The following is a 113749-nucleotide window of genomic DNA, read 5'->3' as shown; positions in this document are numbered from 1 at the left end:
AGTTGTCGTTCTCAAGGTATTCGGTGATGCGCACGCGCGCCTGACCTTCGACCAGCACTTTGACCGTGCCGTCGGGCAGTTTCAGCAGCTGCAGCACATTGGCCAGCACACCGGCTTTGAAGATCCCGTCGGTGCTGGGATCATCCTCGCCCGGGTCGATCTGGCTGGATAAGAGAATCTGTTTGTCATCCGCCATCACCTCTTCGAGTGCGCGGACAGACTTTTCGCGCCCCACGAAAAGCGGCACGATCATGTGGGGAAATACCACGATATCGCGCAACGGCAAGACGGGATAGGACGCGTTGAGGGGTTCTAACATGCTCAATTCCTTATGATAGCAAGACGTCTGCGGTCCCGTTCGCGGCAACCTTTGGCGTCTCCTGTAGTTGACCCGATATGTAGGTGAGGCCTGATTGTTTCAATCCCCAAAGTTTTGAGGTTGCCCATATCATTGCGCCAAGGGCCAAGAGACGCAAGCGCCGCTTTGTCACAGATCGGCTTAAATGTGAGGCGATTTGAAGATGGTCTAAGCCTTCCGCGCGTAAGGCAGGCGGCTGAATGGGCCCCACCGCCTGATCGGCCCTCAGACGGAAAGAATGTTCACCAAAGAGAGGGCTGACCGCCCGCAAGCAGGCTCAGAGCGGGTCAATATCGCCTTGGGCCCGTGTGGCGTGAAAATCCTTCTGCCATGCTTCAAAGGTGCCTGCGGCAATGGCTGTGCGCATCTGGGACATGATCTGTTGGTAATAATGCAGGTTGTGCCAGGTCAGCAGCATGGAGGCGATGATCTCATCACTGCGGAAGACGTGGTGCAGATAGGCGCGTGAATAGCTGCGGCAGGCCGGACAGGTGCAGGTTTCATCCAGCGGGCGTGGATCATCCTTGTGGCGGGCGTTTTTGATGTTGAGCACACCCAGCCGGGTAAAGATCTGCCCCGTGCGCCCGGAGCGGGACGGCAGCACGCAGTCCATCATATCGATGCCGCGCGCCACTGCGCCCACGATGTCATCAGGTTTGCCCACGCCCATCAGGTAGCGCGGCTTGTCTTGCGGCAGTTGATCGGGCGCATAATCGAGGCAGCCGAACATCGCCTCTTGCCCCTCGCCCACGGCCAGGCCGCCCACGGCGTAGCCGTCAAAGCCAATCTCGCGCAGGGCCTCGGCGCTCTCGCCCCGAAAATCTTCCTCAAGCCCGCCTTGCTGAATACCAAAGAGCGCGTGACCGGGCCGGTCGCCAAAAGCGTCCTTGGAGCGTTTGGCCCACCGCATCGACAAGCGCATGCTCTCAGCGATGCGGGCGCGGTCGGCGGGCAAGGCGGGGCATTCGTCAAAGCACATCACGATGTCTGAGCCCAAGAGCCGTTGGATCTCCATTGAGCGTTCGGGGGTGATTTCGTGCTTTGAGCCGTCGATATGGCTTTTGAAGGTCACGCCTTTTTCGGTCAGTTTGCGCAGCGAAGACAGGCTCATCACCTGAAACCCGCCAGAGTCGGTCAGGATCGGACCGGACCAATTCATGAACTTATGCAGCCCCCCCAGCGCATCGATCCGCTCTGCCGTTGGGCGCAGCATCAGATGGTATGTGTTGCCCAAAAGGATATCGGCCCCAGTGGCGGCCACGCTTTCGGGCAGCATCGCCTTGACGGTGGCGGCAGTGCCCACGGGCATGAAGGCAGGCGTGCGGATGTCGCCACGGGTGGTTTTGATCACCCCTGCGCGCGCTTTTCCGTCTTGGGCCTGTTTTTCAAAGGTAATCTGGGCCATGCCGCCGTCCTTTCACTGGGTGATGCAGGGCCTACTGCAGGCGGAGAAAACTTGCAATCACAGGGCTGTGACCCCACATTTAGCGTAAATTAAGTGATCAAGGGACAGCCATTGTGGATTTTGAGACATTGATACTTTCCATCCTGGAAAACAACCTGGCCTGGCTGTTGCTGGCGGCACTGGTCGTTGTACTGATTTTGCAGTCGGTCAAGATTGTGCCGCAGTCCGAACAGCACGTGGTAGAGCGGTTTGGGCGGCTGCGGTCGGTTCTGGGGCCTGGCATCAACATGATTGTGCCCTTCATTGACCGGGTGGCGCATAAGATCTCCATTCTGGAGCGGCAGTTGCCCACGGCCAGTCAGGACGCGATCACCCGCGACAACGTCTTGGTGCAGGTCGACACATCCGTGTTCTACCGCATCACGGAGCCCGAAAAGACCGTCTACCGCATCCGCGACGTGGATTCAGCCATCGCCACCACTGTGGCCGGCATTGTGCGCGCCGAGATTGGTAAGATGGATCTGGATGAGGTGCAGGCCAACCGGTCGCAGTTGATCACCACCATTAAGTCCAGCGTTGAAGACGCCGTGGACAACTGGGGGATTGAGGTCACACGGGCTGAGCTGTTGGACGTCAATCTGGATACCGCGACACGGGCCGCGATGATGCAGCAGCTTAACGCCGAACGCGCTCGGCGCGCGCAGGTGACAGAGGCCGAAGGCTCCAAACGGGCGGTGGAGCTGGCCGCGGACGCGGAGCTTTACGCCTCTGAGCAAACCGCCAAGGCGCGGCGCATTCTGGCTGAGGCCGAAGCCTATGCCACGCAGGTGGTGGCCCAGGCAATCAATGAAAACGGGCTTGAGGCCGCGCAGTACCAGATTGCGCTCAAGCAGGTAGAGGCCGTCAGCACCATGGGCAGCGGCGAAGGCAATCAGACCGTTGTGGTCCCCGCAGAGGCGCTGACCGCTTTCACCGATGCCTTTAAGCTTTTGAAAGGACGTGGGTAATGCAGGATCTTTTGACCCTTTGGTGGATTTGGATTTGCATCGCTTTGGGCGTGGGCATTCTGGAATTGCTGGCGCCTGGGTTCATCTTTTTGGGCTTTGCGCTGGGGGCTGTTGCGATGGCCGCTATCGTGGCCACCGTAAGCTTGGGCAACATCCCAGCCATTTTGGCGATTTACGCGGTGTTGTCCTTGATCGGATGGATCGCGCTCAAGGCGGTTTTCCGCAAGCAATCCAGCGGCGCGCGGGTGGTCACCGAAGACATTAACGAAGGCTAGAATAAGGGCCAGCCACCGCCCTGCCCCCGCCGATTGGTTGCGATCCTGAGGTCAGACTGCTACCCCCGAAGGCTTTAACAGATCGGGGGTGCGGCATGGATAATCTGTCATTTGGCTGGGAAGAATGGGTGGCGCTGCCCGATCTGGGGCTGCCTGCGATCAAGGCCAAGGTGGATACCGGCGCGCGCACCTCAGCGCTGCATGCCCATGACATTGAAACCTTTGGCTCTGCCAAAAACCCCAAGGTGCGGTTCAACGTGCATCCCATTCCGGGGCGCGAAGACATCGCCATCACCTGCTCTGCCACCTTGATTGACCGGCGCGAGGTGACGTCATCGAACGGCGAGGCCGAACAGCGCTATGTGATTGAAAGCACGCTGGATGTCGGCGGGCAAAGCTGGCCGATTGAAATCACGCTGACCAACCGTGCGGGCATGACCAGCCGGATGCTGTTGGGGCGGCAGGCCTTGGGCGATCACATCACCATCACCGCGACAGAGCGGCGATTGCAGCCTGATTTAAGCTATGACGTCTATCACGACGCGCGGGTGCGCCGGGTGGCCCCCAAACGCGCCCTGCGCCTTGCGGTGCTCAGCCGTGAGGACAATTACTCCACCCGCCGCCTGGTTGAGGTGGGCGAAGAGCGTGGCCATACGGTTGAGGTGATCGACACCACCCGTTGTTACATGGCGATCAACGCAATGGCCCCCGAAGTGCATTACGATGGCAAACGACTGCCGCGCTATGATGCGGTCATCCCACGTATCGGGGCTTCCATCACGCCCTACGGCACGGCGGTGATCCGGCAGTTTGAGACGATCGGCACCTATTGTGTGAACGGCAGCGCTGGCATCACCGCGAGCCGCGACAAGCTGCATGCGCATCAGGTGCTGGCCTCTAAACGCATCGGGATGCCCACGACCGCCTTTGCTGCATCACCTAAGGATACGTCGAACCTGATGGGGTTGGTGGGCACGGCGCCAGTGATTGTGAAACTGTTGGAAAGCACACAAGGCAAGGGTGTGGTGCTGGCGGAGACAAAGAAGGCCGCTGAATCGGTGATTGATGCCTTTCGGGGCCTCAAAGCGAACTTTCTGGTACAGGACTTTGTCAAAGAAGCCGCAGGTGAGGACATTCGCTGCCTTGTGATCGCGGGCAAAGTGGTGGCGGCCATGAAACGCACCGGGGCCGATGGCGATTTCCGTTCGAACCTGCACCGAGGTGGCTCAGCCAAGGTGGTGCGCATCTCTAAAGAGGAGCGCGAAACAGCTGTGCGCGCAGCGCGTGCCTTTGGGCTGGGAAAGGCCGGGGTCGATCTTTTGCGGTCTGAGGCGGGGCCAAAGGTGTTGGAGGTCAATTCCTCCCCCGGTTTTGAAGGCATTGAAAAGGCCACCGGCAAAGACATCGTGGGCAAGCTTTATGATGAGATCGAAGCACGGGTGAAGCCCCAGCCGGTGCGCCGCCGCAAACGCTAGGCCGCGCGAGCGTTACCGGCTGCTTCGGGTCTGCGCGCCTGCCTTGAGGCCGTGCATGAACGCCTCCATCAGCGCGGGGGCTTGGGTGTCCTGCGCCTTGGGGGCCGATGGGCCGGAGTTCGGCGCCTCGTGGCGCATGCGCGAAAGGCCGATGATGCACAGACCGACGCCTAAATAGGCGCAGCCGATGATCGTGGCCGCCTGCAACGGCGACAAGAGGGCGCTAAGCCCGATCCAGGCGGCGGCGGTTAAAAAACCGCCCCCGATCAGGCAGAGGAGCGTGCCCGCCGAGACCAAAGCGGTCCGGCGCACACCCTGCTCAACACGTTCAGTAATCGACATGATCAGGCTTTCCGTCCCCCGATCAGGCCCACCAGAAAACCGGCACCCGCGGCAACAGCCAGCGATGCGCCAGGGTGATCTGCGATAAAGGTCTTTGCCTCCCTTTGCGCCTTGCCAGCGGTCTGCGACAGACGTTCAGCAGTCTGGGCGGCGCGGTCTTGTGCGGCATCGGCCTTGGTTTCGGCCTGACGGGTCGTTTGCTGCGCCTTGTCCTCAACCAGCTGCGACAGGGTCTCTGTCAGCGCGCCAATGTCATCGCGCAGGATGTCCATCTGCTCGGACAGATCATCAACGGTTGGCTCTGTGGTGCGTGTCTTTTTCGATTTGGTCGCCATGGTGGTCTCCTTTTCGATTTGGGCCAAGGTTTTGGCCGGCGTTCCCTAAAGAAACGCAGCAGGCGGACGAGAGTTCCAAAAAGTTCCAGATCACTGCCGCCCCTAGACGCCCCCGACTGGGAACCCTATATAAAGCGTCGGATAAACGGAGAGGCTCCAATGACCGACCAGACCCCGCCGATGGAAGGCACACCACTGATTGCGCCCTCCAGCACGGACCATCCGCTTTATGAGCAGATCGTGGAAGCCTGCCGCACGGTGTATGATCCTGAAATTCCAGTGAATATTTATGAACTGGGGCTGATCTATACAATCGACATTTCAGACGACAACGCGGTTGCCATAAAGATGTCGCTGACCGCGCCAGGCTGCCCTGTGGCCGGTGAGATGCCGGGCTGGGTGGCAGATGCGGTGGAACCGCTGCCCGGCGTAAAACAGGTGGACGTCGAACTGGTGTGGGAGCCGCCCTGGGGCATGGACATGATGTCTGATGAAGCGCGGCTGGAGCTGGGTTTTCTCTGACCGGGCCACGTCGGAGCAAGCCGCACCGCAGATCCGTAAGACACGCACGGCAGCAAATCTGGGGCCTCAGGCTTGAGATTGCGACCGCCCCCCATTACCTTTTGATCAAAGGAGACGTCCATGTTCGGCATTCCAGGCAAGCAGGCGGTCACCATGACCCCCAAGGCGACAGCGCAGATCAGCAAGCTGATGGCCTCCGCAGGGCACGCGGGCTTGCGCATCGGCGTCAAGAAAGGCGGCTGTGCGGGCATGGAATACACCATGGAATACGTCGACGCCGCTGATCCCAACGATGAGGTTGTGGAACAGGATGGCGCGCGTGTGCTGATTGCGCCGATGGCGCAGATGTTCCTGTTCGGGACTGAGATTGATTACGAAACCACGCTTTTGGAATCTGGTTTCAAGTTCAACAATCCCAACGTGTCAGAGGCCTGCGGCTGCGGTGAATCGATCAAATTCGATGACGCGCTATTCGCTAAGTGAGCCTGGGCGCGTCCGATATCGCGCGCGTACATGAGCTTTTTTCTCAGATCGACATGCTTTCAACCCGCAAGATGTTTGGCGGGCTTGGCATCTATGCGGACGGTGTGATTTTCGCGCTGATGCGCTCAGATGGCGCGCTGCTGCTCAAGGCCCCTGCGGGCCCGTTTGCCGATGCGCTGGCCCGTCAGGGGTGCATGCAATGGACCTATGAACGCAAAAACGGTGCCCACTCCAGCATGCCATACTGGAGCCTGCCAGACAGTGCTTTGGATGATCCTGAGGAGGCCAACGCACTGGCCCAAGAAGCCTTGGCGCACCTACGCTAGGGCGGAGAGCCTGCCTGTGTCACGCCCCCTAGCCGTGCGGCCGCTCACCAACAGCCCCCGCTGCCCGCACAGCATCACTCAGCCCCGGCAGGTTTCTTTTGCAGATGGACATAAGTTTCCTCAAACCGTGCTGAGAGGTGATCACCCGCCTGAAGGGGTGCGGCCCCCTCAGGTGCCACATTCGTTTCATAGGCGGGGTTAAAGAACAACGGGACTGAGATCCGCTCATGGGCGCCCCCACCACACGGTGCGGCGTGGCCTGGATGATACCGCCGCTCCAGCTTTGCATCATCTCGCCAAAGTTGATCACAAAATCACCGGGCTCTGCCTGCACCGCAATCCATCCGCCGCCCCGCTTGCGCACCTCAAGCCCCGGCGCACCGTCCGTCGCCAACAGCGTCAGACAGCCGTAATCAGTATGCGTCGCAATGCCAAAATCCTTGGCCCCAGCCCAAGCGGGACGCGTCGGATAATAATTCCCCCGCAGCAAGGCCATTGGCACGTCAAAGGCCCCTTCAAAGACATCCGCCGAAATCTCAACCGCTGCTGCGACACCGCGCAACACATCCATCGCAACCTCACAGGCATCGGTGTAATAGCGGGCAATCACCTGGTGAAAGGCGGCAGGCGTGTCCGGCCAAAGGTTGGGTGCATAAAACTGCAACGCCGCGCGCGGATCTTCTGGCGGCAGCTCAAAACCGCAATCAAAAAACTGTTTGTAATCGGGGTTGGCATCGGGATCGACCTGCTCAGATCCAGGCGCGCCCCAGCCACGGTTCGATCCGGTGCGCGCCATGTCATAGGGGCGCTTTTCCGCCTCCGGCAGGTAGAAAAACGCGCGATAGGTCTCAATCACCTCTTTGACCCGCGCAGGCGTCAGTGCGGTGTTGGTGATGGTGGCAAAGCCAATATCGGTGGCCGCAATGCGCATCGCCGCAAGCGCCTGGGGGTCCTGTGCGCGCAGCTCTGCAAGATCGATGCGTGGAATCATTGGCCGGCTCCTTGGTCCATGAGGCGCAGGGTGTACCAGCTTGCCAATGTGATCTGAACCCCGGTCATTTGCCTTGCCGCAGGTGGAATGCTACGCCTGCCCTACCGCATGAAAAAGGAGCACCCATGGCCCGGAAGATCGCTGCAGGGAACTGGAAAATGAACGGCACGCGCGCGGCCCTGTCAGAGTTGGCCGCGCTTGCAGATGCGCTGCCCGCAGAGCCGCCTGAGGTTGTGATCTGCCCCCCCGCCCCGCTGCTTTTTCGTGCCGCAGAAGCGACAGCGCAGGTTGGCATCGCGATTGGCGGACAGGATTGCCACGCCGCAGCCTCTGGTGCTTTTACGGGCGATATCTCTGCCCAGATGATCGCCGACGCAGGTGCCACCTATGTGCTCGTCGGGCATTCTGAGCGGCGCGCGGCCCATCATGAAACCGACGCCGACGTGCGCCGCAAGGCCGAGGCCGCTCATGCGGCGGGGCTGACGGCTGTGATCTGCATCGGCGAAGAGCTTTCAGAACGCGAGGCGCAAAACACGCTGGCCATCATCGGCGGGCAATTGGCCGGATCAGTGCCCGATGGGATCACCGCAGAAAACACCGTCATCGCCTATGAGCCGATCTGGGCCATTGGCACGGGCAAGGTGGCCGCGCTGCCTGACATCATCGAGGCGCATGATTTCATCCGCGCTGAGCTTACCGACCGTTTTGGGGCGGATCTGGCGGCGGGCATTTCTCTGCTCTACGGCGGCTCGGTGAAACCAGACAACGCCGCCACGATCTTTGAGGCCGCGAACGTCGATGGCGCGTTGGTGGGCGGGGCCTCGCTCACCGCGCAGGACTTCGCCCCCATCATCACCGCGCTGGCCCAAAGCTAGCGCCCTACACCACCTGCCTCAAACGCAAAGGGCGCAGCCTTGGCGCGCCCCTCGCTTCATCTTTCCAATACAACTTACATCCCACAGCCGCCCCAAATGCGACGGCTGCGGAGTGCGGCTATTTGGTGATGATCTCCGGCCCCATCATCAAGGTCGGCAACCAGGTGCTGAGGAACGGAATATAGGTCACCATAATCAGGAACAAAAACAGCACCGCCAGGAACGGCAGCGCCGCTTTGACCACATTCATCATTGGCATATTGGCCACGCCCGACGTCACAAATAGGTTCAAGCCCACCGGCGGTGTGATCATCCCGATCTCCATGTTCACCACCATGATGATGCCAAGATGGATGGGATCAATGCCCAGCTCAATGGCCACAGGAAAGACCAGCGGGGCCACAATCACCAACAGGCCCGAGGGCTCCATAAACTGGCCCCCGATCAGCAGGATCACATTCACAATCACCAGGAACATGACCGGGCCAAAGCCCGCCTCCAGCATCGCAGCGGCGATCTGTTGAGGGATCTGTTCATCGGTCAGCACGTGTTTGAGGATCAACGCATTGGCGATGATGAACATCAACGTCACCGTCAGCTTGCCCGCTTCAAACAGCGTGTCGCGCGTATCGCGGTGAAAGAACACGGTCAGCAATGCCTGCGGCTTGCGCAACAAGGAGATGTTCTGGCCCTCACCCGCCACATGCAACGGTCCCATGTCGCGGTACACAAAGGAGGCGATGAAGAACGCATAGACCGCCGCAACCGCCGCGGCCTCCGTTGGGGTAAAGATACCGCCATAGATACCGCCCAGGATGATGACGATCAAAAACAGCCCCCATCCGGCTTCAAATCCGCTGCGCCGCACCTCTTCCCAGCCGCGCCATTCGCCCTTGGGCAAATTGCGCACCTTGGCGATGACATAGATTGTCACCATCAGCATCAAACCGGCCAGCAATCCCGGGATCACGCCCGCAAGGAACATCCGGCCCACCGACACATCCGTGGCTGAGGCGTAGACGACCATCACAATGGACGGCGGAATAAGGATGCCAAGGGTGCCCGCCACGGCGATGACACCTGCGGCAAAATCCTTGGTATAACCCACCTCACGCATGCCGACGATCACGATGGAGCCGATGGCCACCACCGTCGCGGGCGATGAGCCGCTCAGCGCGGCGAAGAGCATACAGGCAAAGACACCGGCAATTGCCAGCCCGCCGGGCAAATGGCCGACAAGCGCGATGGAGAAGCGGATGATCCGCCGCGCCACGCCACCTGTAGACATGAAAGACGAGGCCAGGATGAAAAACGGGATCGCCAGTAGCGTGTAATGCCCCGCCATCGCCTGAAAGAACGACTGCGCAATAGAGGCCAGCGAGGTATCGCTGAGGGCGAGCAAAAACACAGTGGAGCTAAGGCCCAGGGAGATCGCGATCGGCACACCGATCAGCATCAGCCCCACGACCATTGAGAAAAGAATGACGACTTCCATGGGGCTATTTATCCGCGTTCATGTGTTTGACGTCTTCCAGCGCGTCTTCAACTTCGTGGCTGACGATGAAACCGTTCTGCCGGCCCTGGATCACTTTGATCACGGCCTGAACGAACCGCAGCAAGAGCAGCGCCGCCCCAAAGGGCAGGATCGCATAGGGAATGAAACGGGGCAGTTTTTCATAGGCCTCGCCTTCGTTCATCAGCGGCTCGATAAAGCGCAGCCATTCAGGGATCGGCGTATCGATCACCTCATACCAGGCCTGGTCACGGCTGTTTTCAAACCCTGTTGGGAACCACCGGCCCGAGGTGGCATCAAGGCCTGCAAAAGGCGCCCAGTAATCCCACGCGCCTTTCAACAAAAGTGCCGCGTAGATGATACAGATCAGTCCCGCAATGATCGCCAAGACTCTGCGTGGACCCGCTGAGAACAGATTAACCACAGCATCCACGCCTAGATGCGCTGTCATCTTGACCGCATAGGACATGCCAAAAAGCACAAGCCAGGCGAAGAGAAACGTGGTGACTTCCAGACCCCAGATCAGGCCAGTGTTAAACCCGTAGCGCAAGACCACGTTGATAAAGGTGATGATGGTCATCAGCCCCAGCAGGATCGCGATGGCGGTCTCTTCGATCTCGCTCACGATCCGTCCCAGGCCGGTTTCAGGCCGGTGTGACGCAGACATGCGGTCTCCTCCTCCCCCAAAGGAAAGCGACGGCCCGGTGGGGGCCGCCGCGATGGTCGCAATTATGAGCTGCTGGCGTTGATCGCCTGTGCCGCGTCGATGTTTTCCTGACCCACATCATCCAGGAACTGGTCCCAGACGGGCTTCATCACATCGACCCATTCCTGACGCTGCTCAGCCGTCAGGCTGCGCACCACGCCACCGGCGTCGATGATAGCCTGCTTGGCTTCTGCGTTGACCTTGGTGGATTCTGAGTTCCGCGCCTCGGTCACCTCAGCGACGATGGTCAGGAACTGCTCACGCACGTCGGCGTCCAGGCTGTCGAGCCAATCAACAGATGTCACAACCAGATAGTCGATGATGCCGTGGTTGGTTTCCGTCACACCGTCCTGCACTTCGAAGAATTTGCGGCCATAGATGTTGGACCAGGTGTTTTCCTGCCCGTCCACAACGCCGGTTTGCAGCGCGCCATAGACTTCGGAGAACGCCATCGGCTGGGGCGAGCCGCCCATGGCAGCCATTTGCGCCTTCAGCACGTCAGAGTTTTGAACACGGAACTTCAGACCATCCGCATCTGAGGGCGACACCAGCGGCTTGTTGGCAGACATCTGCTTCATGCCGTTGTGCCAGAACGCCAGACCCTGCAGGCCACGGCGCTGCATGCTGTCTTTCATCGCCTGCCCGGTTTCAGAGCTTTGGAAGGCGTCCACCGCGTCAATGTCTTTGAACATGAAGGGCAGATCGAAGATGCGGAACTTTTTGGTGAACTGCTCAAACTTAGACAGCGACGGTGCCGCCAATTGTACGTCGCCCTGCAGCAGCGCTTCGAGCACTTGGTCGTCGTTATAAAGTGTGGAGTTCGGGAAAACCTCAAGGCAGGCTTTGCCGTTCATTTCCTCGTTCACGCGGCTTTCCAACAAAGAGGCGGCGATGCCTTTGGGGTGTTTGTCGGTGTTGGTAACGTGGCTGAACTTGATGACGATTTCGCCATCGTCACAGGCTGCTGCCACAGCGCCAGCAGAAACGGTCAGGGCCAATGCGGCCGCAGTCAGGAATTTCATGATGTCTCCTCCCAGAGCATAGAATCGATTTCGGCAGGTAGCCCTGCTCTGATGATATCAGAAGCCGGGTGGGCGCCCCCTACAAGGCTGGGAGTGTAGCGGCAAAGCAGAAAGCTTTTTGTTGATGTAGATCAATACGCTGCAAGCATTTTATCACGTTTCACTTTCACCGGGCCGCATTTCATTGTGCGAAATTCCGCACAGTCCTGGGGCGTCTTGTGCGGATTTCCGCACACTACCCTTCGCGGAAGGCCTCAGGGCGGATGCCGTAACGCGCCAGCTTGTCATAGAAGGTCTTGCGCGGCAATTTCAGCGCCTCTGCTGCCGCAGCCGCCTGGCCTGAGGTGCGTTTGAGCGCGGCTTCCAGCAAGGACCGTTCAATCATCGACATCTGTTCGGCCAACCCCAAAGAGGCATCTGGTGCCACTGCATCGGGCAAGCCCATCACAAAGCGCATCGCCACCGACATCAGCGAGCGGGCGTTGCCCGGCCAATCGCGCGCCATCAGCGTGGCGACCACTTCGGGCGTGACCTCAGGGGCGGTGAGGCCTGCTTGTTCAGCGGCCTGGCCCACATAGCGGCGAAACATCTCTGGGATGTCCTCGGGGCGCTCCGCCAATGAGGGCACGCGCACGCTGAGCGCTTCGAGGTGGTAATAAAGATCGGCGTTCAAGCGGCCCGCCTGCACCTCTGCGGCCAGATCACGGGTGTTGCCAGCAATCAGGCACACCGCGTTCCGCCCCCCTCAGACAGTGCCAGCTGGCTTTGCGCAGGCAGGTAAGACAGCTCATCCAGAAAAAGCGTGCCGCTTTCTGCCTCCTCCAGTGCCCCTTGCAGCTCAGCAGGCGTCAACCCAGCAGCGGCGCGTTTGACAAAGGGCGCTTTCGAACGCGCAGAGCTGAGATGGATCACCTCAGCCACCTTGGAAATGCCTGAACCGGGGGCGCCAGTGACCAAGGCATCGCCTTCGGTTTGGGCCACGATACGCACCTGCGCCCGCAGCGCTTCGGCAAGATCTGAGGTGCCAAAAAGCATCCGCGCGGCAGGATCACCGGTTTCCACAAGATGCCGCAGGCGGCGGTTGTCCAGCACCAGCGCGCGGGTCTTCAGGGCGCGTTCCAATGCGCCGATCAATTCCTTAGGCGCGCAGGGTTTTTCCAAAAACCCGAAAGCGCCTTTGCCCATCGCATCCACGGCCATGGGAATATCGCCCTCACCCGTCAACAAGATCACTGGCAAATCGGGGTCTTGTTGGCGCGCGTAGGATAACAAATGAAAGCCATCGCGCCCCGGCATGCGGATGTCTGACAGGATCACGCCATCGAAATCAGCGGTGATCCTGTCTTTGGCCGCCACGAATGAACTGGCCGGGATCGGGCTGAGGTCTGCCAGTTCCAACGTTTGGCTTAGCGCTTCGCGCACCGCAGCATCGTCATCAACCAAAAGCACCTGTCCCGTCATGCCGCAGCAGCCTCTTGCGGGGCCGGATCAAGCGTGACGGTAAAGACCGCGCCGCCTTCGGGACGATTGGTGCCTTTGATCTGGCCCCCAAAGCTTTGCACGATGCCGTAACTGATCGACAGCCCCAGCCCCATGCCCGCCACGTCATCGGCCTGTTTGGTGGTATAGAACGGATCAAAGACCTTATCTGGCATCTCAATTCCCGGCCCTGTATCGGAAAACTCAACGGTGACGGTATCTCCGGCCATGACCGCGATGGTCAAGCGTTTCTCAGCGCTGCCGCGCATGGCGTCGGCTGCATTGGTGATCAGGTTCACAAAAACCTGGCTCAGCCGCACCTCACCGCCGCGCACCCAGATTTGCTGATCGGGTGCGGCAAAGGCCACTTCGACGCCTGCGTCCGCCACCCGTGTACCCGTCAGTTCAAGCGCAGAGGTGATGACCGCGCCCAGATCAACACGGTCCTGGGGGCGGTTTTCCTGACGGGCAAAGGCGCGCAGGTTCTGAATGATCCGCCCCATGCGCCCCGCCATGTCTGAGATACGGTCCAGGTTTTCCCCCGCCCGGTCCGGCGCATCGCGTTCAATGAACTTCACCGCATTTTCAGCAAAGGACCGGATCGCCATCAACGGCTGGTTCAGCTCATGACTGATGCCTGCTGACATCTGCCCCAGCGCGCTGAGCTTGCCCGCCTGCACCAGATCGTCTTGGGCTTTGCGCAACGCGGCCTGCGCCTCTTCCCGCTCTGCCCCTTCGCGGCGCAAGGAGGCATTGGTTTCGCGCAAGGCCTGGGTGCGTTGGGCCACACGTTCTTCCAGCAGCTCATTATCACGCGCCAGCGCACGGCGCCGTTCGGCGGCCAAAAACAACAAAGAGCCGAAGGCAAGGCACAGGGCGGCGACCGCCAGCGCCTGTGCCAGGGCAAGCGCGCGGGTCTGGCTGACGTCCATCAACACCTCCCCCGTCATCCCGATGACCGGCAGATCCTGCGTCAGATGCAACGCATCGCGCGGCAGGTAAGGGCCCCATCCGATTGACCAAATCTCATGCTGGCCCAGCATCATGGCCGAAAACGGGGGCGGCGCGCCGGTGGGCGGGATCAGCCCCGCACTGCCCGGCGGGCGCTGCCAGAACAAAAGCTCTGAGCGGTTGGCGATGAAGACCTCACCACTATAGTCGGTAAAGAAGGTCGCCGGGGTGGTGCCGCGCCAGTTATAGTCAATCCGGTTCAGATCAGCGATCACCACCGTGGCCCCCACCACCTGACCGCCCTCTCCGAAGATCGGCGCGGAATGAAAAAACGCACGCCTGGTTGCCGGTTTGGCATGCCCGTGGCCCCGTCCCAAAGCGCCTCTGAGCGCGCGACGCACATGCGCCTGCCAGGCCAGATCAATGGGCACAGTATCCTGGCCCGAGGCGACAACCTTTGCGTTGCCGTCCAACACCAGCACATTCAGCGCGCCGGTTTTATCGGCCACATCCAAGAGCAGGTCAGCCGTTGGCGGTGTGGCCCCTTCCTGCAAAGCCAGGGTGATCTGCGGGTGGTCGGCCAGCAACACGGCCAGATCGCGGTAGCGTTGCAGCTGTCCGACAATCCGGTCCCCCGCCAGCGCCAGATCCGCCTGCCCACGGGAGGCCAGCTGCGTCAGCCCCTGATCATAAGCGTAGCGCCAAACCCCAGCCGTCAACACAGCGACCACGCCCAGAAAGGCGAAGACGTAGAGCGCGCGTTGACGAAAATCCCGTGTCATGCCCCCAGTTTGCCCAAGCCCTCTTGCGAAGGCCAGCCCTATAGGGTTGCATGCGCCAAAACCCCGGTGACCCGCTGCGATGAAGACACTGCACCAATCCCCCCTTGATCCTGCTTTTGTGCAAGACCCCTACCCGTTTTATGCCCAGGCCCGCACGGAGGGGCCTGTGGTTTTCTGGCAGGATTACGGCATGCTGGCAGCTTTTGACGCGGCCACCGTGCAGGCGCTTTTGCGCGACCGCCGGTTGGGCCGTCAAAAGCCTGCGCATCTTATGACCCCGGCACCTGTGCATCTGTCAGACTGGGCCGCAGTGGAGGCAACATCGCTGCTGGATATGGAGCCACCCCGGCACACGCGGCTGCGCAGTCTGGTCTTGCGCGCCTTCACCTCGCGCCGGATCAAGACCTTAGCGCCCGACATCCAAGCGGTTGCAGCCGATTTGCTGGCGGGGCTGCCCAAAGACAGTTTTGATCTGATCCCCGCCTTTTGCACCGAACTGCCCGTGCGCATCATCGCGCGGCTTTTGGGCGTGCCCGAGGAGATGTCAGGCGATCTGCTCAGATGGTCCAACGCCATGGTTGCGATGTACCAGGCCGGGCGCTCCCCGCGATTGAGAAGGCTGCGAACAAAGCCAGCCGGGACTTCTCGGGCTTTTTGCGGGGCTATATCGACCAAAGGCGCAATGACCCGCGCGATGATCTGATCACAGAACTGATTGCCGCCGAAGAGGACGGTGCCAAGCTTAGCACTGATGAACTGATCGGCACCTGCATTTTGCTGTTGAACGCGGGGCATGAGGCGACGGTGCATAGCATCGGCAATGCCGTGAAATGTCTGCTTAGCCACAAAACACCGCCCGCAGCGCTTGGTCCTGACCGGATTGAGGCCACGGTGGAGGAGCTTTTGCGCTATGACCCGCCGCTGCATATGTTCACGCGCTACGCCTATGAGGACATCGCGCTTGGCGATGTGACGCTGCACAAGGATCAGGAGATCGCGCTGATCCTGGGGGCTGCGGGGCGCGACCCTGCGGTTTGGAACGCGCCGGACAGCTTCCAGCCGGACCGCGCTGCCAAGCCGCATGCCGCTTTTGGCGGTGGGCTGCATTTCTGCGTCGGCGCCCCCCTGGCGCGGATGGAGCTACAAATCGCCCTGCCCGCGCTTTTCAAACGTTTGCCCAAGATGCGCCTGAGCGAGCCGCCGCTTTATGCGATGTCCTATCACTTTCACAAACTTGATCGGTTGATGATCACGCCGTGACGCGGCGCGGGGTTTTGGAGGGAACATCGCCAATGGCACCTCAAAGCGGCAAAGCCACCGTTGATTTAATCTCTTCCATCGACAAAAGCGCTGTGACGTTGTGCACCCGCACCTCTGAGATCAGCGCCTGATAAAAGGCATCATAGGCGCGTGCATTGGCCACGCGCACTTTGAGGATATAGTCGATGTCACCTGCCAGCCGGTGTGCCTCTTGCACCTCGGGCCGGTCGCGCAGCGCCTTAAGAAACCGCGCCTGCCAATCTGCTTCATGCTCTGAAGTGCGGATAAGCACGAAAAAGCACGCCTCAAACCCCAGCGCCTCGGCATCCAGCATCACGGTCTGTTGGCCAACCACGCCCGCTTCGCGCAGTTTCTTGATGCGATTCCAAACCGGCGTCTTGGATGAGCCGACATTCTTGGCAATTTCATCCAAAGACTGGCTGGCGTCACGCTGAAGCTCTGCCAGAATTTTCCGGTCTGTGGCGTCAATGCGGATATTCATTCGCAATCCTTCCCTTGTGGCGGCCTGTTGTTCCAAACCAGCGCAGAGCCGGAACATATGTCCTTATCTGCGCAAGCATATGGCCCATTACCGGAACAATTTCCTATATTGAAGACAAGAAATTCAAACATGGGCCGTCTTATGGAACATTTTCCGATCTTCCTTGCCACCAATGGGCGGCGCATTGTGGTCTCTGGTGGGGGCGATGCCGCTTTGGCCAAACTGCGGCTGCTCCTTAAGACGTCCGCGCGGATCACCGTTTTCGCAGCCAATCCCGCGCCCGAGATTGTGACCTGGGCCAGTGATCAGCGCCTGACGCTGGTGGCGCGCGCCTTTGATTATGGCGATACGATCTGCGCTGCGTTGTTTTATGCCGCCAATGAAGATGATGCCGAAGACCGCCGCACTGCCCGTATCGCGCGGTCCGAAGGCGCGCTTGTGAATGTGGTGGACAATCTGGCAGACAGCCAATTCATCACCCCCGCGATTGTGGACCGTGATCCTGTGACCGTGGCCATCGGCACTGAAGGGGCCGCCCCGGTGCTGGCGCGCGCGATCAAGGCGGATCTGGAAGAACGCCTACCCACAGGGCTGGGCACGCTGGCCCGGATCGGCAAGGCGTTTCGCAGCGCAGCCAACGCCCTGCCCTTTGGCCGAGCGCGGCGGGATTTCTGGCGGGACTATTACTTTGACGCCGGCCCCAAGGCGCAGCGCAGCGGTGACGCCCATGTTGAACCGGCCCTCAACGCGTTGCTTGACGCCCACCTCAACCGCGCGGGCCGTCCCGGCCATGTGGCCTTTGTGGGCGGCGGTCCGGGCGATCCTGAGTTGCTGACGTTGAAGGCGCGCCGCGCCCTCGATGAGGCGGATGTGGTCATCTATGACCGGCTGATCACCCCTGAGATCCTTGAGCTGGCGCGGCGCGAAGCGACGATGATCGATGTGGGCAAAGAGGCCTACGGCCCCGCCACACCACAAGATGAGATCAACGCGCTTTTGGTCGAACATGCCGGGAAAGGTGCCCGGGTGGTGCGTTTGAAATCGGGCGATGCCACGATCTTTGGCCGCTTGGACGAAGAGATTGAGGCGCTGGATGCCCATGGTCTGGGCTGGCACATCGTGCCGGGGATCACTGCCGCGTCGGCCTCCGTGGCGGCCATCGGGCAGTCGCTGACACGGCGCGGGCGCAATGCCTCGGTCCGCTTTCTGACCGGGCATGACATGAAAGGCTTTGCCGATCATGACTGGGCCGCGCTGGCCAAACCCGATGAGGTGGCAGCGATCTACATGGGCAAGAAATCGGCGCGCTTTGTCCAGGGCCGGTTGCTGATGCATGGTGCTGCGCGCAGCACGGCTGTGACGGTCATTGAGAACGCCTCGCGCCCCGATCAGCGGGTTCTTTCCACCACGTTGGGAGAGATGGCCGAGGATTTGGCGACCGCCGCGTTCACAGGCCCCGCGCTCACCTTCTACGGGCTCGCCCCGCGTGCCGCGGCGGCAGCCCTTCCCGACACCCCCCAAACGATCCTCAAAGAGGAGATGGCCTGATGCCCAAGAAGCCCTTTACGCCCAAAGTGATCACCGCCAATGCCCTGCTGGAGGGCGATGTGGTCTACCTGTCCGGCACCGACTGGACCCGCGATTTGCGCGCCGCAGATGTTTTGACCGATGAGGCGGACGCAGATCTGCGCCTGATTGAGGCCTCCGCCCAAACGGCCACCGTTGTGGGCGTTTATCTGGCGGATGTGCGCGTCGAAGACGGCGTGCCCCACCCCACCCATTTTCGCGAAGAGTTTCGGGCCACCGGCCCGTCCAACTACGCCCACGGCAAACAGGAGCGTTTGTGATGTACCACTACACTGATTTTGACCACGCCTTCCTGAAAGAGCGCAACGCGCAGTTTCGTGCGCAGGTGGCCCGCCGGATCGACGGGTCATTGACCGAAGACGAATTCAAGCCGCTGCGCTTGATGAACGGGCTCTATCTGCAGCTGCATGCCTACATGCTGCGCGTGGCCATTCCTTATGGCACGCTGAATGCAGCACAGATGAACCAACTGGCGATGATCGCGGACAAGTGGGACAAAGGGTACGGCCATTTCACCACCCGGCAGAACATCCAGTACAACTGGCCTGAGCTGCGCGATGTGCCTGACATGCTGGATGCGCTGGCAGAGGTAAACCTGCACGCCATCCAGACCTCTGGCAACACCATCCGCAACGTGACCGCAGACCACTTTGCTGGTGCTGCCGCCGATGAGGTGGCAGACCCCCGCCCGGTCGCTGAGCTGATCCGGCAATGGTCCACCGACCACCCAGAGTTTCAGTTCCTGCCGCGCAAGTTCAAGGTTGCTGTGACCGGTGCCGAGGCGGACCGCGCGGTCATCAAGGCCCATGACATTGGCCTTCAGATCGTGCGCCGGGAGGATGAGATCGGGTTCAAGGTTATCGTGGGCGGCGGTTTGGGCCGGACGCCGATGATTGGCAAAGTGCTTTATGACTTTGTGCGCCAGGAAGACCTGTTGCCCACCCTGGAAGCCATCGTCAGCGTCTACAACCTGCTGGGACGGCGCGACAACAAATATAAAGCGCGCATCAAGATCACCGTGCATGAAAACGGGATTGAGGATATCCGCGCCCGTGTGGATGCGCGTTATGCCCTGATCCGCGATCAGTTTGACGGCATTGACCAACAAATGCTGGCGCGGATTGAAGCTGATTTCGCCCTGCCCACTTTCAAGACCGCTGACACCGCGCCTTATGACAGTGCCTACCAGCATGATCCGGTGTTCCGCAGCTGGGCGGACACCAATCTGGCCGCACACCGCAACCCGGACTATGCCATTGTCTCGATTTCGCTGAAAGCACATGGCAAAACGCCGGGCGATGCGACATCGCGGCAGATGCGGCTGATGGCGGGGCTTGCTGAACGCTATGGCCATGATGAGCTGCGCATCAGCCATGAGCAAAACGTGATCCTGCCCCATGTGCACAAGGGCGATTTGCCCTCTGTCTACTACGCGCTCAAGGCCGAAGGGTTGGGCACAGCCAACATCGGGCTGATCTCTGACATCATTGCCTGCCCGGGCATGGATTACTGTGCGCTGGCCACGGCCCGCTCCATCCCCATCGCGCAAGAAATTGCGACGCATTTTGATGCGCTCAAGCTGGAGCATGACGTGGGCCCGCTTAAGATCAAGATCTCGGGCTGCATCAATGCCTGTGGGCACCACCATGTGGGCCACATCGGTATTCTGGGCCTCGACCGTGCGGGGGTGGAGAACTATCAGATCACGCTGGGCGGTGACGGCACAGAAGACGCGCAAATCGGTGAACGCGCAGGCCCCGGCTTTGCCGCTGAGGAGGTCATTCCAGCGGTGGAACGTCTGGTCATGGCCTATCTGGAGCTGCGCACAGACCCTGGCGAGACCTTCCTGCAAACCTACCGCCGGCTTGGCCTTGCCCCGTTCAAGGCCGCTCTCTACCCCGAGGCGCAGGCGAATGCCGCTTGATACCCCTCCCCCAGCGCCGGTCGTCCACCGCGTTGCCCGTCTGAACGTCCAGCTGCGGCATCACGCAGCCTATGACGTGATCCGTCAGGCGGCAGATGCGGTGCCACGGCTGGCGCTGGTATCAAGCTTTGGCGCAGAGTCTGTCGCTCTTTTGCATTTGGCAAGCCGGGTGAAGAAAGACCTGCCGGTCCTCTTCATTGATACGGAGATGCTGTTTGCTGAGACGTTGGCCTATCAGCAAGAGGTGGCAGCAACGCTGGGGCTGCGCCGGATTGAGGTTATCCGGGCGGCGGATATCGCGGCCGCGGACCCCGACAACCTTTTGCACCGCCGCGATCCTGATGCCTGCTGTACGCTGCGCAAAACCCGGCCCTTGGCCGCAGCCCTACAGGGCTTTGATGGTTGGATCACGGGCCGCAAGCGGTTTCACTCAGAGGGGCGCGCGAACCTGGCACACTTTGAAGTCGAAGACGGAGAGACTGGCCGGATCAAGGTCAATCCCCTGGCGTTTTGGTCGCGCGAGGACGTGCAAGATTACATCGAAGAAAACAACTTGCCCCGTCACCCGCTGGTGGCGCGCGGCTATCCCTCCATCGGATGTGCGCCTTGCACCAGCCCGGTGGCTGCGGGCGAAGATCCACGCGCAGGCCGGTGGCGGGGGCAATCCAAAGACGAATGCGGCATTCATTTTGTGAACGGCAAAATGGTCCGCCAAGGAGCAAAGACATGACACAACTGATCAATGACACAGGCTTTGTTGCCGATGATTGGACCCACGGCTTTTGCGCCCAGGGGGCCGCGAATGATTGCCGCGCTTTGGATCTGGCCTCAGATGCGCAGCCTGAGGACGTGGATTTGACCACAGGGCTTGAGATGATCCGGATTGATTTCCCCTCAGCCGCAGATGGGCGCGGATTTACCATCGCGCGTGCCCTGCGCCTGCGCGGCTTTACAGGCCGGTTGCGCGCACACGGCCATGTCATTGCGGATCAATACGCCATGGCCCGCCGTGCGGGGTTTGATGAGGTCGAAGTCCCTGATGACATCGCCGCCCGCCAGCCCCAGGACCAGTGGCAGTTCCGCGCCAACTGGCAAGCGCACGATTATCAGGCACGACTGCGCGGCACAGCCGCTGCGACCTAAGCACTGATTGCGAAACCTTTCCCCATCCCTTAACAGTTAGGACACGAGGACGGCCCTCGTGTACATGAAACATGACAGAGCACACCCCTGTGAACACCCAATCCGCAAAGCCCGTTCCCACCCTTCCTGATGCGCAGACCGTCACGGCTGTGAAGCATTGGACGGACCGTCTGTTTTCGTTCCGCGTGACGCGTCCCGCGTCGTTGCGCTTTCGCTCGGGCGAGTTTGTGATGATCGGCCTTATGGGTGATCCCGACCCCAAAACGGGCAAGCAAAAGCCGCTGCTGCGCGCCTATTCCATCGCCTCGCCTGCATGGGATGATGAGTTGGAGTTCTATTCGATCAAGGTCCAAGACGGCCCGCTGACCTCAAAACTGCAGCACATCCAACCCGGCGATCAGATCATCCTGCGCCCCAAGCCGGTGGGCACCCTGGTGCATGATGCGCTGCTGCCCGGCAGCCGCGTGTGGTTCTTTGCGACGGGCACAGGCTTTGCCCCCTTTGCTTCATTGCTGCGCGAACCTGAGACCTATGAGAAATTCGATGAGGTCATCATCACCCACACCTGCCGCGACGTGGCAGAGCTGGATTACGGCAAAGAGCTGATCGCAGATCTGAAAGCCGATGAGATGATGCATGAGCTGATCGGCAAAGAGAACCTGGACAAGATCCGTTATTACCCCACCACCACCCGGGAAGAGAGCCCCAAGATGGGCCGCATCACCACGCTGTTAGAAGACGGCACAGTGTTCAAGGATCTGGGGATTGACGGGATCAACGTGGAAAATGACCGCGCGATGGTCTGCGGCAGCCTTGATTTCAACAAAGACATCATGGCGATTTTGGAAGGCTTTGGGCTGGAGGAAGGGGCGAACTCCGATCCCAAACACTTTGTGATTGAGAAAGCCTTTGTAGGCTAAGGCGTTGGTCGTGACGGGATATGGACGATGGCTGAAAGATAATATCTTTCAAAACCTTGTTCCCACTTCTTAAGATCAGACCACCAACCTTGTAGACATGAAAAAGCCGCGTCAGGGTGTCCTGGCGCGGCTTTGTTTTGGCCTCTTATGAGGGGATCGGATTTAGAGGTTCAATGCTTCGCGGATCTTGGTCAGCAGCTCTGAGAGAAGCTCAGGATTGTCCTGCGCGGCCTGCAAGCCTTGCGTCAGGGTTGTTTTCTGCAGCGTGCCCAGATCAGAGCCTTCGATCATCTCTGTCACCTTGCCCAGGTCAAAGCCGTCCAGGGTAAGCAGTTGATCCACCATAGAGGTCGCTGCCTCTTCGGTGCCTTCTGCCGCAGCTTCCGCCGTCTCGGCGACCGCGTCGGTTGCTTCTTCGGTGGTTGTTGCGGCCTCTTCCGTGGCTTCCGTTGTCGCTTCGGTGGTTTCAGTCACGGTTTCCGTGACCGTTTCTGTAGCCGCCTCAGTGGCCTCAGTCGCGGTTTCAGTGGCAGCGTCTGTCGCCTCAGTCGCTGTTTCAGTCGCCGTGTCCGTGGCCTCAGTCGCCGTCTCAGTCACCGCTTCGGTGGTCTCTGTGACCGTTTCTGTCACAGCATCCGCGGCCTCAGTCGCCGTTTCTGTGGCCGCATCAGCCGCATCGCTTGCTGCTTCTGTCGCCGCATCCACCGCCTCACCTGCGGCTTCTGTTGTGGCGTCCACGGCGTCAGACACCGCCTCTGTTGTGGCCTCAACCGCCTCACCTGCGGTCTCTGTCGCCGCGTCAACGGCATCGCTGGCCGCTTCTGTTGCGGCATCTACCGCGTCACTTGCCGCGTCTGCCGCGTCCGTGGCGGCCTCAGTGGCCGCATCCACCGCACCTTCTGCGGCCTCCGTCACGGTCTCAGCCGCTTCTTGCGTGGCCTCTACAGCCTCTGCCACTGTTTCCTCGGCCGCTTGCACCACGTCACCAGCCGCATCGCTTGCGGCCTCCAACGCCTCAGGCGCATTGACCGCTTCGGCGGCCTCATTTGCAATCTCTGTGGGTGATTTACCGGTAAAGAGCATATAGCCCCCCAGCGCGATGATCACTGCCACGATAAGCCAAATCAGATTTCTCATGTCGGTCCCCTTATTCAATTGGGCATCTCGCCTGGTCCAGGCTGCCCGTCTGGGAGTCAGATGCGCGTCAGGCCAAAAAGGTTCAAGGGGGAAATTTTGCGTCGCATCGTCTATCGGCGACATTTAGCGGCTTGAAGATAACACGCCGCGCAGCTAGTTTGGCCACTCAAGTTTTGAGAACTATTAAAGGAAAACCACCATCGCTCGCAGACCCCACAACGCGCCGCCCCAACGGGATACCGGCCCGCGTGTCAACGACAACATCCGCTCCTCTGAAATCCGCCTGATTGGTGCTGACGGTGAAAACGTCGGCGTTGTAACGCCCGCACGGGCCATGGACATGGCCGAAGAAGCAGGGCTCGATCTGGTTGAAATCTCACCCAACGCCAATCCGCCCGTCTGCAAGATCATGGATTTTGGCAAGTTCAAATATGAACAGCAAAAGCGTGAATCCGAGGCCCGCAAGAAGCAAAAAGTTATTGAGATCAAAGAGGTCAAGTTCCGGCCCAATACCGATACCAATGACTATGACGTGAAAATGCGCAATGTGTTCAAGTTCCTTGAGAACGGCGACAAGGTCAAAGTCACCCTGCGTTTCCGAGGCCGCGAGATGGCGCACCAGAACCTGGGGCGTGAGCTGTTGGAGCGTGTTGCCGAAGACACCAAGGAACACGGCCGGGTGGAGAACTTTCCCAAGATGGAAGGCCGCCAGATGGTCATGCTGATCGGACCGCTGCCCACTAAGTGAGCGGGTCCAGCAAGGACGCCTTGCCCGATCGCTGATGAAACCCCCGCCAGTCCGCGGGGGTTTTTGTTTGCCGCGCTGGCCTCAGGCCCGCAAGATGCGCTGCCAGATCGTGCCACCTGCGTATTTCCGCCCGGCCCAGAAATAAGCGAAGATGGCCACGAACAACGCCAAGGCTGGCAACCCGTTCAGCTGAAATCCATTTTCAGTCAGCCCGCCCGTCAACGCGCCAATGATGTAGCCAAGAATGAAGAACGCCGTGATAAAATCCAATATCGCTGCCACGATGATGCGCCAGCGCGCAACGGGTGTTTTTGTGCTCATTGCCGTCTCTTTTCTAAAATATCTGTCAAGAATGGCTGCAGGCTACCATCCAAGACCCCAAACCGCCAAATGCCGCGCCAAAACATAAAAAAGGCCGCGCCCGATGGGGCACGGCCTTGGGTCTTAGGGTCAGGACCCTAGAATGCGCGCGGATCAAGCGATTGCGGCAACCGCCCGCTTGGTCATCACGCCGCACAGATGGGCACGGTAAGCGCCTGTGCCGTGCAGATCGCTGATCATGTCATCCCCACTGAGCGATAGCCCCTCCAAAGCCGCTGCGTTGAACGCACCATCCAGCGCCGCCTCAGCCTCAGACCAGCGGAACACACCGTTGTTGGACGCACCGGTGATCGCCACACGCGTGCCCCCGGCCGTCTTGGCCACAAAGGCCGCCACCAGCGGGAAACGTGACGCAGGCTGCAAGATCTTCTCATAATGCGCCGCGGTGGGGATTGGGAATTTCACCTCCGTGACGATCTCACCTTCTTCCAAAGCCGTGTCGAACATGCCCTGGAAATAATCATCCGCCGCAATCTCCCGCTTATTGGTCACAATGGTTGCACCGGACCCCAGCGCACCGGCTGGATAACAGGCAGAGGGATCATTGTTGGCAATAGAGCCGCCTATCGTGCCACGGTTGCGCACCGCCGGATCGCCAATGCGCGCCGCCAATCCGGCAAGCGCGGGATAATGCGCCGCCGCTTCGCGGGCCACGGTGGCATGGGTTGTAGCCCCGCCAATGCACAACATGCCGTCATCCGACATGCAGACCCCTTTCATCTCATCAATCCCGGTCAAAGACACCAAAACCGACGGCGCCGCCAACCGCGCCTTCAGCGTTGGGATCAATGTCTGGCCGCCGCTTATGGGCTGCGCTTCTTCTCTGCCCATGGCCGCCACCGCATCAGAGATTGTGCTGGGCCGCTCCACATCAAAGTTATACATCGTCTTTCCTTTCCAGCAGGGCCGCCCTCATCTTTTGACGCGCGCCCCCTGCTTCATCTTTCCAATACAATTCCGGGGTCCGGGGCAGAGCCCCGAAATCCCCCTAAGATCAAGCCGCTGGGTCAGCTGTTCATCGCCGCCCATACCCGCGCAGGAGACATGGGCATATCAATATGCGTCACGTCCTTGCCGCCTGAGCGCAACGCGTCGATCACCGCATTCACCACCGCCGGAGGTGAGCCGATGGCCCCTGCCTCACCGCAGCCCTTCACCCCAAGCGGGTTGTGCGTGCAGGGTGTCTGACAGGAATGGTCGACGTCATAGAACGGCAGGTCTGCGGCACGTGGCATGGCGTAGTCCATGTAGGACGCGCTCAATAGCTGGCCGTCGCTGTCATAGACGCAGTTCTCCAACAGCGCCTGGCCAATGCCCTGCGCCAAACCGCCATGCACCTGACCCGAGACAATCATCGGGTTGATGATGTTGCCAAAGTCATCCGCGGCAGAGAAGCTCTCAATCGTCACGGCACCCGTATCGGGATCCACTTCCACCTCACAGGCATAGGCCCCAGACGGATAGGTAAAGTTCGCCGGGTCATAGAACGCGGTCTCTTCCAGGCCGGGCTCAATATCCTCAAGCGGATAGTTATGCGGCACATAGGCGGCCAGGGTCACATCGCCCCAGGCCACGGATTTATCCGTGCCCGCAACTGAGAATGCGCCGTCCTTCAGCTCAATATCCCCCTCAGATGCCTCAAGCAGGTGGGCGGCAATCTTCTTCGCCTTGGCGATGATCTTTTCGGTCGCCCGCACCATGGCCGATCCCCCCACCGCGATGGAGCGCGAGCCATAGGTGCCCATGCCCATCGGCGTCTTGGCGGTGTCACCGTGCACGATCTCAACCATGCCCTCGTCGATACCGATCATCTCGGCCACAACTTGCGCAAATGAGGTCTCATGCCCCTGCCCGTGGCTGTGGCTGCCGGTCATAACAACCAGACCGCCAGTGGCATTGACCCGCACCGTGGCACTTTCATAAAGCCCCGCACGTGCGCCCAATTGGCCCACCAGGTTCGATGGCGCGATGCCGCAAGCCTCAATATAGCAGTTCACGCCAAAGCCGCGCAGCTTGCCCTTGGCCTCAGATGCCTTGCGACGTGCTTCAAATCCAGCCTTATCAGCCATCTCTTCCAGCTTATCCATCGTCGCCACATAATCCCCGGTGTCATATTCCACCGCCACAGGCGTGGCGTAGGGGAACTCGGTGATAAAGTTCTGACGGCGCAGCGCAATAGGATCGACCCCCAATTCATGTGCCGCTTTGTCCACCAGACGCTCCAACTGATAGGTCGCCTCGGGACGGCCTGCGCCGCGGTAGGCATCCACAGGCACGGTATTGGTAAAGACCGCTTTGACGTTCACGTAAATCAGCGGCGTTTTGTAGTTACCTGCCATCAGCGTGCCGTGCAGCCATGTGGGCACTGACGGCGCAAAGGTCGACAGATAGGCGCCCATGTTGGCGTAGGTATCTGTACGCAGCGCGGTAAAGTTGTTTTCCGCATCCAGCGCCAATTCGATCTTGGTCACGTGATCGCGGCCATGGGCGTCAGAAATAAACGCCTCCGACCGGCTGGAGGTCCATTTGACCGGACGGTTCAGCGCCTTGGCTGCAAATGTGCAGAACGCCTCTTCCTGGTAGTGGAAGATCTTGGTGCCAAAGCCGCCGCCCACGTCAGGGGCCACAACCCGCAGCTTATGCTCAGGAATGCCCAGCACGAAGGCGCCCATCAACAGGCGGATCACATGCGGGTTCTGTGAGGTGGTGTAAAGCGTGCTGTCATCGGCGGATTTGTCATAATCCCCAACCGCCACGCGCGGCTCCATCGGGTTTGCCACAAGCCGGTTGTTGGTCAGCTCCAAGGTGGTGACATGCGCTGCGTTGGAAAATGCCTCATCCACAGCGCCCTTGTTTTCCTCAACAAAACCCCAGTCATAACAAAGGTTTGACGTCAGATCATCATGCACTTTCGGCGATCCATCCTTGACCGCTTCTTTCATGTCGACCACAGCGGGCAGTTCCGCGATATCAACCTCAATCGCTTCTGCCGCATCGCGGGCCTGTTCATAGGTTTCGGCCACAACAGCAGCAATCGGTTCGCCCACATGACGGACCTTGGCCTGTGCCAGGATCGGATGGCCCGGTTCCTGCATTGGCTGTCCATGCTTGTCGGTGACCTGCCAACCGCAGGGCATGCCGCCCACGCCTTCGAAATCAGAACCGGTAAAGATCTTCAGCACGCCGGGCATCGCAGCCGCAGCCGCCGTGTCCACAGTGTTGAGCGTGCCATGCGCAATATCCGAACGCAGAAAGTGCACATAGGCCTGTCCGCGCAAGTTAATGTCGTCTGTGTAATTCCCATTCCCGGTCAAAAACCGGACGTCTTCGCGCCGCTTGCTGCTGGCACCAATGCCGCTGTCCTTTGGCATAAACTTCCTCCCTGGGTCGGGTACAGCTGCTGCTGCCCCTTTTTCTAATTTACCTTGGTGACCGCCATGGGCGGTCGGAATTCAGAAATTATTCGGCTGCAATCGCGCTGACGTCCTGACCAGATGCGGCCATGATCGCCTTGACGATGTTGTGGTATCCTGTGCAGCGGCAGATATTGCCGTCGAGGTAGTGACGGATTTCGTCTTCGGTCGGTTTTGGGTTTTCTTTCAGCAAGGCCGCTGCCGACATCACCATGCCCGGCGTGCAGAAACCACACTGCAATCCGTGATGATCCTGGAAAGCCTGCTGGATCACATTCAGCGATCCATCCGCATTGGCCTGTCCTTCGATGGTCTCCACGGTTGCGCCATCCGCCTCAACCGCCAGCATCGTGCAGGCCTTTACCGCTTCGCCGTTCACATGAACAACGCAAGCGCCACATTGGCTGGTGTCACAGCCGATATGCGTGCCCGTCAGTTCCAAATCTTCGCGCAAAAATTGTGCCAGCAACGTTCGGCCTTCAACGTCGCCAGACGCAGCTTTACCGTTCACGGTCATTTTGACCTGGGTCATGTCGTCCTCCCTGGGTTTTCTTATTGAAAACGAGTTAAGCACGCAGAAGGACAGTTGAGAACCATAAAGTTCAATGATTTCAGATGTGGCACCTTATGTCGCAAATCCTAAGCAGGGCGTTCGCCCTTGCCACGTTGGCCCCGTCTGGGCTGCGGACGGGTTGGAATTTCTTTCAAAAGCCCCCCAACGCCCATGCCCGCAATATCATCCCCCGTGACCGGCACGCCGCAGACCACGCGGGACAGCACCCAATCGGCCCCATTGAGCGCAGGAGCACGCGCACAGCCCGGCAGGCCAATCACGTCCTTACCCCCCAAATGCCCCAGAAACAGCAGATTGCCAGGATCCACCGGCATGCCAAAGCGGGTCACCTGCCCGCCTGCGGCGCGCAGCGCGCTGGGGGCCACATCATCAATGTCTGAGGTTGCAGAGCCTGTCAGGATCAGGATCAGATCGTCAGGGGCAGCCGCAATCGCCTGAGCCAGCGCCTCAGCCCTGTGTGGCACCCGTACCGTCTGGGTCAGCGCCACATCAAGCGCCCGCAACCGCCCCTCAATCGCTTCTTTGCCCTTGTCGCCCACACCGCCCTCAATATCGGTGATGATCAGCGTCGCACTGCGGATACGCGGCGGATGAAAGCGCATTGAGCCAGGTCCTGCACAGGCAATCGCCTCTGCCAGCGCGGTTTCAGGAACAGCATAGGAGATGATCTTGATCGTCGCGATCATCCCGCGCTCAGCCATTTGTTGCCAGGGCGGCACGGTGGCGATCGTGATCATCGGATCAATCCGGTTCACCGCTTCGAGTGCGGCAACATCCAACGCCACCACTCCCGGCCCTTGGGCCAAGATGTTCACCCGGCCCGTGAAGGCGGGAGTGGCCTGCATGCCCGTGGCTTGCCCCAGAACGGCAGCCGCCAGGCGCTGAGCTGCAACATCCTCAGACACATCGCCGGGATCCAGGGCCGCCACGACAACTTCTTGCACATCCGCGCGCGATAGGGCCGCGACATCCGCCGCCGTCAACACCCTGCCCTTGCGCAGCCGCCCCCCGGGACCGCAATGGAATGCGCCAATACCGCGCCTTCGGCTGCCGCGAGGGGGACCGCGCCAAACTTCATCCTTGCCGCAACCTTTGGATCATTTCCGCCAGGATCGACACCGCGATCTCTGCCGGGCCTGCCGCGCCAATATCAAGGCCAACAGGACCGTGGATGCGGGCGATTTCAGCCGCATCAAACCCTGCGGCGGTAAGCCGTTCGACCCGCTTGGCATGGGTCCGGGTGCTGCCCAAAGCGCCGATGTAGAAACAATCGCTACGCAGCGCGACCTCCAGCGCCGGATCATCCAACTTGGGATCATGGGTCAACAACACCACCGCCGTGCGGCTATCCACCCCGATCTGGGCCAAGGCCTCATCCGGCCATTCCTGCGACAGCTCCGCATCGGGAAACCGCGCGGCAGACCCAAAGGCCGCCCGCGGATCCACAACAAACGGATCAAAGCCTGCGCGGCGCGCCATGCTCACCAAAGCCTGGGCGATGTGCACCCCGCCAACAATCACCAAGCGCAAAGGCGGGTTGTGAATGCCCACAAAGGTCTTGCCATCTGGCTCCACACCGGACCGGTCCATTCGAAACCGCTCGGCATGGCCCTGCGCCACCAGCGCCCGGTGCGATCCATCCAGCGCCACCTCATAGGCCACCGGGGTGCGTGCGGCCCGGGCCGCCACCAGATCGCGCAACATGGCAACCGGCATGCCCGCCTCGCCCACCGGCTCCACCAGAATGCGAATGGTGCCGCCACAGGCCAGCCCGACCGCGAAAGCATCATCATCGCTGACGCCGTATTCCAACACGCGCAGCCCGCCTGCCTCCACCAAATCCAGCGCCTCCAGCACCACCGCGCCCTCAACACAGCCCCCTGAGACGGAGCCCTCCATCGCCCCGTCGCCTGAGACGACAAGCTGCGCGCCCACCCGGCGCGGGGCCGAACCCCAGGTCTCAATCACCGTGGCAAGGGCCGCACCTTTGCCGGCCTCCACCCATGCCAACGCCTGTTCCGGCGCACCCATCCGCTCTTGCATATGTCCTCCCCAGTTCCATCGGGCCGGAGCCGCCATCGCATGGGGCGAACGAGCCTGCGGGATGGCCGGGGATCCGGGAAAATCGCCGAGGGACCCGCTTGCGGGAGACGGCTATTTTCCTTGATGCCCGGACAGCACGCAGGCACGACCGGTCCATGTGAAGGCGGCTCTGAGCCCATCGGGACGGTGAGCCCAGAGCACCCTTTCCTAAATATGTAGTGCGCAGCTTGCCTGCGCTCAATCCGATAAGCGGCGCACCCGCTTGCACAGCCTGCCGCTGCAACCTAGATTTAGGGCAACAGGAACGACATGCCGGAGCGCCACATGCCAATGCAAGCCCACGAAATTGAGGATCTGATCCGCGCCGCCTTTCCACAGGCCCAGATCACCGTGCAAGGGGACGATGGCGTGCACATGGCCGCGATGGTCGTGGATGCCTCATTCAAAGGGAAGAATCGCGTCCAGCAACAGCGCGCCGTCTACGCCGCACTCAAAGGTAAGATGGACGGGCCCAACGGCGAACTGCATGCGCTGGCGTTGACCACCAAGGCGCCGGATTAACCTGATGTGGCTTTGGGGCACAGCTTTGGTTTGCGTGCTGGTCACCGCTGTTGCGGTGCATCAATTCCGCGCCAGCCGTCAAACCCACCGCCCACTCTCTGCCCGCCAGCCTGAACGCCGGACCCAAGAGGTCCCTTTGGGGATGGAGGGGTTGGACCTTGCTGAGGTCAGCCGCACCAACCGCCGCAATGAAAGCCTGGAGCGTGGCCAGACCAACTGGCTCAGCAAAACGGGCTTTTTTGGCCGCCCCGACACCGACATTCTGCCATTGGCAGATGATGAAACCTATGCCGCGCGTTTCCATAACGCGTTTCAGAAAGACAAATCAAAGGACGACCCCACATGAGCGATGCCGCAAACCGGATCCAAGAAACCATCTCTGCCAATGACGTTGTGCTTTACATGAAAGGCACCAAGGAAATGCCCCAATGCGGCTTTTCCTCCCGCGTCGCGGGTGTTTTGAATTACATGGGTGTTGAATACTCCGACGTGAATGTTCTGGCCGACGAAGAGATCCGCCAAGGGATCAAGGATTTCTCAGATTGGCCAACGATTCCACAGCTTTACGTCAAAGGCGAATTCGTCGGCGGCTGCGACATCATCACCGAAATGACCCTTTCCGGTGAGCTGGATACGATGTTTGATGACAACGGTGTCGCCTACGATAAAGACGCAGCTGACAAAATTCGCGAAGCCAACGGCTGATCGCAGCCAAAACGCTTGCATTGTTAAACAATTGACTTAACGTCCCGGCAGTTTTGCACGGGACGTTTTTATGCAAGAAATTTTCGATTACCTCAGCTCCGCGGTGGCCTTCGTTCACATCGCGACGATCTGTTATATTCTGGGCCTGCTGACCCGAAATGAGCTTGTGCTGCGGACCTTTCTGCTGATCGGCACAGCCTTCTACATTCTTTACTATTATTACATCGCTGAAACGCCCCTATGGGAGGCGATTGCCACCTCTGTCCTGATCGGATCGGCTAATATCCCGGTGATTTATCGGATCTTCCGCGAACGTTCGACCTTTGGGATGAGCCAGGAGATGCTGGATCTTTATAAGTCCTTTCCCAACTTCAACCCCGGTCAGTTTCGCAAAATCATGGGCGAGGCCAACATCGTGCACGACAGTGAGGCGCGTCTGATCCTGGAGGAAGGCAAAGAGCCCGACCGCATCTATCTGACGATCTCAGACGGATTCGTCGTGGCGCGCGGTGCGCAGCAAGCTGAAATCGGGCCGGGTAATTTCCTTGGCGAGATTGCGTTTTTGCTGGGCGGGTCCGCCACCGCGGACGTGACCGCCACCAAGGGCAGCAGCTATGTGGTGTGGGAAACGCGCCGCCTGCGCCGGTTGATGGACAGCAACGAGCCTATCTCAAACGCCATTTCGGTGCTGCTGAACAAAGATGTTGCCGCAAAACTGGCGGTCAGCTTCCCAGTGCGCGCGAAAGAGGCGATGCCGGCGCGGAGCGCGTAGGGCATCGCCCGATCTTACTGACGTTATGCGACGAAAGCATGTGGCCGGCCTGCTCTGCCTGGAAACAGGCATTTCAACCAAAGAACCACCGCTGCGGCGGGCCGCTTGTAGCGGCGCGTCTAAGGCTGCCCGCCCCCTGGCCTAGCTGGCTTTTTCTTCTACGGCGGCGGCGAGGGCTTCGGCTTGGGCGGCAACCTCGGCCAACGTGTCGGTGACCTGATCGGGGATCACAGGCACTTCGATGCGCTCAGGCTCAACCGTTTGGTTGCGCAAGCCCGCCAGCTCGGCCTCGCGTTCGGCAAGCTCTGCGCGGACTTCGCTGATCTTGTCCTCAACACTGGCCGTCTTATCGGCCAACAACAGCCCCGCCATCAGCAGCATGCGCGCCTCTGGCATCCGACCCACCTGATCACTGAGCACCTGCGCTTCATCATCCAGCATCTTGGCGGCTGCGTGCAGATAGCTTTCTTCGCCGTCCTGGCAGGCAACCTCAAACTGGCGACCGCCAATGGTGATACGTACTTCGGGCATCAGGCATTCTCCTGGTTCGGGGCGGGATCATCAGAGGCGCTGGCCAACAAAGGCTCCAACGCCGACAAGATCGCCGTGCTTTCTGCCACATCAGAGGCGCGCGCGGCCCGCAGGCCATCAAGTTCCGCCAACATGGCTTTGTTGATCAGGTGCGGCTCTCCCACGCCTTCTTCGTTGGCTTTGCGCAGGGCCTCACAGGCTGCGGTCAACTGATCGTTCACGCGGCGCAGCTTCTGCAGATCGACGTCAAGCTGTGCCATCCGCGCCTCGCCCTCTTCCAGCTTGGCGCGCATCGCGGCCAGCGCATCATCGGCTTGCGCCTTGTCTTCTTCGGCCTTGGCTTTGAGCGTGCGGACCCGTTCCGTGAGTTGGGCATTCGCCGTCTGCTCATCCTCAAGCGCTTGCGCCATTTCGGGATCCGGCCCGCTGGGCGCGCTGCCGATCTGATCAAGGCCCTGCGCCACGCGGTCCATCGCAGCGCTGATGCGTTGTTGTAGTTCTTCGATGTTACTCATCGCCCATCACCCCTCGGTCCTTGCGTCCGTGACCTGTGCTGCCTGTCCCATTTGGCGCGGCCTGAGTTCACCTTTTGAGCGAATCGCCTTGGCCCGGTCTGTTTTTATATCCTAGCGAAATCTGAGAATGAATGCGCCCCCGTTTGAGATCAGCCACTTGACGGGCGAAGCTGAACCAAAGTGTCAGCTTGGTTTAGCGCTAACGCCGCCTTTGGCTTGCACTTTGCAGGCCTGCTGGTATGCACGCACGGAACCCGATTGATATAGCGAAGGAAGCTTCCTGTGGATCTGAATGCCCTGCGCGATGCGCATCCTGAACATTGGTCCAAAGCGACCGCCATCCGGGCGCTGACGCTCGATGCGGTTGCGGCGGCAAACTCTGGCCACTCTGGCATGCCGATGGGCATGGCCGATGTGGCGACCGTGCTGTTTGAAAAGCACCTCAAGTTTGATGCGGCCAACCCGCTCTGGCCTGACCGGGATCGTTTTATCCTGTCAGCGGGCCACGGCTCTATGCTGATCTATTCGCTGTTGCACCTGATTGGCGATGCGCAGTTCCCCATCGAAGAGCTGAAGAATTTCCGCCAGATGGGCGCGCGCACAGCGGGCCACCCTGAGAACTTCCTGGCGGATGCGATTGAAACCACCACCGGCCCGCTGGGCCAGGGCATCGCAAACTCTGTTGGGTTCGCCATGGCCGAGGAAATCCAACGGGCGCATTACGGTGCCAAGATCGTCGATCACAACACCTACGTGATTGCCGGCGACGGCTGCCTGATGGAGGGCGTGAGCCAAGAGGCGATCACCCTTGCAGGGCGTCACAAGCTGTCCAAACTCATCGTGTTGTGGGACAACAACAACATCACCATCGACGGCCCCGTAACCCTGTCCGACAGCACCGATCAGGTGGCGCGGTTCAAGGCCGCAGGCTGGCACACCATCGAAATTGATGGCCACAACCCAGATGAGATCGACGCGGCCCTGACCGAGGCCCGCAAAAGCGATCTGCCCAGCATGATCGCCTGCAAGACCCATATCGCTTTGGGACACGCGGCCCAGGATACCTCCAAAGGCCATGGCGCGCTGACAGATCCCGATCAAATGGCCGACGCCAAAGCCGCCTATGGCTGGACCACCGGCCCCTTTGTTGTGCCTGCTGATGTCAAGGCCGCTTGGGAAGCCATTGGCACGCGCGGTGCTGCCGCACGCGCAGAATGGGAAGCGCGGTTTGAAAAGATGCCCAAAGGCAAACGCGAAACCTTTGAACGTGCGCTGGCCGGGGCCACGCCGAAAAAGCTGAGCGCGACCATCAAAGCCTTCAAAAAACAGACCTCTGAGACCGCACCCAAGCTGGCCACACGTGCGTCCTCGGAAAAGGTGCTTGAGGTGCTGAACCCGATTATGCCCGAAACCGTCGGCGGCTCTGCGGACCTGACCGGGTCCAACAACACCAAGACAGGCGATCTGGGCGTGTTTGACACCGACAACCGTGGTGGGCGCTATGTCTATTGGGGCATTCGCGAACATGGCATGGCTGCGGCGATGAACGGCATGGCGCTGCATGGCGGGATCCGCCCCTATGGCGGCACCTTCATGTGTTTCACCGATTACGCCCGCCCCTCCATGCGGCTGGCAGCCCTAATGCAGATCCCCACGGTTTTCGTGATGACGCATGATTCCATCGGTCTGGGTGAAGACGGCCCAACCCACCAACCGGTTGAGCATCTTGCGATCAGCCGTGCCACGCCAAACACATGGGTGTTCCGTCCGGCGGATACCGTTGAAACGGCTGAGGCGTGGGAACTGGCGGTCACCTCAACCAAGACGCCTTCGGTGCTGTCGCTGACCCGCCAGGGTCTGCCGACCGTGCGGACAGAGCACAAGAACAACAACCTTGTGGAAAAAGGGGCCTATGTGCTGGCGGATGCGGATGGCAAACGTCAGGTCATCCTGATTGCCACTGGCTCTGAGGTGTCTATCGCGATGGCCGCACGCGAAGCGTTGCAAGCCGAAGGCATTGGCACGCGGGTGGTTTCCATGCCGTGCATGGAGCTTTTTGCCGCCCAGGACGAGGCCTATCGCAAGCGTGTCTTGCCCGGTGGCGCGGTCCGTGTCGGGGTTGAAGCTGGCGTGCGCCAGGGCTGGGACCAGTGGTTGCTGGGCGAGCGTGGCAAATACGGCAAAGCCGCCTTTGTGGGCATGGACCGGTTCGGGGCCTCTGCCCCTGCCGGTGAATTGTTCGAAAAGTTCGGGATCACCGCCGAAGGCGTCGCACAGGCGGCCAAAGACCTGCTGTGATCTGATCGGATTACCGACGCAGAAGGGCCATGCGCGCAAGCGTGTGGCCCTTTTGCTGTCCGCAGGTGGCCGCCATTGGCGAAATCCCGCCCCAGATCAGCGGCGCTGCGCCGAGACTGCGGGCCACAGGCCTGTGGTCTTGCGCGGCCCCCCGCGAAATGGTCAGCTCAAACGCGCCTTGATCCGAGGCGTGCTGCTGAAAGGGTCTCCCATGCACCTACACATCATGCTTTCCGCTTTCATTGCAGGACTGATCGCCAGCCTGATCTGGATGGGCCTGCACGGCATCGGCGTGGATGCGATCGTGGTCTATGTCCTGGCCGGTCACATGATGATCGCGGCACTGCTGCTGGGATCGGTTTTGCGCCGCCCGTTACGCTGACTTGGCGAAAATCCTGCGCCAAATCGGGGTGATGACCTTTTCGCCCACCGGGATCAGCGCCAGACCAATCCCCAGCCCCAGAATACCATCGATCACGGCTTTGGTCGCCCATTCCATGATCCCGCTCATGCCTTCGGACACCGCATGTCCAACAGCATAGGCCACATCATGGATCATATGCTCAAGCCCGCCAAACCCCAGCTCTTTTAATCCGTGCACAATGATGGAGCCCCCGACCCACAGCATCGCCGCTGTGCCAATCACGGTGAGCGCTTTGAGGAAACCGGGCATTCCCCGCACCAGCCCACGCCCGATGGCCCGGGTAACGCCAAGGCGGCCCGATTTGGCAAGGGCCAGACCGATATCGTCCATTTTCACAATGATCGCGACGGAGCCGTAGACCGCAACGGTGATCATCACGGCCACAGCCGCCAGGGTTGCGGCCTCCATCCAGAAGTTGCTGGGGGAATCGCCGCCAGGGCGATCGTCATAATCTCGGCAGACAGGATGAAATCGGTTTTGATGGCGCCTTGGGCCTTTTGTTCTTCCAGATGGGCGGGATCTTCGATCACCTCTTCTTTGTGGGCGTAATCCTCATGACCATGGCCCCATCCCAACGCATGGGCCACCTTTTCGGCCCCTTCAAAGCACAGATAGCAGCCGCCCAGCATCAGCAGCGGGGCGATGGCCCAGGGTGCGAAAGCCGACAGCGCAAGGCCCGCAGGCAACAAAAACAACAGCTTATTGCGCAGCGATCCTTTGGTGATGCGCCAAATGACCGGCAATTCGCGGCTGGCGTCAAACCCCTGGACATACTTTGGCGTCACAGCAGCATCGTCGATTACGGCCCCTGCCGCCTTGCTGCCCGCCTTCGCCGCCTGGCTGATCACATCATCAACCGAGCTTGCCGCTACCTTTGCAATGGACGCCACGTCGTCCAACAGCGCAATCAATCCACTCATCTCACACCTCTTTTTTCCTATCTAGCCGGATCATCGCCACCCGCCAATCCCCCGAGGCACATCACCTTTACCGCTAACATGAAAATTTAGCGCTAACAGCAGCTTAGCAGGCGTCTTTCCTCTTTAACCTTTTGCCAGACCCCCGCTATAGAGCGCGCAAAAGGCTCCGCGAAAGGACATCCCATGGCAATCAAGGTCGGCATCAACGGATTTGGCCGTATTGGCCGCTGCACCCTCAGCCACATCGCCGCATCTGGGCGTGATGACATTGAAGTGGTCAAGATCAACGCCACCGGCCCCATTGAAACAGCCGCACATCTGATCAAATACGACAGCGTGCACGGACGTTTCCCTGGCGAGGTTCGGATTGACGACGGCTATATGAACCTGGGTCAGAACGATATTGAGGTGATGTCTACCTACAACCTTGAAGAACTGGACTGGACCGGCTGCGATGTGGTGCTGGAATGCACGGGCAAGTTCAACGACGGCAACAAGGCCAACGTTCACATCCAACAGGGGGCCAAGCGTGTCTTGCTGTCCGCGCCAGGCAAGAACGTTGACCGCACCGTGGTCTACGGTGTGAACCACGACACTTTGCAGGCCTCTGATACGATGATCTCAAACGGGTCTTGCACCACAAACTGTCTGGCCCCAATGGCCAAGGTGATGCACGAAGCCATCGGCATCGAGAGCGGCCTGATGACTACCATCCACAGCTACACTGGCGACCAGCCGACGCTGGACCGCCGGCACAGCGATCTGTACCGCGCGCGCGCCGCTGCCATGGCGTTGATCCCAACATCAACAGGGGCGGCAAAGGCGTTGGGTGAAGTTCTGCCCGCCCTCAAAGGCAAGCTGGACGGCACAGCGATGCGCGTGCCCACACCGAATGTATCCGCCGTTGATCTGACCTTCACCGCCTCACGCGATATCACCGTGGAAGAGGTGAACGCCGCTGCAAAGGCCGCCGCTGAAGGGCACATGAAGGGCGTGCTGGGTTACGACCCTGAGCAAAAGGTCTCCATTGATTTCAACCACACCGAAGAAAGCTGCATCTTTGCACCGGACCAGACCATCGTTGTCGCGGACCGCACCGTGCGCGTGCTGGGGTGGTATGACAACGAATGGGCCTTCTCTGTGCGTATGGCGGACGTGGCTGTTGCCATGGGTGCGCTGGGGTAAGCACCTTGCGCGGCTCCGCACAGCCTGTCATATCCCAAGACAGCAGTGGAGCCTTCCCATGACCAACCGCATCGCCATCATCATCGGCGGCTTGATCATCCTTGGAATTCTGGGTGATGTGCTGTTCTTCGGAACGGAGCATCTGATTTTCTTGGGCAAAAAGATGTTTGAGTTTATGGAATGGATCGCCTTTTGGCGGTGATGCCGCGCGAGCCGACATGTGGTCACACCCACGCTGGCGGCTGACCCAGCCGGTGCCCTTGCCAGTGGCCCATAGGTTGCCAGCACAGTCCATGACCTTGCCAAACCCATTATATTGTATCGGTACTAAATTCAGGGCGTCTGCGCGTTGACACCTGACGGATCGTGGACAAATCCTGCCCTATTGAATTTGATCAAATAGGTGGATCATGGCCCTTAAGCTCGGCATCAACGGTTTTGGCCGCATCGGACGCTCGGTGCTGCGCGCCGCGTTGGAGCGTGCAGACGAAGGCATCGAGGTTGTCGCCATCAATGATCTGGCCCCCTTGGAGACAGCCGCACATCTGTTTGAGTTTGATTCCGTTCATGGCCGCCTGCCCCACCCCGTCACCTTGGGCGCACAGACGCTTGATGCCGGGCGCGGCCCCATCCGGGTCACGGCGGAGCCTGACCCCGCCAAGCTGAGCTGGCAGGACGTTGATATCGCGTTGGAGTGCACTGCCAAGTTCTGCGCCCCCACAGACACCGCCCTGCACCTGCAAAACGGCTCACGCCGCGTGTTGCTGTCTGCGCCGTCAAAAGGTGATATGAAAACAATTGTCTATGGCATCAACGACAGTGACATCAGCACCGATGATCTGATGATCTCAAACGGGTCCTGCACCACGAACTGCTTGGTGCCGGTTGTGAAAGTGCTCGACGATGCCTTTGGCCTGATCCGGGGCCATATGACCACGGTCCATTGCTATACCAGCAGCCAGAAAGTGCACGACACGCCGCACCGGGATCTTTACCGCGCGCGGGCCGCGAACCTGTCGATGTCGCCTACCACCACGGGTGCGGCGGAAACCTTGGGGCTCGTGTTGCCACATCTGGCAGGCAAAATCACCGGGACGGCCATCCGGGTGCCCACGCCCAATGTCTCTTGCTGTGACCTGACCGTTGAAACAAGGGCCCCGGTTTCGCCCGAGGCTGTCACCGCCGCCATGCAAAACGCGGCCGCCGGGCCGCTTGATGGCATTTTGGACGTGGAACACCGGCCACTGGTCTCCATCGATTATAACCACAGCACCGTCTCAGCCACCTACGCGGCGGATCAAACATCGGTGCAGCAAGACACCCTGCTGCGTGTCTTGGCGTGGTATGACAATGAATGGGCCTTTGCGAACCGCATGCTGGACACCGCCCAGGCGATGGGCCGCGTGATCTAGGGTCAGGACCGGCCCAGTTTGGTCATAAGAGCCGATTTGACCCGGCCCGGCACAAACTTGGTCACATCACCATCCAGGCGCGCGATCTCTTTGACCAGTTTACTGGCGATGGCCTGGTGCTGCGCTTCGGCCATCAGGAACACCGTTTCAATGGGATCGTCCAACTGGCGGTTCATCCCAACCATTTGATATTCATACTCAAAATCCGCGACCGCCCGCAGGCCGCGCACGATGATCTCGGCCCCCACTTCACGGGCGCAATGGATCAGTAGGTTCTCAAACGGATGCACCGCAATCTCAATGCCGGTGGCCCGCGAAAGATCTGCACATTCCGCCTCAATCAAGGCCACCCGCTCTTCCAGCGTGAAAAGCGGCCCCTTGTCGCGGTTGATGGCCACGCCGATCACCAGTTTATCGACCAATGTGGCAGCACGGCGGATGATGTCCACATGACCAAGTGTGATGGGATCAAAGGTGCCGGGGTATAGACCAACGCGCATGGGGGCCTCCGAGGGGGTATCAGTTGGCGCAAGCAAACATGGCTGCGTCATCAGTGCAACCCATTGGCAGGCATTTCGTCATGGAACGCGGGGGGATGCTGCAGGCCTTAGTGGCCCATGATCATCCCTTCCAACGCGTCCTTTTCCATCGCAAGCTCAGTCAGGCGCGCTTTGACCACATCGCCAAGCGTTACCAATCCCACCAGAATCCCGCCCTCAACCACGGGCATGTGGCGAAAACGTCCCTGCGTCATGGTCTGCAGAATTTCATCCGCCCGGTCCTCGCGCGTGCAGGTCTTCAACTTGGCCGTCATCAGGTTTTCAACCGGTTGGGTGAGCACCGATGCCCCCTGCCGGGACAATTCGCGCACAATGTCACGCTCTGACAGAATGCCCTGCGCCTCTTGCCCATCAGAGGATACAACAACCGTGCCGATCCGCCTTTCCGCAAGCATCTTCACAGCCTCAGACACCAGCGTGCTGGGCGGTGTTGTGACCACCCCGTCGTCGGATTTGGACTTTAAGATCTGTGATACAAGCATGGCTGCCTCCCTTATGCGCCTCCACCTAAGGGTTAGCGTCCGCCAGAAAGGCGCAATCTGTCAAGCCTAGGGTCCAAACCTAGGCTTCAAGCCGCATCACCTCGCTGCGCAGCGCCGCGCTGAGCAGATGCGCAAACTGCGCCAGCCGCTGGTTGCGCCGGTCATCGGCGTGACGCACGAGATAAAAAGCACGTTCCAACTGCACGCTCTGCGGCAAAACCCGGCGCACACCGGGCAGAAAGGGCAGCGCGAAATCATGCACAACACCAATCCCGCCGCCGCGCTGGATCATCTGGCCCTGCACAGAAACCGAGTTCGAGGCGAGGCCAACACGTTCCACGCCAAGATCGGCCAGATAGTCCAGCTCGCGGTCAAAAATCATGTCGGGAATATAGCCAACGATGCGGTGTTCACGCAGATCGCTGACGTCCCGGATCGGCGGATGCGCGCTCAGATAGCTTTCTGCCGCAGCCAAATGCAGACCGTAAGGCGTGATCTTTTGCACCGTCAGCCGCCCGGCCTCAGGCGCGCTGACCGCAATGGCCATGTCCGCTTCGCGCCGGGACAGGTTGAACACCCGCGGCAAGGCAACGGTCTGGATATCAAGATCAGGATGCGCCGCCGCGATCTGGGTCAGGATCTGCGGCAACAGAAAGTTGGCCACCCCATCGGGGGCCCCGATGCGGATCTGCCCCGACAGCACATCCGTGGCCCCCGCCAGACCAGATGTCGCTTGCCGCATCGCCTGCTCAGCCGCCCGCGCCTGCGCCAAAAGCTGCGTGCCTGCCTCCGTCAGCGCATAGCCCTGCGGGGATTTGACAAAAAGAACAGCCTCTAGGTCTTTCTCCAGCCGCGCAATGCGCCGGCCCAGGGTCGCCGGATCAAGCCGCAGGGCTTTGCCCGCCCCCGACAGGCTTTGCGCCCGTGCCACCGCCAGAAACAGGCGCAGGTCATCCCAATTTTGCACCGTCCCCTCGCTTCATCTTTCTTCTACACCTCATCCCAGCTTTCCATCTGAAACCGTCTTGCATTTCTGCAAAACCACTTTGCCCAACTGCCCCTGTTCCTCGTCTTTTTGCAAGACTAATGTGCCCGCAACCGAATTGGAGGATCCCATGCAAGAACTGACCCATTACCTCAACGGTGCCCATGTCAAAGGCACCTCTGGCCGCTTTGCCGACGTGATGAACCCCGCCACAGGCGAAGTGCAGGCCAAAGTGCCCCTGGCCAACCAGGCTGAGATGGAACAGGCCGTGGCCTTTGCCGCTGCCGCTCAACCTGCCTGGGCAGCCACCAACCCGCAGCGCCGCGCGCGGGTGCTCATGAAATTCGTCGACCTTCTGAACCGCGACATGGACAAACTGGCTGAGGCGCTTTCGCGCGAGCATGGCAAAACCCTGCCCGACGCCGCAGGCGATGTGCAGCGCGGGTTGGAAGTGGTGGAATACTGTATCGGTGCGCCGCAAATGCTGAAAGGCGAATACACCGACAGCGCCGGTCCCGGCATCGACATGTATTCCATGCGCCAAGCCCTTGGCGTAACCGCAGGCATCACGCCCTTCAACTTCCCCGCCATGATCCCGATGTGGATGTTCGCCCCCGCCATCGCCTGCGGCAACGCCTTCATTCTCAAACCGTCTGAGCGTGATCCCTCTGTCCCGCTCATGCTGGCTGAGTTGATGGAAGAAGCAGGCCTGCCAAAAGGCATCCTGCAGGTGGTGAACGGTGACAAGGAAGCCGTGGACGCGATCCTCTTTAACGACGTGATCCAATCGGTGGGCTTTGTCGGCTCAACCCCCATCGCTGAATATATCTATGGCACCGGCTGTGCGCAGGGCAAACGCGTGCAGTGCTTTGGCGGGGCCAAAAACCACATGATCATCATGCCCGACGCAGACATGGACCAAGCCGCCGACGCGTTGGTGGGCGCAGGCTACGGTGCTGCGGGCGAACGCTGCATGGCGATCTCAGTGGCCGTGCCCGTCGGCGATGAGACAGCCGACAGGCTGATCGAAAAGCTCGTCCCCCGCATCGAAAAGCTCAAGGTTGGCCCCTACACCGCTGGCAATGACGTGGATTATGGCCCCGTCGTGACAGCCGCCGCCAAGGCCAACATCGAACGTCTGGTGCAATCGGGCGTCGATCAGGGCGCCAAGCTGGTGGTCGATGGCCGTGATTTCAAACTGCAAGGCTATGAGGAAGGCTATTTCGTAGGCCCCCACCTCTTTGATCACGCCACCAAGGACATGGATATCTACAAGACAGAGATCTTTGGCCCTGTCCTGACCACCGTGCGCGCGCAAACCTACGAAGAGGCCATCGGCCTGGCCATGGACCACGAATATGGCAATGGCACCGCGATCTTTACCCGCGACGGCGACGCCGCGCGCGATTTTGCCAACCGCATCAACATCGGCATGGTCGGCATCAACGTGCCCATCCCGGTGCCGCTGGCCTATCACACCTTTGGCGGCTGGAAAAAATCCGTCTTCGGTGATCTTAACCAACACGGCCCCGATGCGTTCAAATTCTATACCCGCACCAAGACCGTCACCGCCCGCTGGCCTTCGGGCATCAAAGAGGGCGGCGAATTCTCCATCCCTGTGATGGAATAATCTGCAAACGCTAGCGGGCCTGTCCCGCTGGCGTTTTGCTTTTTGCCGTTCCGATGCGCCGGTTCACGCCGTGATATCGCAGCCAAATATACCTTGCATCACCACTGCAAAGCATGAAATTTAACAAGCGTTCATTAACCGGTCTGGGAGGACGGCATGGATTTCGCGTTAAATGAAGAACAGCAGGCCATCTATGACATGGCCTATGCCTTTGGCCAGGACGCCATCGCCCCGCATGCCTTGGCATGGGAGAAATCAGGCACGATACCAAAAGATCTCTGGCCCCAGGTTGGCGCATTGGGGTTCGGCGGGCTTTATGTGTCTGAGGATGCCGGCGGCACGGGCCTGTCCCGCCTTGACGCGACACTGGTGTTTGAAGCGCTTTCCATGGCCTGCCCTTCGGTTGCGGCCTTCCTATCCATCCACAACATGTGCGCCAAGATGATCGACACCTTCGGCAATGACGCCATGAAGGCGCGGGTGCTGCCGGATGTTGTCGCGATGAACAAAGTGCTGAGCTATTGCCTGACCGAACCCGGTTCTGGCTCGGATGCGGCAGCGCTCAAGACCCGCTGCACACGCACCAACGAAGGCTACCGTTTGAACGGGGCCAAAGCCTTTATCTCGGGCGGCGGCTATTCAGACGCTTACGTCGTGATGGTGCGCACCTCAGATGACGGGGCCGCCGGGATCTCAACGGTCTATGTCGAAGATGGGACAGAGGGGCTCAGCTTTGGCGGTCTTGAAGATAAAATGGGCTGGCGGGCGCAGCCTGCGGCCCAAGTGCAATTCGACAATTGCGACATTTCTGCCGATAATCTGGTGGGCGAAGAAGGCAGCGGTTTCAAATATGCGATGAGCGGGCTGGATGGCGGCCGTTTGAACATCGCGGCCTGTTCGCTGGGCGCAGCCGAGGCCGCCCTCACCCAAACCCTGACCTATATGGGAGAGCGCAAAGCCTTCGGCCAACCCATCGACCAGTTCCAAGGGCTCCAATTCCGCTTGGCCGACATGGAGATTGAGCTGCAAGCCGCCCGCACCTTCCTGCGCCAGGCCGCCTGGAAGCTTGACACAAACGCCCCGGATGCCACCAAGTTCTGCGCGATGGCCAAGAAATTCGTCACCGAAGTTGGCAGCAAAGTTGCGGACGGATGTCTGCAACTGCACGGCGGCTATGGCTATCTGGCCGATTACGGCATCGAAAAACTGGTGCGCGATCTGCGTGTGCATCAGATCCTGGAAGGCACCAATGAGGTTATGCGCGTGATCATCTCGCGCGACATGTTGAAAAACAGATGAGCGACATCAGCATCCGCATCACCGGCCAGGCAGGCCGAATTACCCTGACACGGCCCCAAGCGCTCAACGCGATGACCTATGACATGTGCACCGCGATTGAGGCCGCCTTTGATGACTGGGCCACGGATGATGCGGTTTCTTGTGTAATTCTTGACGCCGAAGGCGACCGCGCCTTCTGCTCCGGCGGCGATATCGCTGATCTTTACGCAGAGGGCCGAAAGGGCAATTTCGCCTTTGGCCAGACCTTCTGGGCCGATGAATACCGGCTGAATTACAAGATCTTCTCCTACCCCAAACCGGTCATCTCCTTTTTACAAGGGTTCACCATGGGCGGCGGTGTTGGACTGGGCTGTCACGGCTCGCACCGCATTGTGGGGGAGACCAGCCAAATCGCCATGCCGGAATGCGGCATCGGCCTGGTCCCTGATGTGGGCGGCAGCCTAATGCTGGCCCTGGCCCCCGGACGGCTGGGCGAATACCTGGGCACGACGGCTGCCCGCATGAACGCAGCCGATGCGATTTATGCAGGTTTTGCAGACCATTACATCCCGCAAGCCCAGTGGCCATCGTTGATCCAGGCGCTGGAGGAAGGTGCCGCACCCGACATCCTCTCGGACGCCGCTGACGCGCCCCCCGGTGCCACACTTGAACCCGTACTTGATGCCATCAACGCAGGTTTCAGCGGCGAAGGTCTGGGCGACATCCTGACGGATCTGGGCAATACGGACAGTGACTTTGCCCGCGACGCGTTGAAAAAGCTCTCCCGTGTCTCGCCCCTTTCTGCCGCCTGCACCATCGAAATGATCCACCGGTTGCGCGGCCCCTCGCTTAGCATGGAAAAGGCGCTGGATCTGGAATACCGCTTTACCTCCCGTGCATCCGAGCATGGGGATTTCCTCGAAGGCATCCGCGCCGCGATCATCGACAAGGACCGCACGCCACAATGGCAATACCCCGACAGCAAAGTGCCTGTCGCCGCGATTGCCAAGATGCTGCAACCCCTGGGGCCTCAGGCCCTCAAACTCTAGGAGAGCTTCATGCACACCATTGGTTTCATTGGCTTGGGCAACATGGGCGCACCGATGGCCGCCAATCTGGCGGCAGCCGGACATAAGGTCACCGGATATGACGTGGCGGGCACCACGGCTGTGGGCGTCGCCGCCGCCGCCAACATCGCCGAGGCTGTAGAGGGCGCAGAAGTCATCGTGACCATGCTGCCAAACGGGGAAATCCTGCGCGCAGTCGCCGCTGAAGTGACAGCCTCTGCCGCCCCCGGAGCGCTTTTCATTGATTGCTCTACCGTTGACGTCGAAAGCGCCCGCGCCGCAGCCGATCTGGCACAAAACGCGGGCCTCTTGGCCGTGGATGCCCCGGTATCGGGCGGCATCGGCGGGGCAGCTGCGGGCACGCTGACCTTCATGGCAGGCGGCAGCGCCGATGCGTTTGCCCGCGCGCAACCGCTTTTTGACATCATGGGCCAAAAGGCGGTGCATTGTGGTGCGGCTGGTGCGGGCCAAGCGGCCAAGATCTGCAACAACATGATCCTCGGGGCCACCATGATCGCCACCTGCGAAGCCTTTGCTTTGGCGGATAAATTAGGCCTCGACCGGCAAAAGATGTTCGATGTTGTCTCCACCTCATCAGGCTATTCCTGGTCGATGAACGCCTACTGCCCCGCACCGGGTGTCGGCCCAACTTCGCCCGCCGACAATGACTACACCCCAGGTTTTGCCGCCGAACTAATGCTCAAAGACCTTGGCCTCAGCCAACAGGCAGCTGAAGCCGTGGATGCCGATACCCCTATGGGAGCCCGGGCCTTGGCGCTCTACCGCCAATTTGTCGAAGAAGAAGGCGGCCAAGGTCAGGATTTTTCTGCGATGTTGCCCCGCTTTGCCGCCAAGGGCCGCAGCCAGTAGCCAGATCCCCCAACCTTTGGTTTCGGAGCCGCCATTGCCTGGCTCAAGTCAGACAGGGGACAGCCGATTGCCTCGGGAAATCCACGCGGGGCCCCTTTGGGGATACGTTGATTTCACTAGGCAAGCGGCGGGCGCCCTGTCAGGCAGGAGCCGGGCAAGAGTGGCTCTGGGACCATTTGGTTTTGGTGAGCCTGCAGCCCCGCCGCCCCCACGTCACCCCTATTCCGCTGCGACAGCGCGCTGTTTTTCCAGCATCGGCTTGAGGTACTTGCCGGTATAGCTTTGCGCCACCTCAGCCACCTTTTCAGGCGTGCCTTCGGCCACCACACAGCCACCGCCATCACCGCCTTCAGGGCCGATATCGATGATGTGGTCGGCGGTTTTCACCACATCCAGATTGTGTTCAATCACAATCACGGAATTGCCCTGATCCACCAATTCATGCAGCACTTCCAACAACTTACGCACATCCTCAAAATGCAGACCGGTGGTCGGCTCATCGAGAATATACAGCGTCCGGCCGGTGGACCTTTTGCTCAACTCCTTTGACAGCTTCACGCGCTGCGCCTCACCACCTGACAGGGTTGTCGCCTGCTGGCCCACCTTGATGTAGCCCAGCCCAACACGCATCAACGCGTCCATCTTTTCGCGGATCGACGGCACTGCGGCAAAGAAACCTTGGGCATCCTCCACCGTCATATCCAGGACATCGGCGATGCTTTTGCCCTTGAACTTGATCTCCAACGTCTCCCGGTTGTAGCGCGCGCCTTTGCAGGTCTCACACTCCACATAGACATCCGGCAGAAAGTGCATCTCAATCTTGATAACACCGTCCCCCTGGCACGCCTCACAGCGCCCGCCCTTGACGTTAAAGCTGAACCGCCCGGGCTTATAGCCGCGCGCCTTGGCCTCTGGGAGGCCGGCAAACCAGTCGCGGATGGGCGTGAAGGCCCCCGTATAGGTTGCTGGGTTTGACCGGGGCGTGCGCCCGATGGGGCGTTGGTCAATGTCGATCACCTTATCAAGGTGCTCCAACCCTTTGATCGTGTCACAGGGGGCCGGGGTCTGGCGCGCGCCGTTCAGGTTCATCGAGGCGGTTTTGAACAACGTCTCAATGGTCAGCGTGGACTTCCCCCGCCGCTGACGCCGGTCACGCAAACAAACTTGCCCAACGGGAAATCAACCGTGACGTTTTGCAGGTTGTTGCCCGTGGCGTTCACCACTTTGATCTTTTTCTTGTTTCCCTTGCGCCGCTCCGCAGGGATCGAAATCTCCCGCACGCCGGTCAGATACTGGCCCGTGATGGATTTCTTATCCGCCGCGATCTTGGCCGGTTTGCCGTGGCTGACCACCTGCCCGCCGTGCACGCCTGCCCCAGGCCCAATATCGAAAACATAGTCTGCTTCGCGGATCGCCTCTTCGTCGTGCTCTACCACAATCACGGTGTTGCCCTGATCGCGGAGGTTTTTCAGGGTCTGCAGCAGCCGGTCATTATCGCGCTGATGCAAACCAATGGACGGTTCATCCAAGACATAAAGCACCCCTGTAAGACCCGAGCCGATCTGGCTGGCCAAACGGATACGCTGGCTTTCGCCACCGCTTAATGTACCACTTGAACGTGCAAGCGTAAGGTATTCTAAACCAACGTTATTTAGAAATCCAAGACGCTCGCGAATTTCCTTCAGAATGGCGCGGGCAATTTCATTCTTTTGGTCTGTCAGATGCTCCGGCACCTGCTTGCACCAATCATGGGCCTCGCGGATGGACATCTGTACCACCTGGCCTGCGTGCAGCAATTCATCTGCGCCACCCGTGACGGGGCCGATCTTTACCGCCAGCGCTTCGGCGCGCAAACGGTAGCCTTCGCAGGTCCCGCAGGGGCGGTTGTTCTGATAGCGCTCAAACTCTTCGCGGATCCAGTTGCTGTCAGTCTCGCGGTAACGCCGCTCCATGTTGGGAATGACGCCTTCAAACACCCGGCTCACCTCATAGACGCGGCCGCCCTCGTCATAGCGGAATTTGATCTCTTCCTTACCAGAGCCATAGAGGAAAACCTGCTGCACGGCAGGGTCCAGGTCTTTCCACTTTGCGTTTTGGTTAAAGCCATAGTGTTTGGCGATGGCCTCAATCGTCTGTTTGAAATAAGGGCTCTTGCCCTTGCGCCAGGGGGCCAATGCGCCGTCATACACCTTGAGGCTTTGATCCGGCACCACCAGGCGTTCATCAAAAAAGAGCTCAACCCCCAACCCGTCACAATCGGGACAGGCCCCAAAAGGCGCGTTAAAGGAAAACAGGCGCGGTTCGATTTCAGGGATGGTAAAACCGCTGTCCGGGCAGGCGAACTTTTCAGAAAACGTCGTGCGCACCGGATCGCCCTCAGCCGGGGCGGTTTCAATGATCGCAATGCCATCAGCCAAATCAAGCGCGGTGCGCAGGCTGTCGGCCAGCCGTGTCTCCAACCCTTCACGCACCACGATGCGGTCCACCACCACGTCAATGTCATGGCGGAACTTCTTATCAAGCGTGGGCGGCTCATCCAATTCATAGAAACTGCCATCAACCTTGACCCGTTGAAAGCCTTGCTTGCGCAACTCAATGAATTCTTTGCGGTATTCGCCTTTGCGGTCCCGGATGATCGGCGCAAGAAGATAGGCGCGCGTGCCCTCTTCCATCGCCATGACCCGGTCGACCATGTCCTGAACCTGCTGCGCCTCAATCGGTTTGCCGGTGGCAGGGCTATAGGGCGTGCCCACCCGCGCAAACAGCAGGCGCATGTAGTCATAAATCTCTGTCACCGTCCCCACTGTGGAGCGAGGGTTCTTCGACGTCGTCTTTTGTTCAATCGAAATGGCCGGGCTAAGCCCTGCGATGTGATCCACATCGGGCTTCTGCATCATGTCCAAAAACTGACGCGCATAGGCCGACAGCGATTCCACATAGCGGCGCTGGCCTTCGGCGTAGATCGTATCAAATGCCAAGGACGATTTGCCCGAGCCGGACAAGCCGGTGATCACCACCAGTTTGTCGCGTGGGATGTCCACGTCGATGCCTTTTAGATTATGCTCGCGCGCGCCGCGCACTTCGATGTTTTTAAGCTCTGCCATTCTGCCCCCCGGACCCAACGCGTAAGACATAACGCTGTCACGCGGCACTGCCACCCCTTGAATAGAACATTAAGAGAACATAGGCAAATTATTTGCCGACCTTGGTCAGTTTTCTGTCAAACGGGTCAGGCCATGATTTCCCGACCTTGATGGAACGGGGCGGGCGTGTTTTTCTGCTCGTGTTTCATTATTCCAAGTCTCTTTTGTTCCACTCCTAAATTCCGAGGTCCCTTATGCGATTTCTCGCCACCTGCGCGGTGCTTGGCAGCCTTGCCACCGCTGGATTTGCACAAAACCAACCCAACACCATTCTGGTGCTTGATGGCTCAGGCTCCATGTGGGGCCAAATTGATGGGACAGCCAAGATCGGCATCGCCCAGGAGGTGGTCAGCGGGTTGCTGTCGGATTTCCCCGCAGATCAGGGGCTTGGCCTGACCGTCTATGGCCACCGGGAGCGTGGCAATTGCACCGATATCGAAACCATCGTGGCCCCTGCCCCCGGCACGGCAGCGCAAATCTCAGATGCGGTGAATGGGATCAAACCACTGGGCAAAACGCCGATGACGGACGCGGTGATCGCTGCCGCTGAGGCGCTGCGCTATACGGAGGATGCCGCGACGGTCATCCTCGTTTCAGACGGGGTGGAGACCTGTAACCCTGATCCCTGTGCCGCCGCCCGCTTGCTAGAAGAAGCTGGAATTGATTTTACGGCCCATGTCATTGGTTTTGATGTGGAAGATGATCCCGCCGCTTTGGCGCAAATGCAGTGCCTTGCGGATGAAACGGGCGGCCAGTTCCTGACCGCGGCCAACGCCAGTGAGCTCGATTTGGCCATCACAGCCGTGGTCCAGGCCCCGCCACCGGAGCCAGAGCCGATCCTGGTTGAGATGACCTTTTCAGCCGTCATCGGAGAGGCGAAAACAGTCATCGAAACCCCGGTCTTATGGTCCATCACGGGCAATGACGGCCCGGTGGCCAGTGATGAGGCGGGCAACCCCCTGCCCTATGCGCTCGAGGAAGGGGCCTATACCGCAACCGCCTATTCCATCGCCGATGAAGAAACCGGAGAGGTGAACTTTATCGCCATTGAAGGCGGCAACACGCTTGTAGAAGTGGTGTTTGAGGAAAAGCTGCCTACAGCCACTGTCACCGCCCCGGCAGAGGCCGCCGCAGGAGACACGATTGAGGTCGGCTGGAAGGGGCCTGCGGAAAAGAACGACTTTATCGGGATCCGCGCCCCGGATGCGACAGGCTACCACCGGTTTGTGAACACATCCTCGCTTGGCGATACAGCAACGGTCAGCTTGCAAATGCCCAGCAAGCCGGGTGCCTATCTGATCGAATACATCCTGAATTCTGAGCGTATCCCCCTGGCCGAGGCGGCCATCACCGTGACACCTGTTGAGGCCGCCGTTATCGCGCCTGCGCAGGCCACGGCCGGGGACACCATTCAGGTCGGCTGGAAAGGCCCCGATTACCGCAATGATTTCATCGCCATACGTGCACCCGATGCAGAGGGCTATCACCGGTTTGCCAACACCGTGGCAACGGGTAACGGGAACCCCGCCCAACTGCTGATGCCAACTGAGCCCGGGACCTATGTGATCGAATACATCGAAGCCCAGGACCGTTCCTCGCTGGCCGCGCATGAGATTGAGGTTGTGGCCGTCGCCGCCAAGGTTATCGCCCCGGCCACTGCCGCGGCTGGTGCCACCATTGATGTAGGCTGGGACGGCCCCGCCTACCGCAATGACTTCATTGCCGTACGCGCGCCTGATGCGACAGGCTATCACCGCTTCGTCAACACCGTCGGCGTTGATCGCGGCAACCCTGCCAAATTGGTGATGCCCACAGAACCGGGCGATTATGTGATCGAATACATCGTCAGCCAGGACCGTGCGCCAATCGCCGCGCAGACCATCACGATTGAGGCCGTGTCTGCCAAGGTCATCGCCCCTGCAAGCGCTTCTGCCGGGGCCACCATTGACGTGGGCTGGACGGGTCCGGGTTATAAGAACGATTTTCTGGCGGTGCGCGCTCCCGATGCGGAAGGCTATCACCGGTTCATCAACACAATTGCCGCAGACCGCGGCAATCCGGCGAAACTGCTGATGCCCACAGTGCCGGGGCGTTATTTGATCGAATATATCGAAAGTCAGGACCGCACAGCGATGGCCGTGCAAGAGATTGAGATTGTCGCGGTTGAGGGCAAGGTCATCGCCCCCACCACAGCGCCTGCAGGCTCAACCGTGGACGTCGGCTGGACCGGTCCGGCCTACCGCAATGACTTTATCGCCGTGCGCGCCCCGGATGCCACGGGCTATCACCGGTTCATCAACACGGTTGGGGCCGATAAGGGCAATCCGGCGAAACTGCTGATGCCAGCGGCCCCCGGCACCTATCTGATCGAATATATCGTCAATCAGGATCGCTCGCCTTTGGCTGTGCAAGAGATCACGCTTAGCCCTGTCACCGCCTCCCTGATCGTGCCGCCCAGTGGCGCTGTGGGGGAGAAGATCACAGTGGGCTGGAAAGGACCGGGGTATCGCAACGATTTCATCGGGATCCGCACGCCCGATGCCACGGGCTATCACCGGTTTGCCACGACCCAGCGGTTGGGGGATGAGCCGACGGTTCAGGTGTCCCTGCCGGATGAGCCTGGCACCTATGTGGTGGAATATATCATCAACCAAAGCCGCGAGCCTCTGGCAGCCGCAAACATTGAGGTGAAATAGGCACCCTTAGGGTCCTGACCCTACGCCGGCGTTTGGCCGCGTCGCCTGCGCGCGGCCAAAAGCAAGTGGCCCGCCAGCCCGGCCACAAAAGCCACCCCTGCCAGCAATGGCAGGGCGGAATAGCCCATCTGCACCAGCGCAAAGGCCATGATGGGGGTCCCAAGCGTGTTGCCCACATTCCCCATCTGCGCCATCGCGCCATTGGCCTGGGCCTGTTCGGCGGGGCTACTGTTGAGCTGCGGCACAGCGGCAAAACTTGCCCCCTGGATCAGGCCCAGTGTCCCCGCAAGCACCAAGCAGGCCACCGGATCACCGGGCGCCACCCAAAGCCAGATCATCGCCAAGGCAGAGGTTGCAAACCCCAGCACCACAACGCCCACCCCAGAGGTCACCCGCAACAGTGCCACGCCGATGGTCATGGATGTGGCAATGCTCATCAATGGCATGGCCGTCATCACGAAGGCGCGCTGGCTGTCGGCGATATAGGGCGGGATAACCGTTAAAATGGACACGAAACTGAAGGTGTAGAACAGCCAACCCACCGCCGCCGCAGACAGCCAGGGCGAGCGGTAGATTGCCAGGTGATCCGCCAAAACCTGTTTGAAGGAAAAGGCAGCCTGCGCGCCTTCTTCGGGCAGCGCGCGCAGGCGGGCGGACAAAATGACGGCAAAGACCGCCAGATAGGCCCCATGGGCCACAAAAAGTGTCGGCACCCCCAAGCTTGGGCCAAAGGCCGCCCGGCAAAGGCCAGCACAGCAAAGGCCACGCCAAAGAAAGTACCCCACAGCGTCAGCGCAAAGCCGCGCATCCGGTCGCTGGCCAATTGTGCAATCAACGTGGGGGCCGCGACAACAATGGCCAGATGCGAGGCCCCTTCGACCACGCGGCTTATCAGCATCCAAGGCAAGGGCGGCAAAAGCGCCTGCGCACAAGAAACCGCCGCCCCCACCCAAAGCGCCCAAAGCAACGCCCGGCGGTAGCGGATGCGCGCCACCAGCAGGCCTGCCACGACACCGAACAGAATGCCCACAAACCCCACCAGCGAAACGATCCAGCCCACGGCGGCCCCGGCGTCTGGATAGGCTTGGGGCAATAGATCAAAGATGACCGACATCTTGCCGTACTGCGCCGCAGCCCCAGTGCCCGCAGCCCAGAGCAACAAGATCAAGCCAAAGCCAGTGGGCGCACGCGCAGTCATCAACGGATCTTTCGTGGGAACAAATGGATGCCCCCGTCTATGACAAGCAAAGCGCCGCGCGTCCAGTCAGACGCGCCCAAACCAGCCGCGTGTTGGGGAGGTGCCCCTCTGGGCCCGGCAGTAGAGAGAGCCCAATGAGGGACAAAGGCCGTCCAGCGGATGCAGGCCGCCGTACCCTACATATGGATCACACGGTCATAGGCATCGAGCACAGATTCGTGCATCATTTCGCTCAGCGTAGGGTGCGGGAAGACGGTGTTCATCAGGTCTTCTTCCGTGGTCTCCAACTGGCGGCCCACCACATAGCCCTGGATCAGCTCGGTTACTTCTGCACCCACCATATGCGCGCCCAAAAGCTCACCTGTCTTGGCATCAAAGATGGTTTTGATCATGCCATTCTCTTCGCCCAGGGCGATGGCCTTGCCGTTGCCAATAAAGGGGAAACGGCCAACCTTGATGTCGTACCCCAGCTCTTTGGCCTTGGCCTCAGTATAGCCGACGGAGGCCACTTGCGGATGACAATAGGTGCACCCCGCGATGGTTTCAGGCTTCACCGGATGGGCGTGCTTTCCGGCGATCAGATCCGCGACCATGACACCTTCGTGGCTGGCCTTGTGCGCAAGCCGCGGTGCGCCTGCGATGTCGCCAATGGCATATAGCCCCTCAACACCGGTGCGGCAGTATTCATCCGTGGCCACATGGGTGCGGTCAATTTTAACGCCCAAGGCCTCGAGCCCCAGGTTTTCGACATTCCCCACAATCCCAACAGCTGAGATCACGGTGTCGAAGTCATGTTTCTCAATCTTGCCGCCCACCTCAATATGCGCGGTCACCTTGCCTTTGGCGCGGTCCAGCTGTTTGACCATCGCCTTTTGCATGATCTTCATGCCCTGTTTTTCAAAAGCCTTCTTGGCAAAAGCTGAAATCTCAGCGTCCTCAACGGGCAGCACGCGGTCCATCACCTCAACCACGGTCGTGTCGGCCCCAAGCGTGTTGTAGAAGCTGGCAAATTCAATCCCGATGGCGCCTGAACCGATGACCAGCAGTTTCTTCGGCATCCGCTTGGGCTGCAGCGCGGCTTTGTAGGTCCAGACCAGATCGCCGTCCGCCGCCAGTCCGGGCAGTTCACGGGCACGCGCGCCTGTGGCCAGAATGATGTTGGGGGCGGTCAGCTCTTCTGTGCCTTTGTCGGTTTTGACGCTGACCTTGCCTTTGGCAGGGATCGTCGCCTCTCCCATGACAACGGTCACTTTGTTCTTTTTCATCAGATGACCAATGCCACCTGACAACTGGCCTGCCACCTTGCGCGACCGTTTGACCACGGCATCCAGGTCATAGCCGATGCCATCGGCCTTCAGGCCAAATTCCTTGGCCCGCTCCATCAGGTGGAAAACCTCAGACGACCGCAACATCGCTTTGGTCGGGATGCAGCCCCAGTTCAGGCAAATGCCGCCCAGGTGTTCGCGTTCCACAATGGCCACTTTCATGCCCAGCTGCGCCCCGCGGATCGCGGCCACATAGCCGCCGGGGCCTGCGCCGATCACGACAAGATCAAAGGATTGTGCAGCCATGGAAAAACCTCGCAGTGTGGGTGTTCAAATATAGTTTACCATTAAACTACATTTCACAGAGCCACAACCGCGACATTGACGCAGATCAATCGCTGGCGTTTTTGACCAAGGTTCAGCGCGGATTAGGCCGCGACGCTTTCACCCTGCAAGGACCGGATGGTCGCGCCATAGCCACCGCCGCTGATATAGGCGGCCTCTTGTGAGGTGTGGCTGCGCCCCAAGGCTTCGTTGCGGTAAGGAAAGCGGCCAAAGTCGCGGATCACCTGGCGGTGCGCGCGGGCATGCAGCAGGTTGCTGGCCCCGGATTCTGGCATCCGGTCGCAGATCAGGCGCACAGCGCGGTCCTGATCGCACAGGTTCTCAGAATGCATCAAAGGCAGGTAAAAGAACTGCCGCGCGGGTTCGTCAATGCGCATGTCCCAGCCTTTGTCGATGGCGGATTTCGCCACCGCAAGCGCCATCCGGTCGCTGGCAAACGCCTTGGAACTGCCCCGGAACATGTTCCGAGAGAATTGATCGGTCAGGATGATGTAAGCCAAAGCACCGCTGGGATAAGTCAACCAGAGCGAGAACTTGCCCTCACAGGCGGCGCGCCACGTGGCTTCGAATTTCTCGGTAATTTCCGCATCCAGCGCAGGGTTCACCTCATACCAGCTCTTTTCGCTTACTTCATCAAGCCAGTACGCCAGAATATCCTTCGGGCCCATCATTGTCCTGTCCTTTGTCCCTCTAATCGGTCCACATTTAACCTGTGGATAACCTTTTCACTCTGGCCGTGAAATACAAGTAAGCCCAGTCACGATTTGTATCATTCACGACATGTTTGCGCCATCATGCTGCAGAATTAGCCTCTTGGTCCGCCTCGATGGCAACTTCTTGCGCATATTCAACAGCCACCGCCGTTGCTGAGGGGGCAAGAACGACATAATCGCCGGTCTCTTCGACAGGGACACCTTTACGTTGTGTGGAGCGGTAGGTGGCGTAACCGGCCAGCAAAACGAAAAGCACGGCCGTAAAGAGGTAAAAGCCGCCGGGCCCCGTGGTTGTGCCCATCAACCACCCTGTGATGATCGGCCCCAAGATCGCCCCAAGCCCGTTGATGAACACCATACCGCCCGACGCGGCGGCCATGTCTTCGTGTTCCAGAAAGTCATTGGTGTGGGCAAGCAACAGCGAATAAAGCGGGTTGGACATGCCCCCCACCACAAAGGCGGACACCAGCAGCAGGGCAAAGACATCGCCCAGCAACATGCCCAGCACAGAGCCCCCCGCGCCAATGCAGGACACGACGACGATCAGAAAACGCCGGTCGATCCGGTCTGAAATCCAGCCGATGGGGTATTGCAAGAACACCGATCCGACAAAGAAGGTCGCCACAAACATGGAGATCTGCGCCACGCTCAGCCCCGCTTCGGCCCCGTAGACCGGTGCCATGCCGAACTGGGCCGAAAACACGCCCCCCAGCAAAAACATGCCGACGCAGCCCAAAGGGGAATACCCGACAAGTTCGCGCAGGCTCATGGGTTTGGTGGTTTCAAACGCCGGCGTCGGACTGATCGACAACAAAATAGGCGTGATCGCGAGGCTCACCAGCACCGATGGGATGACAAAAGCACATAGCCCGATGGGTCCGCGGCCAGCAACAGCGCCTGGGCGGCCACAATCCCCAGGGTTTGCACAATCATATAAAGCGATAGCGCCTGCCCCCGGTTTTCGTTTGTTGCCGCGTTGTTCAGCCAGCTTTCTGCGGTCACATAAACGGCAGAAAAACAGAACCCGATCAACACACGGCCCAAGGACCAGATGATCACATTCGGAAATGTGGGATAAAGGATGATCACAGCCGAGATCATCGAGGCCAATGCCGCAAACACACGCACGTGGCCCACCCGCCGGATCATCCCCGGCGCCATGCGAGAGCCGCCCAGAAAGCCCACGAAATAGGCCGACATGACGATGGACATCTCCAGGGTTGAGAATTCCTCAATCCCGCCCCGGATCCCCAGAAGCGTGCCCTGCATGCCGTTCCCCAGCATCAACAGGAACATGCCAAACAACAGCGCCCATGCGCTTGAGAGAACCTGAATCATAGCGCGACCTCCATCGGGCTTCTGTCCCTGCGTGCCTGTTTTTGGCCCCAGCGTCAGATCAATCCGCGACATTCTTCATGTCGCCTACAGTGTTTTGGTATCAGTTTGGTTTCGGGATCAGCAAAGACGCGTCGCCGTATGAAAAAACCGGTATTTCTCAGCGATGGCATGGGCGTAAATCCGCTTGATTTCATCGGCCCCCATAAGCGCAGACACCAACATCATCAGCGTCGACTTGGGCAGATGGAAATTTGTCATCAACGCGTCTGCCACCTGAAAGGAGAAACCGGGTGTGATGAAGATGTCCGTATCCCCTTCCCAGGCCACGATCTGGCCTGCGCGGCCTGCGGTCTCAATCAGGCGCAGCGCTGTGGTGCCCACCGGGATCACCCGCCCGCCTGCCGCCTTGGTCTGACGGATCTCGTCGGCTGCGGTTTCGCTGACCAGCCCCCATTCGGCGTGCATCTTATGCTCAGAGATATCGTCGACCTTGACGGGCAAGAAGGTGCCAGCCCCTACATGCAGCGTCACATAGGTGAACGCGACACCGCGCGCGCGCAGCGCCTCCAGCAGGGGCGCATCGAAATGCAGCGATGCTGTGGGGGCGGCAACGGCACCGGATGTTTTGGCCCAGACGGTTTGATAGTCGGTCTTGTCACGCTGATCTGCCGCCCGTTTGGCGGCAATATAGGGCGGCAATGGCATGGCACCGGCGGCATTCAACGCCGCGTCAAAATCATCGTCCTCACAGTTGAACGCCAGATGCCCCTGCCCGTCTTCGATGCGGATCAGACTGGCGGAAAGATCGTCGCTGAAGACAACGGTTTCCCCCACCTTCAGCTTGCGCAGCGGTTTGATCAACGCAGCCCAGGTGCCATCGCCGTTTGGCTCCAGCAGGGTTGTCTCAATCTTGGCCACCGCAGGTCCTTGCGCGCTGGCGCGGGTGCGGGTGCCAAAAAGCCGCGCGGGGATCACGCGGGTGTCGTTCAGCACCAGACGGTCTCCGGGTTGCAGCCAATGGACCAGATCTGTCACCTGCGCGTCGTGCAAAACCTCTGCATCCGCCACCAACAGCCGTGCAGAGGACCGCGGCACCGCAGGGCGGGTCGCGATCAATTCTTCGGGCAGGTCAAAATCAAAATCCGAGAGCTTCATGGGGCGGGCGTCTAAGCAAACCCGCGCCATACCGCAAGCCGGTCGCACAGGTTTCGGCAACGGGCCATGATATTGTCTGACTTTGCCCAATGCTTGGGCAGCTAGCGCCCTTCGGGTCGCTCAATCGGTCGCTGCACCTGCGGCTCTGGCGCGGGCAAGGTGCTTTCGGTGACCCCATCAACCGCTGGGAGCTCAGGTGGTGGGGCGCGGAAAATTTCGCGGAACATGGCAGGTGTCAGTGCTGAGAGCGGATTGACCGACACTTGCGGTGCCTGCGCTGACCCGTTGAGCGCGTAGTTAAAGCCAATCAACCCCTCGCCGCGCCGGGTTAGGATGGAACCGATCCCGTTGAGCAAATAGACCGGGCTGACCACGCCCTGCATGTCGAGCTGTCGGCTGTCCAACAGATAGGTGCCATCCATCGACAGCCCCATCGACGCCCCCACCGCACTGGCCTCGGTCAGGGTTAATTGGTTGGGGGTCAGGCGGAACGATGCCTCAACATCCTCAAAATAGATGCCGTCGCCGTTCAACTCATTGATCAGCCCCACCACAGATACTGCATTCAGCAGCGCCGCAATGCCCGGCGCATCCCGCACGCGCGGGCCCGTGATCGACAAACGCCCGTCAAAGGCGCCGCCTGATCCCACCGGCAACAACAACAGCTGCAACGCCCCTCCTTGCACCTGACGCAACAGCCCTGCGGCCCGCAGCACCGCACCGGCATCGTCAGAGCGCAAGCGCACAGCACTGCGCCCGTTTTGCGGGATGATCGTGCCCGCGACGGGGGCAGTGCCGTTCAGGAGCGCCTCAAAGGTGCCGTCCAACCCGCCTCTGGTCCCAAATGAGCCGCGCATGTTGGTCAGCGCGATGGTGTCGCTGATCTGCAGCCGGTCCAGCGCCACCTCAAGCGGGACACCGTCACCGGTGCCGTCACCACCGCCGAAATCCGCCTGACGCAGGTCCAGGGCACCACCGCGCAGCACCACCCGCATCGGGCGTCCCACCCCGCGTGAGACCAGATCAACCGGCGCGTTCAGCCAATTGCCCACATCCAGCCGGTCCAGGCGGACCCGCTCCAACGCGGCCCCGTCGGCAAAGGCGATGCTGCCTTCGGCGCGCAGTCCGGCGGCGGATAATTCAAGCACATCAACCGCCATCTCAGTTCCAAATTGCCCGGCCACCCGCACGCGGCCTTCTTGTTGGGCCGGTTTGCGCCAGTTCAGCGGCGGGATCGACACCCCGACGCCCGCCAGATCTGAGGTGATCTCGAACTGAGGCGGTGCACCGCGCGCCAAGACCGCTTCGAACTGCGCTGTGCCCTGCCCCGAGACGCTGCCCTGAGGCAAGTTGACGCCAAAAGTCCGTAATCCGCCATCGGTCAGAGGCAGACTTGCCCGGACCACACCCGGCCCGGCGCCTGCGCCAATCGGTTGCTGGAACGATCCATCAAAGGCCACGCCGTCCAAACTGCCCCGCCCCGCAATGCGCAGCCCGGCGTTATCAGCAAAAACGCGCAGATTTGTGGCTTGCAGCGTCCGGTTGGGCACCAACACGTCTGAGCGGACATCCTCAAAGACCCCATCGGCGTGGAATTGCACCTTTGGCCGCGTCCCCCGCTTGAGGCTTAGCGCCAGTGTCGCGGTCACATCAGAACGCCCGTCCGCAAGGGCAACCGGCAGCCGGGATTTGTCCATCGCAGCCAACGGCGGGATGTTGAGCAAGGACAGCGTCGCCTCAATGCTGGAGCGTGCCGCGACACGCACAACCGATGGGGTGCCCTCCGTTGCTCCGATATCTGGGATGATGAACGAAGAACCCGCAACCGAAATCGCCCCGCCTTGGGGTGGGGTAATGGTGCCGCCATCGACGGAGACGACCATGCGCCCGTCATCAATGCTGAAATGGCCGCTGCCGCCCATGACGGGTGGCAAAGTCTTGGAATAACGCACGTCGGCATCTGCGTAATCAAAGGCCACATAGGTGTTGGGCGCGCTGCCCGGAACGGAACGAAACGCCACATCCAGATTGCTGACGTCAGCGGCAAGAATGTTGTCGCGGATCCAATCGCGGATCCTGACCACCGCGTTTTCGGGCCAAAGCTCCAGCAATCTTTGCGGCGTCAGCACATCCAGACCACCGTTCAAGGCCACATGCCAGCCGTCTTGGCCCACCGTGACGGCCCCATCCAGTGACAGCATCTGATCACCTTCTGAGATCTGCGCGCGCCCGATGGTCAGACGGAAAGGATCAAGAGCGAGGCGAAAATCAGCTTCAGCCCCGGCAATCTGGATGGGCGTTTCATAAAGCCCGTTTGGGTTTGCGCGAAGATCGCTCAGCGCGATTTGCGCCACCAGATCCTGAAGCTGCCCAGTGTCGGGGTCCACGCCCAAGCTTGCGGTGCCGACGGCAACACCGCTGATCCACTTGCTGTCCACCGACAGCTCATCAAACGTCAAAACCCGCGCATCCGGGTCATAACTGAAATAGCTGCGCAGCCCTTCAAACGGGACCGGCAGCGCAGAGGCATCAGGCTGCACAACGCCTGCACCAATTTGCAAGGTGGCGGCCAGGGGCTCCAACCGGCCCGTCGCATCCAGACCGGAGCGCACGGAACCTGAAATGCCCGCCTGCAAAACCCCCAACCAGGCGAACGCCGGGCCTTGGGCGGCAATGTCTTCGGCAGCGACGTCTTCGAACTGCACGCCAAAACCGGCGGCAATTTCTCCGATCTGACTGGTGTAGCTGGCCGCAACCGTGGCCACACCTGCGCCACCGCTCAGCAGCGCCAGATCCGCCCCCAACGTCAGGTCCGTGCCATCCCGCGACAGCCGCAAGCGGCCGCCATCGGCGGTCCAGGCCCGTTCAGACACCGCATCTTCGTAGCGCAGCGTCAGCGCGCGCACGTCAATCTCCGTCAGAGCCTCAAAGGAGGGCGAGAGCAAAATCTCATCAATCTGCGCGATAAGCGCGCCCATCGTGGCCGCCTGCCGTTCTGACGACAACGCCCCCCCGCTTTGAGCGAGACGCTGCCATCTGCGCTGCGCTTCAGCTCTGCCACGATCCCCGACAGGGCAATCCGGCGCGGCTGAAGCTGGCCGTCCCAAAGGGGGCCGGCGGCGAAACTTGCCTCAACCTCATTGGCATGCACCAGTTCACCGCCCTGGGCCTGTCTGACCGACACATCCCGCAACTGCAGACGCGGTGTCCAACTGTCGCCCATCAACACCGCAACAGAGCCGAACTGAACCCGCGCCTCTGGCAACCCTTTGGCAAGACGGTCCTCAATCCGCGTTTTGACCCACTCTGGCGCGGTCAGTGTTTCGTTTTTGAGATAAAGCGCCAAGGCGCCCAGTGCCAAGACTGCCACCATCACAGCCGCCAAACACGCGTTCAGCATCCAAGCCACTGCGCGCGACCACCGCTTGCGCGGGTCGCGGGGCGGTTGTCCTCCGCCCGGCGATGCTGTAGCGGCCTGCGCGTCGCTCATGCTGATCCTGCTGCTGCGGCGGGCTTGGCCCCCGCCAATTTCGGCCTAGTATGTCAGCGCATCTGTGACCTTCCAAGTGAAAGAGACGTGAACCATGCCCGAAATCTCTGATACCGCACCAGACTTTACCCTGCCCGTGACCGGCGGCGGTGATGTAACCCTCAGCACGCTGACTGGCGCGCCTGTGGTGCTGTTTTTCTATCCGCGCGATGACACGCCGGGGTGCACGAAAGAAAGCATCGGTTTCTCCGAAAGCCTCAGCGACTTTGAAGCCGCTGGCGCCAAAGTCTTTGGCATCTCCCGCGATACCATGGCCAAGCACGACAAATTCACCGCCAAGCATGATCTGACCGTGCCGCTGTTGTCTGACGAAGAGGGCAGCGTGACAGAGGCCTATGGCGTCTGGGTCGAAAAGAACATGTACGGCAAGAAATCCATGGGCATCGAACGCGCCACATATCTGATCGGCGCGGATGGCAAGATTGCCCAGATCTGGCGCAAAGTGAAAGTGCCGGGTCATGTGGATGCGGTGCTGGACGCGGTGCGCGCCCTGTGATCCCGCTGGCGGAAATGGCGGAGGCCGTTCTGCGCTGTGCAGATGGCCGGGAAAAACCGCCCTCTCGCGCCGCTTTGCTGCCGAATGGCAAGCCGCGCGCGAGGCCGGTGACCGGCCTGAGATCGGCACCGCCCAGCCGCCGCTGCATCCCGCACGCCCCGCCGCGCCTGAGCTGCTGAGCCCCCGAGACGTGCCACACCGCAAACCCGGTTCACCCGCCGGGCGCATCGCCTTGTTGCACGCGGTGGCGCATATTGAGTTGAACGCGGTCGACCTGCATTGGGATGTGATCGCGCGCTACACGGATACCCCGATGCCGATGGGGTTCTACGACGATTGGGTCAAGGCGGCGGACGAGGAATCAAAACACTTCAACCTGATGTGCGATTGTCTGGAAGAGTTGGGCAGTTTTTACGGTGCCCTGCCCGCCCACGCCGGCATGTGGCGCGCCGCAGAAGACACGGTGGATGATCTGATGGGACGGCTGGCGGTGGTGCCTATGGTGCTTGAGGCACGCGGGCTTGATGTCACCCCCGGCATGATCAAGATCTTTCAGCAAGCCAAGGCCGACAGCGCTGTTGCCGCCCTTGAGACGATCTATGCCGAAGAAGTGGCCCATGTGGCTTACGGCAGCAAATGGTTCCATTTCCTGTGCGGCCGGCATGAGCTTGACCCAAAAGAGACCTTTCATGGGTTGGTGCGCAAATACTTCCACGGCGCGCTAAAGCCACCCTTTAACGAAGAAAAACGCGCGGATGCAGGCATACCACCTGATTTCTACTGGCCCCTCGCGGCGCAATAAACCACGCGTGGTCCCCGCATCGCCCTGTGCAAAAGGCCCTTAGGATGACAGCAACGCTTCACATGATCTGCGGCAAAATCGGGGCCGGCAAATCGACCCTGGCGCAAGAGCTTGGTGCCGCCCCGCAAACCGTCATCCTGTCCGAAGACGCCTGGCTTTCCGCGCTTTTCGGGGAAGAGATGGCCAGCCTGCAGGATTTCGTCCGCTGCTCAGCCAGGCTCAAAGCCGCACTTGGGCCGCATATCGTCTCACTGCTCACTGCCGGTGTCAGCGTGGTTTATGATGGGGAGGCCAACACAAAAGAAAGCCGCGCCTGGATGCGGGGCCTTTTCACCCAAGCGGGTGCCGCGCATCAATTGCATGTCCTGGATGTCCCCGACGCGGTTTGCCTGGCCCACCTGCACGCGCGCAATGCCGCAGGCGATCACCCCTTTGCCGCCACAGAAGACCAGTTCTACAAAGTGCTAAAACACTTCCGCCCCCCTCAACCGGAGGAAGGTTTTACCGTCATCACCCATCGCCCTGACGTCTGACCTTGGTGCGTGATGGCCCAAACACTCGCCCCATTGGTGTAGCGTGAACCACACTACACAAGCTCTTGTTTATCGGCGGATTTTTGCCAATCCGCGCCTTTCTGCCGCCGTCCACAAGGCTCTGCGGCCAACCCACTTGCCCGTTACCGCCCGCTTCGGTAAGGAACCATGACCAATGTGCCGGAAACAGGCGCAGGGTTGAGGGACGGATAAAGGGAAGAGACACAGTGCGCACCAGGCTCGCAATTCACATCCATGCCATCTTGGAGCGTCATTTCCCTGAACGCCGCGTCTTTCTTAAATCCGATCAGGATACCCGTTTTATCCGTCTGCGCCCCGGCACCCAGCTGATTGCCTTTGCGGGCAGCGCTATGGTTGTCGCCTGGGCCATCATCGCAACAGCCGTGATTTTGATGGACAGCATCGGGTCGGGCAACTTTCGCGAACAAGCCAAGCGCGACCAGCGCACCTATCAGGCCCGCCTGAACGACCTGTCCGCACAACGCGATTCCCGCGCCGAAGAAGCACTGGCAGCACAGCAACGCTTTAACGCGGCCCTCGCCCAAATCTCGGTCATGCAATCAGAACTGCTGGCCTCTGAGACCCGCCGACGTGAGCTTGAGACCGGCATCGACGTCATTCAAAACACCCTGCGCACCGCGATGGGCGAACGCGAAGAGGCGCGCCAGCAATTGGCTAGCCTGCAAGGCGATCTGCAAGAGGGCAATGGCCCCGCCGTGCAAACAGCAAGCACCGCAGCCCCCATTGACTTCCTCGCCCAAGCGCTTGAGCGCACAGCAAAAGAACGCGATCAGGTCATCGCCGACGCGCAAGAAGCATTGCTCGAAGCGGACCGGTTGGAACATGAAATCTCGCTCATGCGCGACCAAAACGATGCCATCTTCCGCCAGTTGGAAGAAGCCATGACCGTCTCTGTCGCGCCTTTGGACAAAATGTTCCGCGACGCAGGCATGCCGCCTGACCGGATCATTGAATCCGTGCGCCGCGGCTATTCCGGCCAAGGCGGCCCGATGGCGCCGCTGTCTTTCACCACACGCGGTGAAGCCCCTCCCCCGACACCCTGCGGGCCAACCGCCTTCTCAACCAGATGGATCAGTTGAACCTCTACCGTATCGCCGCCCAAAAAGCGCCGTTTGCGAACCCGGTGAAAAACGCTTTCCGCTTCACCTCTGGCTTTGGCTTCCGGCGTGATCCAAAAACCGGCGGCCGCCGCATGCATTCCGGCGTAGATTTCGCCGCTGGTCTGGGCACACCGCTCTATGCCACGGCGGACGGTGTTGTGACCCATTCCGGCTGGCAATCAGGATATGGTAGGTTGGTCAAAATCCAGCATGAATTCGGCATCGAAACGCGATACGCGCATCTGTCAAAACTGCGTGTGAAGGTGGGCCAAAGGGTCTCGCGCGGGCAGAGGAATCGGTGATATGGGAGCGTCTGGACGAGTAACCGGCGTGCACCTACACTACGAAGTGCGTGTGGGGGGCAAACCTGTAAACCCGATGATCTATATCAAGGCAGCTAACGATGTTTTCTAAAAGCAAAATCAACGATCCCGCACCCGGCAAAGAGGCCGACAGCAGCGCCAAAGCCCCGTCTGCGGCACCTGCCCCGACCCCCAGCGCGCCCAGCACGCCGAGTGAATTCAAGGCAAGCGCGCCAAAAGCGAAGCCACCCGCCTCGCTGCTGTCTGCTGACCTGCATGTGACCGGCAACATGAAGACCACCGGCGATATCCAGGTAGAAGGCACCGTGGAAGGCGACATTCGCGCGCATCTGCTGACAATCGGCGAGAGTGCGACGATCAAAGGCGAAGTGGTCGCCGACGATGTTGTGATCAACGGCCGCATCGTGGGCCGCGTGCGCGGCCTGAAGGTGCGCCTGACCTCCACCGCACGGGTTGAGGGTGATATCATCCACAAGACCATCGCAATCGAAAGCGGCGCGCATTTCGAAGGCTCTGTTCAGCGTCAAGACGACCCGCTGAACCCCGGCGCAAAATCTGCCCCGGCCGCCAAGGCGAACCCCGCAGCGGGCTAAACCGCGCCCCGATGTATTCTCAAGGCATCGCCCCCCAGGGCGGTGCCTTTTGCATTTGTGAGATCGGTTGAGAGCTCCCATTCAAACGCTGCCCTTAGCGTTTGGTGCTGGCAACAGATTTAAGTTGTAGGGGAAAGATGAAGCGCACCGGTCGTGCTTCATCTTTCCCTTATAACTCAAAAACAACCCCTCCTCCCAAAGCCACGCAAGCGCAGTTCTCCCCCCAAAGAAAAAGAGCGCCCCCGAAGGCGCGCTCTTTTCTGCGTTCAAAGGAACGGCAATCAGTCGATCACAGTCACCGTCTTCATCATATCGGGCGCACCCACAACGGCTCCATTGCCGCCGGTGCCCAATTTGATGCTGTCGACCACCTCTTGGCCTCCAGTCACGCGCCCCACCACGGTGTATTGACCGTTCAGAAAATACCCTTCTGCAAACATGATAAAAAACTGGCTGTTGGCGGAGTTCGGGTTCTGGGCGCGGGCCATGCCGACGACGCCTTTGTCAAAAGGGATGTCTGAGAATTCGGCGGGCACATCAGGCATGTCTGAGCCCCCCATCCCCGCACGGCGCATGTCAGCACCTTCCTTACCGAACTCCACATCACCAGTTTGCGCCATGAAGCCTTCGATCACGCGGTGAAACACAACGCCGTCATAGGCGCCATTGGCGGCAAGCGTTGTGATGCGCGCCACGTGCTGCGGGGCAACATCTTCGAAAAGGTCGATGGTGACGGTGCCATTGGCCTCGCCCGCCACTTCGATCTGCAACCCGGTCGCCAAGGCGGCACTGCCGATGAGCGTTGCGAAGAGGCTCGCGGTTGCCAGCCCCTTACGCATCAGAGGCCACTTTCACGCTGATCATGCGGTCCGGCTCGGCAGGCGGCTCGCCGCGCACGATCGCATCCACATGTTCCATCCCGTCGATGACCTGGCCGTAGACGGTGTATTGACCGTTGAGAAAGTCATTGTCTTTAAAGTTGATAAAGAACTGGCTGTTGGCGGAATCCGGGTTTGCGGACCGTGCAGCCCCCAAAGATCCACGCGCATGTGGCACCTTGGAGAATTCGGCGGGCACATTGCCCAGGTCAGACCCGCCCGTGCCTGCCATGCGCAGGTTAAAGCCGTCTTCCATATTGCCGTGCTCCACATCGCCGGTCTGTGCCATGAAGCCGTCGATCACGCGGTGAAAGCAGACGTTGTCGTATTTGCCCGCACGGGCCAGCTCTTTCATCCGCTCAACGTGCTTGGGTGCCACATCAGGCAGTAGCGCGATTGTAACGGTGCCCCCCTTCAGCTCCATCAGGATCGTGTTTTCTGGGTCTTTGATCTCGGCCATGCCGTGCTCCTTTAACTCTTTCCGCACCTACCTAGGGGCTTGGCTGGAATTGCCAAGCACGCGCATTGACCATTTGGGTCAGAAAGGCAAAACAACCCCCAACACTTTGAAAGGGACAGAGCATGGGCTGGAAATCGCTGGATGACATTGCACTGAACGGCAAGCGGGTTTTGCTGCGTGTGGATATTAACGTGCCGGTGGAGAACGGCCAGGTCACGGATGCCACGCGGATTGAGCGGATTGTGCCGACGGTCAAAGACATTCTGGCCAAAGGCGGCGCGCCGCTGCTCCTTGCCCACTTTGGACGGCCCAAAGGCAAGGTTGCCTCGGACATGAGCCTTGCGCAGCTTCTGCCCTCGCTCAGCAAGGCGCTTGGCCTTGAGGTGGGGTTTTACGAAACGTTGGAAGCGGCGGAAGCCGGCGGCAGCGACGCCCCCGTCACGCTTTTGGAAAACATCCGCTTTCACCCCGGAGAAGAGGCCAATGATCCGGCCTTTGCCAGCCGCCTTGCGGCCTTGGGTGATGTCTATTGCAACGATGCGTTTTCAGCTGCCCACCGCGCCCATGCCTCAACCGAAGGGGTCGCGCGCAAGATGCCATCCTGCGCCGGCCGCTTGATGCAGGCAGAGCTGAGCGCCTTGGAGGCTGCCCTTGCCAAGCCTGAGCGGCCTGTGGGGGCCGTTGTGGGCGGCGCCAAGGTATCGACCAAGATTGCCTTGCTGGAAAACCTTGTAAACAAGCTCGACACTTTGGTGATTGGCGGCGGCATGGCCAACACATTTCTAGGCGCACTTGGTGCCGATTTGGGTGCCTCCCTGTCTGAGCCGGATTTCTATGACACTGCGCGGGATATTCTGGCACAGGCCGAAAAAGCGGGCTGTCGCGTGATCCTCCCTGAGGATGGTCTGGTGGCCAAAGAATTCGCCGCCGGTGCCCCGCATGAGGTAAAACGCCTGGACCCCAAAGCCGCACTGGCGGCGGATGACATGGTTCTTGACGCCGGGCCTGACAGCGTCAAAGCCCTGCGCGCGGCCTTTGAAGGGCTGCGCACGCTCATTTGGAACGGTCCGATGGGCGCGTTTGAGATTGCGCCTTTTGACACCGCGACTGTTGCTGCTGCCCAGTTTGCGGCCCTGCGGACCCGTGAAGGCGCGCTTATTTCCGTGGCCGGTGGTGGCGATACGGTTGCGGCCTTGAACAAGGCCGGGGTGGCGGATCAGTTCACCTATATCTCTACGGCGGGCGGCGCGTTTCTGGAATGGATGGAAGGCAAAACCCTGCCAGGTGTGGCCGCCTTGGAAGGACGCGCCATCTAGCATCAGCCGCGCAGAAGGGGGCGACACGCGCCCCTTTTTGCGGCGATCAGCGGCGGCATTTTGCGCATGTCTTACAAAGTGTTGCCCAAACACACGGGTCTGCCCAAATAACCCGATACCGCCCTGGCTTGCGGATTCACAGGGCGAATCGCCTGTGTCATAACAAGGATACGTCCACCAAGAGACGACCTGAGGCAGATATGAACCGCAGCACACGGCCCGCATTTGGCACGTTGATCTTTTTTGCGATCGCATTCGCGCTCAGCATCTATTTCACTTTTGCAGCTGTCCAAGGTGACTTTGGCCTCTTCCGCCGCGCAGAGATCGTGGCCGAAAGTCAGCATTTGCGCGATCAGCTTGCCGCCGTGCGGGCGGACGTGGCGCGAATGGAAAACCTGACCAAGCGGATGTCTGATGACTATCTGGATCTGGATCTGTTGGATGAGCAGGCCCGCCAGGTCTTGGGCATGGTGCGCGCGGACGAAATCGTCATTCAGTAATCTGCCGGTCTCCGCCGCCCTACTTCATTGCCCTTTGTGGGATGGGATGCAGCTTCGCAGCTCTATGCCCCCTCATGCGTGCCGATAACCTAGCCGCCATGGCACCTGATCCAGATCAATTTCAACCCGAAATCTATCCGCTAAACCGCTTGCCAGCGACGGATTCTAATTGCCCCTACCCTTTGGTGCGCAGATCCGGTAAGAGATAGTTTAACGCTAAACTATCTTGTCTGGCGACGATGTGACGACGGAGGATGTGCCCATGGCGGCAAAGAAAACCACGAAGAAACCTAATGTCTCTGCAGAGGAGCTTAAGGCCTATTATAAAGACATGCTGCTCATTCGGCGGTTTGAAGAAAAGGCGGGTCAGCTTTACGGCATGGGATTGATCGGTGGTTTTTGCCACCTCTACATCGGACAAGAAGCCGTCGTTGTAGGGCTGGAGGCTGCGGCCGAAGAAGGCGACAAGCGCATCACATCTTATCGCGATCACGGCCACATGTTGGCCTGTGGCATGGACCCCAACGGGGTGATGGCCGAGCTGACGGGCCGCGAGGGTGGCTATTCCAAAGGTAAAGGCGGTTCCATGCACATGTTCTCGAAAGAGAAGCATTTCTATGGCGGCCACGGCATCGTTGCTGCACAGGTGCCATTGGGCGCGGGCCTCGCCTTTGCGGACAAGTATAAAGACAATGGTCGCGTCACCTTTACCTACTTCGGTGATGGTGCGGCAAACCAAGGCCAGGTCTATGAGACCTTTAACATGGCCGCCTTGTGGAAACTGCCCGTGGTCTTTGTGATTGAGAACAATCAATACGCGATGGGCACCTCGCAGCAACGCTCCACATCCTCGCCCGATATTTTCCACCGGGGTGAGGCCTTTGGCATCCCCGGCGAATTGGTCGACGGCATGGATGTGCTGGCCGTAAAGGAAGCGGGCGAAAAGGCGGTGGCGCACTGCCGCTCTGGAAAAGGCCCCTACATCCTTGAGGTTAAAACCTACCGCTACCGCGGCCACTCCATGTCGGACCCGGCCAAATACCGGACCCGCGAAGAGGTGCAGAAAATGCGTGATGAGCGTGACCCCATTGAGGCGGTCCGCTCCATGCTGCTGACCGGCAAGCACGCGACTGAGGATGACCTCAAAACCATCGACAAGGAAATCAAAGCCATCGTGAACGCATCCGCTGATTTCGCCAAAGAAAGCCCCGAGCCCGCGCTGGAGGAGCTTTGGACCGACATCTACGCCACAGAAATTCCGCAGGAGGCCGTGTAATGGCGACAGAAATTCTCATGCCCGCCCTGTCCCCCACCATGGAAGAAGGCACGCTGGCCAAATGGCTGGTCAAGGAAGGCGATACCGTCTCCTCCGGTGATATCATGGCCGAGATTGAAACCGACAAAGCCACCATGGAGTTTGAGGCCGTGGACGAAGGCATTGTGGGCAAAATCCTGGTGGCCGAAGGCACCGAAGGGGTGAAGGTGAACACGCCCATCGCCGTGCTGGTTGAAGAAGGCGAAGACGCCTCCGCGATCGACAGCGCGCCTGCCCCAGCGGCCGCTGAGGCCCCGCTGCAGCAGCTGAGCCTGCGCCCGCGGCCCCTGAAACCGACACAACGCCAGACTGGCCCGAAGGCACGACGCTGAAACAGCAAACCGTGCGCGAGGCCCTGCGCGACGGCATGGCCGAAGAGATGCGCAAAGACGAAGACGTCTTTATCATGGGTGAAGAGGTGGCCGAATACCAAGGTGCCTATAAGATCACCCAAGGCATGCTGGACGAGTTTGGCGCAAAACGCGTGATCGACACGCCCATCACCGAGCACGGCTTTGCCGGCATCGGCGTTGGTGCGGCCTTTGGTGGCCTCAAGCCGATTGTGGAGTTCATGACGTTTAACTTCGCCATGCAAGCCATTGACCACATTATCAACTCTGCGGCCAAGACGCTCTATATGTCCGGCGGTCAGATGGGCGCACCTATGGTGTTCCGTGGCCCCAATGGCGCGGCGGCGCGCGTCGGCGCGCAGCACTCTCAGGACTATGCAGCCTGGTACATGCAGGTGCCCGGCCTCAAGGTGGTGATGCCCTATTCGGCCTCTGACTATAAAGGTCTGATGAAAACCGCGATCCGCGATCCGAACCCGGTGATCTTCTTGGAGAATGAGATCCTTTATGGCCGCACTTTCGATGTGCCAGAGGTTGAGGATTACACCGTGCCCTTCGGCAAGGCCCGCATCTGGCGCGAGGGCGATGATGTGACCATCGTCAGCTTTGGCATCGGGATGCAATACGCCTTGGAAGCCGCTGAAAAGCTTGCAGAAGACGGCATCAGCGCCGAAGTGATCGACCTGCGCACGCTGCGTCCGATGGACACGCCAGCGATCCTCAAATCGGTGATGAAAACCAACCGTCTTGTGACGGTGGAAGAAGGCTGGCCGCAGGGGTCTGTGGGCAACTACATCTCCTCTGTGGTGATGCAAGAGGCCTTTGATTACCTCGACGCGCCGGTCATCAACTGCACGGGCAAGGATGTGCCGATGCCCTATGCGGCGAACCTGGAAAAACACGCGCTGGTCACCACCGATGAGGTGATCGCGGCTGTGAAAAAAGTCACCTACAAATAAGGAGCGGACAGATGCCTACAGAAATTCTCATGCCCGCCCTCTCGCCCACGATGGAAGAAGGCACCCTGGCCCGTTGGCTGGTCAAAGAAGGCGATACCATCGCCTCCGGCGATATCATGTGCGAGATCGAAACCGACAAGGCGACGATGGAGTTTGAAGCCGTTGACGAAGGTGTGCTGGGCAAGATCCTGGTGGCCGAAGGCACCGAAGGGGTCAAAGTGAACGCGCCCATCGCGGTGCTTTTGGAAGACGGCGAAAGTGCGGATGACATCGCCAGCGCGTCTGCCTCAGCTGCGGCAGCACCTGCACCCGCAGCGTCTGAGGAAGCGCCAGCAGCAGCGGCCCCGGCCGCCTCTGCGCCTGCCCCCGCCGCACCGCAAGGTGCTGATGGCAAACGCATTTTTGCCTCCCCCTCGCCCGTCGCATTGCGGCGAACAAGGGGCTGGATCTGGCACAGATCACAGGCTCCGGCCCGCATGGCCGCATCGTGAAAGCGGATGTTGAAGGGCTCAGCCAAACGGATGCGCCCGCTGCAGCCGCCGCACCCGCTGCGGCCAAGCCAGCAGCGGCACCCGTCGCCGCAGCCGTTTCCGCCGGGCCATCCACCGATACGATCCTCAAAATGTACGAAGGCCGCGATTTCGAAGAGGTCTCTCTCGACGGGATGCGCAAAACCATTGCCGCACGCCTGACAGAGGCGAAACAGAGCATCCCGCACTTCTATCTGCGCCGGGACATCCAGCTTGATGCGCTCTTGGCCTTCCGGTCTCAGCTGAACAAACAGCTAGAACCGCGCGGCGTAAAACTGTCGGTGAATGATTTCATCATCAAAGCCTGCGCGCTGGCGCTGCAACAGGTGCCAGAGGCGAATGCCGTCTGGGCCGGTGACCGGATGCTAAAGCTGAAACCTTCCGACGTCGCAGTGGCTGTGGCCATCGAAGGGGGGCTCTTTACCCCCGTGCTCAAGGACGCGGATATGAAGTCCCTCTCGGCGCTGTCGTCCGAGATGAAAGACCTCGCCACCCGCGCCCGCGACCGCAAGCTTGCGCCGCATGAATACCAAGGCGGCAGCTTTGCGATCTCAAACCTGGGCATGTTCGGCATCGATAATTTCGATGCAGTGATCAACCCGCCCCATGGCGCGATCCTGGCTGTAGGGGCTGGCGTCAAGAAACCTGTGGTCAACGCCGAGGGCGATCTGGCCGTGGCCACGGTGATGTCTGTAACACTCAGCGTCGATCACCGGGTGATTGACGGAGCCTTGGGCGCGCAGCTTCTGACGGCGATCAAGGACAACCTCGAAGCGCCCATGACCATGCTGGCGTAACGCAAAAGAAAGGCCGGTGGGGGATCCCCATCGGCCTTACCGCTGCCCCGCTTGCAGGGCAGAAACTCTATTCTATCAAGCCGTCAGTCTTTGGCCCAAGGCCCCAGCATGTGGTTCATGGATACCGACGGCTGCTCGCATCCGGCCTCGCCCACGATCTTGGCGGGAATGCCTGCGACGGTCTTGCAGGGCGGCACTTCTTCCAGCACCACGGAACCGGCTGCGATGCGGCTGCAATGGCCCACCTTGATGTTGCCCAAAACCTTCGCGCCCGCGCCGATCAGAACCCCGTCACCGATCTTGGGGTGACGGTCTTCTTCCTCTTTGCCGGTACCGCCCAGAGTGACGGAATGCAGCATAGATACATTGTCGCCCACCACGGCTGTCTCACCAATGACGATGGAATGGGCATGGTCGATCATGATGCCCTTGCCCAAGGTCGCGCCGGGGTGGATGTCGACGCCGAAAATTTCACTGACGCGCATCTGGACAAAATAGGCCAGGTCACGCTGCCCGCGCACCCAAAGGTGATGCGCCACACGGTAGGCCTGCACCGCCTGATATCCTTTGAAATAAAGGATCGGCTGCAAGAACCGGTGGCAGGCGGGGTCCCGCTCATAAATCGCCACCAGATCGGCGCGCGCGGCCTCTACCAGCTCAGGATCCTGGGCATAGGCCTCTTCAACCATCTCACGCACCACGACCATCGACATCTCATTTGAGGCCAGTTTGGCGGCGATCCGGTAAGACAGCGCCTTTTCGATGGATTTGTGATGCAGAATACAGGCATGCACAAAACCGCCGATCAGCGGTTCTTCTTGCACCGCATCCTGCGCTTCACGCTGAATTTGATCCCAAACAGGATCAAGAGACGCAATTTTTCTGCTGATTTCGGCCATGAGCGCCCTCCTATCACAGGCTTTCCTTACTCCATGTAGGAACAATCTGCCAAACGCAAAGCCGTGATGCACCATATTTGTATTTGTGATGTGTTACCACAACTTACATGAGCCGACTGCGTGGGCGGGTCTGTAGAACGCAGAACACCACCTCAAAACAGTGGCAGACCTCTGGGTCATCCAATGAAAGATACGCCTGTGTTGGCTGGCCGCGCACCACGGCGCGCAGCGTGCCGTCCCCATGCGTCGGGTGAGGTTTGCCCAAACGCCCGGCATATCTGCTGGCGCATTCCGCGGCTGCGATGAATGCACCGCACTGCGCCGTTCGGTCTGACCTCGGCAGCATTCTCAAGGCACGCACCACCGCCAAAACATCCCCCAGATGAACCGAACGCACAGATCAGGCTGCGATCTGCAACGTGGTCGCCAAACCCGGCCCATAGGCGGCAGAGATCTGCGCGATGGAGACGGAATATGCGACCGTCAGCCCGTCTGCGGCCTGCATCGCGGCGGAATAGGTCCAATTGGGCACTGAAACAGTCTCCTCCCGCAGGACCTGGCCATTTTGCACAACCTGAACCCGGTATAGCTCACTCTCTTCACCCAAAGGCACATCCACCGCTTCCCAGCCATCACCGTCAATGCGGCTCCGCCGGATCCAGCTTAGGACGTGACCGCCCGCACCGTCTGGCACAGCTTTCAGATGACACGGGCTTAACGGGCGCAATCCGTTGCCGTCAAACGCCACCACCTCATGCCGGTAGGCGGGATCGTCGACACCGCGTCCTGCAGGACCGATGCGAAAGTTCTGTGCCACCCGCCGCAAGTTGGGGCTTAGATCAATTTGCTCCGGCACCCCGTCCAGCAGCACAAAGGCTGATCCAGCAGGCCAAACCCCCGGCATAAGCGCATCACTGCCCGCCTGCCCCCGCAACCGAGTGCTGAGCCAATAAGTCTTGGGGCCCACAAGCTCTGCCTTTTCAAACTGAAACACCTCCCAGCGGTCAGCGCTCCCATCGCCGATCGCAGCGGTATTGGCACCGGCCAACAGCGCCTCTGGCGTCACGCTCGACAGGGTGCCGCTGACCAAGGTGACCTCAAGCACCGCACCGCGATCATACACCCCAGAACAGGCTGCGACCAAAGGCGTCCTGGTGACCCCTACAACCGCACGGGCGCTGATCACTTTGCTCAGCCGGTAATCCGCATCGATGCTGGATTGAAACAAGGCCACCGACCCTGGCCAAGGATCTGCGGTGGCTGCTAGATGCGGCGCATGGGGCACTTCATCCCCGCGCAGCAGCGGCAAATCCATGAAATAGGACAACACCGGCGTAGGGGCGACAAAGGGTCGGGCCGTGACGATTTCATCATAAATGTCAGCCGCATCATATACTTCCGGCTCAATCCTGACGCCTTCGATCACCTGGACATCTGTCCGTTCCACCCGGTCGATACGGTAACGGGCCGCGCGCTCAGCGCCGTCGCCGGGCAACTCAAAGACGTCGCCCGCCCCCAGATCCAGCTGCGAGGGCGGCAAAGCCAGCCGCACCGCATCACGAGACACGCGCGCCTCTGTCAGCCAGCGTTCCACCACCTGCCGGCCCTCACCACGGGTCAGCACCAAGTTCACCTCAGACCCCGCGACCCCGTGGGTGGCCTCATCGGCCAAGACCGCTTCTTCCGAAATAACTTCGAAATCAGCATCCGCCTGCACAAAGCGCAACCGCATCCTGCCCGAAACCTCAGCCTCCGCCTCACGGGTTTGCTCTACCGTGCCATCCAGATCAGCGCTCAACGCAAAGTCGTCCCGGCTCAGCGTCTGCACCGCCTGCCCGTCCCGCATCCGAAACCGCAACACGCCATCCCGCTCAATCGCGTCAAAGCCGTAACGGATCATCAAGGGCTGCAAGGCTGTGCGCGCCTCACTGACCTGCTCAACCGCGTAGCCGCGCACATATCCGTAAAGCCCATCAGTATCGAACGCTGTCAGCCCAGCGCGGCGGCAAACCTCAGCGACGACAGACGCCAATGACCGGCCCGCCGTGCGCCCGTTGATCCAGTGTCCGCGGGTGTAATTCTCGCCATCGCTCCATTTTTCCAGGTTGTTGGGAAAGAACGGATAGGGCCGCATGTCATAGGCCCAGACATAGGCCCGGCTCATGTCCAGCATGCGCCCCGCATATTCGGTCGATACCGGGTTGTTTGCGGGATCTTTCCAATAGGCCGACATCGCACGCAGATATTGCATCTGCATCAACTCATCCCGCGCCCCGGTTGAAAAATAAGGCAGCTGACTTTCTGAGCTTTTGGCATCCAGAAATTTGTTCGGCTGGTTGGCCCCTTTGTCAATCGCCGCACAGCCGTATTCATCAACCCAAGCGGCATCAAACTGCGGCCCGCGCAGGCCTTCTGGATCTTGGGCGGTATGCACGCTCGCCACTGCCCCATTGGGCCAGACCAAGCGCTTGCGCCCCGCCTCCCACTGCGGCCGCCGGTCCTCGGGCGAGCAGGCCAAAATCCCGCTTTCGCCAAAAATCATGACCTCGCGCACCTGATCAATCGTCTCTCCTACCAGTGCCACGCGCTGACACCGTCCCGCATCCAGGGGCCGCGCACCTTCGACCAGGCTGCGCACCCATTCCGCCCCCGCCCGCGTCTTGCCCGCACCGCGTCCGCCCATCACGATCCAGGTCCGCCAAGCCCCTCCGGGGGCAACTGATGCGGCAAGGCCCAGAACTCAAACAGATAGGGCAGCGCCATGACCTCCTCTGTGCTCAGCTCATTCAGGAATTGCTCTTGGACGCCCGCATCGGCGCAAGCGATCCAATTTGCACCCGATCTCAACCCGGGCTCTGTCCAGATCGAGGGCATACCCCAGGTGCGATACCGTCCCGTTTGCTTGTGCTCTCATTTAGGAAGTTCTCCGCTTTGCCGAATTCAGTCATTAACCCTCTGATTTTACTGAGGGTCTGCTTTATCTCTGCCGCATTCAAATGCGTGTCTTCCCGCACATCTCGGGCGTGGGCTTCAATCTCTTGCCGTAACCCCAGTGCAGCCTCCCGCAGTGCGCGCAAAAGATCTTCTGCGCGCATCACATCTTCGTTTTCTGTCTCTGCCGTCATGGTGGATCATACCCTTCCGTATGGCCCTCCGACCAACAAGGCATGAAAGGCGCTATCCGGGTCCCTGCCCTAAGCCGCTCACCCACACCTTCTAGCTTGCCGGAACACTTTGGCACCGGCGGCTCAAGCCGTGGTAGGCCGCGCGCACGCCCCCCTGCAAAACCCCGCAACGGGGCCAACGCCGCGGGCCTGTGGGCAATCCCTAATTGATCGTTAAAGCAGGGGTCAAAGGCCTGAATTGGCACAGCAAAAAGCCCCTGTCCCCGCGGGGACAGAGGCGCAGCCCCCTAAAACCGGGTGCCTGATCAGTCGCTTTCGCTGTTGCTTGCCGCCGCGCGTTTCCGCTTCAATCTGCCGCCAGCGCGCCACGTTCCGGTTGTGCTCAGCCAATGTCACGGCAAAGGCATGGCCCCCCGTGCCGTCCGCCACAAAGAAGATATAATCCGTCTCATCCGGCTGTGCCGCGGCCATCAGGCTTGCACGACCCGGGTTGGCAATAGGCGTGGGTGGCAATCCCGGGATTACATAGGTGTTCCACGGCGTCTCCGCCCTCAGCTCAGAGCGCCTCAGCCCGCGCCCCAGAACGCCTTCACCCCGTGTGATCCCATAGATCACCGTAGGGTCTGTCTGCAGCCGCATGCCTTGGTTCAAACGGTTCACAAACACGCTCGACACCTGGCGCCGTTCCTCTGCCACACCGGTTTCTTTTTCGATGATCGACGCCAGCGTGATCAAATCCTCCGGTGTTTCAATCGGCAATTCCGGATCGCGCGCGGCCCAAGCCTCGGCCACCAGGTTTTCCTGCGCGGCCTGCATCCGGGCCACCACTGCGGCGCGGTCATCGCCCGGGCGCACTTCATAGCTGTCGGGGGCCAAAGACCCCTCAGGCGGCACATCCCCGGCTGATCCCTCCAGCACATCCATGCCTTTCATTGCTTCGATGACCTGCCAGCTTGTCACGCCTTCGGCCAAAGCAATGCGGAACCGTGTGTCGGCTTGCGCTTTGGTCTCAGTGTAGACCGCTGGCACCTCTTCGGACGCAGGCTGGAACTCCGCGCGTTCGACAAAGCGGTTGGTGGCAGGGTCCAACTCACGCACCTGCACGGACAAACGGTTCACCCCGATGCGGTACACCACTTCTGTCCCGCAAGTGCTGGCCCCGCCACGGGTCACAACATCGACAATCTCTGACATCGACGCACCCGGTTCCACAAGAAAGCTGCCCGCCTTCAACTGGCTGGCCTTTTCCTGGTAATCGGCCCCGATGCGGAAAATAGACGCGGAGCTGACAGCCCCCTGCGCGGCCAAATCCTCTGACACCCGCCGCATGTTAGAGCCGGGCTGCACCTGCAAACAAATCGCCGTATCCAGCGGCCCTTGGGCACTGTATTCGTTTTGCCCCCACAGGATCACACCGCCGAGCAGAAACACCGCCACGACCAAAAATGTCACCGCGTTTGAGGCAATATGCCGCCACATGCGTTATACCTTCCCGAAAAGGACGCTTGCGTTCGTACCGCCAAAACCAAAAGAGTTGCTCAGGGCCACGTTGATCTCACGTTTCACGGCCTTGTTGGGGGCCAGATCAATCGCGGTCTCAACCGCTGGGTTCTCCAGGTTGATCGTGGGCGGTGCCACCTGATCGCGGATCGCCAGGATGGAGAAAATCGCCTCAATCGCGCCCGCGGCCCCAAAGGTGACCTGTCGCTGACTTCGTCGATGACATCGTCACCTTGCCTGCGTGTTCGCCCATCATCCGCTCGACCGCGCCCAGCTCAATGGTGTCGGCCATGGTCGATGTGCCATGGGCGTTGATGTAATCAATGTCCTTGGGCTCTTTGCCCGCATTGCGCAGCGCGTTGCGCATGGAGCGTTCACCGCCCTCCCCATCCTCAGACGGTGCAGTGATGTGATAGGCATCGCCCGACAGGCCATAGCCAATCACTTCGGCATAGATCTTGGCCCCGCGCGCCTTGGCGTGCTCATATTCCTCCAGCACCACGATGCCCGCACCTTCGCCCATCACGAAACCGTCCCGGTCCTCATCATAGGGGCGCGATGCGCTCTTGGGGTCATCGCCGCGTTTGGTCGACAGCGCCTTGCAGGCGTTAAAACCCGCAATGCCAATCTCACAAATCGCAGCCTCCGCACCGCCCGCGACCATCACATCCGCATCGCCATGCTGGATCAGACGCGATGCATCGCCAATGGCATGGGCGCCTGTGGAACAGGCGGTCACGACCGAATGGTTCGGGCCTTTAAATCCGTATTTGATCGACACCTGACCTGAGATCAGGTTGATCAGCGCCCCCGGCACAAAGAACGGGCTGACCCGGCGGGGACCTTTTTCTTTCATCACTAGCGTGGTGTTCGCGATGGAGTTCAGCCCACCAATGCCAGAGCCGATCAGCACGCCCGTGCGTTCCAGCGCCTCTTTGTCCTCAGGCATCCAGCCTGAATCCTCAACCGCCTGCTGTGCGGCTGCCAAACCAAACAGGATGAACGTATCCACCTTGCGCTGCTCTTTGGGGGCCATGTATTTGGCGGCATCAAACGTCCCGTCCGTGCCGTCACCCAAAGGCACTTCGCAGGCGTATTGCGTGACCAGATTGCTGGCGTCAAAACCCGTGATCGGCCCCGCACCAGATTGCCCATCCAGGATCCGCTTCCAGCTTTCCTCAACGCCATCGGCCAATGGTGTCACAAGACCCAAACCTGTCACGACTACTCTGCGCATCTCAAAGCCCCTCTTCTCGCTTTGTTGCGCTATACCTTGGGCAGCCCTGCGGTTTCAAGGGATCAGGTTGTTGCAGCGCCATCAAACTGGTGGCCCCTTGCGGGCCATCAGAACCACCTTGTCGCCTTCCATCTCCGCCTCCCGCATCGCGCGGTATCCGACCGATTGCGCAATGCGCAACGATGGGGCGTTGTCCGGCGTGATGATGCAGACCGTCGGGCCTGCGATCACACGGTCGAACCAATCATGCGCCGCCTCTACAGCGTTCAGCCCCAGCCCCTGCCCCTGTGCCTCGGGGGCCATGACCCATCCGGCCTCTGGATAGGGATCGAAATCCGCGCCCAGCCCGCGTGAGCCGAAGAAAAATCCGGCCTGCCCCACGATATGGCGTTGGCCGTGCAATTGGATACCCCATTGCCCAAAGCCTGAGATTTGCCAATGCCCTGCGTTGCGCAGGAACGCGTCCCACGACAACGCCTTGCTGCGCGGCTTGCCGGTGACATGGGCCACCACTTCAGGCGTCGCCCAGATCTCGGCAAAGCGCTGAAAGTCTTCAGAGCGCATGGCGCGCAGGGTCAAACGGGATGTGTTGATCGTGGGGATCGTCCGGGACATGCTCAATGCTCACGCTATTCTTTGCGTCTTTGCGCCAAACTGCGAAGAGCGGCAGCAATGAGCAACCCCGAAAACCAGAAACGGCGCTGTTCCGCTCAGAACAACGCCGTTTCAAATCTGCTGCGGTCGGGGCCTTAGGCCCCTGCCGACTTAGGAGGCATCATTGATGAACTTCACCGCATCGCCAAAAGTCTGAATGTTCTCAGCCGCGTCATCAGGGATCTCGATGCCGAACTCTTCTTCAAAAGCCATCACCAGCTCAACAGTGTCGAGGCTGTCTGCGCCCAGATCGTCGATGAACGACGCATTCTCGGCAACTTTGTCCTCTTCAACACCCAGGTGTTCTACAACGATCTTTTTCACGCGGTCTGCGACGTCGCTCATAATAAATCCTCACGTTTTTCGGCCTATGGCCTAAATTTCTGTCCGCACGCCCACTCATGGCGATTGGTAAGAGCCCCAAAACTAGGGCGGTTCGTCCCTTCGAATACCAAAAACAGCGGCACCGACGGCAACCCCCGAATTCGATTCTGCGCCCCCTTTAGCACATGCGCCGTCATGCGCAAATGTTTAGCGAAGCGCTTTACAACATGGCCATGCCGCCGTTGACGTGCAAGGTTGTGCCCGTCAAATAGGCTGCTTCCTCGCTTGCCAGATACAGTACCGCGCTGGCAATTTCGCCCGGTGTCCCCATCCGCCCCGCCGGAATTTGCGCCATGATTCCAGACTTTTGCTCATCCGTCAGCTTGTCCGTCATCGCCGTCTGAATAAACCCCGGTGCCACCGCATTCACGGTGATGCCACGGCTGGCAACTTCATAGGCCAGTGACTTTGACATGCCGACCATGCCCGCTTTGGACGCGGCATAGTTTGCCTGACCGGGATTGCCTGTGGCCCCCACAATGGAGGAAATATTGATGATCCGACCCCAGCGGGATTTCATCATGCCGCGCATCACGCCTTTGCACAGTTTGTAGGTGGCGGTCAGGTTCACGTTCAGCACGCTGTCCCATTCCTCATCCGACATGCGCATGAAAAGATTGTCGCGGGTGATGCCGGCGTTGTTGACCAAAATATCGACTGCGCCCATCGCCTCAACCGCGGCCTTGGGCAGCGCCTCAACCGCGGCCATGTCGCTCAGGTTGCAGGGCAGCACATGGGCACGTTCGCCCAGCTCGGCCTGCAGGGCCTCCAGTGGCTCTGTGCGGGTGCCAGACAGGCCCACGGTGGCGCCTGCGGCGTGCAACTGCCGTGCGATGTCCGCACCGATGCCCCCTGATGCACCTGTCACCAGTGCGGTTTTTCCAGTCAGATCAAACATATGTTCCCTCAGCTCCCTATTGTCTTATCGGCGCGGTCAGCATCCCAAAACGGTCCAGTTCCGTGCGTGTCATAATGTGCATCTCATCTGAGGTCGCCGCCTGCAAGGTGAACCAATAAAATGCATCAGATCCCAGCATTGTCACAAAATAGGCCACATTGGCATCATGTTCCGGCGCGTCGCGTGGATAGTCACTGCCGTCGCCAAAGGCATCGGCCCAGTCATGCACGCCGATGACCGCACAGCAGGTCATGGTGCGCGCATTGCCCGCCAAAAACAGATCGACCGCACCCGAGAAAATCTCGCTTTGCGGTGTCAGATGTGTGTTCAGGCCGTTTTCGCGGATGAAATACCCCATGTCGTGCACAGCGACCTCATCCACGGAGCCGGGCATGTCCATCAACACGATGGTCTGAACCTGGGGGTTATCCTCCATCACCGCAAAGAACCGGCGGGGACTGCTGGTGGCAATCTCACCGCTCATGTAAAGCCGGTCGCCCTCAATCTCAAAAGCGGTGCGGTCCTCCAGAACGCCAAAGGCGGTCACGCATCCGAAAAGGATGCCCAACACCGCAACAAGAGCGAGGATGCGGCGCATCAGCCCGCGATCACCGCCGCCACATCATCGGGCGTGCCTACCGCGCGGCAGGTGCTTTCCTTGGCGATCCGGCGGATCATACCAGACAGCGCCTTGCCTGCCCCAATCTCCCAAAACTCCGTCACGCCTTGGGCGACCATCCACTCAACCGAGGATCGCCAGCGCACGCGGCCTGTGACCTGCTCCACCAGCAAATCGCGGATGCGCGCGGCATCTGTCGTGCTTTCAGCCAGCACATTGGCCACCAGCGGCACGGCAGGATCAGACATCTGCACATCGCCCAAGGCCTCAGCCATGGCATCAGCAGCGGGCTGCATCAGGGCGCAGTGAAAGGGTGCGGACACGGGCAGTGGCAGGGCACGTTTGGCACCGGCCTCTTTTGCCAGAACCACGGCTCGGTCAATCGCGGCCTTACTGCCAGAGAGCACGTTTTGCGTGGGGTCATTTTCGTTGGCCAACTGGCAGACATCGCCCTCAGCAGCGGCTTGTGCAACTCTGGTCTGCGGCTGCTGCATCCAGCCCCAGCACAGCGGCCATCGCGCCCTCACCCACAGGCACCGCCGCTTGCATGGCTTTGCCGCGAATGCGCAACAGCCGCGCGGTGTCCGCCAGGCTGAGCGTGCCCGCTGCGCAAAGGGCGGAATATTCGCCCAGCGAATGGCCGGCCACAAAAGACGCGCGCTCCAGCCCGATGCCTTCGGATTTGAGCGCCGCAACTGCCGCCATGGAGGTGGCCATCAGGGCGGGCTGTGCGTTTTCTGTCAGCGTCAGCGTCTCTGCCTCACCTTCCCAGATCAGGGCAGACAGCTTTTCACCCAAGGCATCGTCCACCTCTTCAAACACGGCACGCGCCGCTGGATAGGCCTCTGCCAGGGCTTGGCCCATACCGATGGTTTGCGCCCCTTGTCCGGGAAAAACGAATGCGATGCTCATAAGGCCCCCTTGATCAGTCTGATCGCGGTCTAGCGGTTGACTGGCGTGTGAACAAGCCTGCACGCTGACTGTGCGCGGGTTGAGATTGCGCAACACGCCCCGCAAGCTATGTCTTGGGATATCTAAACGAAGGAATTTTTGATGGCCCTGTCAAACACAGCAAACCGGTACGGTAGCGTTGCAAAGAGCTTTCATTGGCTTACCGCGCTGTTGATCCTCACCCTGATCCCGCTGGGGCTTATCGCCAACAACCTGCCCTATGAAACCGATGCTGAGCTGGCGCGGAAGGCTTGGATGTTCTCCTTGCATAAGACCTTAGGCGTGGCCGCGTTTTTTGTTGCCGCAGCGCGCATTCTTTGGGCGCTTGGCCAGCCCAAGCCGGGGTTGCTGAATGCGGATAAAAAGGCCGAAAGCTTTGCCGCTGAGATCGTGCATTGGCTGCTTTACGGATCCTTGGTGATTGTCCCGCTGTCGGGGTGGATATCGCACGCAGCCGCCGCTGGTTTCGCCCCGATCTGGTGGCCCTTTGGCCAAGGGTTGCCGTTGGTGCCGAAATCCGTCGCGGTCGAGCATTTCTTTGTCGCGGTGCATTTTGTGGCCACCAAGGTGTTGGCGGTATCACTGCTGTTGCACATCGCAGGCGCGCTCAAGCACCATATCATCGACAAAGACGCGACGCTCCGGCGGATGCTGCCGGGCGCACCTGAGCTGCCTGAGATGCCCGCGCAAAACCACGCCCGCGCGCCGTTTTTCGGAGCTGTCCTTGTCTGGGGCGCCGCCCTTGGGCTGGCCGCAACGCTGGCCAGTGGCGACGGGAAAGCGGGCGTTAAGGCCGCCGTACTTGAGGACGTGGCATCAGACTGGGTTGTCCAAGACGGCAGTATCGACATCACCGTGGTGCAATTTGGCAGTGCCGTTGCTGGCAGTTTCGCCGATTGGACAGCCGCCATCACCTTTGACGAAACCCGTGACACCGCTGAGGTCGGGACGGTGACCACCACGGTGTCCATCCCCTCGCTCACCTTGGGGTCGGTCACGCAGCAGGCCATGGGGGCTGATTTCTTTGATGCCGAAAACCACGCGACAGCGGTATTTGAGGCGGTCATCCTGAACGCACAAGACGGTGTCTATCGAGCGCAGGGGGAGTTGACGCTCAAAGGGGTGAGCGTGCCCGTCGTTCTGCCCTTCACGCTTAGCATCGTGGATGATCTGGCCCAGATGGCAGGCAAGCTGACATTGGACCGGCGCGCCTTTGGGATTGGCGATAATGTGGGCGATGAGGCCAGCCTGGCCTTCGCCGTAGAGGTCGCCGTGGCCCTGACCGCCCAGCGGGGTGGCGCCGCCGCTGCTGAGTGATCAGCCTGCACGGCGTGACGCCTCTTGGTTCGGGTGACGGTGCCAGACTATCCGCGCTCCACGCAGAAAAAAGCCCGCTTCGGTCGAAGCGGGCTTTTGCATCAGGTCAAAGATCAGGCCTTAGCCTGCTTTCATCGCCTCAAGCGAGATGCGGACCTCAACGTCGTCCCCCACCGCTGGTGCAAAAGCGCCCAGGCCAAAATCAGACCGCTTCAGCGTGGTTGTCGCATCAAAGCCCATCCAGGGCTTGCCTGCCATCGGGTGATCGCCAACCTTGTTGAGCGTGGTTTCCAGAACCACCGATTGGGTGACGTCATTCATTGACAGATCACCGGTGATCATCGCGGTGTTATCGCCCGTGACCTCAATGCTGGTGGAGGTGAACGTGACCATATCGCCGTCAGCGGCCCCAAAGAAATCACCAGACATGAAGTGGCCGTCGCGCTGTTCCCAACCGGTGAACATGGATTTCACAGGCATGGAGACGCTGACGGATGAATTTGCAGGCGCATCGGCATCAAACATGATCTCGCCTTCAAAGCCGGAAAACATGCCGAATGTTGTGGAATAGCCCAGGTGGTCATAGCTGAAAATAACCTGGGAGTGGCTGGCATCGAGCACAAACTTTTCGGCGGCAAATGCGCTGCTGGCACCAAGGGCCATCGCGGCGGCAAACATCAAGGTCTTCATGGGAGATCTCCGTGCAATAGAAATGATGCATTAAAACTGGACCGAAACGGCGTTTTTGCAACTCAGCACCGCTCAACACTTCGTGTGCATCAAAGAACAATGATCTGCGCACAGCAAAAGCGCGGCCAAAACGCCGCGCCCTTCCCGTCTTAGTCTGTGGTGTGGATTACTCCAGCTTGCCTGCGTCGCGCAGACCAGCCAGCAAGCTTGCCAGCGCTTTGCGATCAGACAGGGCAACCTCGGCCAGGAAATCTCCGTCCGCCCCCCAAAGCTGTACGTTGGCGCCATCAAACTCCGCATGGGCCAATTCGCCAAAGCTGCTGGATTGCAGCACAACCCGCTCTTGTTTTTCGCGGCGCACGAGGCGCACTTCGCGGCGGATGGTATCAATCTCAATCTCGGGTGCACGTGGCCGCGCGCTGGCGTTCATCAGGCCAAAGGCGGCCAGCAAACCGGTAAAGGACAGGATCAGCTTGAACAGCATCACGTCGCTTTCCCACGACGATCCCGGTGCCACCCAAAGGCCTACCGCCGCCATCGCCAGAGCCGCGCCCAGCAAACGCTGGCCGCCCCGTACAAGCATGCGCGCGCCGTTGGTCATGCGCACCGGTTCGTGGGCCACACCTTCGGGGATGGTGAAATCTGCTGTCGCTGTCATTGCGGTTTCCTCGCCGAATACTTCGCTGCCCTATGATAGGTCACAGAAATGGACAAAAGATGGGCACGCGCGGGGCACCTTCGGGACCATGTGGGGGCTTTCACGTGCCGCGCGCGCCACAGCGCGCGGGGACACCGCCATCTTTGCGATTGCACTGCGGATAAATCGCAGCTACGCCCCCTTCATGGTCCGGCCACCAGCCGCTCGCAGGGATGTCCCATGGTGAAGCGCCGAATTCGATCCGACCCTTTTTCGCGTCTCCGCGCTTTTGGTCAATGCGAGCCCCTGAAGTCACGCGGAACATCGGAAACATGAGGTCTGATATGTCCGAACAAAATACCTTTACCCATGGCCCGCTGGGCCAAATCTTTGTCAAAACCGCCCTGCCCATCATCCTGGTGATGAGCATGAATGGCCTGCTCACCGTCGTGGATGCGATGTTTCTGGGCCGCTATGTGGGCGCGCAGGCGCTTGGCGCGGTCACGCTGATCTTTCCCCTGTTCATGTTGATCATCGCGCTTGCCACGTTGGTGGCCAACGGCATGTCCAGCATCCTGGCCCGCAATCTGGGGGCCGGTGACATGCCCGCTGCCTACGGCACCTTTGCGGGTGCGCATGGGCTGGCTTTGGCGGTCAGTGCGCTTTTGATTGTGGCCTACCTTTTGGGGGGCGCGCCCTTGGTGGCGGCGTTGGCCTCTGGCGATGCGGTGCTGGCTGAGATGGCGCAAACCTATCTGGTGATCATGGTCTTCATGTCGCCGCTTGCGTTTTTGCTGGGGGTGCATTCGGATGCCCTGCGCAACGAGGGGCGCATCGGCTTTATGGCCGCGATGAGCTTGCTGGTGTCGCTGTCCAACATCGGGTTCAACTATGTCCTGATCGCACTGGCGGGGATGGGCGTGGCAGGATCAGCCCTGGGAACGGCGGCGGCACAGCTTTTGGCGCTGGTGATCATCGGGGGCTACCGCCTGCGCGGCATGGCCGTTTTGCACCCCAGCGTGCTGTTGCGTACCGGTTGGGGCCAGCGGTGGGGGCGCATCCTGGCGCTGGGGGCACCGCAAAGCCTCAACTTCATTGGCATCGCCTTGGGCGCTACCTCTGTCATCATTGCTTTGCAGATGATCGAAGCGCCGGACTATGACGCCAAGGTATCCGCCTACGGGATCGTGACCCGGGTGATGACCTTCATGTTCCTGCCGCTTCTTGGTCTGACCCATGCGCTGCAATCAATTGTCGGCAACAACTATGGTGCTGGCCTTTGGGACCGTTCTGACAAAACCCTGCGCATGGGGCTGGGGGTGGCTTTGATCTATTGCACCTTGATGCAAGCACTCTTTTGGCTGGCCCCTGCCCCGATTGCGCGGATCTTTGTCACCGATGCCAGCGTGATCGACAGCTTCGTGCCGATCATGCAAATCAGCGTTGCGATGCTGTGGTTGGCCGGGCCTTTGATTGTGATCGCCAGCTACTTTCAGGCCATCGGAAAAGCCACGCAAGCGGCGGTTCTGGGGCTGTCCAAGCCTTATGCTTTCGGCATCCCGCTGACCTTCGGGTTGGCCCTGATGGTGGGCGAGCGGGGCATCTGGCTGGCCGGTCCGGTGTCTGAGATCCTGATGGCGCTGCTGACGCTCATTGTCCTGCGCCAAAGCGCGCAGGCATTGCAGTTGCGGCACGGGCTTTTTGCGGCACCTGCCTAGGGCCCTGATCTTGGGCTGAGAATTTGGCGCGCAAGCCCTTGCTCTGCGCGCCAAAGACTGTATACGCAGCACTTCCTTGCAGATGATCTGAACCGCGCAGTCTCTCGTGGTGGGGCCGCAAGGATGTAATGCCCCGCCTTTGAAATGCGCCTTGATAGAAATGGAGTGCGACATGCCACTATATGAGCATGTGATGATTGCGCGTCAGGATTTGTCCAACACGCAAGCAGAAGGCCTTATCGAACACTTCGGTGCTGTCCTTGCCGACAACGGCGGCAAACTGGTGGACAATGAGTACTGGGGCGTCAAAACGATGGCCTATAAGATCAACAAGAACCGCAAAGGCCACTATGCCTTTTTGCGCTCTGATGCCCCGGCACCTGCTGTGCAGGAAATGGAGCGTCTGATGCGCCTGCATGATGATGTGATGCGTGTGCTGACCATCAAAGTGGACGCGCACAAAGAGCTGCCTTCCGTGCAGATGCAAAAGCGCGATGAGCGCGAAGGCCGCCGCGAGCGCCGTTGATCAACAGCTTGAGAAAAAGGACTTAACCCATGGCTGCAAAACCATTTTTCCGCCGTCGCAAGGTCTGCCCCTTCTCGGGCGATAACGCACCTGCGATCGACTATAAAGACACACGTCTGCTGCAACGCTACATCTCTGAGCGTGGCAAAATCGTGCCGTCCCGCATCACCGCAGTTTCTGCGAAAAAGCAGCGTGAACTGGCCCGTGCCATCAAACGCGCCCGCTTCCTCGCCCTGCTGCCCTACGCCGTGAAGTAAGGAGAAGATCATGCAAGTTATCCTTCTCGAACGCGTCGCAAAGCTTGGCCAGATGGGCGAAGTGGTTGACGTCAAACCCGGCTACGCCCGCAACTTCCTGCTGCCACAAGGCAAGGCGCTGTCTGCGTCCAAAGCCAATGTGGACGCCTTTGAAGCCCGCAAAGCGCAGCTCGAAGCACAGAACCTTGAGACCAAGAAAGAAGCCGCCTCTCTGGCTGAAAAGCTCGACGGTCAGCAGTTCATCGTGATTCGCTCTGCTTCGGATGCTGGCGCGCTTTACGGCTCTGTCACCACCCGCGACGCGGCGGATGCCGCAACGGCTGGCGGTTTCACCGTCGACCGCAAGCAGGTTGTGCTGTCTGCCCCAATCAAAGAGCTGGGCCTGCATGACGTCACCGTCGTGCTGCACCCCGAAGTGGATGCCACCATTCAGCTGAACGTCGCCCGTTCTGAAGAAGAAGCGGAGCTGCAGGCGTCTGGTAAATCCATTCAGGAACTGGCCGCTGAAGAAGAAGCCGCAGCTGACTTCGAAATCGCTGAGCTTTTTGACGACATCGGTGCTGCTGCATCTGATGACGATGAGCTGGCAGAGGCTGTTGAAGCCCCAGCCGAAGGCGAAGACGAAAGCACAGCTGGCGCATAAAACCGCCCGTTCAAACCATAAAAGAACGCCGCGCTTACTCAGTGCGGCGTTTTTTTGTGCCCTGCCCTTGCTGTGCCGGGCCGGGCAAACGCTGCAAAAACCAGCAGCATGCGGGCCCATTTATCACAAGCAATTTCAATGGGTTAGATATAAAATCCTGCGGTAATGCACCTGTCCTCCACTGCAAGCCCAAGCTCAAAGCCCGCGCCCAGAGCGACCTGCGCAGTTTTGCTTGCAATATTGCCACCCAAAGCGTCCACTTGCGCTACGCCACGTCTTTATTGTCACATGCCTGTCACCCAGCTTTCCTATGGGTGCCAAGAGCAATTAAGGAGCTTTGCCATGTCCTCATCCCTGAACCGTCGTCATTTTCTTGCAGGCACTGCGGGCCTTTTGGCGCTGCACCCGTTTTCCGTTAACGCCGCGGCCAATCAGGCCCACCTGCGCCTGATGGAGACCACGGATTTGCATGTACATGTCTTTCCTTATGACTATTACGCCGACCGCCCCCGGGACACCGTTGGTCTGGCCCGCACCGCCGCTCTGGTCGAAGAGATCCGGGCGGAGGCCACCAACACGCTCTTGCTGGACAATGGCGACTTTTTGCAGGGCAATCCGATGGGCGATTACATCGCCTATGAACGCGGCATGAAGGAAGGCGACATGCACCCCGTCATCCAGGCGATGAACACGCTGGGGTTTGATGCCTCTACCGTGGGCAATCATGAGTTCAACTACGGCCTTGATTTCTTGATGAAATCCCTGGCTGGTGCGGCCTTCCCTGTGGTCAGCGCCAATGTGGTCAAGGAAATGGGCGCAGAGCCCACCAAGGACGTCACGCTGTTGCCGCCTTACGTGCTGCTGGACCGCATGGTCACCGATGGCGCGGGTGAGACGCATCCCATCAAGATCGGTCTGATTGGCTTTGTCCCGCCGCAGATCATGAACTGGGACCGCCGCCATCTGGAAGGCAACGTTCAGGCGCGCGACATTCTGGAAGCGGCGCGCGCCTATGTGCCGCAAATGCGCGAAGCGGGCGCGGATATCATCGTGGCCCTGTCGCATTCAGGCATCGGGTCAGCCAAGGAAGAAGACATGATGGAGAACGCCTCGGTTCCCTTGGCGGCCATCGACGGGATTGATGCGATCATGACCGGGCATTCGCACCTGGTCTTCCCCTCAGGCACTTACCAAGACTATGCCGCCGTAGATGCCACCGCCGGGACAATCCACGGCACGCCCGCCACCATGGGCGGGTTCTGGGGCAGCCATCTGGGTGTAATTGACCTGATGCTCGAACGGGATGGCAACGGCTGGCGCATCGCCTCGCACAGCTCAGAGGCGCGCGCGATCTCCAAACGCAATGAGGACCGCAGCATCACAGCGCTGGTGGAAAGCGTGCCTGCGGTGCTGGCCTCAGTCCAGAAGGATCATGATGAAACCCTGGCCTACGTGCGCCGTGCGGTGGGCAAGACGGATGCCAACCTGCACAGCTATTTCGCGCTGGTGGCAGATGATCCGTCCGTGCAAGTCGTCTCCAACGCGCAGCTTTGGTATATTGAGCAGATGATGAAGGGCACCGAACACGAAGGTCTGCCCATCCTCTCTGCCGCCGCCCCTTTCAAGGCCGGAGGCCGGGGGGACCGGAATATTTCACCGATGTGCCCAAGGGTGATGTTGCGATCAAGAACGTCTCGGATCTGTATCTCTATCCCAACACCGTGCGCGCGGTGCGGGTGACGGGCCAGCAGGTCAAAGACTGGCTTGAACGCTCAGCTGGGATGTTTAACCAAGTGACGCCGGGCGTGGCGGATCAGCCGCTGTTGAACCCGTCCTTTCCCAGCTACAACTTTGATGTGATCGACGGGGTGACCTATCAGATTGATCTCAGCCAGCCGTCCAAGTTCGACCCCAAGGGGGGCTGTTGGATGACAGCGCCAGCCGGATCGTGAATTTGATGTATGACGGCGCACCACTCGATCTGGACGCAGAGTTCATCATTGCCACCAACAACTACCGCGCCTCAGGCGGTGGGCAGTTCCCCGGGGCATTGGGCGATACGATCATCTTTGAAGGTCCAGACACCAACCGCGATGTGATCGTGCGCTATATCGTTGAAAAAGGCACGATCAGCCCGCGCGCTGACGCAAATTGGAGCTTTGCTCCCGTGCAAGGGGCCAGCGTGCTTTTTGAAACCGGCCCCAAAGCGGTGGAATATGTCGATGAAGTCAAAGGCGTCACGGTGGAGCCAGCAGGCGCAGGTGCGGACGGCTTTGCACAGTTTCGCATTGCACTTTGATCTGGGTGGGGGCGGATCCTTTAAAGGATCCGTTCCGTACTCTTTAAAGAGTTTGGGCACCTGACGGGTCACGGGGGCGGGCTTTTTGAAAAGCCCGTCGCGATTTCTTGAAAGAAATCGTGCCTCACAAACAAAAAAGCCGCGCAATCCTGCGCGGCTTTTTCCCATTCTATCGCCGGGTTTACGCGGCTTCTTCTTCCAGCGCTTCAACGGCCTTTTGCAGATCGTCCTTGGAGACCTCTTTTTCCTTCACGCTCGCACCTTCTGCGATGTGATCGACCACTTTGTCTTCAAAAAGCGGCGCGCGCAGCTGCTGCTGCATTTGCTGGTTTTGCTGAACAAATTCAAAGAACTGACGCTCTTGGCCGGGATACTGACGCGCCTGCGCCATGATCGCCTGGCTCATTTCCGCATCTGTCACCTCAACCTCGGCCTTCTGACCGATTTCTGCCAGCAACAGCCCCAGGCGCACACGGCGTGTGGCAAGCTTTTTGTGCTCATCAGTGGTTTCGATTTCAGGATGATCGTGGCCCTCAACCTCAGGGTTTTCCTCGTGCCACAGCTGATGGGCGATCTGGCCTGCTTCGGCTTCTACCAAAGACGGAGGAAGCTCAAAATCAACCAGACCGTCCAGCGCGTCGAGCAGGCCGCGCTTCATGACAGCGCGGGCCGCACCGGCATATTCCGCCTCAAGCCGTTCGGAGATCTGGCCCTTGAGTGCGGCGAGGTCTTCGGCGCCGAACTTGGTGGCCAGCTCATCGTTGATCTCGGCGGCGACGGGCTCTTTGACTTCTTTCACGGTGCAGGTGAATTCAGCGGCTTTGCCGGCCAGATGTGCGGCCTGGTATTCTTCGGGGAAGGACACTTCGACCACTTTTTCTTCACCGGCTTTCACGCCGACCAGTTGTTCTTCGAAGCCGGGGATGAAGTTGCCAGAGCCCAGCACCAGTGGGAAATCTTCGGCAGCACCGCCCTCAAACGCTTCGCCGTCGACCTTGCCCAGGAAGTCCATGACAACCTGGTCGCCGTCTTTGGCTTTGGAGCCTTTCTTGCGTGCTTTGAAGTCCTGGGCATTTTCAGCCAGGTTTTCCAGCGCTTCCTGGATCGCGGCGTCGTCTGCTTTGACAACCAGCTTTTCCAGTTTGATCTTGGAGGTATCCAGCTCAGGAATTTCAGGCAGCGCTTCGTAAGTCATTGTAACTTCGACGTCATCGCCTTCTTTCCAGTCCTCATTGGTCATTTTGACCTCAGGCTGCATCGCAGGGCGATCGCCGGACTTTTCAAAGTGCTCAGACATCGCGCCATCGATGCTTTCCTGCATGGCTTCGCCCAGAACACGCTGGCCGAATTGCTTTTTCAGCAGGGCCATCGGCACCTTACCTTTGCGGAAGCCCTTCATCTCAACATCTGGCTGGGCTTCGGCCAGTTTTTCGTTGACCTTCGCGTCCAGCTCAGCGGCTGTGACCGTGATGGCATAGCCGCGTTTCAGACCTTCGTTCAGCGTCTCATTGACCTGCATGTGTGCTCCATAGAGATTGGCCGCGCGGGGCTGCGCGGGGAAAAATTTGCATCCTTCTAGTGAGGTGCGCGGGCGGGTGCAAGGGGGGCTTTGGACCCATGATTAAAAGTCACAAACTGTGCACAGCGCGTGCACAGACCCGTCACATCCCAAGGGCTTCTTTATACATCTCCAACACCGCCTCTTCTTCGGCAATGTCGTCGGCGTCACGCTTGCGCAGCGCGATCACTTTGCGCAGCACTTTGGTGTCATAACCGCGCGCCTTTGCCTCGGCCAGAACTTCCTTTTGCTGCTCAGCGAGGTCTTTCTTTTCCGCATCCAACCGCTCAATGCGTTCAACGAACTGACGCAACTCATTGGCGGTGACACGGTAGCTGGCGTCGCCGTCGGTTTCGATCACATCGGGGTTCGTGGCCGTATCGCTCATTGGAGATCCTTCAACTGGGAAATTGCGCTGGCACGTGAGTAGCGGGGCTGGCGGGGCGCTGCAAGATGCCCCTCTTGTTCAAAGCCGATCTTTGGCGTAGCTGCGGGGCATGGAAGACCAAGTATCCCCTGTCGCGAATGCCATCATCTGGGCCGGTGCCGCCATTTCCCTGATCGGGTTGGTGGGCATTGTCTGGTGCATTCTGAAAGTCAGCCGTGCCAAACGCGCATCTTTGAGCGATGAGGAAATGCGCGCCACCCTGCAAGGGGTTTTGCCCTTGAACCTGGGCGCGCTGTTTTTGTCTGTCATCGGGTTGATGATGGTCGTGGTGGGCATTTTTATCGCCTGATACCCTTACTGGTGGTGTCTGGACACCCGCGGCAGGCTTTCGTAGATCATGCCTATGGACATTCGACAGCTTACCCCCCGCTATTTTGTCAGCCCGCAAATCAGCCCGGAGGACATGCAAGCGCTCAAAGACGCTGGCATCACGTTGATCTTGTGCAACAGGCCCGACCTGGAGGTGCCCCCCAGCCATTGCGCCGAAGCGATCCGAACGGCGGCTGAGGCGGCGGGTCTGAAATTCGCGCTGGTGCCCTTGACCCATCAAAGCATGGTGCCCCCTGTGATTGCGGAAAACCGCGATCTTGGGGCCAATACGGATGAGGTCGTGCTGGCCTATTGCGCCTCTGGCACGCGGTCCACCATTGCCTGGGCTTTGGGCCAAGCAGGTGAGATGGCCCCCGATGAGATTGTCGCCGCCGCTCGGGACGGTGGATATGATCTGAGCAACATCCGCCACGTTCTGGGCCAATCGTTCTGCTGATCTATTCCAGCGGGTGTGGTTGAAGGGGCGGCAAGCGCTGCCTTTAGCCTGTTTGGCTGGTTGGCGGATCAAAGTCCGGCAGATCTGGGAGATCCGGCAGGTCCGGTAAATCGGGCAGATCGGGTAGGTCTGGCAAATCTGGCAGCTCTGGCAAATCTGGTGGCTCCGGTTCTGGCTTTGACGCGTCAGCTGCCTTTGCGCTATCCGACAAATCCGGCAGGTCCGGCAAATCGGGTAAATCCGGCAGCGCCGCCTCTGGTGCAGCGCCCCCGGCGGGGGCAAGGGTGGCAGGTGCGGCAAGCATCGGGTTTGCGAATTCTGCACTATCGTCAAAATGCGCCAGCGCCGCCCCGCCCAACGGGCTGGTTTCGCCCTGAGGGCTCGCGCTGAGGCGCAGTTGCACCATGCACCGCCCGTCTTTTTGCCCCAGAACCCCGTGACAGACCGGGGTCGCCTTGGCCGATTGCACCTCAACCTGGGAAAAGTCAGGGCATCCAATGTCGATCACCTCCCCCACTTGCAAGCTGCTGACGCGGCCCAGTGACAGCATCAGGGGACTAAGGCAGACGCGAAGCTCAGCGGGGAGTGTGCCCACCATCGGATCAAGAGATCCGCCCAGGTCGATGGGCGCGCCGTCATGCTCAGCCTGATCGGGGGGCGCGATCATCGCCTGTTCATCGTCTGGCAGATACATCAGCAGCACACCCTGGCGCACGCCCCCCGCGATATCGAGGGTCAGCGACATCTGCGTATAGCTGCGGGCCGTCAGCGCAAGCGCCAGGACGCGGGTATCGGCCATCCAGGCCCCAAAGGTCACACCAGCCAGGCGCGCCTGATCGGCCACATCGTCGGGCATCTGCGCGGCCTTGGCCATCACCGCATCCAGAAACGGCGCACAAAGGGCGGCGTCGGTTGGGGTGAAGGCGCGGGTGTCAGCGTCAGTTGCGGGGCGCACGTTTGCCATTGTCTGCTGCTGAATGAGCGCGCCCACAAGCGCGGGATCCATCAGCGCGGCGGCGCGGCGCCCCCCGGCCCTTCCAGCAGCATCAACAGATGGTCGGAGGGAAGGGCATCCCGCAGGCTTGCCCCTTCTTGTTGCTGAGTGCGGATGGACAGAGCCGCCAGAGGCAGGCCCAGCATGCTGTCCGCCTCTTTGGCGAGGGTCAGGCGCAGGGCCTTGGCCAAGGTGGTTGTGCGCGCCTTTTGCTCATCCTGACCCGCGCGCGTCATACGGCGCAGAAAGCCTGAATCAGAAGTGGTTGCAGGCTCAACGGAGCTGTTGGGCACTGTCATATTGCGCTGTGATCCCATGCAAGGTTACCGCCAAGCGGCATTGCCTTAAGGTTTAGCGCAGGGACGTTACCAGGATGTTTATGTGGTGAGGGTCCTTACCTTAAGCGTTTGTGGCCATCGCCGCTGTGGGCGTTATGAGCGCGCCAGGTGGCAGGGTGATCTGAAACGCAGCCCCGCCGCGATTGGGCAGATAGCTGATGCTGCCGCCCAGCCGGGTCATGATCTCTTGGCAGATGGCCAGTCCAAGACCGGCCCCATCGCCCTGCACGCCGCTGACGCGGTAGAACTTTTCAAAGATCACGGCCTGATCATCGGGTGCTATGCCGTGGCCGTTGTCCTCAAACAAAACGGTAAGGCCCTGATCATCCAGGGTTTGGGAAATGGTCAGGCGCGGCTTGTCCGCCTGGCAGTATTTCTGCGCATTCGAAATGAGGTTGATAAAGACCTGCGCCAGCCTGTCCAGATCGGTGTTCAGCACAACGGCCTGCGCCGGGCGGTTGATGTGCACGTCTAGGGGTGCGTCAGCCCCCGTCAGGGCCGTGGTCACCGCGCGCGACAACACATCATCCAGCGCCTCTTGGCCCAGATGCAAAGACACCTGCCCGTTTTCCAGAACCGACAGGTCCAGCAGATCATCCAGCAGCCGGGTCAAGCGGATGGTCTCAGAGTGGATGATGCTGGCGTAGCGCGTCTTGTCCTCAGCGCTGAGGCTGCCTGCATCACGCAGGATTTCCGAAAACGAGCGGATGGAGGTCATGGGCGTGCGCAGCTCATGGCTGATCTGGCTGAGGAAGGCATCCTTTTGCAGCGACAGCTGGGTCAGTTTTTCGTTGGCTTTGCGCAGCTCGGCGGCGGTCTCAGAAAGTTCACGGGATTTCAGCTCAAGCTGGTTGGAATATTCCAGCATCTGTTGGGATTCGTCGGCCACCGCCAGCAGGTCTTGCACTGAAACGGAGGTGCCGCCCACGATTTGGGACACCATCGCATGGGCCGTTGCCGCGCCAACGGAGGCCGCCAGTTCGCGTTCAAGCGATTGGACAAAGGCGGGCGTGGGTTCGGGAAGGCCGCCGATGAGGCCCTGGGCCTTGGCCTCTGCGCGGAAAAAGGCCTGCGCCTCTTGGGCACCCAGAATACGCTGGGTCATGATCATCAGGTCTTCGCTGCCCGCAACAGAGGCGGTCCAGCCCTGCGCCGGGCCGTCATGTTCCAGCACGTTGACAAACTGCGCGCCCTGCAGCCGCTCAATGGGGTGCGGGAAGGTGAAGATGGAGACCAGAATGAAGGCGATTGTATTAAGAGACAGGCTCCAGACCACCGCGTGCACGGTGGGATCAATCCCCGAAATGCCAAAAAGCGCATCAGGGCGGAGCCAGCTGAGCCCCAGCAGGCCCTGCTCAAAGATGTCGCGCGACAGCGCACCGTCGATGCCAAAGCTGGGCAAGAGCATGGTGAACATCCAGACCGCAAAGCCCATGCCCAAACCGCTGAGCGCGCCAAAGCGCGTGGCCCCGCGCCAGAAGATGCCGCCCAGCAGGGCCGGTAGGAACTGCGCCACGCCGCCAAAGCTGATCGTGCCGATGGCTGCCAGCGCCCCGCTGCCGCCGGAGGCGCGATAGTAAAAGAAGCCCAGCCCCATGATGAACAGAATGGAGACCCGGCGCGCCAGGATCACCACGTTGCGCACGTCCCCCGATTGGGTCGCGCCATCGCGTCTGAGGGCCAGCCACACCGGCATCACGATATGGTTGGACATCATTGTGCTGAGCGCCAGGGTGGCCACGATCACCATGGAGGTCGCCGAAGAAAACCCGCCCAGAAACGACAGCATGGCCAGCGCGTTCTGGTTCTGGCTCAGCGGCAGGCTCAGCACGAAGAGATCGGGGTTTGACCCCGGCGGCATCAGATCAAGGCCCACCACCGCGATGGGCACCACAAAAAGGCTGATCAGCATCAGATAGGCAGGAAAGGCCCAGGACGCGAATTGGAGGTATTTGTCATCGTCGTTTTCCACCACCATGACCTGAAACATGCGCGGCAGGCACAAAAACGCCGCGGCCGACAGCATCGTCAGCGCGGCCCAGCGGCTGCTTTTGACCTCCCATGTGCCGATATCTGAGGCGTCAATGCGCTCCAGTGTTTCGCCGATGCCACCGGCAAGGCCCCAGACCACAAAGATGCCCACCGCAATAAGCGCGATCAGCTTGACCACCGCCTCAACCGCCACAGCGATCACAACACCATGGTGACGTTCGTTCACGTTCAGATTACGGGTGCCGAAAAGCACCGTAAAAAGCGCCAGACCGGTGGCCACCCAAAAGGCCGCCTGGGCGGGGTTGAAGGCGGTGCCTTGATCATTTGGGCTGACGTCTGCTGTGGCAAAGATCGAGATGGATTCAACAACAGATTGCAGCTGAAGCGCGATATAGGGGGTCACGCCAATCACCGCCATCAGGGTGACGGCAATCGCCAGCACATTGGATTTGCCATAGCGCGATGAGATCAGATCCGCGATGGAGGTAACACGTTGGCTGCGGCCAATGCTGACCAATCGGCGCAGTGCCCACCACCAGCCGATCATGACAAGCGAGGGGCCAAGATAGATGGTGAGGTATTCCAGCCCCGACCGCGCGGCATAGCCAACGGCGCCGTAAAACGTCCAGGCGGTGCAATAGATGGACAAAGACAGCGTATAAACCAAAGGCGAGCGCAAAGAGCGCGCCGCGTCCATTCAGAGCCGCCCGTTCGGCCATGAACGCCACCGCAAAAAGGATGGCGACATAGGCCAGGCACACCGCAATCAGCTGGTTGAGGGCAACCATCAGTCGTGCATGTCCGTCGGGGCCGAGGTCATATCAGCCACGGATGAGGCCGTGCGCCGCCACAGCAGCCAGCCAAAGAGCACCATCGCAATCCAGACCCCAAAAGATAACGCAAGGCCACGCTGGTTGAGATGACGTCTGATCCTTCCTCGGCTGTGGGCACCGGTACGGGGACGGGCCAGATCAGCGGCAACATCCACAACAGCAGGCCCAGCAGGGGCAGCAGGCGGATGGCATCTATCATCCGCCGTTTGCGGTAGCTGCGCCGTTCAAGAAAGATCGGACTTTTGGCCATCAGGCTCCCTGCCCCTTTAGCTTGTCAGCTCACGCACCGCTTCCAGCATTTCAGCGTTTGAGAAGGGTTTGGTCATGAAACGGCTCACCCCTGCCTTTTCTGCCATATCACGGTCGCGGCTTTGTCCGCGCGCGGTCAGCATCAGGATCGGCAAGGACGCCAGATTGGGATCGGCGCGCAAATCATGCAGGATTTCAAAGCCGCTTTTGCCCGGCAGCATCACGTCAAGCATGACAAGATCCGGCACAGCGTTGCGGATCACCTCAACAGCGCTTGCACCGTTGGCGAGTGTTTCCACACGCCAGCCTTCATTCGATAACAAAAATCGGATGGCCTCTGCGATGTTCAGCTCATCCTCCACAAGCACTACACGCTTTGTCATGCGCCGCTTGTCCTCCCCCTGTGTGCGCGTCGCCCGGATTGAAATCGGGTCTTTGCGCGGCCTTCGCAAAGTGCACCGGAAAGGCCGCGCTGTCAAAGAGTTGATGGCAAATCTGAATGGCTTCTTTTTACATGCCAGCCGTCATGATGGAGGGTTCGCGCCGCGCGCGGCAGTCAGATTGCGGGCAGATACGGCAGGTTGACCCGACCTGATGCCCGGACGCCAACCCCGCTTCTGCAGGGATCAGCAGCATCACCGCAAGGACCAGCGGTGCCGCGTTATATTGGCTGACGGTGGTTGTTTCGCTGGTGGCAAAGCTTTCGAACTGCACCTGCGCCTGGCCCAATTGCGTGACCCGCTGGCTGAGCACCAGACCCGGCTGGCTGAGGGCGGCAAAAAGCGGCCAGAGCGGGCAACAAGAGCCATGGCGGGGCACCATGAACCCCTCAACCGATTTTCGGAAAATGACGGTCCCGGAGCGGTCGCAGACCACCAGACCTGCGGCCAATTCGGGCAAAGCCGCCAACCGGCGCAAGACGCAGGCCACAGAGGCCCCAAGAGCGCGGGAGAGCGCCAGCGGATCAAGGCCCACGCTTTCCACTGCGGTGCGCAGATCGGCCAGATTGACCTCTTTGGCATCCTGGACAACCTGGCGCAGCACGGTTTTGGCAATGTATTGGGCAGCCATCGTCTCAAGCTCGGGCGCGTTCTGGATCAGGTCCTGAATGATGCCCTCATCGCCTGCGCCCTCTTCCAGCGTGGCAAAGTGGAAGGCGTTGTTGGACAGAAAGCTTTCCACCTCATCTTGCGGGGATATGGCCGCATCTGCCGCGTCTTCACTGCTTTCCAGATAGCCCACAAGGGCCTGCGCGCTGTCGGACAGACGGCGGCTGTCTTCGTTGATGTTGGCGTGAAAGCGGTCGCGCCATTCGGGCTGCAGCGTTTCGGTTTCCGCCAGGATCGCCGCTGTTGAGCGGATCGCGGCGGCGGTGGTCAACAGCTCATGCATGGAGGCGGCCAGATGCGGGTCGTGGGCCAGCCTGTCGGTCAGCGCCTCCACCGTGCGCTCCAATGTGGCGACGCGGCGATAGGTGCCTGCCAGCACATCGGCCCAGCCGGGGAACCGCCCGGCGAATTCATCGCCGCGTTCAGCCTCTGCGCCGGTCAGGCCGCCGTCTTCTGCCGCTTCGCGCAAGGTGGCGATCAGCGCCGCCTCTGCCCCATCTGTGAGCAGCTGCGGTTCCACCTTCAAGGCCTGCGAGATATCGAGCAAAAGCTTGCCGCCGATTCTGCGCCGGTTGTGTTCGATCAGATTGAGGTAGCTGGCGGAAATCCCGATCTGTCGCGCCAGATCTGCCTGCTTTTGTCCTGCCATCACCCGCCGTTCACGGATGCGGCTACCGGTAAGTGCGTCGCGTGCCATCGTATGCCGTTCCTGCATTCCTGCGCGTTTTCAACGCGTTTCTGCGCTGCAACATCATGTTCTTTACAACATTAAGAAAATACTTGCGAAGATATTTACAGAATAAGTGTGAAGTTCAAGGGGCTTATTGAACGGTTTTCTCTGCATGCGCGATAATGCCTTTGCACAATTGTGTGGTTCTGCCCCGGAGGAGTTGGGGCAGCTCTTTTACCAATCGGGAGGAATACATGTCTTCAAAATTGACACGCCGTGGTGTGATCCAAACGGGCGCTGTTGCTGGCGCGGGCCTTGCCCTGCCACAGTATCTGCGCGCCGACGGTCACGCAGGCTTTACCAACGCGCCAACGGGCAGCACGGTAACGCTGGGCTTTAACGTACCACAATCCGGTCCATACGCGGATGAAGGTGCAGACGAACTGCGCGCTTATGAGCTGGCGGTTGAGCACCTGAACGGGGGCGGCGACGGCGGCCTGATGAACACGTTCAGCTCCAAAGCGTTGCAGGGTAACGGTATCCTCGGCAAGAAAGTGGAATACGTCACCGGCGACACACAGACCAAGTCTGACGCTGCGCGCGCATCTGCCCGGTCGATGATCGAAAAAGACGGCGCAATCATGATCACCGGTGGTTCATCCTCTGGTGTGGCTGTGGCCGTACAGGCGCTGTGCCAAGAGGCCGGCGTTATCTTCATGGCGGGTCTGACCCACTCCAACGACACGACCGGTAAGGACAAGAAGGCCAACGGCTTCCGCCACTTCTTTAACTCTTACATGTCCGGTGCGGCGCTTGCGCCGATCTTGGCGGCCAACTACGGCACAGACCGTAAAGCCTATCACCTGACAGCGGACTACAACTGGGGTTACACCACAGAAGAAGCTGTGCGGACCTCAACAGAAGCCATGGGTTGGGAAACCGTGAACGCGGTGAAGACCCCGCTGACACAGACAGACTTCTCTGCCTACATCGCGCCTGTTCTGCAGTCCGGTGCTGACGTTCTGGTTCTTAACCACTACGGCGGCAACATGGTGAACTCACTCACCAACGCGGTTCAGTTCGGTCTGCGTGACAAGCTGGTCAACGACAAGAACTTCGAAATCGTGGTGCCACTCTACTCTCGCCTGATGGCGAAGGGTGCGGGTGCCAACGTGAAGGGCATCTTTGGCTCCACCAACTGGCACTGGTCCCTGCAGGATGAGGGTTCCAAAGCCTTCGTTAAGTCCTTCGGCACCAAGTATGGCTTCCCGCCCTCTCAGGCGGCGCACACATGCTATGTTCAGGCGCTGCTCTACGCGGACGCGGTTGAGCGTGCGGGCTCGTTCAACCCATGTGCGGTTGGCGAAGCACTGAAAGACTTCGAATTCGACGGTATGGGCAACGGTAAGACGCTCTATCGTGGCGAAGACCACCAGTGCTTTAAGGACGTTCTGGTTGTGAAGGGTAAAGAGAACCCAACATCCGAGTTCGACCTGCTGGAGATCGTTGAGGTCACACCAGTTGAGCAAGTCACATACGACGCCTCCATCTTTGGTGGCGAGCTGGGTTCATGTAACCCCGGCGCATAAGCGCTTTTCTGACAGACTTTGATGAAAACAGATCAGGGCGGGATTTCCCCGCCCTGACATAGAGACCTTTTTGGGCAACGCGCTTGGAGGTGGGACACCATGGACGCAATTATCCTTCAAATTTTAAACGGATTGGACAAAGGCTCAGCCTATGCGTTGATCGCATTGGGCCTGACGCTGATCTTTGGCACGTTGGGGGTTGTGAACTTTGCCCACGGCGCATTGTTCATGATCGGCGCGTTCTGCGCGGTCACATTCAGCAACCTGCTGACATGGAGCCATACGGTCATCGACGAGACCCAAAAGGACTTTTTGGGCAACCCTCTGAAAGTTGAGGTGCCCTATATCTATGACCTCTTTGGACAGGCGACGGGTGACGCCATTATTGACTGGGCGGTGCCGCTGTCGATCCTGTTCACGGTGCCCGTGATGATCGGCATCGGCTTTGCGATGGAACGCGGGCTGATCAAACACTTCTACAAGCGCCCGCATGCGGACCAGATCCTTGTGACCTTTGGCCTTGCGATCGTGCTGCAGGAGATCATCAAGTATTTCTACGGTGCCAACCCGATCCCAACGCCTGCGCCCGCAGCCTTTGCAGGATCGTTTGATTTTGGCGCGATGCTGGGGTTTGACCCCAACACCATCATCTACCCCTACTGGCGTCTGGTCTATTTCGCCTTTGCGGCTGTGATCATCGGTGCCGTCTTTACCTTTTTGCAGTTCACCACCTTCGGGATGGTTGTACGTGCCGGCATGGCGGACCGGGAGACCGTGGGCCTTTTGGGCATCAACATCGACAAGCGCTTTACGATCATGTTCGGCATTGCCGCCGCAGTCGCGGGGTTGGCAGGCGTGATGTATGCGCCGATTAACTCCCCCAATTACCACATGGGCATGGACTTTCTGGTGCTGAGCTTTGTTGTGGTTGTGGTTGGCGGCATGGGATCGCTGCCAGGCGCGGTTTTGGCAGGGTTCCTGTTGGGCGTGCTGGAAAGCTTTGCCTCCATGGCGGGCGTTCTGGAGGTGCTGCCCGGGATCAACCAGATCATCATCTACCTTGTCGCAATTATCATTCTTTTGACCCGCCCACGGGGCCTGATGGGCCGCAAAGGCGTGATGGAGGAGTAAGCACATGCTTGGACTGAACAAAAAAGACTTTGGCCTGCTGCTGATCGTCGCCTTCCTGGCCCTGGCAGCACCCTTCATCCTGAACCCCTTCCCCGAAGGTTCTGCCATGGCGCAGTTCAACGCGGGCTATCCTGACCTGATGCAGCGTCTGGTGATCTTTGGGATCTTCGCCATCGGGTTCAACATTCTCTTTGGTCTGACGGGCTATCTGTCCTTTGGCCATGCAGCGTTCCTGGGTGTGGGATCTTATGCCGCGATCTGGATGATGAAGCTGCTGACGATGAACGTGATCCCGGCGATTGTGATCTCTGTTCTGGTGGCGGGCATGTTCTCGCTCTTGGTGGGATGGATCAGCCTGCGCCGCTCTGGCATCTACTTTTCCATCCTGACACTGGCCTTTGCGCAGATGTCATATGCCTTGGCTTATTCGGTGCTGACACCCATCACCGGCGGCGAAACCGGCCTGCAGCCCAAAATCACGGATGCGCGCATTCTTGATGGGGCGCTGGCGGATGGAGAGACCCCACGCGCCAACCTCTTTGGTCTGGGCATGGGCGACAGCTTTGAGCTGACGGCCGGCAACTGGATCTTCACCTTCAACGCAGGCTACTACATCGCGGCAATTGTGATGCTGCTGGCCTTCTATTTGTCCATCCGCATCTTCCGCTCACCTTTCGGGATGATGCTGCGGGCGGTGAAATCAAACCAGCAGCGGATGAACTACACCGGTCTGAACACCAAACCCTACACGCTGGCGGCCTTTGTGATCTCTGGCATGTATGCCGGTTTGGCGGGCGGCCTGTTGGTGGCGATGGACACGCAGGTGGGCGCGGAGCGGATGTTCTGGACCGCCTCTGGCGAGGTGGTGTTGATGACCATCCTGGGCGGTGCTGGCACCCTGATTGGTCCGGTGCTGGGCGCGGGTTTCATCAAGTACATGGAAAACATCGTGTCCAAGATCAACAAGTCGATCCTGGAGCAGTGGTTTGCCTTTATGCCCGACGGCATTGAGGACGTGATGATCGCACTGGTCTATCCGTTCATCGGCAAAGGCTGGCACCTGACGCTGGGCATCATGTTCATGCTGGTCGTGATCTTCCTGCCCGGTGGTCTGGTCGAAGGCGGTCAGCGGATCGGCAAGATGTTCCGCGGCAAGAAAGCCGAAGACAGCACGCCTGACGGCACCAAGACACCCGCAGAATAAGGAATACGGATATGGCTATTCTCGAAGTTAAGAACGTGGGCAAACGGTTTGGCGGCTTGCAAGCGCTGGGGGATGTGAACCTGAGCGTGGCCGAAAACTCAGTCCACGCCATCATCGGCCCCAACGGGGCGGGCAAATCCACGCTGCTGAACTGTCTGGTGGGCAAGCTGATCCCGGATACCGGATCGGTTATGTTTGACGGGCAATCCGTGCTGGGGCGCAAGCCTTATGAGATCAACCAGATGGGCATTTCCCGCGTGTTCCAAACGCCTGAGATCTTTGGCGATCTGACGGTAATGGAGAACATGATGATCCCTTGCTTTGCCAAGCGTGACGGGGCGTTCCGCATGCATGCGCTGGAAGGCATGTCCAATGAAAAGGACATCGTGGGCAAGGCTGAGCACATGCTGGAAGAGATGAACCTGGCCGACAAACGCGAGATGCACGCGGCCTCCATGTCGCGCGGGGACAAGCGGCGGTTGGAGATTGCGATGTGTCTGGCCCAGGATCCGCGGCTGTTGTTGTTGGATGAACCCACTGCGGGCATGGCCCGTGCGGACACCAACAACACCATTGATCTGCTCAAACAGATCAAGGAAGAGCGCGACATCACCATCGCCATCATTGAGCACGACATGCATGTGGTCTTCTCTTTGGCAGAGCGGATCACCGTTTTGGCCCAGGGCACACCGCTGGTGGAAGACACGCCTGAGAACATCAAAGGCCATCCGAAGGTGCGCGAAGCCTATTTGGGCGAAACGCAGGATGCGGCCTAAGGCCCGGGGAGAGAGACCATGAATGAGATGACCACACCCATGCGTGAGAAAAACGCCAATCATGCCGCCACCGCCCCGGCCTATCTGTCGGTCTGGGATCTGGAGGCGTATTACGGCGAAAGCTACATCGTGCAAGGCATCAGCTTTAACGTGCACGAAGGTGAGATCCTGGCGCTGCTGGGCCGGAACGGCGCGGGCAAGACATCAACCTTGCGGGCCATCGCACGCCTGTCTGAGCCTGAGGTGCAGCACGGTGAGATCTGGTTGGACCACCAGCCGCTGCACAAGATGTCGAGCCATGAGGCCAGCCAGGCCGGTCTGGGCCTGGTGCCCGAAGACCGCCGGATCATTCCGGGGCTGACGGTAGAAGAAAACCTCAAGCTGGCGCAGATCGCCCCGCCTGTGGGCTGGTCGCTGGATCGGCTTTATGATCTTTTCCCACGTCTGGGCGAACGCAAATCGCAAGAGGGCACCACGCTGTCGGGCGGTGAGCAGCAGATGCTGGCGATTGCGCGGGCCTTGGCGCGCGACATCAAAGTGCTGTTGCTGGATGAGCCTTATGAAGGTCTGGCCCCGGTGATCGTGGATGAGATCGAAAAAACGCTGGGCATCATCAAAGAACAGGGCATCACGACCATTCTGGTGGAACAGAATGCGGTGCGTGCGCTGAAGCTGGCCGACCGGGCGGTGATCCTGGATACCGGCGGGATCGTCTTTGACGGCACGGCGCAGGAAGTGCTGGATGATGAGGCGTTGCGCGCGGAATACCTCGCTATCTGAGCCAGAGCGTCACATGCTTTTGAATGGCCCGGGGTCTTGCAGGACCCCGGGCCGTTTGCGTTTGGTGGGGTGGCGGTTTGATGCGCTGGTGCTGGCTTTGGGGCGGGGGCGAAGTCTTTGAAGACTTCGCGGCGATCTTTTCAAAAAGATCGCAGCCCCCCAATAAAACTTGCCGGGTTTCCATGGCACAGGCCATCGCATATAAGCGGGGATGACGTTAGGGGCCGCGCAGAAGGTCCAACCAGGTCTATGTCGAGGAATTTATGACAAAAAATACCCATGACGCGGATGTTGCCTTCATCCGGGCGCTCGCGGAATTGCTGAACGAAAATGATCTGACGGAACTGCAGGTCAAGCGGGACTATGCCGAAGATGACAGCCTGAACGTGCGCGTCAGCCGCAAACCTCCCCAGCAGGTCGTGGCCGCCGCTGCCCCCGCAGCGCCAGCGCCAACCGCCCTGCCCGCCCCGACAGCTGCACCCGCCACAGCCCCTGCGGCCAGCGCGGACGCGCCCGAGGCTGACCCGGCCAGCCATCCCTGGTGCCGTCACATCGCCCATGGTCGGCACGATCTACATGCAGGCTGAGCCGGGCGCGCCTGCCTTTATCACGGTGGGTGCCAGCGTGTCAGAGGGCGAAACCCTGCTGATCGTCGAGGCGATGAAGACCATGAACCACATCCCTGCCCCCCGTGCCGGTACGGTAAAGCGCATTCTGGTGGGCGATGGTGACGCTGTGGAATTTGGCGCACCGCTGGTGATCATCGAATAAGGGCTGGATGATGTTCAACAAAATTCTGGTCGCCAACCGCGGAGAGATCGCATTGCGCGTCATCCGCGCGGCGCGCGAGATGGGCATCGGCTCAGTTGCGGTGCATTCCACCGCAGACAGCGACGCGATGCATGTGCGCATGGCAGATGAAAGCGTCTGTGTGGGGCCTGCCGCTTCAACGCAGTCCTACCTGTCTGTTCCCTCTATCATCGCGGCGTGTGAAATCACCGGCGCAGAGGCCATCCATCCGGGCTACGGCTTTCTTTCGGAAAACGCGGCTTTTGTGCAGGTGGTCGAAGACCACGGGCTGACCTTTATTGGTCCCACCGCAGAGCATATCCGCGTGATGGGTGACAAGATCACTGCCAAGGACACGATGAAGAAGCTGGGCGTGCCTTGCGTGCCAGGATCAGACGGCGGCGTGGCCACGCTTGAGGACGCCAAAGCGCTGGGTGAGGAAATCGGCTATCCGGTGATCATCAAAGCCACCGCAGGGGGCGGCGGCAAGGGCATGAAAGTGGCCACCAGTGCGGCGGACATGGAAAAGGCCTTTACCACCGCGCGGGCCGAAGGCCTGTCGAACTTTGGCAATGATGAGGTCTATATTGAGAAATACCTCACCACGCCGCGCCACATCGAAATTCAGGTCTTTGGCGATGGCAAAGGCCGGGCGGTGCATCTGGGTGAGCGGGATTGTTCGCTGCAACGGCGTCACCAGAAGGTGTTTGAAGAGGCCCCCGGCCCCTCCATCACTCCTGAAGAACGCGCTAAGATCGGCAAAGTGTGCGCCGACGCGATGGCGGACATCAACTACATCGGCGCGGGCACGATTGAGTTTCTCTATGAAAAGGGGGAGTTCTATTTCATTGAGATGAACACCCGCTTGCAGGTGGAACACCCGGTGACCGAAAGCATCTTTGGCGTCGATCTGGTGCGCGAACAGATCCGCGTGGCCTCGGGCCTGGAGATGTCGTTTCAGCAAGACGATCTGCAGATCAACGGCCACGCCATTGAGGTGCGCATCAACGCAGAGAAGCTGCCCAACTTCACCCCCTGCCCCGGGCGGATCACGCAGTATCATGCGCCCGGCGGATTGGGCGTGCGCATGGATTCAGCCCTTTATGACGGCTATTCGATCCCACCGTTTTACGACAGTTTGATCGGCAAGCTGATTGTACACGGCCGCGACCGCCCCGAAGCGCTGGCGCGGCTGAACCGCGCCTTGGGTGAATTGATTGTCGACGGGGTTGATACCACGGTGCCACTTTTCCACGCGTTATTGCAGGAAAAAGACGTCCAAACAGGGGCTTACAACATCCATTGGCTGGAACAATGGTTGGACAGCAACATGGCGGACAGCTAAGCCTGCATGACGGAGTTAACGGCAGATCTGCTGTTGCAAGGCTATGCCATGGGGATCTTTCCCATGGCAGAAAGCCGCGAAGATCAAGAGGTGTTCTGGGTTGATCCGCGGCTGCGGGGCGTGTTGCCGCTGGATGGCTTCCACATCTCGCGGTCCTTGGCCAAGGCGATGCGGCGCGCGCCTTTTGAGGTGCGGCTAAACACGGATTTTGACGGGGTGGTCGCCGCCTGCGCGGACCGGTCTGAAACCTGGATCAATGACACCCTCTTTGCCCTGTACCAAGAGCTGCACGCGGCAGGCCATGCGCATTCCTTTGAGCTTTGGGAAGGTGATGAACTGGTGGGCGGCGTCTACGGCGTTGTGCTGGGCGGGGCGTTTTTCGGCGAAAGCATGTTCTCGCGCCGCACCAATGCGTCAAAAATGGCCCTGGCGGCCCTTGTCGATCATCTGAACCGGGGCGGCTTTGTGCTGTTTGATACGCAATTTCTCACGGCACATCTTGCCTCCCTTGGGGCCATTGAAGTGCCGCGCGCGCGCTATCTGCATCAGTTGGAACGGGCAAAGGCGATGGCGGGGAACTTTACCGCGCCAAAGGTCATAGCGCTTCAGGACGTGGTGCAGCGGATGACCCAAACGTCATAGCGGCGATGCTCCAGCGACGACAGCGCAGGGGATGAGGCGATCATCCAACCGGAAAAAAGCGGGCCTGCGCGGCTTGTCTCCGAAATCTCAAGCGAAGCAAAGGCATCGCCCGCCGGGTTGCCCGCCGGGTAGCGGCATTCATTGAGCGCAATTTGCAACGTGCCCAACTGCCGGCTTTGACCAACCGTCATGTCGATATCGAGCGTGTTGCCAGAGGTCTTATCAAGCGCGCGCAGCACAGCGCCGGGCGCATTTTCAACCTGTTGCGCAGCCGCCGGAGCCGCGAGGGCGGCCAATAATATCAAATGCTTCCACATGGTACTTCAACCAATGGTTAAAGGTTATTCCGGGGTCCAGGCCTCGTAATCGGAGCGTGCCTTTGGGGCCTCCTGCCGGATAGAGCCCGCAGGCGCATAGGCCATCATCGTGCCAGTCAGGTTCTCAACATGCGGCTTTTCCCAGGACTTGTGCTTGAGCGGTTTGTCCGTTGGCGGCTCATCCCAGGTGCGGTGCAGCCAGCCGTGCCAATCGGGGCTGACGCGGCTTGCTTCCATCTCACCGTTGTAGATCACCCAACGACGGCTGTCGTCGTGGTTGCGGTAATAGATGTTGCCCTGGTCATCCTCACCCACCTTTTGGCCACGCCGCCAGGTGAAAAATTGGGTGTTCAGGGTCTGCCCCTGCCACCAGGTCAATGCCCGAAAAACCGTGTTGAGAATGCCCATAATGCTCTCCGCTCTCGCTCTGCCCGGTTATGCACCAGTGCGCGGTCTGCGTCCAGCGCCTGTTGCGGCAAAGACTCGACCGATAAATGAAATGATCCGCCCACCCCCGCACTATTGGCACCTTAACCCACTGCGGCGTAGCGTGGAAAAAAATGGAGAAACTCCAATGTCGAGCAGTAAGAAACCCGCACATGTTGCGGAATGTCATGGCGTGAAAGTGCCGGACAGCCCCATGTTGACCCCCACCCGGATTGAGCGGATCAACGCCGCCCGCTATGAGGGTCAGGAAATTGCCGGTGCCCTAGAAGTGGTGCAGCCCGGCGATAAGGTGCTGGAAATGGGGGCCGGTATCGGCGTCGTGGGCGCGGTGGTGGCCAAGAACGCCAAACCCGCCAAGGTCATGTCGTTTGAGGCCAATCCAGGCCTGATGGAACATATCCGCGCGCTTTATAAAATGAACCGCCTCAGCACCAAGATCGAGGTGCGCAATGAGGTGCTGATTTCGGCCCCTGATGCGCCTGAGAGCCTGCCGTTTCATATCCGCAATTCCTATCTGGGCTCATCTTTGATCGATTCAGATACGCGCGCGACAACACGGGTCGACATCCCCACCGCCGCCTATGCCGAAGTGCATGCTGAGTTTGCTCCCGACGTGCTGCTGATGGACATCGAAGGCGGGGAGCTGGATTTCCTGCGCCACGCCAGCCTTGATGGCATCCGCGCCATCGTGATCGAATTCCACCCCGAAGCCTACGGCGTGGACGGCATGCGCGAATGCAAGTCAATCCTGGAAAAGGCCGGGTTTGCCAAGGTGCCGGGCCATTGCACCCGCCACGTCTGGACCTGCACCTATGATCCAGGTCTGCGCCCGCCGATGCCAGATGGCGGATGGTCCGGCGATGTTCAAACGTTGGAGCAGCCTGTGGTTGTCCCCCCTACCGGGTCGGGACTGGTTCAGAAATCAGGCGTCTTGAGCGCCGATGGCCGCTATCTTGCCACTGGCGCGCTGTGGCGCAATGGGCGGGCCATCACGCTTAAACCAGATGCGCCCAAGGGGCCGATGAAGACCCGCAGCGGCACCTGGCTTTGGGGCGGCGTGCTGTGGCGGCACTTTGGGCATTTCCTGGTGGAAAGCACCGCAAGGCTCTGGGCGCTGGAACAGTTGGAAGACGAGATTGACGGCATCCTCTTCACCCCCAAACGCCCCAAAAACGGCGATGAAGTGCTGCCCTATCACCGCGACCTGCTCAAAGCGATGGGATCAGAGCATCAGATTGCCTGTGCAGCAACGCCGGAAAAAGTGGAACGGCTGATCGTGCCGGGACAGGGTTTTGGCCTTGGCAAAATGATCACCGGCACGCCAAGCTACCGCCAGGCGATGCGCGACCAGATGGGCCGCGATATTGCTGCTGAGGGGCCTGAGAAAATCTATATCAGCCGCAGCCAACTGCCCTCGGGCCGGGGCAGCCTGATCGGTGAGGAAGAACTGGAAGCGCATTTGTCCGCAGAAGGGTACATGATCTACCACCCGGAACAGCACGACATCGCGCATCAGATCGCCACCTACAAGGCCGCGCGTCAGGTGGTGGCGGCCGAAGGCTCCGCCCTGCATCTGCTGGCCATGGTCGCAGACACCGCAACAGAAGTGGCCATGGTAGTGCGCCGCCCCTCTGGTGCGACCCGCAACATTGAAACGCATCTGCACAGCTTCACAGGCCGCGCCCCCACCACGATCATGCAGCTGACACGGTCGTGGAAACCCCATGGCAAGGCAAAGCCGCGCAGCTGGATGGGAGAGTTGAACCTGCCCGCCCTGCAAAAGGCGCTGGCAGAGGCCGGATTTGTCTCAGCCCGGCGCAAGGCCTGGGGCGCATTGGACGCGGCAACCGTGCAGGACCGCCTGGGCGGCAACTACGAAGAAGTCGCCTGAACCATCGGCCCTATGCTCGGGCGCGCAAACCAGCGCCCGGCATGGGGCCACAAACCTCAGCCGCGCGCCAGCGCCGTCACTTCAATCTCAATCCGGTACTTGGGGTCAATCAACCCGCATTCGATCATCGTGGCGGCCGGCGGGTTGTCCCCAAAGGTCTCTGCCAGGATTGGCCAACAGGGCTCAAACTCGTGCCGGTCGGGCAGCATATAGGTGACACGCACCACATCGGCAAAACCCACACCGGCCTCTGCCAGCGCCTTGCCAATCGTGGCCAGAGCATCGCGGCATTGCGCGGCTACATCCTCGCCCTGCCCCACGGTGCCCGCGACATGCACAAAGCCGCCCGCCACCACCGCCCGGCAATAGCCAACCTTCCCTTCAAATTCGCCACCTGAGTGAATGCGTCTGATCTCCATCCTCAAATCCTCGCTGGTTTCGGAGCCGCCCTTGCTTGCGGACAGACGGCCTTGTTGGCGCGGCGACGTCAAGTGAAATCGCCGAGGGACCCGGCCCCGCCGGGAGACGGCTATTTCACTTGAGGGCGGCGGGACAATGAGGCAGGCAGGGCGCAATCAAGGGGGGATGCGAAACCTCTGCTGGTTTTGGTGAGCCTGAAGCCCAGCAACGCATCGTCACAAACGCCCCAAAAGATAAAAGGCGCGCCCGCAGGCACGCCTTTCACATTCAAAAACCCAAAGGGCAATCACCCCGCCGTTGCAGGCTCTTTCTTCTCGCTCTCGCCGTGGATCATCAAAGGTGCCGCATCTGATGTGACCGCCTCTTCGTTCACCACAACTTCGCTGACGGAATCGAGCCCCGGCAGATCGAACATCGTGTCCAGTAGAATGTCTTCCAGGATGGAGCGGAGGCCCCGCGCACCGGTCTTGCGTTCAATCGCACGTTTGGCGATGGCAGACAGCGCGTCGTCGGTGAAGGTCAGCTCTGTGTCCTCCAGCTCAAACAGGCGCTGGTACTGTTTGACCAATGCATTCTTCGGCTGTGTCAGGATCGTGACCAGCGCGTCTTCATCCAGATCCTCAAGCGTTGCCAAAACAGGCAGACGGCCCACAAATTCCGGAATCAGACCGAACTTGAGCAGGTCTTCTGGCTCCAGATCGGTAAAGATCTCGCCCACGCCGCGTTCGTCATTGTCACGCACATCCGCGCCAAAACCCATGGCAGAGCCTTTGCCGCGTGCCGCGATGATCTTGTCCAGACCGGCAAACGCACCGCCGCAGATAAAGAGGATGTTCGTTGTGTCCACTTGCAGGAATTCCTGCTGCGGATGCTTGCGCCCGCCCTGCGGCGGCACAGAGGCTACAGTGCCTTCCATCAGTTTCAACAGCGCCTGCTGCACACCTTCGCCGGACACGTCGCGTGTGATCGACGGGTTCTCAGACTTGCGGGTGATCTTGTCGACCTCATCGATATAGACGATGCCGCGCTGCGCGCGTTCCACATTGTACTCAGAGGCCTGCAACAGCTTGAGGATGATGTTCTCCACATCCTCACCCACGTACCCCGCTTCGGTCAGCGTGGTCGCATCCGCCATCGTGAACGGCACGTCCAGAATGCGTGCCAGCGTCTGGGCCAGCAACGTTTTGCCGCAGCCCGTGGGACCGATGAGCAGGATGTTGGATTTCGCCAGCTCAATATCCCCGCCCTTTTGCGCGTGATTGAGACGTTTGTAGTGGTTGTGCACCGCCACAGAAAGCACCCGCTTGGCCATGCCCTGACCGATCACATAATCGTCCAGCACCTCACAGATGTCTTTGGGGGTCGGCACGCCATCGGTGGCCTTTAGACCGCTTGCCTTGGTCTCTTCACGGATGATGTCCATGCAAAGTTCAACGCATTCGTCGCAGATGAAAACGGTAGGACCCGCAATCAGCTTGCGCACCTCATGCTGGCTTTTGCCGCAAAAGCTACAATAGAGAGTGTTTTTGCTATCGCCGCCGGAATTCGTAGCCATGGTGGCCCTTTCAGGTCTGCTGTTCGGATGCGCGCCGCGGGGGCCGCGGCGCTCTTTCGTAAACTCTAGGCCAGTGTTTCAGGGGCTACAATCGCAAAATAGCAACACCTGAGAACAAGGTTACCGGCCTGCGTTATTTGTCGTCTTCGTCCGCTTTGCCACGGCTTTCCACAATCTCGTCCACATGGCCCCATTCTTTGGCTTCTTCCGGGGTCATCCAGGTGTCGCGGTCCAGCGCTTTTTGCACGGTTTCATAGTCCTGGCCGGAGTGTTTGACATACATCTGATACATCCGCTCACGGGTGCGTTCGATGTGCCGCGCAGAGATCAGGATATCTGCTGCCATGCCTTGTGAGCCGCCTGAGGGCTGGTGCACCATCACTTCTGCGTTGGGCAGCGCAAAACGCATCCCCTTTTCGCCGCCGATGGCAATGACGGACCCCATGGAGGCCGCCATGCCGCAGATCAGGGTTGAGACCTT

The 113749-nt window shown here is 60.0% G+C and carries 100 protein-coding genes and 17 pseudogenes (2 of these 117 cut by a window edge); 56 read left to right on the top strand and 61 right to left on the bottom strand.

Annotated features, from left to right (window positions below; genetic code table 11):
- Both lon and tgt read right to left on the bottom strand, forming a co-directional pair.
- Window positions 1-319, bottom strand: partial view of an endopeptidase La gene (gene lon / locus ACZ1HM_RS10150; RefSeq protein ID WP_472742675.1) — the 5' end (the start) only. Its footprint begins 2093 nt before the window's first position; 319 of the gene's 2412 nt are visible here — the first part of the coding sequence; the start codon lies at window positions 317-319; the stop codon falls past the left edge of the window.
- Window positions 320-635: 316 nt separating this feature from the next.
- A complete protein-coding gene (gene tgt, locus ACZ1HM_RS10145) occupies window positions 636-1763 on the bottom strand; it encodes a tRNA guanosine(34) transglycosylase Tgt (protein WP_472742674.1) in 1128 nt (375 codons plus the stop codon).
- A 113-nt stretch (window positions 1764-1876) separates the two neighbouring features.
- Here tgt and ACZ1HM_RS10140 point away from each other — a divergent pair, with 113 nt between their 5' ends.
- The 3 genes from ACZ1HM_RS10140 (at window position 1877) to rimK (ending at window position 4520) form a co-directional block, all read left to right on the top strand.
- A complete protein-coding gene (locus tag ACZ1HM_RS10140) occupies window positions 1877-2770 on the top strand; it encodes an SPFH domain-containing protein (protein WP_472742673.1) in 894 nt (297 codons plus the stop codon).
- Window positions 2770-3045: an NfeD family protein gene (locus ACZ1HM_RS10135; RefSeq protein WP_472742672.1), complete on the top strand. Its 276-nt coding sequence runs from the start codon at window positions 2770-2772 to the stop codon at window positions 3043-3045. The genes ACZ1HM_RS10140 and ACZ1HM_RS10135 overlap by 1 nt, the downstream gene beginning before the upstream one ends.
- Window positions 3046-3140: 95 nt before the next feature.
- Entirely contained in the window at window positions 3141-4520 is a 1380-nt protein-coding gene (rimK, locus tag ACZ1HM_RS10130) for a 30S ribosomal protein S6--L-glutamate ligase (protein ID WP_472742671.1), read from the top strand.
- A 12-nt stretch (window positions 4521-4532) separates the two neighbouring features.
- On the opposite strand, the gene ACZ1HM_RS10125 is transcribed toward rimK, so the two are convergent.
- Together ACZ1HM_RS10125 and ACZ1HM_RS10120 are read right to left on the bottom strand one after the other, a co-directional pair.
- A complete protein-coding gene (locus ACZ1HM_RS10125; protein ID WP_472742670.1) occupies window positions 4533-4862 on the bottom strand; it encodes a phage holin family protein in 330 nt (109 codons plus the stop codon).
- Window positions 4863-4864: 2 nt separating this feature from the next.
- Complete coding sequence (locus ACZ1HM_RS10120) at window positions 4865-5197, bottom strand: ElaB/YgaM/YqjD family protein (RefSeq protein ID WP_472742669.1); 333 nt, start codon at window positions 5195-5197, stop codon at window positions 4865-4867.
- A gap of 159 nt (window positions 5198-5356) precedes the next feature.
- Between ACZ1HM_RS10120 and ACZ1HM_RS10115 the strand changes: the two genes are divergently transcribed.
- From ACZ1HM_RS10115 to ACZ1HM_RS10105, 3 genes are all read left to right on the top strand, one after another.
- Window positions 5357-5719: an SUF system Fe-S cluster assembly protein gene (locus tag ACZ1HM_RS10115; RefSeq protein WP_472742668.1), complete on the top strand. Its 363-nt coding sequence runs from the start codon at window positions 5357-5359 to the stop codon at window positions 5717-5719.
- Window positions 5720-5839: 120 nt separating this feature from the next.
- Complete coding sequence (locus tag ACZ1HM_RS10110) at window positions 5840-6202, top strand: HesB/IscA family protein (RefSeq protein WP_472742667.1); 363 nt, start codon at window positions 5840-5842, stop codon at window positions 6200-6202.
- Window positions 6199-6528: a TfoX/Sxy family protein gene (locus ACZ1HM_RS10105; protein ID WP_472742666.1), complete on the top strand. Its 330-nt coding sequence runs from the start codon at window positions 6199-6201 to the stop codon at window positions 6526-6528. Before ACZ1HM_RS10110 ends, ACZ1HM_RS10105 begins: the two co-directional genes overlap by 4 nt.
- Before the next feature lie 28 nt (window positions 6529-6556).
- Here the strand turns inward: ACZ1HM_RS10105 and ACZ1HM_RS10100 are convergent, their stop codons facing one another.
- Complete coding sequence (locus ACZ1HM_RS10100) at window positions 6557-7519, bottom strand: isopenicillin N synthase family dioxygenase (protein WP_472742665.1); 963 nt, start codon at window positions 7517-7519, stop codon at window positions 6557-6559.
- A gap of 125 nt (window positions 7520-7644) precedes the next feature.
- Between ACZ1HM_RS10100 and tpiA the strand changes: the two genes are divergently transcribed.
- Window positions 7645-8394, top strand: a complete 750-nt coding sequence (gene tpiA / locus ACZ1HM_RS10095; RefSeq protein ID WP_472742664.1) for a triose-phosphate isomerase — start codon at window positions 7645-7647, stop codon at window positions 8392-8394.
- Window positions 8395-8512: 118 nt separating this feature from the next.
- On the opposite strand, the gene ACZ1HM_RS10090 is transcribed toward tpiA, so the two are convergent.
- The 5 genes and pseudogenes from ACZ1HM_RS10090 to ACZ1HM_RS10070 form a co-directional block, all read right to left on the bottom strand.
- The gene (locus ACZ1HM_RS10090; RefSeq protein WP_472742663.1) at window positions 8513-9889 is read right to left on the bottom strand and encodes a TRAP transporter large permease; all 1377 of its coding nucleotides are present in this window, start codon (window positions 9887-9889) and stop codon (window positions 8513-8515) included.
- A gap of 4 nt (window positions 9890-9893) precedes the next feature.
- The gene (locus ACZ1HM_RS10085) at window positions 9894-10574 is read right to left on the bottom strand and encodes a TRAP transporter small permease (protein ID WP_472742662.1); all 681 of its coding nucleotides are present in this window, start codon (window positions 10572-10574) and stop codon (window positions 9894-9896) included.
- 62 nt (window positions 10575-10636) lie between these two features.
- On the bottom strand, window positions 10637-11635 hold the full coding sequence (locus ACZ1HM_RS10080; protein ID WP_472742661.1) for a DctP family TRAP transporter solute-binding subunit: 999 nt from the start codon (window positions 11633-11635) through the stop codon (window positions 10637-10639).
- A 235-nt stretch (window positions 11636-11870) separates the two neighbouring features.
- A pseudogene (locus tag ACZ1HM_RS10075) lies at window positions 11871-13096 on the bottom strand (sigma-54-dependent transcriptional regulator).
- Window positions 13093-14847, bottom strand: a complete 1755-nt coding sequence (locus ACZ1HM_RS10070) for a sensor histidine kinase (protein WP_472742660.1) — start codon at window positions 14845-14847, stop codon at window positions 13093-13095. Before ACZ1HM_RS10070 ends, ACZ1HM_RS10075 begins: the two are co-directional and overlap by 4 nt.
- Before the next feature lie 79 nt (window positions 14848-14926).
- Between ACZ1HM_RS10070 and ACZ1HM_RS10065 the strand changes: the two are divergent.
- Window positions 14927-16107 (top strand): annotated as a pseudogene (locus ACZ1HM_RS10065) (cytochrome P450).
- A 40-nt stretch (window positions 16108-16147) separates the two neighbouring features.
- Here ACZ1HM_RS10065 and ACZ1HM_RS10060 read toward each other — a convergent pair.
- Window positions 16148-16609, bottom strand: coding sequence for an Lrp/AsnC family transcriptional regulator (locus tag ACZ1HM_RS10060; RefSeq protein WP_472742659.1), 462 nt, complete (start codon window positions 16607-16609; stop codon window positions 16148-16150).
- A 141-nt stretch (window positions 16610-16750) separates the two neighbouring features.
- Between ACZ1HM_RS10060 and cysG the strand changes: the two genes are divergently transcribed.
- The 6 genes from cysG to ACZ1HM_RS10030 all read left to right on the top strand — a co-directional run bounded on the left by cysG (window position 16751) and on the right by ACZ1HM_RS10030 (window position 22183).
- On the top strand, window positions 16751-18157 hold the full coding sequence (gene cysG, locus ACZ1HM_RS10055; protein WP_472744594.1) for a siroheme synthase CysG: 1407 nt from the start codon (window positions 16751-16753) through the stop codon (window positions 18155-18157).
- Window positions 18157-18456, top strand: a complete 300-nt coding sequence (locus tag ACZ1HM_RS10050) for a DUF2849 domain-containing protein (protein ID WP_472742658.1) — start codon at window positions 18157-18159, stop codon at window positions 18454-18456. The genes cysG and ACZ1HM_RS10050 overlap by 1 nt, the downstream gene beginning before the upstream one ends.
- A complete protein-coding gene (locus tag ACZ1HM_RS10045) occupies window positions 18456-20120 on the top strand; it encodes a nitrite/sulfite reductase (RefSeq protein ID WP_472742657.1) in 1665 nt (554 codons plus the stop codon). The genes ACZ1HM_RS10050 and ACZ1HM_RS10045 overlap by 1 nt, the downstream gene beginning before the upstream one ends.
- Window positions 20110-20850 carry a phosphoadenylyl-sulfate reductase gene (locus ACZ1HM_RS10040; protein ID WP_472742656.1) on the top strand — a complete coding sequence of 247 codons (741 nt, stop codon included), beginning with the start codon at window positions 20110-20112 and terminating at the stop codon, window positions 20848-20850. Before ACZ1HM_RS10045 ends, ACZ1HM_RS10040 begins: the two co-directional genes overlap by 11 nt.
- A complete protein-coding gene (locus tag ACZ1HM_RS10035; RefSeq protein WP_472742655.1) occupies window positions 20847-21263 on the top strand; it encodes a DUF934 domain-containing protein in 417 nt (138 codons plus the stop codon). Before ACZ1HM_RS10040 ends, ACZ1HM_RS10035 begins: the two co-directional genes overlap by 4 nt.
- Before the next feature lie 71 nt (window positions 21264-21334).
- Window positions 21335-22183: a ferredoxin--NADP reductase gene (locus ACZ1HM_RS10030; protein ID WP_472742654.1), complete on the top strand. Its 849-nt coding sequence runs from the start codon at window positions 21335-21337 to the stop codon at window positions 22181-22183.
- A 162-nt stretch (window positions 22184-22345) separates the two neighbouring features.
- On the opposite strand, the gene ACZ1HM_RS10025 is transcribed toward ACZ1HM_RS10030, so the two are convergent.
- Window positions 22346-23320 carry a phasin family protein gene (locus tag ACZ1HM_RS10025; RefSeq protein ID WP_472742653.1) on the bottom strand — a complete coding sequence of 325 codons (975 nt, stop codon included), beginning with the start codon at window positions 23318-23320 and terminating at the stop codon, window positions 22346-22348.
- Between the two features lie 199 nt (window positions 23321-23519).
- Here ACZ1HM_RS10025 and infC point away from each other — a divergent pair, with 199 nt between their 5' ends.
- Window positions 23520-24068: a translation initiation factor IF-3 gene (gene infC, locus ACZ1HM_RS10020; RefSeq protein WP_472744593.1), complete on the top strand. Its 549-nt coding sequence runs from the start codon at window positions 23520-23522 to the stop codon at window positions 24066-24068.
- A gap of 81 nt (window positions 24069-24149) precedes the next feature.
- On the opposite strand, the gene ACZ1HM_RS10015 is transcribed toward infC, so the two are convergent.
- From ACZ1HM_RS10015 to ACZ1HM_RS09990, 6 genes and pseudogenes are all read right to left on the bottom strand, one after another.
- Window positions 24150-24389: a hypothetical protein gene (locus tag ACZ1HM_RS10015; RefSeq protein ID WP_472742652.1), complete on the bottom strand. Its 240-nt coding sequence runs from the start codon at window positions 24387-24389 to the stop codon at window positions 24150-24152.
- Between the two features lie 153 nt (window positions 24390-24542).
- Window positions 24543-25334, bottom strand: a complete 792-nt coding sequence (locus tag ACZ1HM_RS10010) for an FAD binding domain-containing protein (protein ID WP_472742651.1) — start codon at window positions 25332-25334, stop codon at window positions 24543-24545.
- Window positions 25335-25456: 122 nt separating this feature from the next.
- Window positions 25457-27820 (bottom strand): xanthine dehydrogenase family protein molybdopterin-binding subunit, encoded by a 2364-nt coding sequence (locus ACZ1HM_RS10005; RefSeq protein WP_472742650.1) that lies wholly within the window; start codon window positions 27818-27820, stop codon window positions 25457-25459.
- Between the two features lie 88 nt (window positions 27821-27908).
- The gene (locus ACZ1HM_RS10000) at window positions 27909-28394 is read right to left on the bottom strand and encodes a (2Fe-2S)-binding protein (RefSeq protein ID WP_472742649.1); all 486 of its coding nucleotides are present in this window, start codon (window positions 28392-28394) and stop codon (window positions 27909-27911) included.
- Between the two features lie 107 nt (window positions 28395-28501).
- Window positions 28502-29514 (bottom strand): annotated as a pseudogene (locus ACZ1HM_RS09995) (molybdopterin-binding protein).
- Window positions 29511-30479, bottom strand: a complete 969-nt coding sequence (locus tag ACZ1HM_RS09990) for an XdhC family protein (RefSeq protein WP_472742648.1) — start codon at window positions 30477-30479, stop codon at window positions 29511-29513. Before ACZ1HM_RS09990 ends, ACZ1HM_RS09995 begins: the two are co-directional and overlap by 4 nt.
- 324 nt (window positions 30480-30803) lie before the next feature.
- On the opposite strand from ACZ1HM_RS09990, the gene ACZ1HM_RS09985 reads away from it, so the two are divergent.
- The 4 genes from ACZ1HM_RS09985 to ACZ1HM_RS09970 all read left to right on the top strand — a co-directional run bounded on the left by ACZ1HM_RS09985 (window position 30804) and on the right by ACZ1HM_RS09970 (window position 32517).
- Window positions 30804-31040 carry a BolA/IbaG family iron-sulfur metabolism protein gene (locus ACZ1HM_RS09985; protein ID WP_472742647.1) on the top strand — a complete coding sequence of 79 codons (237 nt, stop codon included), beginning with the start codon at window positions 30804-30806 and terminating at the stop codon, window positions 31038-31040.
- 4 nt (window positions 31041-31044) lie between these two features.
- Entirely contained in the window at window positions 31045-31386 is a 342-nt protein-coding gene (locus ACZ1HM_RS09980) for a hypothetical protein (RefSeq protein ID WP_472742646.1), read from the top strand.
- Window positions 31383-31745, top strand: coding sequence for a Grx4 family monothiol glutaredoxin (gene grxD, locus ACZ1HM_RS09975; protein WP_472742645.1), 363 nt, complete (start codon window positions 31383-31385; stop codon window positions 31743-31745). The genes ACZ1HM_RS09980 and grxD overlap by 4 nt, the downstream gene beginning before the upstream one ends.
- A gap of 70 nt (window positions 31746-31815) precedes the next feature.
- Window positions 31816-32517 carry a cyclic nucleotide-binding domain-containing protein gene (locus tag ACZ1HM_RS09970; protein ID WP_472742644.1) on the top strand — a complete coding sequence of 234 codons (702 nt, stop codon included), beginning with the start codon at window positions 31816-31818 and terminating at the stop codon, window positions 32515-32517.
- 141 nt (window positions 32518-32658) lie between these two features.
- Here the strand turns inward: ACZ1HM_RS09970 and ACZ1HM_RS09965 are convergent, their stop codons facing one another.
- Together ACZ1HM_RS09965 and ACZ1HM_RS09960 are read right to left on the bottom strand one after the other, a co-directional pair.
- Window positions 32659-33048 (bottom strand): cell division protein ZapA, encoded by a 390-nt coding sequence (locus ACZ1HM_RS09965; protein WP_472742643.1) that lies wholly within the window; start codon window positions 33046-33048, stop codon window positions 32659-32661.
- A complete protein-coding gene (locus tag ACZ1HM_RS09960; RefSeq protein ID WP_472742642.1) occupies window positions 33048-33563 on the bottom strand; it encodes a hypothetical protein in 516 nt (171 codons plus the stop codon). The genes ACZ1HM_RS09965 and ACZ1HM_RS09960 overlap by 1 nt, the downstream gene beginning before the upstream one ends.
- Window positions 33564-33845: 282 nt before the next feature.
- Here ACZ1HM_RS09960 and tkt point away from each other — a divergent pair, with 282 nt between their 5' ends.
- Both tkt and ACZ1HM_RS09950 read left to right on the top strand, forming a co-directional pair.
- The gene (gene tkt, locus ACZ1HM_RS09955; RefSeq protein WP_472742641.1) at window positions 33846-35861 is read left to right on the top strand and encodes a transketolase; all 2016 of its coding nucleotides are present in this window, start codon (window positions 33846-33848) and stop codon (window positions 35859-35861) included.
- A 211-nt stretch (window positions 35862-36072) separates the two neighbouring features.
- Complete coding sequence (locus tag ACZ1HM_RS09950) at window positions 36073-36243, top strand: hypothetical protein (protein WP_472742640.1); 171 nt, start codon at window positions 36073-36075, stop codon at window positions 36241-36243.
- Here the strand turns inward: ACZ1HM_RS09950 and ACZ1HM_RS09945 are convergent.
- Window positions 36235-37205: pseudogene (locus ACZ1HM_RS09945) on the bottom strand (DUF808 domain-containing protein). The gene ACZ1HM_RS09950 and the pseudogene ACZ1HM_RS09945 overlap by 9 nt on opposite strands.
- 183 nt (window positions 37206-37388) lie before the next feature.
- Here ACZ1HM_RS09945 and gap (ACZ1HM_RS09940) point away from each other — a divergent pair.
- The 3 genes from gap (ACZ1HM_RS09940) to gap (ACZ1HM_RS09930) all read left to right on the top strand — a co-directional run bounded on the left by gap (ACZ1HM_RS09940) (window position 37389) and on the right by gap (ACZ1HM_RS09930) (window position 39802).
- Window positions 37389-38390 (top strand): type I glyceraldehyde-3-phosphate dehydrogenase, encoded by a 1002-nt coding sequence (gap, locus tag ACZ1HM_RS09940; protein ID WP_472742639.1) that lies wholly within the window; start codon window positions 37389-37391, stop codon window positions 38388-38390.
- A gap of 58 nt (window positions 38391-38448) precedes the next feature.
- Window positions 38449-38592: a hypothetical protein gene (locus ACZ1HM_RS09935; RefSeq protein ID WP_472742638.1), complete on the top strand. Its 144-nt coding sequence runs from the start codon at window positions 38449-38451 to the stop codon at window positions 38590-38592.
- A 208-nt stretch (window positions 38593-38800) separates the two neighbouring features.
- Complete coding sequence (gene gap, locus ACZ1HM_RS09930) at window positions 38801-39802, top strand: type I glyceraldehyde-3-phosphate dehydrogenase (RefSeq protein WP_472742637.1); 1002 nt, start codon at window positions 38801-38803, stop codon at window positions 39800-39802.
- A 2-nt stretch (window positions 39803-39804) separates the two neighbouring features.
- Here gap (ACZ1HM_RS09930) and coaD read toward each other — a convergent pair whose 3' ends face one another.
- The 3 genes from coaD to ACZ1HM_RS09915 all read right to left on the bottom strand — a co-directional run bounded on the left by coaD (window position 39805) and on the right by ACZ1HM_RS09915 (window position 41811).
- Window positions 39805-40302, bottom strand: coding sequence for a pantetheine-phosphate adenylyltransferase (gene coaD / locus ACZ1HM_RS09925; protein WP_472742636.1), 498 nt, complete (start codon window positions 40300-40302; stop codon window positions 39805-39807).
- Window positions 40303-40409: 107 nt separating this feature from the next.
- Window positions 40410-40844 (bottom strand): CBS domain-containing protein, encoded by a 435-nt coding sequence (locus ACZ1HM_RS09920; RefSeq protein ID WP_472742635.1) that lies wholly within the window; start codon window positions 40842-40844, stop codon window positions 40410-40412.
- A gap of 79 nt (window positions 40845-40923) precedes the next feature.
- Window positions 40924-41811 (bottom strand): LysR family transcriptional regulator, encoded by an 888-nt coding sequence (locus tag ACZ1HM_RS09915; RefSeq protein ID WP_472742634.1) that lies wholly within the window; start codon window positions 41809-41811, stop codon window positions 40924-40926.
- Between the two features lie 148 nt (window positions 41812-41959).
- On the opposite strand from ACZ1HM_RS09915, the gene ACZ1HM_RS09910 reads away from it, so the two are divergent.
- The 4 genes from ACZ1HM_RS09910 to mmsB all read left to right on the top strand — a co-directional run bounded on the left by ACZ1HM_RS09910 (window position 41960) and on the right by mmsB (window position 46674).
- The gene (locus tag ACZ1HM_RS09910; RefSeq protein ID WP_472742633.1) at window positions 41960-43459 is read left to right on the top strand and encodes a CoA-acylating methylmalonate-semialdehyde dehydrogenase; all 1500 of its coding nucleotides are present in this window, start codon (window positions 41960-41962) and stop codon (window positions 43457-43459) included.
- Window positions 43460-43615: 156 nt separating this feature from the next.
- On the top strand, window positions 43616-44758 hold the full coding sequence (locus ACZ1HM_RS09905) for an acyl-CoA dehydrogenase family protein (protein ID WP_472742632.1): 1143 nt from the start codon (window positions 43616-43618) through the stop codon (window positions 44756-44758).
- Window positions 44755-45786, top strand: coding sequence for an enoyl-CoA hydratase/isomerase family protein (locus ACZ1HM_RS09900; protein ID WP_472742631.1), 1032 nt, complete (start codon window positions 44755-44757; stop codon window positions 45784-45786). Before ACZ1HM_RS09905 ends, ACZ1HM_RS09900 begins: the two co-directional genes overlap by 4 nt.
- A gap of 9 nt (window positions 45787-45795) precedes the next feature.
- The gene (gene mmsB / locus ACZ1HM_RS09895) at window positions 45796-46674 is read left to right on the top strand and encodes a 3-hydroxyisobutyrate dehydrogenase (RefSeq protein WP_472742630.1); all 879 of its coding nucleotides are present in this window, start codon (window positions 45796-45798) and stop codon (window positions 46672-46674) included.
- A 219-nt stretch (window positions 46675-46893) separates the two neighbouring features.
- Here the strand turns inward: mmsB and uvrA are convergent.
- Window positions 46894-49778, bottom strand: a pseudogene (gene uvrA / locus ACZ1HM_RS09890) (excinuclease ABC subunit UvrA).
- Window positions 49779-50011: 233 nt separating this feature from the next.
- On the opposite strand from uvrA, the gene ACZ1HM_RS09885 reads away from it, so the two are divergent.
- Window positions 50012-52513: a vWA domain-containing protein gene (locus ACZ1HM_RS09885; RefSeq protein ID WP_472742629.1), complete on the top strand. Its 2502-nt coding sequence runs from the start codon at window positions 50012-50014 to the stop codon at window positions 52511-52513.
- 20 nt (window positions 52514-52533) lie between these two features.
- On the opposite strand, the gene ACZ1HM_RS09880 is transcribed toward ACZ1HM_RS09885, so the two are convergent.
- The 8 genes and pseudogenes from ACZ1HM_RS09880 to ACZ1HM_RS09845 all read right to left on the bottom strand — a co-directional run bounded on the left by ACZ1HM_RS09880 (window position 52534) and on the right by ACZ1HM_RS09845 (window position 62017).
- Window positions 52534-53025 carry a hypothetical protein gene (locus tag ACZ1HM_RS09880; protein WP_472742628.1) on the bottom strand — a complete coding sequence of 164 codons (492 nt, stop codon included), beginning with the start codon at window positions 53023-53025 and terminating at the stop codon, window positions 52534-52536.
- Complete coding sequence (locus ACZ1HM_RS09875) at window positions 53013-53711, bottom strand: MFS transporter (RefSeq protein WP_472742627.1); 699 nt, start codon at window positions 53709-53711, stop codon at window positions 53013-53015. The genes ACZ1HM_RS09880 and ACZ1HM_RS09875 overlap by 13 nt, the downstream gene beginning before the upstream one ends.
- Before the next feature lie 176 nt (window positions 53712-53887).
- Window positions 53888-55282 (bottom strand): dihydrolipoyl dehydrogenase, encoded by a 1395-nt coding sequence (gene lpdA / locus ACZ1HM_RS09870; RefSeq protein ID WP_472742626.1) that lies wholly within the window; start codon window positions 55280-55282, stop codon window positions 53888-53890.
- A 122-nt stretch (window positions 55283-55404) separates the two neighbouring features.
- On the bottom strand, window positions 55405-55992 hold the full coding sequence (locus ACZ1HM_RS09865; RefSeq protein WP_472742625.1) for a DUF924 family protein: 588 nt from the start codon (window positions 55990-55992) through the stop codon (window positions 55405-55407).
- A 121-nt stretch (window positions 55993-56113) separates the two neighbouring features.
- Window positions 56114-57372: pseudogene (locus tag ACZ1HM_RS09860) on the bottom strand (MFS transporter).
- Window positions 57373-57472: 100 nt separating this feature from the next.
- Window positions 57473-58527 (bottom strand): annotated as a pseudogene (gene queA, locus ACZ1HM_RS09855) (tRNA preQ1(34) S-adenosylmethionine ribosyltransferase-isomerase QueA).
- Window positions 58528-58628: 101 nt separating this feature from the next.
- Entirely contained in the window at window positions 58629-61505 is a 2877-nt protein-coding gene (locus ACZ1HM_RS09850) for a YhdP family protein (protein ID WP_472742624.1), read from the bottom strand.
- Entirely contained in the window at window positions 61445-62017 is a 573-nt protein-coding gene (locus ACZ1HM_RS09845; RefSeq protein ID WP_472742623.1) for a hypothetical protein, read from the bottom strand. The genes ACZ1HM_RS09850 and ACZ1HM_RS09845 overlap by 61 nt, the downstream gene beginning before the upstream one ends.
- Before the next feature lie 94 nt (window positions 62018-62111).
- On the opposite strand from ACZ1HM_RS09845, the gene ACZ1HM_RS09840 reads away from it, so the two are divergent.
- From ACZ1HM_RS09840 to ACZ1HM_RS09820, 5 genes and pseudogenes are all read left to right on the top strand, one after another.
- Window positions 62112-62573: a peroxiredoxin gene (locus tag ACZ1HM_RS09840; RefSeq protein ID WP_472742622.1), complete on the top strand. Its 462-nt coding sequence runs from the start codon at window positions 62112-62114 to the stop codon at window positions 62571-62573.
- Window positions 62570-63375, top strand: a pseudogene (locus ACZ1HM_RS09835) (ferritin-like domain-containing protein). Before ACZ1HM_RS09840 ends, ACZ1HM_RS09835 begins: the two are co-directional and overlap by 4 nt.
- 44 nt (window positions 63376-63419) lie before the next feature.
- On the top strand, window positions 63420-63908 hold the full coding sequence (locus ACZ1HM_RS09830; protein WP_472742621.1) for a P-loop nucleotide/nucleoside kinase family protein: 489 nt from the start codon (window positions 63420-63422) through the stop codon (window positions 63906-63908).
- 227 nt (window positions 63909-64135) lie between these two features.
- A pseudogene (locus ACZ1HM_RS09825) lies at window positions 64136-65464 on the top strand (DUF5930 domain-containing protein).
- Entirely contained in the window at window positions 65454-65966 is a 513-nt protein-coding gene (locus tag ACZ1HM_RS09820) for a bactofilin family protein (RefSeq protein WP_472742620.1), read from the top strand. The pseudogene ACZ1HM_RS09825 and the gene ACZ1HM_RS09820 overlap by 11 nt, the downstream one beginning before the upstream one ends.
- Before the next feature lie 281 nt (window positions 65967-66247).
- Here ACZ1HM_RS09820 and ACZ1HM_RS09815 read toward each other — a convergent pair whose 3' ends face one another.
- A complete protein-coding gene (locus tag ACZ1HM_RS09815) occupies window positions 66248-66805 on the bottom strand; it encodes a peptidylprolyl isomerase (protein ID WP_472742619.1) in 558 nt (185 codons plus the stop codon).
- Window positions 66798-67304, bottom strand: coding sequence for a peptidylprolyl isomerase (locus ACZ1HM_RS09810; RefSeq protein WP_472742618.1), 507 nt, complete (start codon window positions 67302-67304; stop codon window positions 66798-66800). Before ACZ1HM_RS09810 ends, ACZ1HM_RS09815 begins: the two co-directional genes overlap by 8 nt.
- A 122-nt stretch (window positions 67305-67426) precedes the next feature.
- Between ACZ1HM_RS09810 and ACZ1HM_RS09805 the strand changes: the two genes are divergently transcribed.
- The 5 genes and pseudogenes from ACZ1HM_RS09805 to ACZ1HM_RS09785 all read left to right on the top strand — a co-directional run bounded on the left by ACZ1HM_RS09805 (window position 67427) and on the right by ACZ1HM_RS09785 (window position 73071).
- Window positions 67427-68620 carry a phosphoglycerate kinase gene (locus ACZ1HM_RS09805; RefSeq protein ID WP_472742617.1) on the top strand — a complete coding sequence of 398 codons (1194 nt, stop codon included), beginning with the start codon at window positions 67427-67429 and terminating at the stop codon, window positions 68618-68620.
- Window positions 68621-68820: 200 nt separating this feature from the next.
- Window positions 68821-69120 carry an FtsB family cell division protein gene (locus ACZ1HM_RS09800; protein WP_472742616.1) on the top strand — a complete coding sequence of 100 codons (300 nt, stop codon included), beginning with the start codon at window positions 68821-68823 and terminating at the stop codon, window positions 69118-69120.
- A 262-nt stretch (window positions 69121-69382) separates the two neighbouring features.
- Window positions 69383-70396, top strand: a complete 1014-nt coding sequence (gene pdhA, locus ACZ1HM_RS09795) for a pyruvate dehydrogenase (acetyl-transferring) E1 component subunit alpha (protein WP_472742615.1) — start codon at window positions 69383-69385, stop codon at window positions 70394-70396.
- Window positions 70396-71744 (top strand): annotated as a pseudogene (locus ACZ1HM_RS09790) (pyruvate dehydrogenase complex E1 component subunit beta). The gene pdhA and the pseudogene ACZ1HM_RS09790 overlap by 1 nt, the downstream one beginning before the upstream one ends.
- Window positions 71745-71755: 11 nt before the next feature.
- Window positions 71756-73071 (top strand): annotated as a pseudogene (locus ACZ1HM_RS09785) (pyruvate dehydrogenase complex dihydrolipoamide acetyltransferase).
- 83 nt (window positions 73072-73154) lie between these two features.
- Here the strand turns inward: ACZ1HM_RS09785 and cysE are convergent.
- The 11 genes and pseudogenes from cysE to fabD all read right to left on the bottom strand — a co-directional run bounded on the left by cysE (window position 73155) and on the right by fabD (window position 83299).
- Window positions 73155-73970 (bottom strand): serine O-acetyltransferase, encoded by an 816-nt coding sequence (cysE, locus tag ACZ1HM_RS09780; protein WP_472742614.1) that lies wholly within the window; start codon window positions 73968-73970, stop codon window positions 73155-73157.
- Window positions 73971-74073: 103 nt separating this feature from the next.
- A complete protein-coding gene (locus tag ACZ1HM_RS09775) occupies window positions 74074-74367 on the bottom strand; it encodes a DUF7742 family protein (RefSeq protein WP_472742613.1) in 294 nt (97 codons plus the stop codon).
- Window positions 74368-74370: 3 nt separating this feature from the next.
- A pseudogene (locus ACZ1HM_RS09770) lies at window positions 74371-76596 on the bottom strand (phage tail protein); the annotation flags it as partial.
- A gap of 56 nt (window positions 76597-76652) precedes the next feature.
- The gene (locus ACZ1HM_RS09765; RefSeq protein WP_472742612.1) at window positions 76653-76817 is read right to left on the bottom strand and encodes a hypothetical protein; all 165 of its coding nucleotides are present in this window, start codon (window positions 76815-76817) and stop codon (window positions 76653-76655) included.
- 503 nt (window positions 76818-77320) lie between these two features.
- Complete coding sequence (gene mltG / locus ACZ1HM_RS09760; protein WP_472742611.1) at window positions 77321-78574, bottom strand: endolytic transglycosylase MltG; 1254 nt, start codon at window positions 78572-78574, stop codon at window positions 77321-77323.
- A gap of 3 nt (window positions 78575-78577) precedes the next feature.
- Window positions 78578-79832, bottom strand: a pseudogene (fabF, locus tag ACZ1HM_RS09755) (beta-ketoacyl-ACP synthase II).
- An 81-nt stretch (window positions 79833-79913) separates the two neighbouring features.
- Window positions 79914-80447 (bottom strand): GNAT family N-acetyltransferase, encoded by a 534-nt coding sequence (locus ACZ1HM_RS09750; RefSeq protein WP_472742610.1) that lies wholly within the window; start codon window positions 80445-80447, stop codon window positions 79914-79916.
- A gap of 150 nt (window positions 80448-80597) precedes the next feature.
- Window positions 80598-80831 carry an acyl carrier protein gene (locus tag ACZ1HM_RS09745; RefSeq protein WP_472742609.1) on the bottom strand — a complete coding sequence of 78 codons (234 nt, stop codon included), beginning with the start codon at window positions 80829-80831 and terminating at the stop codon, window positions 80598-80600.
- A 199-nt stretch (window positions 80832-81030) separates the two neighbouring features.
- Window positions 81031-81768, bottom strand: a complete 738-nt coding sequence (fabG, locus tag ACZ1HM_RS09740) for a 3-oxoacyl-[acyl-carrier-protein] reductase (RefSeq protein ID WP_472742608.1) — start codon at window positions 81766-81768, stop codon at window positions 81031-81033.
- 16 nt (window positions 81769-81784) lie between these two features.
- A complete protein-coding gene (locus ACZ1HM_RS09735; RefSeq protein WP_472742607.1) occupies window positions 81785-82366 on the bottom strand; it encodes a hypothetical protein in 582 nt (193 codons plus the stop codon).
- Window positions 82366-83299: pseudogene (gene fabD, locus ACZ1HM_RS09730) on the bottom strand (ACP S-malonyltransferase). Before fabD ends, ACZ1HM_RS09735 begins: the two are co-directional and overlap by 1 nt.
- A gap of 141 nt (window positions 83300-83440) precedes the next feature.
- Between fabD and ACZ1HM_RS09725 the strand changes: the two are divergent.
- Window positions 83441-84655: a cytochrome b/b6 domain-containing protein gene (locus ACZ1HM_RS09725; RefSeq protein WP_472742606.1), complete on the top strand. Its 1215-nt coding sequence runs from the start codon at window positions 83441-83443 to the stop codon at window positions 84653-84655.
- Between the two features lie 120 nt (window positions 84656-84775).
- Here ACZ1HM_RS09725 and ACZ1HM_RS09720 read toward each other — a convergent pair whose 3' ends face one another.
- The gene (locus ACZ1HM_RS09720; RefSeq protein WP_472742605.1) at window positions 84776-85345 is read right to left on the bottom strand and encodes a YceI family protein; all 570 of its coding nucleotides are present in this window, start codon (window positions 85343-85345) and stop codon (window positions 84776-84778) included.
- Between the two features lie 166 nt (window positions 85346-85511).
- Window positions 85512-86003 carry a hypothetical protein gene (locus ACZ1HM_RS09715; protein WP_472742604.1) on the bottom strand — a complete coding sequence of 164 codons (492 nt, stop codon included), beginning with the start codon at window positions 86001-86003 and terminating at the stop codon, window positions 85512-85514.
- 323 nt (window positions 86004-86326) lie between these two features.
- Here ACZ1HM_RS09715 and ACZ1HM_RS09710 point away from each other — a divergent pair, with 323 nt between their 5' ends.
- The 5 genes and pseudogenes from ACZ1HM_RS09710 to ACZ1HM_RS09690 all read left to right on the top strand — a co-directional run bounded on the left by ACZ1HM_RS09710 (window position 86327) and on the right by ACZ1HM_RS09690 (window position 91425).
- Window positions 86327-87700 (top strand): MATE family efflux transporter, encoded by a 1374-nt coding sequence (locus tag ACZ1HM_RS09710; protein WP_472742603.1) that lies wholly within the window; start codon window positions 86327-86329, stop codon window positions 87698-87700.
- 172 nt (window positions 87701-87872) lie between these two features.
- On the top strand, window positions 87873-88226 hold the full coding sequence (rpsF, locus tag ACZ1HM_RS09705; RefSeq protein WP_472742602.1) for a 30S ribosomal protein S6: 354 nt from the start codon (window positions 87873-87875) through the stop codon (window positions 88224-88226).
- 29 nt (window positions 88227-88255) lie between these two features.
- The gene (gene rpsR, locus ACZ1HM_RS09700; protein ID WP_005852865.1) at window positions 88256-88483 is read left to right on the top strand and encodes a 30S ribosomal protein S18; all 228 of its coding nucleotides are present in this window, start codon (window positions 88256-88258) and stop codon (window positions 88481-88483) included.
- Window positions 88484-88493: 10 nt separating this feature from the next.
- Window positions 88494-89126 (top strand): 50S ribosomal protein L9, encoded by a 633-nt coding sequence (rplI, locus tag ACZ1HM_RS09695; RefSeq protein ID WP_472742601.1) that lies wholly within the window; start codon window positions 88494-88496, stop codon window positions 89124-89126.
- A gap of 342 nt (window positions 89127-89468) precedes the next feature.
- A pseudogene (locus ACZ1HM_RS09690) lies at window positions 89469-91425 on the top strand (bifunctional 2',3'-cyclic-nucleotide 2'-phosphodiesterase/3'-nucleotidase).
- A gap of 181 nt (window positions 91426-91606) precedes the next feature.
- Here ACZ1HM_RS09690 and tig read toward each other — a convergent pair.
- Together tig and ACZ1HM_RS09680 are read right to left on the bottom strand one after the other, a co-directional pair.
- Window positions 91607-92944, bottom strand: a complete 1338-nt coding sequence (gene tig, locus ACZ1HM_RS09685; RefSeq protein ID WP_472742600.1) for a trigger factor — start codon at window positions 92942-92944, stop codon at window positions 91607-91609.
- A gap of 142 nt (window positions 92945-93086) precedes the next feature.
- Entirely contained in the window at window positions 93087-93371 is a 285-nt protein-coding gene (locus ACZ1HM_RS09680) for a DUF2312 domain-containing protein (protein WP_472742599.1), read from the bottom strand.
- 109 nt (window positions 93372-93480) lie between these two features.
- On the opposite strand from ACZ1HM_RS09680, the gene ACZ1HM_RS09675 reads away from it, so the two are divergent.
- Entirely contained in the window at window positions 93481-93720 is a 240-nt protein-coding gene (locus ACZ1HM_RS09675; protein ID WP_472742598.1) for a hypothetical protein, read from the top strand.
- A 54-nt stretch (window positions 93721-93774) separates the two neighbouring features.
- A complete protein-coding gene (locus ACZ1HM_RS09670; RefSeq protein ID WP_472742597.1) occupies window positions 93775-94197 on the top strand; it encodes a protein tyrosine phosphatase family protein in 423 nt (140 codons plus the stop codon).
- 43 nt (window positions 94198-94240) lie between these two features.
- On the opposite strand, the gene ACZ1HM_RS09665 is transcribed toward ACZ1HM_RS09670, so the two are convergent.
- The 6 genes and pseudogenes from ACZ1HM_RS09665 to ACZ1HM_RS09640 form a co-directional block, all read right to left on the bottom strand.
- Window positions 94241-95161: a hypothetical protein gene (locus tag ACZ1HM_RS09665; RefSeq protein ID WP_472742596.1), complete on the bottom strand. Its 921-nt coding sequence runs from the start codon at window positions 95159-95161 to the stop codon at window positions 94241-94243.
- A gap of 41 nt (window positions 95162-95202) precedes the next feature.
- Complete coding sequence (locus ACZ1HM_RS09660) at window positions 95203-95490, bottom strand: hypothetical protein (protein ID WP_472742595.1); 288 nt, start codon at window positions 95488-95490, stop codon at window positions 95203-95205.
- A gap of 100 nt (window positions 95491-95590) precedes the next feature.
- Window positions 95591-98309: pseudogene (locus tag ACZ1HM_RS09655) on the bottom strand (ATP-binding protein).
- Between the two features lie 28 nt (window positions 98310-98337).
- Window positions 98338-98604 (bottom strand): hypothetical protein, encoded by a 267-nt coding sequence (locus ACZ1HM_RS09650; RefSeq protein WP_472742594.1) that lies wholly within the window; start codon window positions 98602-98604, stop codon window positions 98338-98340.
- A 16-nt stretch (window positions 98605-98620) separates the two neighbouring features.
- Window positions 98621-98986: a response regulator transcription factor gene (locus ACZ1HM_RS09645; protein ID WP_472742593.1), complete on the bottom strand. Its 366-nt coding sequence runs from the start codon at window positions 98984-98986 to the stop codon at window positions 98621-98623.
- A 127-nt stretch (window positions 98987-99113) separates the two neighbouring features.
- Entirely contained in the window at window positions 99114-100409 is a 1296-nt protein-coding gene (locus tag ACZ1HM_RS09640) for a short-chain fatty acyl-CoA regulator family protein (RefSeq protein ID WP_472742592.1), read from the bottom strand.
- 227 nt (window positions 100410-100636) lie between these two features.
- On the opposite strand from ACZ1HM_RS09640, the gene ACZ1HM_RS09635 reads away from it, so the two are divergent.
- The 8 genes and pseudogenes from ACZ1HM_RS09635 to aat all read left to right on the top strand — a co-directional run bounded on the left by ACZ1HM_RS09635 (window position 100637) and on the right by aat (window position 108638).
- The gene (locus ACZ1HM_RS09635; protein WP_472742591.1) at window positions 100637-101971 is read left to right on the top strand and encodes a substrate-binding protein; all 1335 of its coding nucleotides are present in this window, start codon (window positions 100637-100639) and stop codon (window positions 101969-101971) included.
- Window positions 101972-102070: 99 nt separating this feature from the next.
- Entirely contained in the window at window positions 102071-103102 is a 1032-nt protein-coding gene (locus ACZ1HM_RS09630; protein WP_472742590.1) for a branched-chain amino acid ABC transporter permease, read from the top strand.
- A gap of 4 nt (window positions 103103-103106) precedes the next feature.
- Window positions 103107-104306 (top strand): branched-chain amino acid ABC transporter permease, encoded by a 1200-nt coding sequence (locus tag ACZ1HM_RS09625; protein ID WP_472742589.1) that lies wholly within the window; start codon window positions 103107-103109, stop codon window positions 104304-104306.
- An 11-nt stretch (window positions 104307-104317) separates the two neighbouring features.
- Window positions 104318-105082, top strand: coding sequence for an ABC transporter ATP-binding protein (locus tag ACZ1HM_RS09620; protein ID WP_472742588.1), 765 nt, complete (start codon window positions 104318-104320; stop codon window positions 105080-105082).
- Between the two features lie 27 nt (window positions 105083-105109).
- The gene (locus ACZ1HM_RS09615) at window positions 105110-105862 is read left to right on the top strand and encodes an ABC transporter ATP-binding protein (protein WP_472744592.1); all 753 of its coding nucleotides are present in this window, start codon (window positions 105110-105112) and stop codon (window positions 105860-105862) included.
- A 263-nt stretch (window positions 105863-106125) separates the two neighbouring features.
- Window positions 106126-106633: pseudogene (gene accB / locus ACZ1HM_RS09610) on the top strand (acetyl-CoA carboxylase biotin carboxyl carrier protein).
- A gap of 10 nt (window positions 106634-106643) precedes the next feature.
- Window positions 106644-107996, top strand: a complete 1353-nt coding sequence (gene accC / locus ACZ1HM_RS09605) for an acetyl-CoA carboxylase biotin carboxylase subunit (protein ID WP_472742587.1) — start codon at window positions 106644-106646, stop codon at window positions 107994-107996.
- 6 nt (window positions 107997-108002) lie between these two features.
- Window positions 108003-108638, top strand: coding sequence for a leucyl/phenylalanyl-tRNA--protein transferase (gene aat / locus ACZ1HM_RS09600; RefSeq protein ID WP_472742586.1), 636 nt, complete (start codon window positions 108003-108005; stop codon window positions 108636-108638).
- Here the strand turns inward: aat and ACZ1HM_RS09595 are convergent.
- Complete coding sequence (locus ACZ1HM_RS09595; protein ID WP_472742585.1) at window positions 108602-108955, bottom strand: DUF2155 domain-containing protein; 354 nt, start codon at window positions 108953-108955, stop codon at window positions 108602-108604. The two genes, aat and ACZ1HM_RS09595, sit on opposite strands and share 37 nt — an antisense overlap.
- Window positions 108956-108979: 24 nt before the next feature.
- The gene (locus ACZ1HM_RS09590) at window positions 108980-109363 is read right to left on the bottom strand and encodes an NADH:ubiquinone oxidoreductase subunit NDUFA12 (protein WP_472742584.1); all 384 of its coding nucleotides are present in this window, start codon (window positions 109361-109363) and stop codon (window positions 108980-108982) included.
- Window positions 109364-109529: 166 nt separating this feature from the next.
- Between ACZ1HM_RS09590 and ACZ1HM_RS09585 the strand changes: the two genes are divergently transcribed.
- Entirely contained in the window at window positions 109530-111293 is a 1764-nt protein-coding gene (locus ACZ1HM_RS09585; protein ID WP_472742583.1) for an FkbM family methyltransferase, read from the top strand.
- A gap of 56 nt (window positions 111294-111349) precedes the next feature.
- Here the strand turns inward: ACZ1HM_RS09585 and ACZ1HM_RS09580 are convergent, their stop codons facing one another.
- The 3 genes from ACZ1HM_RS09580 to ACZ1HM_RS09570 all read right to left on the bottom strand — a co-directional run.
- The gene (locus tag ACZ1HM_RS09580; protein ID WP_472742582.1) at window positions 111350-111712 is read right to left on the bottom strand and encodes a RidA family protein; all 363 of its coding nucleotides are present in this window, start codon (window positions 111710-111712) and stop codon (window positions 111350-111352) included.
- Window positions 111713-111999: 287 nt separating this feature from the next.
- Complete coding sequence (clpX, locus tag ACZ1HM_RS09575) at window positions 112000-113268, bottom strand: ATP-dependent Clp protease ATP-binding subunit ClpX (RefSeq protein WP_472742581.1); 1269 nt, start codon at window positions 113266-113268, stop codon at window positions 112000-112002.
- A gap of 133 nt (window positions 113269-113401) precedes the next feature.
- Window positions 113402-113749: the 3' portion of an ATP-dependent Clp protease proteolytic subunit gene (locus ACZ1HM_RS09570; protein WP_472742580.1), read on the bottom strand. Its footprint extends 285 nt past the window's final position; 348 of the gene's 633 nt are visible here — the last part of the coding sequence; the start codon falls outside the window, past its right edge; its stop codon occupies window positions 113402-113404.

This window comes from Sulfitobacter sp. GN1-4, from assembly GCF_055693825.1.
This window is presented reverse-complemented; position numbering and strand designations above follow the sequence as displayed.

Bases quoted from the DNA above. Each gene is read 5' to 3' on its own strand.
- tgt (WP_472742674.1), bottom strand. From the start codon at position 1,763: ATGGCCCAGATTACCTTTGAAAAACAGGCCCAAGACGGAAAAGCGCGC.
- ACZ1HM_RS10135 (WP_472742672.1), top strand. From the start codon at position 2,770: ATGCAGGATCTTTTGACCCTTTGGTGGATTTGGATTTGCATCGCTTTG.
- rimK (WP_472742671.1), top strand. From the start codon at position 3,141: ATGGATAATCTGTCATTTGGCTGGGAAGAATGGGTGGCGCTGCCCGAT.
- ACZ1HM_RS10125 (WP_472742670.1), bottom strand. From the start codon at position 4,862: ATGTCGATTACTGAACGTGTTGAGCAGGGTGTGCGCCGGACCGCTTTG.
- ACZ1HM_RS10120 (WP_472742669.1), bottom strand. From the start codon at position 5,197: ATGGCGACCAAATCGAAAAAGACACGCACCACAGAGCCAACCGTTGAT.
- ACZ1HM_RS10115 (WP_472742668.1), top strand. From the start codon at position 5,357: ATGACCGACCAGACCCCGCCGATGGAAGGCACACCACTGATTGCGCCC.
- ACZ1HM_RS10110 (WP_472742667.1), top strand. From the start codon at position 5,840: ATGTTCGGCATTCCAGGCAAGCAGGCGGTCACCATGACCCCCAAGGCG.
- ACZ1HM_RS10100 (WP_472742665.1), bottom strand. From the start codon at position 7,519: ATGATTCCACGCATCGATCTTGCAGAGCTGCGCGCACAGGACCCCCAG.
- tpiA (WP_472742664.1), top strand. From the start codon at position 7,645: ATGGCCCGGAAGATCGCTGCAGGGAACTGGAAAATGAACGGCACGCGC.
- ACZ1HM_RS10090 (WP_472742663.1), bottom strand. From the start codon at position 9,889: ATGGAAGTCGTCATTCTTTTCTCAATGGTCGTGGGGCTGATGCTGATC.
- ACZ1HM_RS10085 (WP_472742662.1), bottom strand. From the start codon at position 10,574: ATGTCTGCGTCACACCGGCCTGAAACCGGCCTGGGACGGATCGTGAGC.
- ACZ1HM_RS10080 (WP_472742661.1), bottom strand. From the start codon at position 11,635: ATGAAATTCCTGACTGCGGCCGCATTGGCCCTGACCGTTTCTGCTGGC.
- ACZ1HM_RS10070 (WP_472742660.1), bottom strand. From the start codon at position 14,847: ATGACACGGGATTTTCGTCAACGCGCGCTCTACGTCTTCGCCTTTCTG.
- ACZ1HM_RS10060 (WP_472742659.1), bottom strand. From the start codon at position 16,609: ATGAATATCCGCATTGACGCCACAGACCGGAAAATTCTGGCAGAGCTT.
- cysG (WP_472744594.1), top strand. From the start codon at position 16,751: ATGGAACATTTTCCGATCTTCCTTGCCACCAATGGGCGGCGCATTGTG.
- ACZ1HM_RS10050 (WP_472742658.1), top strand. From the start codon at position 18,157: ATGCCCAAGAAGCCCTTTACGCCCAAAGTGATCACCGCCAATGCCCTG.
- ACZ1HM_RS10045 (WP_472742657.1), top strand. From the start codon at position 18,456: ATGTACCACTACACTGATTTTGACCACGCCTTCCTGAAAGAGCGCAAC.
- ACZ1HM_RS10040 (WP_472742656.1), top strand. From the start codon at position 20,110: ATGCCGCTTGATACCCCTCCCCCAGCGCCGGTCGTCCACCGCGTTGCC.
- ACZ1HM_RS10035 (WP_472742655.1), top strand. From the start codon at position 20,847: ATGACACAACTGATCAATGACACAGGCTTTGTTGCCGATGATTGGACC.
- ACZ1HM_RS10030 (WP_472742654.1), top strand. From the start codon at position 21,335: ATGACAGAGCACACCCCTGTGAACACCCAATCCGCAAAGCCCGTTCCC.
- ACZ1HM_RS10025 (WP_472742653.1), bottom strand. From the start codon at position 23,320: ATGAGAAATCTGATTTGGCTTATCGTGGCAGTGATCATCGCGCTGGGG.
- ACZ1HM_RS10015 (WP_472742652.1), bottom strand. From the start codon at position 24,389: ATGAGCACAAAAACACCCGTTGCGCGCTGGCGCATCATCGTGGCAGCG.
- ACZ1HM_RS10010 (WP_472742651.1), bottom strand. From the start codon at position 25,334: ATGTATAACTTTGATGTGGAGCGGCCCAGCACAATCTCTGATGCGGTG.
- ACZ1HM_RS10005 (WP_472742650.1), bottom strand. From the start codon at position 27,820: ATGCCAAAGGACAGCGGCATTGGTGCCAGCAGCAAGCGGCGCGAAGAC.
- ACZ1HM_RS10000 (WP_472742649.1), bottom strand. From the start codon at position 28,394: ATGACCCAGGTCAAAATGACCGTGAACGGTAAAGCTGCGTCTGGCGAC.
- ACZ1HM_RS09990 (WP_472742648.1), bottom strand. From the start codon at position 30,479: ATGCAAGAGCGGATGGGTGCGCCGGAACAGGCGTTGGCATGGGTGGAG.
- ACZ1HM_RS09985 (WP_472742647.1), top strand. From the start codon at position 30,804: ATGCCAATGCAAGCCCACGAAATTGAGGATCTGATCCGCGCCGCCTTT.
- ACZ1HM_RS09980 (WP_472742646.1), top strand. From the start codon at position 31,045: ATGTGGCTTTGGGGCACAGCTTTGGTTTGCGTGCTGGTCACCGCTGTT.
- grxD (WP_472742645.1), top strand. From the start codon at position 31,383: ATGAGCGATGCCGCAAACCGGATCCAAGAAACCATCTCTGCCAATGAC.
- ACZ1HM_RS09970 (WP_472742644.1), top strand. From the start codon at position 31,816: ATGCAAGAAATTTTCGATTACCTCAGCTCCGCGGTGGCCTTCGTTCAC.
- ACZ1HM_RS09965 (WP_472742643.1), bottom strand. From the start codon at position 33,048: ATGCCCGAAGTACGTATCACCATTGGCGGTCGCCAGTTTGAGGTTGCC.
- ACZ1HM_RS09960 (WP_472742642.1), bottom strand. From the start codon at position 33,563: ATGAGTAACATCGAAGAACTACAACAACGCATCAGCGCTGCGATGGAC.
- ACZ1HM_RS09950 (WP_472742640.1), top strand. From the start codon at position 36,073: ATGCACCTACACATCATGCTTTCCGCTTTCATTGCAGGACTGATCGCC.
- gap (WP_472742639.1), top strand. From the start codon at position 37,389: ATGGCAATCAAGGTCGGCATCAACGGATTTGGCCGTATTGGCCGCTGC.
- ACZ1HM_RS09935 (WP_472742638.1), top strand. From the start codon at position 38,449: ATGACCAACCGCATCGCCATCATCATCGGCGGCTTGATCATCCTTGGA.
- gap (WP_472742637.1), top strand. From the start codon at position 38,801: ATGGCCCTTAAGCTCGGCATCAACGGTTTTGGCCGCATCGGACGCTCG.
- coaD (WP_472742636.1), bottom strand. From the start codon at position 40,302: ATGCGCGTTGGTCTATACCCCGGCACCTTTGATCCCATCACACTTGGT.
- ACZ1HM_RS09920 (WP_472742635.1), bottom strand. From the start codon at position 40,844: ATGCTTGTATCACAGATCTTAAAGTCCAAATCCGACGACGGGGTGGTC.
- ACZ1HM_RS09910 (WP_472742633.1), top strand. From the start codon at position 41,960: ATGCAAGAACTGACCCATTACCTCAACGGTGCCCATGTCAAAGGCACC.
- ACZ1HM_RS09905 (WP_472742632.1), top strand. From the start codon at position 43,616: ATGGATTTCGCGTTAAATGAAGAACAGCAGGCCATCTATGACATGGCC.
- ACZ1HM_RS09900 (WP_472742631.1), top strand. From the start codon at position 44,755: ATGAGCGACATCAGCATCCGCATCACCGGCCAGGCAGGCCGAATTACC.
- mmsB (WP_472742630.1), top strand. From the start codon at position 45,796: ATGCACACCATTGGTTTCATTGGCTTGGGCAACATGGGCGCACCGATG.
- ACZ1HM_RS09885 (WP_472742629.1), top strand. From the start codon at position 50,012: ATGCGATTTCTCGCCACCTGCGCGGTGCTTGGCAGCCTTGCCACCGCT.
- ACZ1HM_RS09875 (WP_472742627.1), bottom strand. From the start codon at position 53,711: ATGACTGCGCGTGCGCCCACTGGCTTTGGCTTGATCTTGTTGCTCTGG.
- lpdA (WP_472742626.1), bottom strand. From the start codon at position 55,282: ATGGCTGCACAATCCTTTGATCTTGTCGTGATCGGCGCAGGCCCCGGC.
- ACZ1HM_RS09865 (WP_472742625.1), bottom strand. From the start codon at position 55,992: ATGATGGGCCCGAAGGATATTCTGGCGTACTGGCTTGATGAAGTAAGC.
- ACZ1HM_RS09850 (WP_472742624.1), bottom strand. From the start codon at position 61,505: ATGGGCGCGCTTATCGCGCAGATTGATGAGATTTTGCTCTCGCCCTCC.
- ACZ1HM_RS09845 (WP_472742623.1), bottom strand. From the start codon at position 62,017: ATGAGCGACGCGCAGGCCGCTACAGCATCGCCGGGCGGAGGACAACCG.
- ACZ1HM_RS09840 (WP_472742622.1), top strand. From the start codon at position 62,112: ATGCCCGAAATCTCTGATACCGCACCAGACTTTACCCTGCCCGTGACC.
- ACZ1HM_RS09830 (WP_472742621.1), top strand. From the start codon at position 63,420: ATGACAGCAACGCTTCACATGATCTGCGGCAAAATCGGGGCCGGCAAA.
- ACZ1HM_RS09820 (WP_472742620.1), top strand. From the start codon at position 65,454: ATGTTTTCTAAAAGCAAAATCAACGATCCCGCACCCGGCAAAGAGGCC.
- ACZ1HM_RS09815 (WP_472742619.1), bottom strand. From the start codon at position 66,805: ATGCGTAAGGGGCTGGCAACCGCGAGCCTCTTCGCAACGCTCATCGGC.
- ACZ1HM_RS09810 (WP_472742618.1), bottom strand. From the start codon at position 67,304: ATGGCCGAGATCAAAGACCCAGAAAACACGATCCTGATGGAGCTGAAG.
- ACZ1HM_RS09805 (WP_472742617.1), top strand. From the start codon at position 67,427: ATGGGCTGGAAATCGCTGGATGACATTGCACTGAACGGCAAGCGGGTT.
- ACZ1HM_RS09800 (WP_472742616.1), top strand. From the start codon at position 68,821: ATGAACCGCAGCACACGGCCCGCATTTGGCACGTTGATCTTTTTTGCG.
- pdhA (WP_472742615.1), top strand. From the start codon at position 69,383: ATGGCGGCAAAGAAAACCACGAAGAAACCTAATGTCTCTGCAGAGGAG.
- cysE (WP_472742614.1), bottom strand. From the start codon at position 73,970: ATGGCCGAAATCAGCAGAAAAATTGCGTCTCTTGATCCTGTTTGGGAT.
- mltG (WP_472742611.1), bottom strand. From the start codon at position 78,574: ATGTGGCGGCATATTGCCTCAAACGCGGTGACATTTTTGGTCGTGGCG.
- ACZ1HM_RS09750 (WP_472742610.1), bottom strand. From the start codon at position 80,447: ATGTCCCGGACGATCCCCACGATCAACACATCCCGTTTGACCCTGCGC.
- ACZ1HM_RS09745 (WP_472742609.1), bottom strand. From the start codon at position 80,831: ATGAGCGACGTCGCAGACCGCGTGAAAAAGATCGTTGTAGAACACCTG.
- fabG (WP_472742608.1), bottom strand. From the start codon at position 81,768: ATGTTTGATCTGACTGGAAAAACCGCACTGGTGACAGGTGCATCAGGG.
- ACZ1HM_RS09735 (WP_472742607.1), bottom strand. From the start codon at position 82,366: ATGCGCCGCATCCTCGCTCTTGTTGCGGTGTTGGGCATCCTTTTCGGA.
- ACZ1HM_RS09725 (WP_472742606.1), top strand. From the start codon at position 83,441: ATGGCCCTGTCAAACACAGCAAACCGGTACGGTAGCGTTGCAAAGAGC.
- ACZ1HM_RS09720 (WP_472742605.1), bottom strand. From the start codon at position 85,345: ATGAAGACCTTGATGTTTGCCGCCGCGATGGCCCTTGGTGCCAGCAGC.
- ACZ1HM_RS09715 (WP_472742604.1), bottom strand. From the start codon at position 86,003: ATGACAGCGACAGCAGATTTCACCATCCCCGAAGGTGTGGCCCACGAA.
- ACZ1HM_RS09710 (WP_472742603.1), top strand. From the start codon at position 86,327: ATGTCCGAACAAAATACCTTTACCCATGGCCCGCTGGGCCAAATCTTT.
- rpsF (WP_472742602.1), top strand. From the start codon at position 87,873: ATGCCACTATATGAGCATGTGATGATTGCGCGTCAGGATTTGTCCAAC.
- rpsR (WP_005852865.1), top strand. From the start codon at position 88,256: ATGGCTGCAAAACCATTTTTCCGCCGTCGCAAGGTCTGCCCCTTCTCG.
- rplI (WP_472742601.1), top strand. From the start codon at position 88,494: ATGCAAGTTATCCTTCTCGAACGCGTCGCAAAGCTTGGCCAGATGGGC.
- tig (WP_472742600.1), bottom strand. From the start codon at position 92,944: ATGCAGGTCAATGAGACGCTGAACGAAGGTCTGAAACGCGGCTATGCC.
- ACZ1HM_RS09680 (WP_472742599.1), bottom strand. From the start codon at position 93,371: ATGAGCGATACGGCCACGAACCCCGATGTGATCGAAACCGACGGCGAC.
- ACZ1HM_RS09675 (WP_472742598.1), top strand. From the start codon at position 93,481: ATGGAAGACCAAGTATCCCCTGTCGCGAATGCCATCATCTGGGCCGGT.
- ACZ1HM_RS09670 (WP_472742597.1), top strand. From the start codon at position 93,775: ATGGACATTCGACAGCTTACCCCCCGCTATTTTGTCAGCCCGCAAATC.
- ACZ1HM_RS09665 (WP_472742596.1), bottom strand. From the start codon at position 95,161: ATGGCAAACGTGCGCCCCGCAACTGACGCTGACACCCGCGCCTTCACC.
- ACZ1HM_RS09660 (WP_472742595.1), bottom strand. From the start codon at position 95,490: ATGACAGTGCCCAACAGCTCCGTTGAGCCTGCAACCACTTCTGATTCA.
- ACZ1HM_RS09650 (WP_472742594.1), bottom strand. From the start codon at position 98,604: ATGGCCAAAAGTCCGATCTTTCTTGAACGGCGCAGCTACCGCAAACGG.
- ACZ1HM_RS09645 (WP_472742593.1), bottom strand. From the start codon at position 98,986: ATGACAAAGCGTGTAGTGCTTGTGGAGGATGAGCTGAACATCGCAGAG.
- ACZ1HM_RS09640 (WP_472742592.1), bottom strand. From the start codon at position 100,409: ATGGCACGCGACGCACTTACCGGTAGCCGCATCCGTGAACGGCGGGTG.
- ACZ1HM_RS09635 (WP_472742591.1), top strand. From the start codon at position 100,637: ATGTCTTCAAAATTGACACGCCGTGGTGTGATCCAAACGGGCGCTGTT.
- ACZ1HM_RS09630 (WP_472742590.1), top strand. From the start codon at position 102,071: ATGGACGCAATTATCCTTCAAATTTTAAACGGATTGGACAAAGGCTCA.
- ACZ1HM_RS09625 (WP_472742589.1), top strand. From the start codon at position 103,107: ATGCTTGGACTGAACAAAAAAGACTTTGGCCTGCTGCTGATCGTCGCC.
- ACZ1HM_RS09620 (WP_472742588.1), top strand. From the start codon at position 104,318: ATGGCTATTCTCGAAGTTAAGAACGTGGGCAAACGGTTTGGCGGCTTG.
- ACZ1HM_RS09615 (WP_472744592.1), top strand. From the start codon at position 105,110: ATGACCACACCCATGCGTGAGAAAAACGCCAATCATGCCGCCACCGCC.
- accC (WP_472742587.1), top strand. From the start codon at position 106,644: ATGTTCAACAAAATTCTGGTCGCCAACCGCGGAGAGATCGCATTGCGC.
- aat (WP_472742586.1), top strand. From the start codon at position 108,003: ATGACGGAGTTAACGGCAGATCTGCTGTTGCAAGGCTATGCCATGGGG.
- ACZ1HM_RS09595 (WP_472742585.1), bottom strand. From the start codon at position 108,955: ATGTGGAAGCATTTGATATTATTGGCCGCCCTCGCGGCTCCGGCGGCT.
- ACZ1HM_RS09590 (WP_472742584.1), bottom strand. From the start codon at position 109,363: ATGGGCATTCTCAACACGGTTTTTCGGGCATTGACCTGGTGGCAGGGG.
- ACZ1HM_RS09585 (WP_472742583.1), top strand. From the start codon at position 109,530: ATGTCGAGCAGTAAGAAACCCGCACATGTTGCGGAATGTCATGGCGTG.
- ACZ1HM_RS09580 (WP_472742582.1), bottom strand. From the start codon at position 111,712: ATGGAGATCAGACGCATTCACTCAGGTGGCGAATTTGAAGGGAAGGTT.
- clpX (WP_472742581.1), bottom strand. From the start codon at position 113,268: ATGGCTACGAATTCCGGCGGCGATAGCAAAAACACTCTCTATTGTAGC.